112 protein-coding genes, 1 other RNA gene, 1 pseudogene and 1 riboswitch (2 of these 115 cut by a window edge) are annotated in these 111,107 nt (G+C 63.0%); of the genes and pseudogenes, 69 read left to right on the top strand and 45 right to left on the bottom strand.

The annotated features are described in order from the left end of the window. The 3 genes in view from gatB to gatC are tightly spaced (at most 14 nt apart) and all read right to left on the bottom strand, a layout consistent with a single transcriptional unit that may run on beyond the window. Positions 1-44 carry the 5' portion of an Asp-tRNA(Asn)/Glu-tRNA(Gln) amidotransferase subunit GatB gene (gene gatB, locus P5703_RS17150; protein ID WP_011912200.1) on the bottom strand. It extends 1,402 nt beyond the left edge of the window, so only the first 44 of its 1,446 coding nucleotides appear in the window; the start codon lies at positions 42-44; its stop codon lies beyond the left edge, outside the window. 13 nt (positions 45-57) lie between these two features. Further along, complete coding sequence (gatA, locus tag P5703_RS17145) at positions 58-1,509, bottom strand: Asp-tRNA(Asn)/Glu-tRNA(Gln) amidotransferase subunit GatA (RefSeq protein WP_041755888.1); 1,452 nt, start codon at positions 1,507-1,509, stop codon at positions 58-60. A gap of 14 nt (positions 1,510-1,523) precedes the next feature. Then, positions 1,524-1,811 (bottom strand): Asp-tRNA(Asn)/Glu-tRNA(Gln) amidotransferase subunit GatC, encoded by a 288-nt coding sequence (gene gatC, locus P5703_RS17140; protein WP_011912202.1) that lies wholly within the window; start codon positions 1,809-1,811, stop codon positions 1,524-1,526. 319 nt (positions 1,812-2,130) lie between these two features. Between gatC and mreB the strand changes: the two genes are divergently transcribed. The 9 genes from mreB (at position 2,131) to tldD (ending at position 14,496) form a co-directional block, all read left to right on the top strand. Continuing rightward, positions 2,131-3,168 (top strand): rod shape-determining protein MreB, encoded by a 1,038-nt coding sequence (gene mreB / locus P5703_RS17135; RefSeq protein WP_003292433.1) that lies wholly within the window; start codon positions 2,131-2,133, stop codon positions 3,166-3,168. Positions 3,169-3,293: 125 nt separating this feature from the next. Next, complete coding sequence (mreC, locus tag P5703_RS17130; protein ID WP_125919666.1) at positions 3,294-4,265, top strand: rod shape-determining protein MreC; 972 nt, start codon at positions 3,294-3,296, stop codon at positions 4,263-4,265. After that, positions 4,262-4,750: a rod shape-determining protein MreD gene (mreD, locus tag P5703_RS17125; protein ID WP_011912205.1), complete on the top strand. Its 489-nt coding sequence runs from the start codon at positions 4,262-4,264 to the stop codon at positions 4,748-4,750. Before mreC ends, mreD begins: the two co-directional genes overlap by 4 nt. A 179-nt stretch (positions 4,751-4,929) precedes the next feature. After that, the gene (locus P5703_RS17120; RefSeq protein WP_285588327.1) at positions 4,930-6,078 is read left to right on the top strand and encodes a PEGA domain-containing protein; all 1,149 of its coding nucleotides are present in this window, start codon (positions 4,930-4,932) and stop codon (positions 6,076-6,078) included. A 98-nt stretch (positions 6,079-6,176) separates the two neighbouring features. After that, positions 6,177-6,767: a Maf family protein gene (locus P5703_RS17115; protein WP_045159228.1), complete on the top strand. Its 591-nt coding sequence runs from the start codon at positions 6,177-6,179 to the stop codon at positions 6,765-6,767. A gap of 87 nt (positions 6,768-6,854) precedes the next feature. Continuing rightward, on the top strand, positions 6,855-8,312 hold the full coding sequence (gene rng, locus P5703_RS17110) for a ribonuclease G (protein WP_014595940.1): 1,458 nt from the start codon (positions 6,855-6,857) through the stop codon (positions 8,310-8,312). 49 nt (positions 8,313-8,361) lie between these two features. Further along, positions 8,362-12,162: a YhdP family protein gene (locus P5703_RS17105; protein ID WP_285588322.1), complete on the top strand. Its 3,801-nt coding sequence runs from the start codon at positions 8,362-8,364 to the stop codon at positions 12,160-12,162. A gap of 43 nt (positions 12,163-12,205) precedes the next feature. Further along, positions 12,206-13,051: a carbon-nitrogen hydrolase family protein gene (locus P5703_RS17100; protein WP_125856251.1), complete on the top strand. Its 846-nt coding sequence runs from the start codon at positions 12,206-12,208 to the stop codon at positions 13,049-13,051. Positions 13,052-13,053: 2 nt separating this feature from the next. Beyond that, positions 13,054-14,496, top strand: coding sequence for a metalloprotease TldD (gene tldD, locus P5703_RS17095; protein ID WP_285588319.1), 1,443 nt, complete (start codon positions 13,054-13,056; stop codon positions 14,494-14,496). Positions 14,497-14,553: 57 nt separating this feature from the next. Here tldD and yjgA read toward each other — a convergent pair whose 3' ends face one another. Further along, a complete protein-coding gene (gene yjgA, locus P5703_RS17090; RefSeq protein WP_011912212.1) occupies positions 14,554-15,075 on the bottom strand; it encodes a ribosome biogenesis factor YjgA in 522 nt (173 codons plus the stop codon). A 115-nt stretch (positions 15,076-15,190) separates the two neighbouring features. Between yjgA and pmbA the strand changes: the two genes are divergently transcribed. Next, positions 15,191-16,537, top strand: coding sequence for a metalloprotease PmbA (pmbA, locus tag P5703_RS17085; protein WP_049338761.1), 1,347 nt, complete (start codon positions 15,191-15,193; stop codon positions 16,535-16,537). A gap of 50 nt (positions 16,538-16,587) precedes the next feature. Here pmbA and P5703_RS17080 read toward each other — a convergent pair whose 3' ends face one another. From P5703_RS17080 to P5703_RS17035, 10 genes are all read right to left on the bottom strand, one after another. Further along, on the bottom strand, positions 16,588-16,860 hold the full coding sequence (locus tag P5703_RS17080; protein ID WP_011912215.1) for an HPr family phosphocarrier protein: 273 nt from the start codon (positions 16,858-16,860) through the stop codon (positions 16,588-16,590). A 14-nt stretch (positions 16,861-16,874) separates the two neighbouring features. Further along, a complete protein-coding gene (gene rapZ, locus P5703_RS17075; RefSeq protein WP_049338762.1) occupies positions 16,875-17,732 on the bottom strand; it encodes an RNase adapter RapZ in 858 nt (285 codons plus the stop codon). A 15-nt stretch (positions 17,733-17,747) separates the two neighbouring features. After that, entirely contained in the window at positions 17,748-18,212 is a 465-nt protein-coding gene (gene ptsN, locus P5703_RS17070) for a PTS IIA-like nitrogen regulatory protein PtsN (protein WP_019405610.1), read from the bottom strand. A gap of 8 nt (positions 18,213-18,220) precedes the next feature. Then, entirely contained in the window at positions 18,221-18,529 is a 309-nt protein-coding gene (hpf, locus tag P5703_RS17065) for a ribosome hibernation-promoting factor, HPF/YfiA family (RefSeq protein WP_011912218.1), read from the bottom strand. Positions 18,530-18,603: 74 nt separating this feature from the next. After that, positions 18,604-20,112, bottom strand: a complete 1,509-nt coding sequence (locus P5703_RS17060) for an RNA polymerase factor sigma-54 (protein WP_053527253.1) — start codon at positions 20,110-20,112, stop codon at positions 18,604-18,606. 146 nt (positions 20,113-20,258) lie between these two features. Beyond that, on the bottom strand, positions 20,259-20,984 hold the full coding sequence (gene lptB / locus P5703_RS17055) for an LPS export ABC transporter ATP-binding protein (RefSeq protein WP_011912220.1): 726 nt from the start codon (positions 20,982-20,984) through the stop codon (positions 20,259-20,261). After that, complete coding sequence (lptA, locus tag P5703_RS17050) at positions 20,984-21,529, bottom strand: lipopolysaccharide transport periplasmic protein LptA (RefSeq protein ID WP_125850626.1); 546 nt, start codon at positions 21,527-21,529, stop codon at positions 20,984-20,986. The genes lptB and lptA overlap by 1 nt, the downstream gene beginning before the upstream one ends. Then, positions 21,516-22,088 carry an LPS export ABC transporter periplasmic protein LptC gene (lptC, locus tag P5703_RS17045; RefSeq protein ID WP_125912608.1) on the bottom strand — a complete coding sequence of 191 codons (573 nt, stop codon included), beginning with the start codon at positions 22,086-22,088 and terminating at the stop codon, positions 21,516-21,518. Before lptC ends, lptA begins: the two co-directional genes overlap by 14 nt. Before the next feature lie 8 nt (positions 22,089-22,096). After that, the gene (locus P5703_RS17040; protein ID WP_011912223.1) at positions 22,097-22,621 is read right to left on the bottom strand and encodes a KdsC family phosphatase; all 525 of its coding nucleotides are present in this window, start codon (positions 22,619-22,621) and stop codon (positions 22,097-22,099) included. Further along, positions 22,621-23,595 carry a KpsF/GutQ family sugar-phosphate isomerase gene (locus tag P5703_RS17035; RefSeq protein WP_125866587.1) on the bottom strand — a complete coding sequence of 325 codons (975 nt, stop codon included), beginning with the start codon at positions 23,593-23,595 and terminating at the stop codon, positions 22,621-22,623. The genes P5703_RS17040 and P5703_RS17035 overlap by 1 nt, the downstream gene beginning before the upstream one ends. Before the next feature lie 280 nt (positions 23,596-23,875). Here P5703_RS17035 and P5703_RS17030 point away from each other — a divergent pair, with 280 nt between their 5' ends. From P5703_RS17030 to hisC, 11 genes are all read left to right on the top strand, one after another. Continuing rightward, complete coding sequence (locus P5703_RS17030; RefSeq protein ID WP_011912225.1) at positions 23,876-24,691, top strand: ATP-binding cassette domain-containing protein; 816 nt, start codon at positions 23,876-23,878, stop codon at positions 24,689-24,691. Continuing rightward, positions 24,684-25,481: a lipid asymmetry maintenance ABC transporter permease subunit MlaE gene (gene mlaE, locus P5703_RS17025; RefSeq protein ID WP_011912226.1), complete on the top strand. Its 798-nt coding sequence runs from the start codon at positions 24,684-24,686 to the stop codon at positions 25,479-25,481. The genes P5703_RS17030 and mlaE overlap by 8 nt, the downstream gene beginning before the upstream one ends. Next, complete coding sequence (gene mlaD, locus P5703_RS17020; RefSeq protein WP_011912227.1) at positions 25,481-25,939, top strand: outer membrane lipid asymmetry maintenance protein MlaD; 459 nt, start codon at positions 25,481-25,483, stop codon at positions 25,937-25,939. Before mlaE ends, mlaD begins: the two co-directional genes overlap by 1 nt. Before the next feature lie 11 nt (positions 25,940-25,950). Next, on the top strand, positions 25,951-26,598 hold the full coding sequence (locus tag P5703_RS17015; RefSeq protein ID WP_125912607.1) for an MlaC/ttg2D family ABC transporter substrate-binding protein: 648 nt from the start codon (positions 25,951-25,953) through the stop codon (positions 26,596-26,598). Further along, positions 26,591-26,905, top strand: coding sequence for an STAS domain-containing protein (locus tag P5703_RS17010; RefSeq protein ID WP_017246380.1), 315 nt, complete (start codon positions 26,591-26,593; stop codon positions 26,903-26,905). Before P5703_RS17015 ends, P5703_RS17010 begins: the two co-directional genes overlap by 8 nt. 13 nt (positions 26,906-26,918) lie before the next feature. Beyond that, positions 26,919-27,410, top strand: coding sequence for a phosphate-starvation-inducible protein PsiE (locus P5703_RS17005; protein WP_011912230.1), 492 nt, complete (start codon positions 26,919-26,921; stop codon positions 27,408-27,410). A 91-nt stretch (positions 27,411-27,501) separates the two neighbouring features. Further along, a complete protein-coding gene (locus tag P5703_RS17000; RefSeq protein WP_013981933.1) occupies positions 27,502-27,741 on the top strand; it encodes a BolA family protein in 240 nt (79 codons plus the stop codon). Positions 27,742-27,844: 103 nt separating this feature from the next. After that, complete coding sequence (murA, locus tag P5703_RS16995) at positions 27,845-29,110, top strand: UDP-N-acetylglucosamine 1-carboxyvinyltransferase (RefSeq protein WP_013981934.1); 1,266 nt, start codon at positions 27,845-27,847, stop codon at positions 29,108-29,110. A 237-nt stretch (positions 29,111-29,347) separates the two neighbouring features. Continuing rightward, on the top strand, positions 29,348-29,980 hold the full coding sequence (gene hisG / locus P5703_RS16990; protein WP_013981935.1) for an ATP phosphoribosyltransferase: 633 nt from the start codon (positions 29,348-29,350) through the stop codon (positions 29,978-29,980). A 292-nt stretch (positions 29,981-30,272) separates the two neighbouring features. Beyond that, on the top strand, positions 30,273-31,580 hold the full coding sequence (hisD, locus tag P5703_RS16985; protein ID WP_285588301.1) for a histidinol dehydrogenase: 1,308 nt from the start codon (positions 30,273-30,275) through the stop codon (positions 31,578-31,580). A gap of 112 nt (positions 31,581-31,692) precedes the next feature. Beyond that, a complete protein-coding gene (hisC, locus tag P5703_RS16980) occupies positions 31,693-32,739 on the top strand; it encodes a histidinol-phosphate transaminase (protein ID WP_285588298.1) in 1,047 nt (348 codons plus the stop codon). 47 nt (positions 32,740-32,786) lie between these two features. On the opposite strand, the gene algW is transcribed toward hisC, so the two are convergent. Together algW and ltrA are read right to left on the bottom strand one after the other, a co-directional pair. Then, complete coding sequence (gene algW / locus P5703_RS16975) at positions 32,787-33,938, bottom strand: Do family serine endopeptidase AlgW (RefSeq protein ID WP_242100617.1); 1,152 nt, start codon at positions 33,936-33,938, stop codon at positions 32,787-32,789. 177 nt (positions 33,939-34,115) lie between these two features. Beyond that, positions 34,116-35,846: a group II intron reverse transcriptase/maturase gene (gene ltrA, locus P5703_RS16970; protein WP_169917517.1), complete on the bottom strand. Its 1,731-nt coding sequence runs from the start codon at positions 35,844-35,846 to the stop codon at positions 34,116-34,118. 1,171 nt (positions 35,847-37,017) lie between these two features. Between ltrA and P5703_RS16965 the strand changes: the two genes are divergently transcribed. The 4 genes from P5703_RS16965 to P5703_RS16950 all read left to right on the top strand — a co-directional run bounded on the left by P5703_RS16965 (position 37,018) and on the right by P5703_RS16950 (position 41,806). Further along, entirely contained in the window at positions 37,018-37,776 is a 759-nt protein-coding gene (locus P5703_RS16965; RefSeq protein WP_285588294.1) for a Nif3-like dinuclear metal center hexameric protein, read from the top strand. A gap of 187 nt (positions 37,777-37,963) precedes the next feature. Next, positions 37,964-38,881, top strand: a complete 918-nt coding sequence (cysD, locus tag P5703_RS16960; protein WP_011912238.1) for a sulfate adenylyltransferase subunit CysD — start codon at positions 37,964-37,966, stop codon at positions 38,879-38,881. Between the two features lie 11 nt (positions 38,882-38,892). Next, a complete protein-coding gene (gene cysN, locus P5703_RS16955; protein ID WP_285588291.1) occupies positions 38,893-40,791 on the top strand; it encodes a sulfate adenylyltransferase subunit CysN in 1,899 nt (632 codons plus the stop codon). 466 nt (positions 40,792-41,257) lie between these two features. Then, positions 41,258-41,806 (top strand): REP-associated tyrosine transposase, encoded by a 549-nt coding sequence (locus P5703_RS16950; RefSeq protein WP_125856245.1) that lies wholly within the window; start codon positions 41,258-41,260, stop codon positions 41,804-41,806. Between the two features lie 699 nt (positions 41,807-42,505). On the opposite strand, the gene P5703_RS16945 is transcribed toward P5703_RS16950, so the two are convergent. Then, positions 42,506-42,976 carry a pilin gene (locus P5703_RS16945; protein WP_285588286.1) on the bottom strand — a complete coding sequence of 157 codons (471 nt, stop codon included), beginning with the start codon at positions 42,974-42,976 and terminating at the stop codon, positions 42,506-42,508. A 226-nt stretch (positions 42,977-43,202) separates the two neighbouring features. On the opposite strand from P5703_RS16945, the gene pilB reads away from it, so the two are divergent. From pilB to yacG, 5 genes are all read left to right on the top strand, one after another. Further along, positions 43,203-44,906, top strand: coding sequence for a type IV-A pilus assembly ATPase PilB (pilB, locus tag P5703_RS16940; RefSeq protein WP_285588283.1), 1,704 nt, complete (start codon positions 43,203-43,205; stop codon positions 44,904-44,906). A 2-nt stretch (positions 44,907-44,908) separates the two neighbouring features. Then, the gene (locus P5703_RS16935) at positions 44,909-46,126 is read left to right on the top strand and encodes a type II secretion system F family protein (protein WP_265661083.1); all 1,218 of its coding nucleotides are present in this window, start codon (positions 44,909-44,911) and stop codon (positions 46,124-46,126) included. Between the two features lie 2 nt (positions 46,127-46,128). Next, on the top strand, positions 46,129-46,998 hold the full coding sequence (locus tag P5703_RS16930; protein ID WP_125912601.1) for a prepilin peptidase: 870 nt from the start codon (positions 46,129-46,131) through the stop codon (positions 46,996-46,998). Between the two features lie 131 nt (positions 46,999-47,129). Further along, positions 47,130-47,738, top strand: a complete 609-nt coding sequence (coaE, locus tag P5703_RS16925) for a dephospho-CoA kinase (protein ID WP_279645036.1) — start codon at positions 47,130-47,132, stop codon at positions 47,736-47,738. Then, the gene (gene yacG, locus P5703_RS16920; RefSeq protein ID WP_041771656.1) at positions 47,735-47,932 is read left to right on the top strand and encodes a DNA gyrase inhibitor YacG; all 198 of its coding nucleotides are present in this window, start codon (positions 47,735-47,737) and stop codon (positions 47,930-47,932) included. The genes coaE and yacG overlap by 4 nt, the downstream gene beginning before the upstream one ends. Before the next feature lie 12 nt (positions 47,933-47,944). Here the strand turns inward: yacG and P5703_RS16915 are convergent, their stop codons facing one another. Together P5703_RS16915 and P5703_RS16910 are read right to left on the bottom strand one after the other, a co-directional pair. Further along, positions 47,945-48,625, bottom strand: a complete 681-nt coding sequence (locus P5703_RS16915) for an energy-coupling factor ABC transporter permease (protein WP_013981946.1) — start codon at positions 48,623-48,625, stop codon at positions 47,945-47,947. A gap of 56 nt (positions 48,626-48,681) precedes the next feature. After that, positions 48,682-49,722, bottom strand: coding sequence for an NADP(H)-dependent aldo-keto reductase (locus P5703_RS16910; RefSeq protein ID WP_285588273.1), 1,041 nt, complete (start codon positions 49,720-49,722; stop codon positions 48,682-48,684). Between the two features lie 420 nt (positions 49,723-50,142). On the opposite strand from P5703_RS16910, the gene rplM reads away from it, so the two are divergent. From rplM to P5703_RS16875, 7 genes are all read left to right on the top strand, one after another. After that, positions 50,143-50,571, top strand: a complete 429-nt coding sequence (gene rplM, locus P5703_RS16905) for a 50S ribosomal protein L13 (protein WP_003287302.1) — start codon at positions 50,143-50,145, stop codon at positions 50,569-50,571. Positions 50,572-50,586: 15 nt separating this feature from the next. After that, on the top strand, positions 50,587-50,979 hold the full coding sequence (rpsI, locus tag P5703_RS16900) for a 30S ribosomal protein S9 (protein ID WP_013981948.1): 393 nt from the start codon (positions 50,587-50,589) through the stop codon (positions 50,977-50,979). A gap of 254 nt (positions 50,980-51,233) precedes the next feature. Beyond that, on the top strand, positions 51,234-51,827 hold the full coding sequence (gene petA / locus P5703_RS16895) for a ubiquinol-cytochrome c reductase iron-sulfur subunit (protein ID WP_011912250.1): 594 nt from the start codon (positions 51,234-51,236) through the stop codon (positions 51,825-51,827). Continuing rightward, positions 51,827-53,038: a cytochrome b gene (locus P5703_RS16890; RefSeq protein ID WP_285588268.1), complete on the top strand. Its 1,212-nt coding sequence runs from the start codon at positions 51,827-51,829 to the stop codon at positions 53,036-53,038. Before petA ends, P5703_RS16890 begins: the two co-directional genes overlap by 1 nt. Then, entirely contained in the window at positions 53,038-53,817 is a 780-nt protein-coding gene (locus P5703_RS16885; RefSeq protein WP_013981951.1) for a cytochrome c1, read from the top strand. Before P5703_RS16890 ends, P5703_RS16885 begins: the two co-directional genes overlap by 1 nt. Before the next feature lie 84 nt (positions 53,818-53,901). Further along, positions 53,902-54,519 (top strand): glutathione S-transferase N-terminal domain-containing protein, encoded by a 618-nt coding sequence (locus P5703_RS16880; protein ID WP_013981952.1) that lies wholly within the window; start codon positions 53,902-53,904, stop codon positions 54,517-54,519. Positions 54,520-54,531: 12 nt separating this feature from the next. Further along, entirely contained in the window at positions 54,532-54,939 is a 408-nt protein-coding gene (locus P5703_RS16875) for a ClpXP protease specificity-enhancing factor (protein ID WP_011912254.1), read from the top strand. 38 nt (positions 54,940-54,977) lie between these two features. Here the strand turns inward: P5703_RS16875 and P5703_RS16870 are convergent, their stop codons facing one another. From P5703_RS16870 to P5703_RS16855, 4 genes are all read right to left on the bottom strand, one after another. Beyond that, positions 54,978-55,556 carry a BON domain-containing protein gene (locus P5703_RS16870; RefSeq protein WP_013981953.1) on the bottom strand — a complete coding sequence of 193 codons (579 nt, stop codon included), beginning with the start codon at positions 55,554-55,556 and terminating at the stop codon, positions 54,978-54,980. Then, positions 55,553-56,146 carry a phosphoheptose isomerase gene (locus tag P5703_RS16865; RefSeq protein ID WP_013981954.1) on the bottom strand — a complete coding sequence of 198 codons (594 nt, stop codon included), beginning with the start codon at positions 56,144-56,146 and terminating at the stop codon, positions 55,553-55,555. Before P5703_RS16865 ends, P5703_RS16870 begins: the two co-directional genes overlap by 4 nt. A 112-nt stretch (positions 56,147-56,258) precedes the next feature. Continuing rightward, positions 56,259-56,621, bottom strand: coding sequence for a YraN family protein (locus P5703_RS16860; RefSeq protein ID WP_011912257.1), 363 nt, complete (start codon positions 56,619-56,621; stop codon positions 56,259-56,261). Continuing rightward, complete coding sequence (locus P5703_RS16855; RefSeq protein ID WP_011912258.1) at positions 56,621-58,423, bottom strand: penicillin-binding protein activator; 1,803 nt, start codon at positions 58,421-58,423, stop codon at positions 56,621-56,623. The genes P5703_RS16860 and P5703_RS16855 overlap by 1 nt, the downstream gene beginning before the upstream one ends. Before the next feature lie 121 nt (positions 58,424-58,544). Here P5703_RS16855 and rsmI point away from each other — a divergent pair, with 121 nt between their 5' ends. The 18 genes from rsmI (at position 58,545) to lpxC (ending at position 77,852) form a co-directional block, all read left to right on the top strand. Next, complete coding sequence (gene rsmI / locus P5703_RS16850; protein WP_041755400.1) at positions 58,545-59,408, top strand: 16S rRNA (cytidine(1402)-2'-O)-methyltransferase; 864 nt, start codon at positions 58,545-58,547, stop codon at positions 59,406-59,408. 62 nt (positions 59,409-59,470) lie between these two features. After that, an RNA gene (rnpB, locus tag P5703_RS16845) (RNase P RNA component class A) lies at positions 59,471-59,830 on the top strand. 292 nt (positions 59,831-60,122) lie between these two features. After that, positions 60,123-60,578 (top strand): division/cell wall cluster transcriptional repressor MraZ, encoded by a 456-nt coding sequence (gene mraZ, locus P5703_RS16840; protein ID WP_003281171.1) that lies wholly within the window; start codon positions 60,123-60,125, stop codon positions 60,576-60,578. Continuing rightward, complete coding sequence (rsmH, locus tag P5703_RS16835; protein ID WP_013981956.1) at positions 60,575-61,522, top strand: 16S rRNA (cytosine(1402)-N(4))-methyltransferase RsmH; 948 nt, start codon at positions 60,575-60,577, stop codon at positions 61,520-61,522. The genes mraZ and rsmH overlap by 4 nt, the downstream gene beginning before the upstream one ends. Then, on the top strand, positions 61,519-61,809 hold the full coding sequence (gene ftsL, locus P5703_RS16830) for a cell division protein FtsL (RefSeq protein WP_013981957.1): 291 nt from the start codon (positions 61,519-61,521) through the stop codon (positions 61,807-61,809). Before rsmH ends, ftsL begins: the two co-directional genes overlap by 4 nt. Then, a complete protein-coding gene (locus tag P5703_RS16825; protein WP_011912263.1) occupies positions 61,809-63,536 on the top strand; it encodes a peptidoglycan D,D-transpeptidase FtsI family protein in 1,728 nt (575 codons plus the stop codon). Before ftsL ends, P5703_RS16825 begins: the two co-directional genes overlap by 1 nt. Then, a complete protein-coding gene (locus P5703_RS16820) occupies positions 63,536-64,999 on the top strand; it encodes a UDP-N-acetylmuramoyl-L-alanyl-D-glutamate--2,6-diaminopimelate ligase (protein WP_013981959.1) in 1,464 nt (487 codons plus the stop codon). The genes P5703_RS16825 and P5703_RS16820 overlap by 1 nt, the downstream gene beginning before the upstream one ends. After that, positions 64,992-66,368: a UDP-N-acetylmuramoyl-tripeptide--D-alanyl-D-alanine ligase gene (locus P5703_RS16815; RefSeq protein ID WP_285588251.1), complete on the top strand. Its 1,377-nt coding sequence runs from the start codon at positions 64,992-64,994 to the stop codon at positions 66,366-66,368. Before P5703_RS16820 ends, P5703_RS16815 begins: the two co-directional genes overlap by 8 nt. Then, entirely contained in the window at positions 66,368-67,450 is a 1,083-nt protein-coding gene (gene mraY, locus P5703_RS16810) for a phospho-N-acetylmuramoyl-pentapeptide-transferase (RefSeq protein ID WP_011912266.1), read from the top strand. Before P5703_RS16815 ends, mraY begins: the two co-directional genes overlap by 1 nt. Before the next feature lie 6 nt (positions 67,451-67,456). After that, the gene (gene murD, locus P5703_RS16805) at positions 67,457-68,800 is read left to right on the top strand and encodes a UDP-N-acetylmuramoyl-L-alanine--D-glutamate ligase (RefSeq protein ID WP_049338797.1); all 1,344 of its coding nucleotides are present in this window, start codon (positions 67,457-67,459) and stop codon (positions 68,798-68,800) included. Then, positions 68,800-70,023: a putative lipid II flippase FtsW gene (gene ftsW / locus P5703_RS16800; protein ID WP_049325399.1), complete on the top strand. Its 1,224-nt coding sequence runs from the start codon at positions 68,800-68,802 to the stop codon at positions 70,021-70,023. Before murD ends, ftsW begins: the two co-directional genes overlap by 1 nt. Further along, positions 70,013-71,083: an undecaprenyldiphospho-muramoylpentapeptide beta-N-acetylglucosaminyltransferase gene (murG, locus tag P5703_RS16795; protein WP_285588247.1), complete on the top strand. Its 1,071-nt coding sequence runs from the start codon at positions 70,013-70,015 to the stop codon at positions 71,081-71,083. Before ftsW ends, murG begins: the two co-directional genes overlap by 11 nt. Beyond that, complete coding sequence (gene murC / locus P5703_RS16790) at positions 71,076-72,533, top strand: UDP-N-acetylmuramate--L-alanine ligase (RefSeq protein ID WP_011912270.1); 1,458 nt, start codon at positions 71,076-71,078, stop codon at positions 72,531-72,533. Before murG ends, murC begins: the two co-directional genes overlap by 8 nt. Then, positions 72,530-73,474 carry a D-alanine--D-alanine ligase gene (locus P5703_RS16785; RefSeq protein ID WP_285588245.1) on the top strand — a complete coding sequence of 315 codons (945 nt, stop codon included), beginning with the start codon at positions 72,530-72,532 and terminating at the stop codon, positions 73,472-73,474. Before murC ends, P5703_RS16785 begins: the two co-directional genes overlap by 4 nt. Before the next feature lie 3 nt (positions 73,475-73,477). Beyond that, on the top strand, positions 73,478-74,335 hold the full coding sequence (locus tag P5703_RS16780) for a cell division protein FtsQ/DivIB (RefSeq protein ID WP_011912272.1): 858 nt from the start codon (positions 73,478-73,480) through the stop codon (positions 74,333-74,335). Positions 74,336-74,347: 12 nt separating this feature from the next. Beyond that, complete coding sequence (gene ftsA, locus P5703_RS16775; RefSeq protein ID WP_011912273.1) at positions 74,348-75,595, top strand: cell division protein FtsA; 1,248 nt, start codon at positions 74,348-74,350, stop codon at positions 75,593-75,595. A 48-nt stretch (positions 75,596-75,643) separates the two neighbouring features. Beyond that, positions 75,644-76,825 (top strand): cell division protein FtsZ, encoded by a 1,182-nt coding sequence (gene ftsZ / locus P5703_RS16770; RefSeq protein WP_011912274.1) that lies wholly within the window; start codon positions 75,644-75,646, stop codon positions 76,823-76,825. A gap of 115 nt (positions 76,826-76,940) precedes the next feature. Next, positions 76,941-77,852 (top strand): UDP-3-O-acyl-N-acetylglucosamine deacetylase, encoded by a 912-nt coding sequence (gene lpxC / locus P5703_RS16765; RefSeq protein ID WP_013981967.1) that lies wholly within the window; start codon positions 76,941-76,943, stop codon positions 77,850-77,852. A gap of 54 nt (positions 77,853-77,906) precedes the next feature. Here the strand turns inward: lpxC and P5703_RS16760 are convergent, their stop codons facing one another. From P5703_RS16760 to P5703_RS16710, 11 genes are all read right to left on the bottom strand, one after another. Next, positions 77,907-79,109, bottom strand: a complete 1,203-nt coding sequence (locus P5703_RS16760; protein ID WP_161612779.1) for an ISL3 family transposase — start codon at positions 79,107-79,109, stop codon at positions 77,907-77,909. 147 nt (positions 79,110-79,256) lie between these two features. Further along, on the bottom strand, positions 79,257-79,790 hold the full coding sequence (locus P5703_RS16755) for a ferritin-like domain-containing protein (RefSeq protein ID WP_011912275.1): 534 nt from the start codon (positions 79,788-79,790) through the stop codon (positions 79,257-79,259). A gap of 75 nt (positions 79,791-79,865) precedes the next feature. Further along, positions 79,866-80,015 carry a hypothetical protein gene (locus tag P5703_RS16750; protein ID WP_013981969.1) on the bottom strand — a complete coding sequence of 50 codons (150 nt, stop codon included), beginning with the start codon at positions 80,013-80,015 and terminating at the stop codon, positions 79,866-79,868. Further along, on the bottom strand, positions 80,015-80,413 hold the full coding sequence (locus P5703_RS16745; RefSeq protein WP_013981970.1) for a Rho termination factor N-terminal domain-containing protein: 399 nt from the start codon (positions 80,411-80,413) through the stop codon (positions 80,015-80,017). Before P5703_RS16745 ends, P5703_RS16750 begins: the two co-directional genes overlap by 1 nt. A 51-nt stretch (positions 80,414-80,464) precedes the next feature. Next, the gene (gene osmE / locus P5703_RS16740; RefSeq protein ID WP_014595977.1) at positions 80,465-80,806 is read right to left on the bottom strand and encodes an osmotically-inducible lipoprotein OsmE; all 342 of its coding nucleotides are present in this window, start codon (positions 80,804-80,806) and stop codon (positions 80,465-80,467) included. Between the two features lie 57 nt (positions 80,807-80,863). After that, a complete protein-coding gene (locus tag P5703_RS16735) occupies positions 80,864-82,207 on the bottom strand; it encodes a PQQ-dependent sugar dehydrogenase (RefSeq protein ID WP_285588238.1) in 1,344 nt (447 codons plus the stop codon). 30 nt (positions 82,208-82,237) lie between these two features. Further along, a complete protein-coding gene (locus tag P5703_RS16730; RefSeq protein ID WP_011912279.1) occupies positions 82,238-82,756 on the bottom strand; it encodes an MgtC/SapB family protein in 519 nt (172 codons plus the stop codon). Between the two features lie 58 nt (positions 82,757-82,814). Continuing rightward, positions 82,815-83,837, bottom strand: coding sequence for a DUF5924 family protein (locus P5703_RS16725; RefSeq protein ID WP_011912280.1), 1,023 nt, complete (start codon positions 83,835-83,837; stop codon positions 82,815-82,817). Positions 83,838-83,993: 156 nt separating this feature from the next. Beyond that, the gene (locus tag P5703_RS16720; protein ID WP_011912281.1) at positions 83,994-84,479 is read right to left on the bottom strand and encodes an SgcJ/EcaC family oxidoreductase; all 486 of its coding nucleotides are present in this window, start codon (positions 84,477-84,479) and stop codon (positions 83,994-83,996) included. Positions 84,480-84,569: 90 nt separating this feature from the next. Continuing rightward, positions 84,570-85,064, bottom strand: a complete 495-nt coding sequence (locus P5703_RS16715) for a DUF2726 domain-containing protein (RefSeq protein ID WP_011912282.1) — start codon at positions 85,062-85,064, stop codon at positions 84,570-84,572. Positions 85,065-85,429: 365 nt separating this feature from the next. Beyond that, entirely contained in the window at positions 85,430-86,017 is a 588-nt protein-coding gene (locus P5703_RS16710) for a cytokinin riboside 5'-monophosphate phosphoribohydrolase (RefSeq protein WP_019405579.1), read from the bottom strand. Between the two features lie 713 nt (positions 86,018-86,730). Between P5703_RS16710 and P5703_RS16705 the strand changes: the two genes are divergently transcribed. Then, a complete protein-coding gene (locus P5703_RS16705; RefSeq protein WP_011912284.1) occupies positions 86,731-87,642 on the top strand; it encodes an SDR family oxidoreductase in 912 nt (303 codons plus the stop codon). Between the two features lie 45 nt (positions 87,643-87,687). Here the strand turns inward: P5703_RS16705 and dauA are convergent, their stop codons facing one another. Next, on the bottom strand, positions 87,688-89,418 hold the full coding sequence (dauA, locus tag P5703_RS16700; RefSeq protein ID WP_285588231.1) for a C4-dicarboxylic acid transporter DauA: 1,731 nt from the start codon (positions 89,416-89,418) through the stop codon (positions 87,688-87,690). Between the two features lie 193 nt (positions 89,419-89,611). On the opposite strand from dauA, the gene P5703_RS16695 reads away from it, so the two are divergent. Both P5703_RS16695 and mqo read left to right on the top strand, forming a co-directional pair. Continuing rightward, positions 89,612-89,899, top strand: a complete 288-nt coding sequence (locus tag P5703_RS16695) for a PA4642 family protein (protein ID WP_011912286.1) — start codon at positions 89,612-89,614, stop codon at positions 89,897-89,899. A gap of 331 nt (positions 89,900-90,230) precedes the next feature. Then, positions 90,231-91,742 (top strand): malate dehydrogenase (quinone), encoded by a 1,512-nt coding sequence (gene mqo, locus P5703_RS16690; RefSeq protein ID WP_080505043.1) that lies wholly within the window; start codon positions 90,231-90,233, stop codon positions 91,740-91,742. Positions 91,743-91,816: 74 nt separating this feature from the next. Here the strand turns inward: mqo and P5703_RS16685 are convergent, their stop codons facing one another. Then, positions 91,817-92,008, bottom strand: coding sequence for a hypothetical protein (locus P5703_RS16685; protein WP_045631897.1), 192 nt, complete (start codon positions 92,006-92,008; stop codon positions 91,817-91,819). 174 nt (positions 92,009-92,182) lie between these two features. Between P5703_RS16685 and P5703_RS16680 the strand changes: the two genes are divergently transcribed. Continuing rightward, positions 92,183-92,767, top strand: a complete 585-nt coding sequence (locus tag P5703_RS16680; protein WP_011912289.1) for a YajG family lipoprotein — start codon at positions 92,183-92,185, stop codon at positions 92,765-92,767. Positions 92,768-92,896: 129 nt separating this feature from the next. On the opposite strand, the gene P5703_RS16675 is transcribed toward P5703_RS16680, so the two are convergent. Then, positions 92,897-94,246: a DUF1329 domain-containing protein gene (locus tag P5703_RS16675; protein ID WP_017244389.1), complete on the bottom strand. Its 1,350-nt coding sequence runs from the start codon at positions 94,244-94,246 to the stop codon at positions 92,897-92,899. 353 nt (positions 94,247-94,599) lie between these two features. On the opposite strand from P5703_RS16675, the gene P5703_RS16670 reads away from it, so the two are divergent. Next, the gene (locus P5703_RS16670) at positions 94,600-94,872 is read left to right on the top strand and encodes a hypothetical protein (protein ID WP_079328463.1); all 273 of its coding nucleotides are present in this window, start codon (positions 94,600-94,602) and stop codon (positions 94,870-94,872) included. Between the two features lie 9 nt (positions 94,873-94,881). On the opposite strand, the gene P5703_RS16665 is transcribed toward P5703_RS16670, so the two are convergent. Further along, positions 94,882-96,048, bottom strand: coding sequence for a 1-acyl-sn-glycerol-3-phosphate acyltransferase (locus P5703_RS16665; RefSeq protein ID WP_014595985.1), 1,167 nt, complete (start codon positions 96,046-96,048; stop codon positions 94,882-94,884). Between the two features lie 236 nt (positions 96,049-96,284). Between P5703_RS16665 and P5703_RS16660 the strand changes: the two genes are divergently transcribed. Genes P5703_RS16660 through P5703_RS16650 form a run of 3 tightly spaced genes read left to right on the top strand, consistent with a single transcriptional unit; the run spans position 96,285 to position 97,356 of the window. Next, positions 96,285-96,467 (top strand): CPXCG motif-containing cysteine-rich protein, encoded by a 183-nt coding sequence (locus P5703_RS16660; protein WP_013981983.1) that lies wholly within the window; start codon positions 96,285-96,287, stop codon positions 96,465-96,467. Then, the gene (locus P5703_RS16655; protein ID WP_011912294.1) at positions 96,467-96,727 is read left to right on the top strand and encodes a putative signal transducing protein; all 261 of its coding nucleotides are present in this window, start codon (positions 96,467-96,469) and stop codon (positions 96,725-96,727) included. The genes P5703_RS16660 and P5703_RS16655 overlap by 1 nt, the downstream gene beginning before the upstream one ends. An 11-nt stretch (positions 96,728-96,738) precedes the next feature. Then, positions 96,739-97,356: an SOS response-associated peptidase gene (locus P5703_RS16650; protein ID WP_020306446.1), complete on the top strand. Its 618-nt coding sequence runs from the start codon at positions 96,739-96,741 to the stop codon at positions 97,354-97,356. Between the two features lie 24 nt (positions 97,357-97,380). Here the strand turns inward: P5703_RS16650 and P5703_RS16645 are convergent. Next, a pseudogene (locus tag P5703_RS16645) lies at positions 97,381-99,499 on the bottom strand (methyl-accepting chemotaxis protein). Positions 99,500-99,628: 129 nt separating this feature from the next. On the opposite strand from P5703_RS16645, the gene P5703_RS16640 reads away from it, so the two are divergent. Next, positions 99,629-100,447, top strand: coding sequence for a M48 family metallopeptidase (locus tag P5703_RS16640; RefSeq protein WP_197861450.1), 819 nt, complete (start codon positions 99,629-99,631; stop codon positions 100,445-100,447). A gap of 20 nt (positions 100,448-100,467) precedes the next feature. Here the strand turns inward: P5703_RS16640 and P5703_RS16635 are convergent, their stop codons facing one another. The 4 genes from P5703_RS16635 to P5703_RS16620 all read right to left on the bottom strand — a co-directional run bounded on the left by P5703_RS16635 (position 100,468) and on the right by P5703_RS16620 (position 103,874). Then, positions 100,468-100,911 carry an ester cyclase gene (locus P5703_RS16635; RefSeq protein ID WP_013981987.1) on the bottom strand — a complete coding sequence of 148 codons (444 nt, stop codon included), beginning with the start codon at positions 100,909-100,911 and terminating at the stop codon, positions 100,468-100,470. Between the two features lie 84 nt (positions 100,912-100,995). Further along, a complete protein-coding gene (locus P5703_RS16630) occupies positions 100,996-101,583 on the bottom strand; it encodes a TMEM165/GDT1 family protein (RefSeq protein ID WP_011912298.1) in 588 nt (195 codons plus the stop codon). A gap of 90 nt (positions 101,584-101,673) precedes the next feature. Beyond that, positions 101,674-101,790: riboswitch (yybP-ykoY riboswitch) on the bottom strand. Positions 101,791-101,844: 54 nt separating this feature from the next. Further along, complete coding sequence (locus tag P5703_RS16625) at positions 101,845-102,843, bottom strand: methyltransferase (RefSeq protein ID WP_049325661.1); 999 nt, start codon at positions 102,841-102,843, stop codon at positions 101,845-101,847. Positions 102,844-102,914: 71 nt separating this feature from the next. Next, positions 102,915-103,874 (bottom strand): 2-hydroxyacid dehydrogenase, encoded by a 960-nt coding sequence (locus P5703_RS16620; protein ID WP_017244384.1) that lies wholly within the window; start codon positions 103,872-103,874, stop codon positions 102,915-102,917. Positions 103,875-103,945: 71 nt separating this feature from the next. On the opposite strand from P5703_RS16620, the gene P5703_RS16615 reads away from it, so the two are divergent. Both P5703_RS16615 and P5703_RS16610 read left to right on the top strand, forming a co-directional pair. Continuing rightward, the gene (locus P5703_RS16615; RefSeq protein ID WP_013981990.1) at positions 103,946-104,575 is read left to right on the top strand and encodes a LysE family translocator; all 630 of its coding nucleotides are present in this window, start codon (positions 103,946-103,948) and stop codon (positions 104,573-104,575) included. A 106-nt stretch (positions 104,576-104,681) separates the two neighbouring features. Beyond that, positions 104,682-106,364, top strand: a complete 1,683-nt coding sequence (locus tag P5703_RS16610) for a fatty acid--CoA ligase (protein WP_049338688.1) — start codon at positions 104,682-104,684, stop codon at positions 106,362-106,364. 10 nt (positions 106,365-106,374) lie between these two features. On the opposite strand, the gene P5703_RS16605 is transcribed toward P5703_RS16610, so the two are convergent. Then, positions 106,375-107,946, bottom strand: a complete 1,572-nt coding sequence (locus P5703_RS16605) for an ATP-binding protein (protein ID WP_285590207.1) — start codon at positions 107,944-107,946, stop codon at positions 106,375-106,377. Between the two features lie 11 nt (positions 107,947-107,957). Beyond that, positions 107,958-108,410: a PAS domain-containing protein gene (locus tag P5703_RS16600; protein ID WP_279641723.1), complete on the bottom strand. Its 453-nt coding sequence runs from the start codon at positions 108,408-108,410 to the stop codon at positions 107,958-107,960. Positions 108,411-108,588: 178 nt separating this feature from the next. Here P5703_RS16600 and P5703_RS16595 point away from each other — a divergent pair, with 178 nt between their 5' ends. The 3 genes from P5703_RS16595 to P5703_RS16585 all read left to right on the top strand — a co-directional run. Next, positions 108,589-109,233, top strand: a complete 645-nt coding sequence (locus tag P5703_RS16595; RefSeq protein ID WP_011912304.1) for an MBL fold metallo-hydrolase — start codon at positions 108,589-108,591, stop codon at positions 109,231-109,233. A 138-nt stretch (positions 109,234-109,371) separates the two neighbouring features. Then, complete coding sequence (locus P5703_RS16590) at positions 109,372-110,025, top strand: YiaD family glycine zipper/OmpA-like lipoprotein (protein ID WP_011912305.1); 654 nt, start codon at positions 109,372-109,374, stop codon at positions 110,023-110,025. A gap of 147 nt (positions 110,026-110,172) precedes the next feature. Then, on the top strand, positions 110,173-111,107 hold the 5' end (the start) of the coding sequence (locus P5703_RS16585) for a CHASE domain-containing protein (RefSeq protein WP_279641722.1). It continues 2,785 nt past the right edge of the window; the window shows 935 of its 3,720 coding nt (coding positions 1-935); its start codon is at positions 110,173-110,175; its stop codon lies off the right edge, out of view.

Below are 111,107 nucleotides of genomic sequence, written 5' to 3'. Positions count from 1 at the left end.
AGCTGTGCGTGGATTTCCAGCCCGATCACGGTTTCCCATTGCATCTGTTCGATCTCCTCAGAATCCGGCCGGGGCGCGCAGGTGCCAGTCGCTGACCTGCTGATACTGGTGCGCCACGTTGAGCAGGCGCGCCTCCTGGAAGTACGGGGCGAGCAGTTGCACGCCCACCGGCAGGCCGTCGATGAAGCCGGCCGGCATCGACAGGCCCGGTATGCCCGCGAGATTGGCGGTGATGGTGTAGATGTCTTCCAGATAGGCAGAAACCGGATCAGCGTTCTTCTCGCCCAGCTTCCAGGCCAGGTTCGGCGTGGTCGGGCCGAGGATCAGGTCGACCTGCTCGAAGGCCGCGACGAAGTCCTGCTTGATCAGGCGGCGGATCTTCTGGGCCTTGAGGTAGTACGCATCGTAGTAGCCGGCCGACAGCGCATAGGTGCCGACCATGATGCGCCGCTTGACCTCGTCGCCGAAGCCTTCGGCGCGCGAGCGCTTGTAGAGGTCGGTCAGATCGACCGGATTCTCGCAACGATAGCCGAAGCGCACGCCATCGAAGCGCGAGAGGTTGGAAGAGGCCTCGGCCGGCGCGATCACATAATAGGAAGGAATCGCATGCTGCATGTTCGGCAGGCTGATGTCCTTGACCGTGGCGCCGAGCTTCTTCAGCTCCTCGACGGACGCCATGACGGCATCGGCGATCTTCGGGTCGAGGCCGGCACCGAAGTACTCCTTCGGCAGACCGATGCGCAGGCCGGCGAGCGGCTGGCTAAGGGCGGCGAGGTAGTCATCCAGCGGCTGCTCGACGCTGGTCGAGTCCTTCGGGTCGAAGCCGGCCATGGCCGAGAGCAGCAGCGCGCAGTCTTCAGCGGTGCGCGCCATCGGGCCGCCCTGGTCGAGGCTCGAGGCGTAGGCCACCATGCCCCAGCGCGAGACGCGGCCGTAGGTGGGCTTGAGACCGGTGAGGTTGGTCAGCGCGGCCGGCTGGCGGATCGAACCGCCAGTGTCGGTTCCGGTGGCAGCTGGCAGCAGACGTGCCGCAATGGCCGCTGCGGAACCGCCGGAGGAACCGCCCGGTACGCGGGACAGGTCCCAGGGGTTCTTCACCGGGCCGTAGTAGCTCGACTCGTTGGCCGAGCCCATGGCGAATTCGTCCATGTTCAGCTTGCCGAGCGTGACCGTGCCGGCGGCGGCGAGGCGTTCCACCACAGTGGCGTCGTAGGGCGCCTTGAAGCTGTCGAGGATCTTCGAGCCGCAGCTGGTGCGAATACCCTGGGTGCAGAACAGGTCCTTGTGACCGATTGGCGCACCGAGCAGCGCACCGTTCTCGCCGGCGGCGCGACGCGCATCGGCGGCCTTCGCCTGGGCGATGGCGAGTTCATCGGTGACGCTGATGAAGCTGTTCAGTTGCGGGTCGAGCTGTTCGATGCGCGCCAGCAGGGTGCGTGTCAGCTCTTCGGCAGAAAAGCGCTTCTCCGCGAGGTTGCGGGCAATCTCGGCGAGCGTCAGGTTGTGCATGGCGGTGTCCTTCATCACTCGATCACCCGGGGAACCAGATACAGGCCTTCTTCCACGGCCGGTGCGATGGCCTGGTAGGCGTCGCGCTGATTGCGTTCGGTGACCACGTCGGCGCGCAGGCGCTGGGTGGTTTCCAGCGGGTGAGCCAGAGGCTCAATGCCGGTGGTGTCGACCGCCTGCATGCGGTCGATCAGGCCGAGGATATTGTTGAGGGTCTCGGTGGTGCGGGGCAGGTCGGCTTCAGACAGGCCCAGGCGGGCCAGGTGAGCGATCTTTTCCACCTCGGTGCGTTCAAGCGCCATCGGGTATCTCCAGCGGAAAGCGAATCGGGCTGCACCTTCCGTCGATTGACGGGGCGCGTGGCGGCGCGGGTTTTGGCCGCAGCAATGGGCTTTCGGGCCCGGAAAAGCCGTCAATCTTACATGCCCCAGGCGCTTATCGGTAGCGTGCGCAGGGCACTGCGGCCAATGCGCGCCCCTTGTGGCGCCATGTTGCGGCCTAGCGCGTAATGGCTCACGTCTGGCGCTACGCGGGCGGACTCGCGCCTTGCCCTAAGTTCGCACCATTGTTAGAGTTTGCGGCACTTTTTTCCCCACGCGTTTGCCCCAGGGCCCTTTTCCCATGTTCAAGAAACTGCGTGGCATGTTTTCCAGTGATCTGTCGATCGACCTGGGCACTGCCAATACCCTTATTTATGTGCGCGATCGCGGTATCGTTCTCGACGAGCCGTCGGTGGTCGCCATCCGTAGCCACGGCAACCAGAAAAGCGTCGTCGCCGTAGGCACCGAGGCCAAGCGCATGCTGGGCCGTACCCCGGGCAACATCAATGCGATCCGCCCGATGAAGGATGGTGTGATTGCCGACTTCAGCGTTTGCGAAAAGATGCTGCAGTACTTCATCAACAAGGTTCACGAGAACAGTTTTCTGCAGCCCAGCCCACGTGTGCTGATCTGCGTACCCTGCAAGTCGACCCAGGTCGAGCGTCGCGCGATCCGCGAGTCGGCTCTCGGTGCCGGCGCGCGGGAAGTGTTCCTGATCGAAGAACCCATGGCCGCAGCCATCGGCGCCGGCCTGCCGGTGGACGAGGCGCGTGGCTCGATGGTCGTGGACATCGGCGGCGGCACCACCGAGATCGCGCTGATCTCCCTCAACGGCGTGGTCTACGCCGAATCCGTGCGGGTCGGTGGCGATCGCTTCGACGAATCCATCGTGACCTACGTGCGACGCAACTACGGCAGCCTGATCGGCGAATCGACCGCCGAGCGCATCAAGCAGGAAATCGGTACCGCCTTCCCGGGCGGCGAGTTGCGTGAAGTGGACGTGCGCGGCCGCAACCTGGCCGAGGGCGTGCCGCGCAGCTTCACGCTGAACTCCAACGAGGTGCTCGAGGCCCTGCAGGAGTCCCTGGCGACCATCGTTCAGGCGGTCAAGAGTGCCCTGGAGCAGTCGCCGCCGGAACTGGCCTCCGATATCGCCGAGCGCGGTCTGGTACTGACCGGTGGCGGCGCGCTGCTGCGTGATCTGGACAAGCTGCTGGCCCAGGAAACCGGTCTGCCGGTGATCGTTGCCGAAGAGCCGCTGACCTGCGTTGCCCGTGGCGGCGGTCGTGCGCTGGAAATGATGGATCGTCACGCCATGGACCTGCTGTCCACTGAGTGAGTTAGCGCCTCGTCGCTCATGACAAGCCGAAAGCTCCGGTTGCGCCGGCTTTCGGCTTGTCGCGTTTAGCCCCAGCCATCAGCCAAGAGGTAGTCGCGATCAAGCCGCTATTTGCCAAAGGACCCATGCTCGGCGTACGCCTGTTGGCGTTCGTCGTGCTTTGTGTCGTGCTGATGGTGGTGGATGCCCGCTTCGACGCGCTGAAGACCGTCCGCAGCCAGATGGGCCTGGTGCTGACGCCGTTCTACTGGGTCGCCGATATGCCGGTGCGTATCTGGCGCGGGGCAACTGCCCAGATAGCCACCAGCAACAGCCTGATGGCAGAGAACGAGCGGCTCAAGGCCGAGGCGCTGCTGATGCAGCGGCGGCTGCAGAAGCTGGCCACGCTCACGGAACAGAACGTGCGCTTGCGCGAGCTGCTCAACTCCTCGGCACTGGTCGACGACCGGGTGCTGGTTGCCGAGTTGATCGGCCTGGACCCCAACCCCTTCACCCACCGCATCCTGATCGACAAGGGCGAGAAGGACGGCGTGTTCATGGGGCAGCCGGTGCTCGATGCCAGCGGCCTGATGGGGCAGGTGGTCGAAGTGCTGCCGTACGCCGCGCGGGTCCTGCTGCTGACCGACGTCACCCACAGCATTCCGGTACAGGTCAACCGCAACGGCCTGCGCGCCATTGCGGTGGGAACCGGCAATCCGGACTACCTCGAGCTGCGCCACGTGGCCGAGACCGCCGACATCAAGGCCGGCGACCTGTTGGTCAGCTCCGGGCTCGGGCAGCGTTTTCCCAGCGGTTACCCGGTGGCGCAGGTGACCGAGGTGGTGCACGGCTCCGGTCAGCCCTTCGCCATCGTGCGTGCGGTGCCGACGGCAATGCTCAATCGTAGCCGCTACCTGATGTTGGTCTTCAGTGATTCGCGGACACCGGAAGAGCGGGCTGCCGCTGCCGCCGAAGCGCAGGCCGACGCCGATCAGAAAGCTGCCGCCGAAGGGGCCGCGGCGAGCCAGGCGCCTGGCGAGTCCGGCAGCGCTGCCGAAGGCGCACAACCGGCCGCCGGTGCCGCGCCGGCGGCACCAGCCCAGGAGGCGGGACAATGATCAGTGGGCGTCCGAACAACGGTTGGGTCATCTGGTTCAGTCTGACGCTCGCACTGTTGCTCAGCGTCGCGCCGATGCCCGGCAGTGCGGAAATCGCCCGGCCGTTGTGGCTGGGCCTGGTGATTGCCTTCTGGTCGCTGACGTTGCCGCATCGCGGCGGCCTGGGTGCAGCCTTCTGCTTCGGGCTGGCGCAGGACGTGCTCGCCGGCACCCTGTTCGGCCAGAGCGCGTTGCCGCTGATTCTCATCGCCTTTCTGGTGCTGAGCCTGCAGCAGCGTCTGCGCATGTTTCCCCTGTGGCAGCAGAGCATGGTGCTGCTGGTCGTGCTTGGCCTCGCGCAGCTGGTCCAGCTCTGGCTCAACACGCTGACCGGCAATCGTCCGCCGACCTTGCTGTTTCTGGTGCCGGTGCCCATCAGCGCGCTGCTCTGGCCATGGGTCTTCGTGGCGTTGCAAGGAATGCGCCAGCGTTTTGCCGTTTATTGATCCTCCGCGCGCTGCGCATCCGGTCAAAAGTCTGCTGTTTTGTGTGGGTTTGTGTCGCTCGGCACGGGCCGTGCCTTGATGATGTATGGCATTTCTGAAATCATCCGCGCCGGGATGGCGTTCAGCCATCACCTGTTCCGCTTCAGACCACGACAAGCACAACAGCACGGGCGACGAGTATGGAAGCTGGCATTTCGATTTTTTCCAAGGCCGAAGGCACTCGCGCTCCGCGCGTTCTGCTGGCAATCAGCGCAGTCGGAGCGTTGCTGGCGCTGGGCATGAACAGCAGCTACACCCAGGCCGACGCTGCCCCGCAGGCATCACAGCTATCCACCCCGGCGGCACCCGAATCTCCTGCTGCGGGCGGTACCTACGCTGTTGAAGCCTCCGCCGAATCGCCGCGTGCCGAGCAGCTGAGCAGCAAGATCGCCGAACTCGACGCCATCCTTCTCGAGAAACAGAAGCTCGAAGACGCCCTTCGCACCGAGAAGAGCGAACTGGCGGCTGCGCAATTGCAAATGGCGAACAGCAAGAAGCTGATTCGCATGGAGGTAGACGAGTTTCTCGGGCAGAGCGCCGAGCGCAAGCGCCTCGACGAGCTGCTCGACGAGCACAAGCGCAATGCAGAGGCTGTGGCGGCCATTTCCGGGCGTGTCGAGGCGCTGGAAAAGGACCTGGGCAGCCAGCACCTGAAGTTTTCTCTCGCCGCGCGCGACGTCGAACGCCTCAAGTCGCAACTGGCGGCTGAAATCCGTGAGCGCAACAGCAAGAAGATTCAGAGCATCGCGCGCAAGCTGGACAAGACCATCCGCTTCGAACAGCCGGTGTCCTTCCGTTGCTCGGCCAGCAAGAGCCTGGCCGCGTGCCTCGCCGAGCACCGCAACGATGGTCAGATGTCGCAGTGGGTGCTGGAGAACTACCAGCGCGTCCTGGCCGACGACATTCGTGAGCAGGTTACCGAGCTGAGGATGGATCCCAGCTGGTATCGCTACCGCACCCGTACCGAGTTCGCTCAGGCGAGCATGAGCCTGGACGGTACCGTTCAGGCTCTGATGAATGTCGAGGCCACCATCAGCGCCAAGCAGATGATGCCCTGCGCCATCCTCGACGTGCCGTTCGAACAGTGCGACAGCAAGATGTATTCGCTGATCGTACGCAGCAACAAGTACGACGATCGGGTGCGTATCAATGATCAGGACCATGGTGCAACGCCGGTCTCGCTGATGCTCGACGGAGGCATCTACGATATTCAGATCACTTCCGGTGGCACGACCCAGAAGCGCACGCTGTCGCTCAAGGGCGACCAGGTGGTCAACTTCCGATTCTGAGTCATCCCGGCCGGCGTAGCCTTTACGCCGGCCTCCGCGCCTTCCTCGACGTACCCGGATATGCGACGCTGTCGCTTATTTATCGTTGAGGACCCGCCATGGGCGCTTTGTTTCTTGCCTCGGCATCACCCCGTCGCCGCGAGCTGCTCGCGCAGATCGGCGTTCCGTTTTCCCTGCTCAGCGTATCCGTCGACGAGACGCCATCACCGACCGAAACCCCTGAGGCCTACGTCGAGCGCGTCGCGAGAGACAAGGCATTGACCGGACTGGCGAACCTGGGCGATGGCCAGGGCTGCGTGCTGGGCGCCGACACCAGCGTGGTGCTCGATCAGCACATTCTGGGCAAGCCGGTCGATCGTGCCGATGGTCTGGCCATGCTCGCGGCCCTGTCCGGGCGTACCCACCGGGTCATGACAGCAGTGGCCCTGGCCAGTCGCGAGGCTTGCGAAGTGCGCACCGTGATCAGCGAAGTGACCTTCCGCACCATCAGCGATGACGAGGCCGAACGCTACTGGGCCAGCGGCGAACCGTTGGACAAGGCGGGAGGCTACGCCATTCAGGGTTGGGGGGCGGTATTCGTCAGTCAGCTGCATGGCAGCTACTCGGCGGTGGTGGGCCTGCCATTGTGCGAAACCGCGCAGCTGCTCGATGCGTTCGGCCTGGCGCGTTGGACCAAAGCCTCACGCTAGAGCCTTGCGGCTTCGGCCTGCAGGCCGGTTAGAATCGCCCAGGACCCGCAGCCAGAGCTGCCCATCAAGCCACCGCCGAGAACAACAATGAGCGAAGAAATCCTGATGAACATCACCCCCATGGAATCGCGGGTGGCGGTGGTGGAGAACGGTGTGCTGCAGGAGGTGCATGTCGAGCGCACGCAGCGCCGTGGCATCGTCGGCAATATCTACAAAGGCAAGGTGGTACGGGTGCTGCCCGGCATGCAGGCCGCCTTCGTCGATATTGGTCTGGACCGCGCGGCGTTCATCCACGCCTCTGAGATTTCCGCGCGCGAAGGCAACGCGGTCGAGCCGATCAATGCGCTGGTACACGAGGGGCAGAGCCTGGTGGTCCAGGTCACCAAGGACCCGATCGGCACCAAGGGCGCGCGCCTGACCACCCAGCTGTCGATCCCGTCGCGCTATCTGGTCTATATGCCGCGCACCAGCCATGTCGGCATTTCCCTGCGCATCGAGGACGAAGCCGAGCGCGAACGGCTCAAGCAGGTGGTTGCCGAATGCGTGGCGGCCGAAGGCATCCAGGAGGCCGGCGGCTTCATTCTGCGCACCGCCGCCGAGGGTGCGGGCCGCGACGAAATCCTCATGGATATCCGCTACCTGCGCCGACTCTGGGAGCAGATCGCGGGCCAGATCAAGACCGCCGCCGCCCCGACGGTGATCTACGAGGACCTGTCGTTGGCCATGCGCACCCTGCGCGACCTAGTCAATCCGCGGATCGAGAAGATCCGCATCGACTCGCGGGAGAACTTCCAGAAGGTCAGCCAGTTCGTCGGCGAACTGATGCCCGAACTGGGTGATCGACTCGAGCACTACCCCGGCGAACGCCCGATCTTCGATCTCTATGGCGTCGAGGACGAGATCCAGAAGGCGCTGGAGCGCAAAGTAATGCTCAAGTCCGGCGGCTACCTGATCATCGACCCCGCCGAAGCGATGACCACCATCGACGTCAACACCGGCGCCTTCGTAGGTCACCGCACCCTCGAGGAAACCATCTTCAAGACCAACCTCGAGTCGGCCACTGCCATCGCCCGCCAGCTGCGGCTGCGCAACCTGGGCGGGATCATCATCATCGACTTCATCGACATGGAGGACGAGGAGCATCGCCGGCAGGTGCTGCGCACCCTGGAGAAGCAGCTGGAGCGCGACCACGCCAAGACCAACATCATCGGCATCACCGAGCTCGGCCTGGTGCAGATGACCCGCAAGCGTACCCGCGAAAGTCTCGAACAGGTGCTCTGCGAGCCGTGCATGTGTTGCCAGGGTCGCGGCAAGCTGAAGACGCCGGAGACGGTCTGCTACGAGATCTTCCGCGAAATCCTGCGAGAGGCCCGCGCTTACCAGGCCGAGGGTTATCGGGTGCTCGCCAACCAGAAGGTGATCGATCGCCTGCTGGACGAGGAGTCGGGCAATGTCGCCGATCTCGAGGCTTTCATCGGCCGCTCCATCAAGTTCCAGGTGGAAAGCATGTATTCCCAGGAACAGTACGACGTGGTGCTGCTCTGAACAGAGGTACACCAGACCGCCAGGGCCGGGATAACCGGAGCGCATCGGCATGAACCGCCTCGCCGCCTTTCTCGTCACGCTGTCGCGCCAGTTGTTCTGGGTGGCCGCGTTCGGCCTGATTCTGGCTGCGCTTTATGTCAGCCTGGGCCGGCAGCTGGTGCCGCTGGTTGCCGAATACCGCACGGAACTGCAGGAAAGGGTGCGCACCGCCCTCGATATGCCGGTGACATTGGGGCGCCTGGAAGGGCGTTGGGAGGGTCTTGCGCCGCGCCTGCTGGCGCATGACGTGCTGCTGGGCGAGGGCGACAGTGCGATGCGTCTGGATCGCATCTCCGTCGTGCCCGATCTGGCCGGCAGCCTCTGGGCACGCTCATGGCGGCTGAGTTCGCTGGAGTTCAGCGGCGTGCACGTGTCTGTAATAGAGGGCGAAGATGGCAAATGGCAGGTCAAGGGCCTGCCAGAGCGCGACGATGCGACGCCGCCCGATCCGCAGAAAATACTCGAGGCGCTCCAGCATATTCGTGGCCTGGCGTGGCTCGACAGCCAGATCACCCTGGAGCCCTTCGGTGATTCACCGCTGACCCTTAGCTACACGGACCTTTCGCTACGCGCCGATGGCAATCGTTTGCGACTGGACGGGCGCAGTGTGCTGCCGGATGGCCAGCCGCTGGCCCTGCGCCTGAACGCGCGCGTGCAGCCGCAGCGCTGGGCGCAGGCTGAGGCGCAGCTGTATCTGAGCCTGCCGCAGAGCGACTGGGCCGCCTGGTTGCCAGGCCGATTGACCGGCGCTTGGCAACTGCAGACGGCGCAGCTGGGGGGAGAGCTCTGGCTGCGCTGGAAGGCGCAGCAGCTCGAGCGTGCCGTGCTGCGGTTGAACGCGCCGCGGCTGCGTGCCGCCTATACCGAGCATTCGCCGGTCCAGCTGGAGGATCTGGCGGTCGACGCCTACGTCGACCTGACCGAGCAGGGTTATCGGCTGCTGCTCGACCGCCTGGCTTTCGACCTTGATGGCGAGCGCTGGGGCGACGCGCGCCTGCTGCTGCAGGAGAGTCGGGCCGAGCAGCACTGGCGGCTGCAGGCCGATCGGCTGAACGTCGCGCCGATCGCCAACCTTGCGCGTGCGCTGGCGCCGCTGCCCGAGACGGCGGTGGAAACGCTGCGTGCGCTGCAGCCCAGCGGAACGCTGCGCAATCTGCGAGCGGACTTCTACCCCCAGATGGATTCGCCGCAGCGACTGCGCTTTGCGGCCAACCTGGAGCGGATCAGCTTCAGCGCGCAGAACTGGATTCCCGCAGTAGGCAATGGCAGCGGCAGCATCCAGGGTGACCTGGCCAGCGGTGAGCTACGCCTGGACAGCGATGATTTCAGCCTGCATCTGGCGCCTCTTTATCCTGAACCCTGGCGCTATCGGCACGGCGCCGGCCGGCTGACCTGGACGCTGGATGAGCAGGCTTTCACCCTCGCCGCCCCCTATCTGCGCGTCGACGGAGAGGAGGGCAGGATCGCCGGCGATTTCCTGATTCGCCTCGCGCGCGATCCCGATGTCGAGGACTACATGGACCTGCGCGTCGGCCTCAGCGAGGGTGATGCGCGTTACACCGAGAAGTACCTGCCGACGAACTCGCCGGCATTGAGCCCGGCGCTGGTCGATTGGCTCAAGGATGCGATTCGCGCGGGCACCGTCGAGCAGGGCTACTTCCAGTATCAGGGTGCGTTGAACAAAGGTGCCCCCGACAGTGCTCGCAGCATCAGCCTGTACTTCAAGGTGCGTGACGCCGAGCTGGCCTTCCAGCCGGGCTGGCCGGCCCTGCAGCAGGGGCGCGGCGAGGTCCTGGTGGAAGACAGCGGCGTCCGTGTGCGCCTTGCCGAAGGGCGGATTCTCGACAGCCGCGTGCATGACGTGACGGCGGAAGTGGCTCATGTCGGCAGCGGGCGGGTGCCGCAATTGGCGATCAAGGGGCAGGTCAGCAGCAGCCTGCCAGATGCGCTGCGCCTGCTGCAGGAGGCACCTATCGGGACCGGCGAGACCTTCGCCGGCTGGCAAGGGCAGGGCGAACTGGATGGTGCGCTCGATCTGCAGATTCCATTGGGCAAGGGCACGCCACGGGTCGTCGTGGATTTTGCCAGCAGCGATGCGGCGCTACAGATCAAGGACCCAGCGCTGGCGTTCGAGCGGCTCAGCGGCCGATTTCGCTACGACACCGCGCGTGGGCTGAGCGCCGACGAGATTCAGGCACGGCTGTTCGGGCGCGCCGTCAACGGCAAGGCGGTCGCGACCGGTTCGGTCGGCAAGCCGGCCTCGCGCATCGAGGCGCGGGGCAGCGTGGCACTCAAACCGCTGCTGGAATGGCTCGACGTCAAGCAGCCGGTGCCGGCCAGCGGCGAACTGCCCTATCAGTTGCGCCTGGAGCTGGCGGCCGAAAGCAGCCAGTTGCAGATCGACTCGTCGCTCCAGGGCCTGCGCATCGACCTCCCGGCGCCGTTCGGCAAGGCTGCCGGCGTGCGGCGCGACAGCACGTTGCGCATGTCCCTGCAGGGTGCGGAGCGACGCTATTCCGTACGGCATGACGAGTTGGCCGCGCTGGTCTTCGTCGCGCCCCCTGATGCCTGGGCGCAGGGACGCGGCGAGCTGCGCCTGGGTGGCGGTGCGGCGAATCTACCGGGGCGACCCGGGCTGTACGTCAAGGGGCGCCTGCCGGAGCTGGACTGGAATGCCTGGCGTGCCGTGCTTGATCAGCATGGCAAGGGCGACACGCAGCAGACGACCGGCTCGCTGCTGCGGCAGGTGCAGGTCGATATCGATCGTTTCGAGGGCTTCGGCACCCGTATCGACAGGCTGGGCATCGACCTGCAACGCGGTTCTGCTGCCTGGTCCCTCGGCCTGCGCAGTTCCCTCGTCGGCGGCACGGTGCGTCTGCCGGACGCCGATGACGGCATCATCGTAGCCAACCTGACCCACCTGCGCCTGCCGGCGGCAGAGCCTGGCGAAGCCGCCAGTGCGCGGTCGGATCCCCTGGCCGACGTGGATCCGCAAAGCCTGCCGGCGATGGACCTGGCCATCGAGCGGGTTTCCCTTGGTGACGATCTGCTCGGCGCCTGGGCGCTCAAGCTGCGCCCAGTCGGCACTGGTGTGGAGTTTCGCGATCTCGCGTTGCAGCTCAAGGGGTTGAGGATCAGCGGAAACGGAGGTTGGGGCGCCGGGCAGAGCTGGTACAAGGGTCGGCTGGAAGGCGGCAACCTGGCCGACGTGCTGCTGGCCTGGGGCTTTGCGCCCTCGGTGACCAGCGAAAGCTTCCGCCTGGATGCCGACGGGCGCTGGCCGGGCTCGCCAGCCTGGTTCGCCATGGCGCGCTATTCCGGCAGCATGCAGCCCCGACTGCGCAAGGGGCAGTTCGTCGAGGTGGACGGCAGCGCGCAGGCGCTGCGGGTGTTCGGCGTGCTGAATTTCAACTCCATCGGCCGCCGGCTACGGCTGGATTTCTCCGATCTGTTCGGCAAGGGCCTCAGCTACGACCGGCTGGACGGCAGCCTGCAGGCCGATGCTGGCGTTTTCACTACCCGCGAACCGATCACCGTCAGCGGCCCGTCGAGCAATCTGGAGCTGGATGGCACGCTCGACATGGCGCGCGACGAGATCGACGCCAAGCTGCTGGTTACGTTGCCGATCAGCAACAACCTGCCGCTGGCGGCGCTGATCGTCGGTGCGCCAGCGATCGGCGGCGCGCTGTTCGTGGCTGACAAGCTGCTGGGTGATCGCGTCGCGCGCTTCGCCAGTGTGCAGTACGACGTCAAGGGGCCGTGGCAGTCGCCGAAGATCAGTTTCGACAAACCTTTCGAGAAGCCCAACTGAGCCGGGTTCGCAGCGGGCTTCGCATCTCACCAGCGGGGAGCCTATGTCCTTAGCCGTGATTCAAATGACCACCGGGGCCGAGGTCGCGCACAACCTGGTCCGGGCTCGGCAATTGCTCGAACAGGCGGCGGAGGCCGGTGCGCGTCTGGCGGTGCTGCCGGAAAACTTCGCTGCCATGGGCCGCGATGATCTGCCGAGCCTCGGCCGCGCCGAGGCCATGGGCGAGGGCCCGATCCTGCCGTGGTTGAAACAGGCCGCCCGCGACCTCAGGTTGTGGATAGTCGCCGGAACCCTGCCGTTACCGCCCGACGATAGCCCGCAGGGCAAGCCCAACGCCTGCTCGCTGCTCATCGACGAGCTGGGGCAGCGGGTGGCGCGATACGACAAGCTGCATCTATTCGACGCGGATGTCGCCGACAGCCGCGGCCGATATCGCGAGTCCGATGACTATGCGGCGGGCAGTCAGGTGGTGGTGGCCGATACGCCGCTCGGAAGGCTGGGCATGAGCGTGTGTTACGACCTGCGCTTTGCCGAGCTGTACACCGCTTTGCGGGCGGCGGGCGCGGAATTGATCAGCGTGCCCTCGGCGTTTACCGCGGTGACCGGCGAGGCGCACTGGACCGCGCTGATTCGCGCGCGGGCCATCGAGACTCAGTGCTATGTCCTGGCGGCGGCACAGGGCGGCGAGCACCCTGGTGGTCGCATCACCCATGGGCATTCGTCTATCGTTGACCCATGGGGCCGGCTGCTGTGCCAGCAGCCGAGCGGTGAGGCGGCTCTGCTTGCCGAGCGAGACGCAATCGAGCAGGCCGCTATCCGCCAACGCATGCCGGTGCAACGTCACCGCCGATTTTCCGTACCGTGCCTGGGCACGGAACCTTTGGAGTAGATATGAGTGAACTGCTGTTACCCGTCACCGAGCGACTGCTGACCCCCGGAGGCCTGGGACTCGACGATCTGCCCGGTTTGCTGGGTGAGCTCGCCGGCCCCGGCGTGGATGCCGCGGACCTGTATTTCCAGGACCAGGTATCCGAGTCCTGGGTGCTCGAGGATGGCATCGTCAAGGAAGGCGGGTTCCACCTCGAACAGGGCGTGGGCGTACGGGCGCTGTCGGGGGAGAAGACCGGCTTTGCCTACAGCAATGCGATCACTGCCGATGCCCTGCGTCAGGCCGCGCAGGCTGCCCGCTCCATCGCCCGTAGCGGGCAGCAGGGGCAGGTCAAGGTGCTCGGCAGGGCGGCCTTCGCGCCGCTGTATCATCAGGACAATCCGCTGGATGGCCTGAGCCGCGCCGAGAAGGTGGACCTGCTCAAGCGCATCGACGTAGCCACCCGTGCGCTGGACCCACGCATCAAGCAGGTCACGGTGAGCCTGGCGGGCGTATGGGAACATATTCTCGTCGCTGCCATGGATGGCGGACTGGCGGCGGATATCCGCCCGCTGGTGCGCTTCAACGTCAGTGTGATCGTCGAGCAGAACGGCCGCCGGGAGCGCGGCGGGCAGGGCGGTGGCGGGCGCACCGGGTATCAGTACTTCCTCAGCGAAGACCGCGCCATGGGCTATGCCCGCGAAGCGCTGCGCCAGGCGCTGGTCAATCTCGAGGCGGTGCCGGCGCCGGCGGGTTCGCTGCCGGTGGTGCTGGGGCCGGGCTGGTCCGGCGTGCTGCTGCACGAGGCCGTCGGCCACGGTCTGGAAGGCGACTTCAACCGCAAGGGCAGCTCGGCCTACAGCGGTCGCATCGGCCAGCAGGTCGCGTCGAAGCTGTGCACCATCGTTGATGACGGCACCCTGGCCGACCGCCGTGGCTCCCTCAGCGTCGACGACGAAGGGACGCCGACGCAGTGCACCACACTGATCGAGAACGGCATCCTCAAGGGCTATATCCAGGACAAGCTCAATGCGGGCCTGATGGGCGTCGCACCGACCGGCAATGGTCGCCGCGAGTCGTACGCGCATCTGCCCATGCCGCGCATGACCAACACCTACATGCTGGCCGGCGAAAGCGACCCCGAGGAGATCATCCGCTCGGTGAAGAAGGGCATCTACTGCGCCAGCCTTGGCGGCGGCCAGGTGGACATCACCAGCGGCAAGTTCGTCTTCTCCACCAGTGAGGCCTATCTGGTCGAAGACGGCAGGATCACTGCGCCGGTCAAGGGTGCGACGCTGATCGGCAACGGTCCGGAGGTGATGAATCGCGTGTCCATGGTGGGCAACGACCTGGCACTGGACAGCGGAGTCGGCACCTGCGGCAAGGATGGCCAATCGGTGCCGGTCGGCGTCGGCCAGCCGACGCTGAAGATCGACGAAATCACGGTGGGGGGGACCGGCGCTTGAGGCTGCCGGTCATCAGGTGCCGGCTCGGGGCCAGCCGGCACCTGAGAAAGGACCGGTTTATCGCAGGCCGCGCTTGGTCTCGTCCAGGTCGCGGATGTATTTGAAGATCTTGCGGCTGGCAGCCGGCGGCTTGTTGCGCGCCGCTTCATGCTGGGCGTGGCGGATCAGCCCGCGCAGGTGCTGGCGGTCGGTTTCGGGGAATTCGACGACGAAGGCTTCCAGCGTCTCGTCATTGCCGGCGATGAGCCGGTCGCGCCAGCGCTCGAGGGCGTGGAAGCGTTCGTTGTACTGGCGGGTCGAGGCGTCGAGTTGATCGACCAGGGCGACGATGGCATCGACATCCTGATCACGCATCAGCTTGCCGATGTACTGGATGTGCCGTTTGCGGGCGATATGCGCCTTGTGCTTCGGGGCGTCGGCCAGGGCCTTGTGCAGCGCGTCGCTGAGCGGCAGCCGGGCGATGAGGTCGGGTTTGAGCGTGGTCAGGCGTTCGCCGAGTTCCTGCAGGGCGAGCAGTTCGCGCTTGACCTGGGATTTGCTTTTTTCGTCGAAATCATCGACGTCGGAGTGTTCAGACATGGGGATGGTCCACTAGGAAATGCCGCCATGATAGCAGCAGCCCTGGCAGCAGGCTCCAGGCTGGCCGCGCCGGGCTGCAATTGATTTGAGTGCAGGTGTTGTTTTGGGAGTGCTTATGAGTGAAGTAGACGGCATCGGTCCGCATGCGCTGCCCGGTTTGCGCGAGAAGGTCGAGCGCATCATCGAGGAAGCGCGACGGCAGGGCGCCAGCGCCAGCGAGGTCTCTGTCTCCATGGAGCAGGGGCTGTCCACGACGGTGCGCCAGGGTGAAGTGGAAACGGTCGAGTTCAATCGGGACCAGGGTTTCGGCATTACCCTCTATGTCGGCCAGAGCAAGGGCTCGGCCAGCACCACCGGCAGCGGCGACGAGGCCATCCGGGAAACCGTGGCCGCCGCGCTGGCCATCGCCAGGCACGCTTCGCAGGACGAGTTTGCCGGCCTGGCCGACGCCACGCTGATGGCTCGGGAGCTTCCCGATCTCGATCTCTACCATCCATGGTCGATCACCCCGGAGCAGGCGATCGAGCAGGCGCTGAGTTGTGAAAGCGCGGCGTTCGACTTCGATGCACGCATCCGCAACGCCGACGGCACCAGTCTCAACACCCATCAGGGCTGCCGTGCCTACGGCAACAGCAATGGCTTCATCGGCGGTTATTGCAGCACACGGCACAGCCAGAGCTGCGTGATGATCGCCGAAAGCGAAGGCCAGATGCAGCGCGACTACTTCTACGACGTCAACCGTATCGGCGAGGCGCTGATCGATCCACAGACCATCGGCCGGCGCGCAGCCGAGCGTGCAGTGCGGCGCCTGGGCGCGCGACCGATCCCGACTTGCGAGGTGCCGGTGTTGTTCGCGCCGGAGCTGGCGACGGGGTTGTTCAGCCATTTCATCGCCGCCATCTCCGGCGGCAACCTGTATCGCAAGGCCTCCTATCTGGAGGACGCACTGGGCCAGACGCTGTTCCCCGAATGGCTGAGCCTCGACGAACGCCCACATATCCCGCGTGCGCTTGGCAGCGCCAGCTACGATGGCGATGGCCTGGCGACCTACGCCAAGCCTTTCGTGGAAAACGGCCGCCTGATCTCCTATGTGCTTTCGACCTATTCCGGGCGCAAGCTGGGCATGCCGAGCACTGCCAACGCGGGTGGCGTGCACAACCTGTTCGTCAGCCACGGTGAGGAAGATCAGGCTGCCCTGCTGCGACGCATGGGGCGCGGCCTGCTGGTGACCGAGCTGATGGGGCAGGGGCTGAATCTGGTCACCGGTGACTATTCACGCGGCGCCGGCGGCTACTGGGTGGAGAACGGTGAGATCCAGTTCCCCGTGCAGGAGGTGACCATCGCCGGCAATCTGCGCGACATGTTCCGCCAGATCGTCGCCATTGGCTGCGACATCGAGACGCGCGGCAACGTGCGGACCGGCTCGGTGCTGATCGAGCGAATGATGGTGGCCGGGAAGTAAGCGGGAGGGTGTGGCGTGCTCGCTGCGAGCACGCCCGGATGAGCGGACGGCTATTCGCCTTCTTCGAAGTAGTCGTCGATCAACGCCACGAGGGCGTCGAGGGCTTCTTCTTCCTGCTCGCCATCGGCATGCAGATGCACCGTAGTGCCCTTGCTGGCGGCCAGCATCATGACGGCCATGATGCTCTTGCCATCGACCAGCGTGGCGGGACAGCGGCCCACCCGGATCTTGCAGGGGAAGCGGTTGGCGACGGCGACGAACTTGGCCGCCGCACGCGCGTGCAGGCCAAGCTTGTTGATGATGGTGACTTCGCGGGCGGGCATGGGTTTACGTATTCCTAGGCGAGATCCCGGTGACGGACCTGCAGGTTCTTCAGCGGCTCCTTGAGCGCCAGACCGAGTCGCTCGGCTAGGTACACCGAGCGGTGATGGCCTCCGGTGCAGCCGATGGCAATGGTGACGTACGCGCGGTTGCTGGCGGCGAAGCGTGGCAGCCATTTGCTCAGGTAAGCGTGGATGTCCTGAAACATCTCCTCCACATCGGGCTGGACGGCCAGATAGTCGATCACCGGCTGATCGAGCCCGGAGAAGTCGCGCAATTCGGCCTTCCAGTACGGGTTGGGCAGGCAGCGCACGTCGAATACCAGGTCGGCATCGACCGGCATGCCGCGCTTGAATCCGAACGATTCGATGAGAAAGGCCGTGCCTGGCTCAGGCTTGTTGAGCAGCCGCAGCTTGAGCATGTCGCGCAGCTGATAGAGGTTCAGGTGCGTGGTGTCGATCTTCAGGTCGGCATGATCGATGATTGCCGCCAGCAGCAGCTCCTCGTCACGAATCGCCTCGGCCAGCGAACGGCTTTCGTTGGTCAGCGGGTGGCGCCGACGGGTTTCGGAGAAGCGCTTGAGCAGGGTTTCGTCGTCGGCATCCAGATACAGCACGTCGCACTGAATATGCCGGGCGCGAACTTCTTCGAGCAGTTCGGGGAAACGCTTGAGCTGGCTGGGCAGGTTGCGCGCGTCGATCGACACGGCAACCTGCGGGTGCAGCAGTTCGGTGTGCAGCAGGGCGCGCTCGGCAAGCTCGGGCAGCAGGCCAGCGGGCAGGTTGTCGATGCAGTAGAACCCGTTGTCTTCGAGTACGTTCAGCGCGGTGCTCTTGCCTGAGCCCGAACGCCCACTGACGATGATCAGCCGCATCTGTACCCCATCGCGCTAGGCACCGTTCTGCACATCCACGACGACCTGGTACAGGCTGTCGTTGCTGGGTGCCTCGCGCAGACGTTGCCGTACCTCTTCACGGTCGAGCATGCTGGCGATCTGGCGCAGCAGCTCGAGGTGCTCGTCGGTGGCCGCTTCCGGGACCAGCAGGACGAACAGCAGGTCGACCGGGGCGCCATCGATGGCGTCGAAGTCCACCGGCGTTTCCAGGCGCAGCACGGCACTCACGGGGGCATTGCAGCCGACCATGCGGCAGTGCGGAATGGCGATGCCATTGCCGAAGCCGGTCGAGCCCAGCTTTTCACGGGCGATCAGGCTTTCGAAGATGGTCTGGGAGTCGAGGTCGGAAAGGTCCTGGGCGATCACCTTGGCGATCTGCTCCAGGACGCGCTTCTTGCTACCGCCCGGGACGTTCACCAGGGAACGTCCGGGGGTCAGGATGTTTTCGAGTCGGATCATAATGAGCGTCAGCGGGTGACGGCACCCTGGGTGTGGTCGAGCTGCTTCTCCTTGTGCTTGATCAGCTGACGGTCGAGCTTGTCGACCAGCAGGTCCACGGCAGCGTACATGTCTTCGTGTTCGGCATTGCCCACCACTTCGCGGCCGGCGACGTGCAGGGTGGCTTCGGCTTTCTGCTTGAGTTTCTCGACCTGCAGGACCACTTGGACGCTGATGATGCGGTCGAAATGACGGGCCAGTCGGTCGAATTTCTCCTCGATGTAGTCACGCAGGGCATCGGTAACTTCCAGATGAACACCGCTGATGTTGACTTGCATACTGCTATCTCCTTTGCCTTGTGCGAAGAGCAGGTCTTGAGGCCTGCCGCCGGGACAGTTCGACCAGTGGCCGATCACAGCAATCGTTTACGCTCGCTGGACGGTGCGATACCGAGCGACTCGCGGTATTTCGCAACGGTGCGGCGGGCCACCTGGATGCCCTGCGCCTCCAGTAAACCAGCGATCTTGCTGTCGCTCAACGGCTTTTTCTGGTTTTCCGCCGCCACCAGCTTCTTGATGATCGCGCGGATCGCGGTGGACGAGCATTCCCCGCCTTCGGCCGTGCTGACGTGGCTGGAGAAGAAGTATTTGAGTTCGTAGATGCCACGCGGCGTATGCATGTATTTCTGCGTGGTGACGCGGGAAATCGTCGACTCGTGCATCCCCACGGCTTCGGCGATGTCGTGCAGCACCAGCGGCTTCATCGCCTCGTCGCCGTGTTCGAGGAAGGCACGCTGGTGCTCGACGATCTGGGTGGCGACCTTCATCAGTGTTTCGTTGCGACTGAGCAGACTCTTGATGAACCAGCGCGCTTCCTGCAGCTGGTTGCGCATGAAGGTATTGTCGGCACTCGAGTCGGCGCGCTTTACGAAGCTGGCGTACTGGGCATTGACGCGAAGTCGGGGCATGGCGTCCTGGTTGAGCTCCACCAGCCAGCGATCGTTGTGCTTGCGTACGATGACGTCCGGCACCACGTACTCCGGCTCGCTCGCCTCGATCTGCGAGCCCGGGCGCGGGTTGAGGCTCTGGATGAGCTCGATGACCTGGCGCAGCTCGTCTTCCTTGAGCTTCATGCGGCGCATCAGCAGGCTGTAGTCGCGGCTACCCAACAGGTCCAGATGGTCACTCACCAGCCGCTGGGCTTCGCTGAGCCAAGGGGTGCGGTCAGGGAGCTGGCGCAGCTGCAGGAGCAGGCATTCGCGCAGATCCCGTGCGCCGATACCGGCAGGTTCGAACTGCTGTACGCGACGCAGCACGACTTCGACCTCGTCGAGCTCGATTTCAAGCTCCGGGTCGAAGCTGTCCACGATTTCCTGCAGAGACTCCTCGAGATAGCCCTGATCGTTGATGCAGTCGATCAGTGTGGTGGCGATCAGGCGGTCGGTGTCGCTCATGGGGGCGAGGTTGAGCTGCCACAGCAGATGGCTCTGCAGGCTGACACCGCTGGACGTACGGCTGGTGAAGTCCCATTCGTCGTCGTCATTGCTCGGCAGGCTGCTGGCGCTGGTCTGATAGATGTCTTCCCAGGCGGTGTCGACCGGTAGCTCGCTGGGAATGCGCTCACCCCAGTCGGCCTCGTCGAGGCCTTCGCCGCTGTGCGAAGGCTCTTCATAGGTGCTTTCCTGAGTACTGATCTTTTCGCTGCCAGCGTCGCTCGAACGATCGACGGCCTCGGCCATGGGGTCGGAGCCGTCGAAGTCGTCACCGTCCTCTTCACGCTCGAGCATGGGATTGGAATCCAGCGCTTCCTGGATCTCCTGTTGCAGATCGAGGGTGGAAAGCTGGAGGAGCCGTATGGCCTGTTGCAGCTGCGGTGTCATCGTCAGCTGCTGGCCCATCTTCAGGACTAGCGATGGTTTCATGGCAGAGGACTTCGAACCTTGTATGCCGGCGCAACCGCGCCTGTTCCGACATGCGGCGCCCAGGGCGCCGATGAAAGCAAATTATATGCCTGCCGACGAAGCCTTTGCCTAGAGGCGATTTGCCGAGCCGAGCAAAAAATCCGCTCTTACAGTCGGAATTCGTGGCCCAGGTAGACTTCCTTGACCAGCTGGTTGGCGAGGATGCTTTGGGCATCGCCTTCGGCGATCAGCTGGCCGTCGTTGACGATGTACGCCGTCTCACAGATGTCCAGAGTTTCCCGAACGTTGTGGTCGGTGATCAGCACCCCGATGCCCTTGGCCTTGAGGTGGTGGATGATCTGCTTGATGTCGCCCACCGATATCGGATCGACACCGGCGAAGGGTTCGTCGAGGAGGATGAATTTGGGCGCAGTAGCCAGCGCACGGGCGATCTCCACGCGGCGACGCTCGCCGCCGGACAGACTCATGCCGAGGCTGTCGCGGATATGGTTGATGTGGAATTCCTGCAGCAGGCCTTCCAGTGCCTGCTGGCGGCCGCCGCGGTCCAGATCCTTGCGGGTCTCGAGAATCGCCATGATGTTGTCGGCGACCGACAGCTTGCGGAAGATCGAGGCTTCCTGCGGCAGGTAACCGATGCCGGCACGGGCCCGGCCATGCATCGGAAGGTGGGTCACGTCGTTCTGGTCGATCAGCACGCGACCCTGATCGGCATTCACCAGTCCGACGATCATGTAGAAGCAGGTAGTCTTGCCGGCGCCATTCGGGCCAAGCAGGCCGACGATCTGCCCGCTCTCGATGGACAGGCTGACGTCGCGAACGACCTGCCGGCTCTTGTAGCTCTTGGCCAGATGCTGGGCTTTGAGGACGGCCATTACTGGGGCTGCTCCGCGGCCTGCTCGCGCTTGCGTGGCTGGATGACCATGTCGACCCGCGGACGCGGCGTGCTGACGTCGGTATTGGTGGCGCGGCCGGCGTTGACGATCTGGCGGCGGGTGTCATAGACGATCTTCTCGCCTTCGAAGGTGTTGCCTTCCTGGACGACCTTGGCCTGGTCGAGCAGCACGATGCGCTCGTTGGCGGCAAAGTACTGGATGGTCAGGCCGTAGGCCTTGACGATCTCCTTGTCCACGGCCGGCTTCTGCTCGTAGTAGGCCGGCTTGCCGATGGAGGTGAAGACTTCCACATCGCCATTGCTGTCCTGGGTGATGGTGACGGTGTCGCCGGTGATCTTCATGGTGCCCTGGGTGATCACCACATCGCCGCGGTACACGGCCACGCCCTGTCGATCGTCCAGTTCGGCCGAGTCAGCCTGTACGCGGATGGGCTGTTCACGATCCTCGGGAAGCGCCCAGGCACTGGGGCCGAGCCAGAATGCGCTCAAACCGAGCAGGAGGGGGAGAGTCTTAACGCAGCTCATGCTGGCCTCTTACGTTGGACAGCAGGAGCATCCTGCCGTCATCCAGATACGCTTTCATGCCGGTCGCCGTGGTCACGCCATTGGCGGCGTCGATTCTAACGGCTTGATTGGTCTCGGCATAATCCTTGTCCGGCCACACCGTCAGCCGGCTGGTGGTGAGAATCGTCGGACGGCCCTTGGCGTCGGTCCGCTCGACCCGGACCTTGTCGATCAGCAGGACCTCGTCACCCTCCGCCGAAACCTCTCCGCGCTCGCTGCGCACATGCCAGGGGTGCTCGCCGCCGCGGTAGGACAGCAGGTCGGGTTTGGTCAAGAGGCTGACGTCGCTGGCCTTGATGTGTTCGACCTTCTCCGCGGTCATCTCGTAGTTGCGCTTGCCATCCGCCTGGTACTGGACCGTACGTGAATTAATCACATAGAAATCCACATCCGGTGTCTCAACGCTGGCCACGGTTGGCTGCTGCATGAAACTCTCCGGACGGATGTTCCAGTAGCCGATGGCCACCAGAACGGCAGCGATCAGCGTGAGCAGGGCGGGAAAGCGCAGTTTGCGGAGCATCCAGACCTCTACAGATAGGCGTTCTGAGCGGCTGCCAGGGTGCCCTGGGCGCGCATTATCAATTCGCAGAACTCACGTGCCGCGCCTTCGCCGCCGCGTGCCTGGGTCACGCCGTGAGCGTGGTCGCGCACGAAGGCGTCGGCGCTGGCGACCGCCATGCCTAGGCCGACGCGGCGGATCACCGGCAGATCAGGCAGGTCGTCACCGAGATAGGCCACTTCAGAGTAGCTCAGCCCGAGTTCGGCCAGCAGCTCGTCGAGAACCACCAGCTTGTCTTCGCGCCCCTGATACAGGTGCTGGATGCCGAGGTTCTGCGCGCGGCGCTCGACCACTGGCGTCTTGCGCCCACTGATGATGGCGGTGCGCACGCCGGAGTTGATCAGCATCTTGATGCCGTGGCCGTCCAGGGTGTTGAAGGTTTTGAATTCGCTGCCGTCGGTGAGAAAGTACAGGCGACCGTCGGTCAGTACGCCATCCACATCGAAGATTGCCAGGCGGATGTCACGTGCGCGCTGCAGAAGATGTTCGTGCATTACATGACCCCCGCACGCAGCAGGTCGTGCATGTTCAGGGCGCCGATGGGCAGCTCCTGTTCATCGATCACTACCAGTGAGCTGATCTTGTGGTCTTCCATGATCTTCAGTGCCTCGGCAGCCAGCATCTCGGCGTTGGCGGTCTTCCCATGAACGGTCATGACCTCGTCGATGAGGGTCTGGCGCACGTCCACGCCCTTGTCCAGGGCGCGACGCAGGTCGCCATCGGTGAAAATCCCGGCCAGGCGCCCGTCGGTCTCGACGATCACGGTCATGCCCAGCCCTTTCTGCGTCATTTCCAGAAGGGCATCGCGCAGCGAGGTGCCGCGGAGCACGCTGGGGAGACGTTCGCCAGTGTGCATGACGTGTTCGACCTTGAGCAGCAGGCGTCGGCCAAGGGCACCACCGGGATGGGAAAAGGCGAAGTCTTCGGCAGTGAAGCCGCGAGCCTCGAGCAGGGCAATCGCAAGGGCATCGCCGAGCACCAGGCTGGCGGTGGTGGAGGAGGTCGGTGCGAGGTTCAGCGGGCAGGCCTCGATAGCCACGCTGGCATCCAGGTTCACTGCTGCGGCCTTGGCCAGTACCGAGCTGGGGTTGCCGGTCATGCTGATAAGGGTGATGCCCAGGCGCTTTATCAACGGCAACAGGGTGACGATCTCGCTGGTGGTGCCGGAATTGGAAAGCGCCAGTACCACATCGTCCGGAGTGATCATGCCCATGTCGCCGTGGCTGGCCTCGGCGGGGTGCACGAAGAAGGCGGCGGTGCCGGTGCTGGCCAGGGTGGCAGCGATCTTGCGACCGATATGCCCCGACTTGCCCATGCCGACCACAACGACACGGCCCCTGCAGGCGAGGATCAATTCGCAGGCTTGTACGAAGCTGGCATCGATACGCGCGTTCAGCTGCTCAACTGCCTCGATTTCCAGGCGAATGGTGCGCTGCGCGGTTTCGATCAATTGACTGCTTTGGCTCATGGCTGGCGAGGTCGTCCGATTAAAAGGCGAGGATTATAGCGAGATTCGACTTGGGGCTCATGGAAAATGTGGCAGGTGCCAGGGCGGCGCCCTCAGCGCTGTGTACATCACCAAGCTGAACCCTGGCTGAACAGGCGTCTCGTTGGTCATCTGCTGAAACGCTCATTGGTTGGGCGGCCCCTGGCGCGGTGCTATAGTGCGCGCCCGAAAACGGTCAGGCAGAAGTATCCCGGCGTCATCGGGAGCCGTCTGTTTCGCAGACTGCATGCAAGGAGACCAGATGAGCGCCTGCAACGACTACGCGGTCGAGCTGAAGGGAGTAACCTTCAAGCGCGGCGAGCGCAGTATTTTCGATAACGTCGACATCGCGATCCCGCGAGGCAAGGTCACGGCCATCATGGGGCCGTCCGGCTGTGGCAAGACGACGCTGCTGCGGCTGATCGCTGCGCAGCTGATGCCTGCGCGCGGCGAGGTCTGGGTGGCGGGCAACAATCTGCCGAGCCTCTCGCGCAGCGAGCTGTTCGACATGCGCAAGCAGATGGGCGTGTTGTTCCAGAGCGGAGCCCTGTTCACCGATCTCGACGTGTTCGAGAACGTCGCCTTTCCGCTGCGCGTGCATACCCGGCTGCCTGACGAAATGATCCGCGACATCGTGCTGATGAAATTGCAGGCGGTGGGTTTGCGTGGCGCCATCGAGCTGATGCCCGACGAACTGTCCGGTGGCATGAAGCGGCGTGTCGCGTTGGCGCGGGCCATCGCGCTGGATCCGCAGATTCTCATGTATGACGAGCCTTTCGCCGGTCAGGACCCGATCGCGATGGGCGTGCTGGTCCGCTTGATCCGGTTGCTCAACGATGCGCTGGGCATCACCAGTATTGTGGTGTCCCACGACCTGGCCGAAACCGCCTCCATCGCCGATTACATCTATGTGGTCGGCGATGCTCAGGTGCTTGGCCAGGGCACGCCGGCCGAGCTGATGGAGTCGGACAATCCGCGTATTCGACAATTCATGAAGGGTTCGGCCGATGGGCCGGTGCCGTTCCATTTCCCCGCGCCGGCTTACGCCGACGACCTGCTGGGAGGCGCCGATGCGTAAGCGTTCGTTGATGGACCGGATCGCCCTGCTCGGGCGTGCCGGCTTGGATGTGCTGGCGGCGCTGGGGCGCTCGACGATCTTCCTCGTTCATGCGCTGTTTGGCCGCAGCGGCTTGCGCAACGGCTTTTCGCTGCTGGTCAAGCAGCTGTACTCGGTCGGCGTGCTGTCGCTGGCGATCGTCGTCGTGTCCGGTATTTTCATCGGCATGGTGCTGGCGCTGCAGGGCTACAACATCCTCAGCAGCTATGGCTCCGAGCAGGCGGTCGGGCAGATGGTGGCGCTGACGTTGTTGCGCGAACTCGGCCCGGTGGTCACCGCATTGCTGTTCGCCGGTCGCGCAGGCTCCGCACTGGCGGCCGAGATCGGCAACATGAAATCCACCGAGCAGCTGTCGAGCCTGGAGATGATTGGCGTCGATCCGCTGAAGTACATCATCGCGCCGCGTCTGTGGGCCGGCTTCATTTCCCTGCCACTGCTGACGCTGATCTTCAATGTGGTCGGCATCTGGGGCGGTGCGATGGTCGCCGTGGACTGGCTCGGCGTATACGAAGGCTCGTTCTGGGCCAACATGCAGAACAGTGTCGATTTCCATTCGGATGTGCTCAACGGCGTGATCAAGAGCGTCGTCTTTGCACTGGTCGTGACCTGGATCGCGGTGTTCCAGGGCTACGACTGCGAACCGACTTCCGAGGGGATCAGTCGTGCCACCACCCGGACCGTGGTGTATGCCTCGCTGGCAGTACTCGGCCTCGATTTCATTTTGACCGCGTTGATGTTTGGAGATTTCTGATGCGTATCCGCACACTGGAAATGGGTGTCGGCCTGTTCCTGCTTGCCGGCCTGCTGGCCCTGCTGCTGCTGTCGCTGCGCGTCAGCGGACTGAGCGTTGGCAGTGCCGATACCTACAAGCTGTATGCCTATTTCGACAATATCGCCGGTTTGACTGTCCGATCCAAGGTGACCATGGCGGGTGTGACTATCGGCAAGGTCACGGCGATCGACCTCGATCGCGACAGCTACACCGGTCGGGTGACCCTGGAAATCCAGGAAGACGTGAACATCCTGCCGGCTGACTCCACGGCGTCGATCCTGACGGCTGGTCTGCTGGGCGAGAAATATGTCGGAATCAGCGTGGGCGGCGACGACGAAGTGCTCAAGGATGGTGACACCATTCAGGACACCCAGTCTTCGCTGGTACTCGAGGATCTGATCGGCAAGTTCCTGCTCAATTCTGTGAATAAAGATTGAAGGAGACATTCATGATCACTGCCCTGCGTCGCGGTCTGCTGGTTCTGCTGGCCGTGTTGCCCCTGTTCTCCCATGCCGCGCTGACCGCGCATCAGGTGATCCAGAAGACCACCGACGAGTTGCTGGCCGACCTGAAGGCCAACAAGGAGCAGTACCGCAGCGATCCGGCGGCCTTCTATGACTCGCTCAACGAGATTCTCGGTCCGGTGGTCGATGCCGACGGGATCTCGCGCAGCATCATGACCGTCAAGTATTCGCGCAACGCCACTCCCGAGCAGATGAAGCGCTTCCAGGAGAACTTCAAGCGCAGCCTGATGCAGTTCTACGGCAACGCCCTGCTCGAGTACAACAACCAGCAGATCCGCGTATTGCCGCCCAGCGGCAAGCAGGACCCCAAGCGCACCAGCGTCGGCATGGAGGTGGTGGGGCGCCAGGGCGAGATCTATCCGGTGACCTACACCATGGTCAATGACGGCGAATGGCGCGTGCGCAACGTGATCATCAACGGCATCAACATCGGCAAGCTGTTCCGCGACCAGTTCGCCGACTCTATGCAGCGCAACGGTGGTGATCTGGACAAAACCATCGATGGCTGGGCCGAGGTCGTGGCGCGTGCCAAGGACACCGAGGCTGGACAGCAGGCAGTCGGCGATGAGTGAGGCCCGGATCGAGCGCGGTGGAGAAGGCGAGTTGCGCCTGATCGGCGTGCTGGATTACCGCAGCGGCCCGGCCTTGCGTGAGGCTGGTCGGGCGCTGATCGCCGGCAGCCGGGCGCCGTTGACGCTGGACTGCTCGGCGGTCGAGCGTTCCAGCAGTGTCGGGCTGTCGCTGCTGCTGGCCTTCATGCGCGATGCCAAGGCTGCGGGCATCGATCTGCGCGTCAGTGCATTGCCAGGCGATATGCACAAGATTGCCAAGGTGTCCGGCTTGTTGGATATCCTGCCGCTGGAAGCTTCCCGGGTTTAGAAAAGGATGCCGTATGAAACTGCGCTGGGCGGAAAATCTGCGCGATAGCCTGCACGAGCTGGCCGAGTCCCTCGGCAATCTGCTGGTCGAGAGTTTTCACTACCTGGCGCTGTTCGCCATCGGCGCCGTGACGGCCTGGGCGGCAGTCATGGCGTTTCTCGGCATGGTCGAGAAGGGCCATATCACGATCGATGACATCCTGCTGCTGTTCATCTATCTCGAGCTGGGCGCGATGGTTGGTATCTATTTCAAGACCAACCACATGCCGGTGCGCTTCCTTATCTATGTGGCGATCACCGCGCTGACCCGCCTGCTGATTTCCGATATTTCCCATCACCACCGTCCGGACATGGGCGTGGTCTATGTGTCCGGCGCGATCCTGCTGCTGGCGCTGGCGATCCTGGTGGTGCGCTTCGCCTCCTCGCGCTTCCCGGCCGTGCAGAGCGACAGCGGGCTGTCCCGGCATCGGCGCGAGCGCGATCAGGGGGCCGAAACGCTGGATTGAGATCTGTGCGCGAGGTTCGGGGTTCGCAGCCTTCGGGCTTTTTTGTATGATGGCCGGCCCGTGCGCGTCCTGCGCCCGATCGAGGTAGAACATGCAGGCCCTAGAAGTGAAGAATTTCCTGGAAGCGAAGATTCCGGGAACCCAGGTGGAAGTGGAAGGCGAAGGCTGCAACTTCCAGCTCAATGTGATCAGTGATGAACTGGCCGCCCTGAGCCCGGTGAAGCGTCAGCAGCAGATCTACGCTCATCTCAATCCATGGATCGCCGACGGCAGCATCCACGCCGTCACCATGAAGTTCTTCAGTCGCACAGACTGGGCCGCTCGCGCCTGATCGGCTCAGGCCCGCGCAACCAATCATTCCAGGCAGAGCGCGTCTCGATGACCGCGCCGCCCCCTTCGACAGTGCTTCGAGCCTCCGGCTTACGGGTATATCCATGGACAAACTGATCATTACCGGCGGCATTCGCCTCGATGGCGAGATTCGCATTTCCGGCGCGAAGAACTCCGCTCTGCCGATCCTGGCCGCCACCTTGCTGGCCGACACCCCGGTTACCGTCTGCAACCTGCCGCACCTGCACGACATCACCACGATGATCGAGCTGTTCGGCCGCATGGGCGTGCAGCCGATCATCGACGAGAAGCTCAGCGTCGAAGTCGACGCCAGCAGCATCAAGACTCTGGTGGCGCCGTACGAACTGGTGAAGACCATGCGTGCGTCGATCCTGGTGCTCGGCCCGATGGTTGCGCGTTTCGGCGAGGCGGAGGTCGCGCTGCCCGGTGGTTGCGCCATCGGTTCGCGTCCGGTCGACCTGCACATCCGCGGACTCGAGGCCATGGGCGCACAGATCGACGTCGAGGGGGGCTACATCAAGGCCAAGGCGCCGGCCGGCGGCCTGCGTGGCGCGCACTTCTTCTTCGACACCGTCAGCGTGACCGGTACCGAGAACATCATGATGGCCGCTGCGCTGGCGAACGGCCGCAGCGTGCTGGAAAACGCCGCGCGTGAGCCGGAGGTGGTCGATCTGGCCAATTTCCTCAACGCCATGGGCGCCAAGGTATCCGGTGCCGGCACCGATACCATCGTCATCGATGGTGTCAAGCGCCTCGGTGGTGGTCGCTACAGCGTGATGCCCGACCGTATCGAGACTGGAACCTATCTGGTCGCCGCTGCGGCGACTGGCGGGCGTGTACGTCTGAAGGATACCGACGCGACGCTGCTCGAGGCTGTGCTGCACAAGCTGGTGGAGGCTGGCGCGCATATCGATACCGGCAGTGACTGGATCGAGCTGGACATGAAGGGCAAGCGGCCGAAGGCGGTCAATGTGCGCACCGCGCCGTACCCGGCGTTCCCCACCGACATGCAGGCGCAGTTCATCGCCCTGAATGCCATTGCCGAGGGCACCGGCACGGTCATCGAAACGGTATTCGAAAACCGCTTCATGCACGTCTACGAAATGAATCGCATGGGTGCGCAGATCCTCGTCGAGGGCAATACCGCCATCGTCACGGGCGTCGATCACCTCAAGGGTGCCCCGGTCATGGCGACCGACCTGCGCGCGTCGGCGAGCCTCGTGATCGCCGGTCTGGTGGCCGAAGGCGATACGCTGATCGACCGCATCTACCACATCGATCGTGGCTACGAGTGCATCGAGGAGAAACTGCAGTTGCTGGGGGCGAAGATTCGCCGCGTTCCCGGCTGATAGCGATCTGCTGCGCGTCGGTCCTGCTGCGTTAAAAACAGGCTCGGAATTGCTCATTTACAGCTAGTAAACTCTGCTTGCTCGCCTGTTTGACTCGCTGGCGCTCGCCCTTCGGGCCAGCCTTTGGCTGTTACTCTCGTTGGTCATTGCGCCTTGCATGACTCAGTTCGCAAGAACGCCGTTGGTCATTTGGTCGTCCCATCAAGGTTGGCCGTTGCCGTTCAAGGAAAACGCTCCATGCTCACCATCGCCCTGTCCAAAGGCCGCATCCTCGACGACACTCTGCCGTTGCTGGCTGCTGCGGGTATCGTACCCACCGAGAACCCGGACAAGAGCCGCAAGCTGATCATTCCAACCACCCAGGATGACGTGCGGCTGTTGATCGTTCGCGCCACCGACGTACCGACATACGTCGAACATGGTGCGGCTGACCTCGGCGTCGCCGGCAAGGACGTGCTGATGGAGTACGGCGGGCAAGGTTTGTACGAGCCGCTCGATCTGAAGATTGCCAACTGCAAGCTGATGACTGCCGGCAAGGTCGGCGCGCCCGAGCCCAAGGGGCGTCTGCGCGTGGCTACCAAGTTCGTCAATGTCGCCAAGCGTTACTACGCCGAGCAGGGCCGCCAGGTCGACATCATCAAGCTGTACGGCTCCATGGAGCTGGCCCCGCTGGTGGGGCTCGCCGACAAGATCATCGACGTGGTCGACACCGGCAACACCCTGCGTGCCAACGGCCTGGAGCCACAGGAGCTGATCGCCACCATCAGTTCGCGTCTGATCGTGAACAAGGCTTCGATGAAGATGCAGCATGCGCGTATCCAGGCGCTGATCGACACCTTGCACGCGGCGGTCGAGCAGCATCAGCATTGATGCGCCTCGCGGTCTTCACCGCGCCTGCCTATTCGTGCCATAGCTGAAATTCTCGGGTGCCCGCACGGTGGGCTTGATATTCTAGCGGCGCCCGAGAACCTGGCCGAAGGACGACGGTGCGTCGGTACTGCGGCCTTGGGAGCATGCTCGGAAGGCCCATCTACAGCTCAACAGCTCATAAAGGTGCGCCTCCTCGCCAGTTCTGCCCAGCATTGCTTTAGCGCGCGAGACGCTGCACAGGTCTCGAAAGCCAGTTTGTCGATCCGAAGCCCAGCCAACCATGAGGCCCACCATGACCGCTCCTTCCGCCATTCGCCGACTCAACGCTGCCGATGCCGACTTTGCCCGTCATCTGGACCATCTGCTGAGCTGGGAAAGTGTTTCTGATGACGGTGTGAACGAGCGGGTCCTCGAGATCATCAAGGCCGTGCGCGAGCGTGGTGATGCAGCGGTTGTCGAACTGACCCAGCGCTTCGATGCTCTGGAAGTCGCCTCCATGGCGGACCTGATCCTTCCGCGCGCGCGCCTGGAGCAGGCGCTCGAGCGGATCACGCCAGCGCAGCGCGAGGCCCTGGAGATCGCCGCCGAGCGCGTACGCAGCTATCACGAGCGGCAGAAACAGGACTCCTGGACCTACACCGAAGCCGACGGCACGGTGCTCGGTCAGAAGGTCACCCCGCTCGATCGCGCCGGCCTCTACGTGCCGGGCGGCAAGGCTTCCTACCCATCTTCTGTGCTGATGAATGCCATCCCGGCCAAGGTCGCCGGCGTGCCGGAGGTGGTCATGGTGGTGCCCACACCGCGCGGCGAGGTCAACGAGCTGGTGCTGGCTGCTGCCTGCATCGCCGGCGTAGACCGCGTCTTCACCATTGGCGGGGCGCAGGCCGTCGCAGCATTGGCCTATGGCACCGAGAGCGTACCGCCGGTGGACAAGATCGTCGGCCCGGGCAATATCTACGTCGCCACGGCCAAGCGCCACGTGTTCGGTAAGGTCGGCATCGACATGATCGCCGGGCCGTCGGAAATTCTCGTGGTCTGCGATGGCCAGACCGATCCGGACTGGATCGCCATGGACCTGTTCTCCCAGGCCGAACACGACGAGGATGCGCAGTCGATCCTGGTCAGCCCGGACGCCGCTTTCCTCGATCGCGTCGCCGAGAGCATTGCCAGTCTGCTGCCGACCCTGGAGCGCGCCGACATCGCTCGCACCTCCCTTGAGGGCCGCGGCGCGCTGATCCAGGTGGCCGACATGCAGCAGGCCATCGAGGTGGCCAACCGCATCGCCCCTGAGCACCTGGAACTTTCGGTCGCCGAGCCGGAACAATGGCTGCCGCAGATTCGTCATGCCGGTGCGATCTTCATGGGCCGCTACACCGCCGAGGCGCTGGGTGATTACTGCGCAGGGCCCAACCACGTGCTGCCGACCTCCGGTACCGCGCGCTTTTCCTCGCCGCTGGGCGTTTACGACTTCCAGAAGCGCTCGTCGATCATCAATTGCTCGGCCGAGGGCGCTTCGACGCTGGGCAAGGTGGCATCGGTTCTGGCCCGTGGTGAATCGCTGACCGCTCACGCGCGCAGCGCCGAGTACCGGATCAAGTAAGCCGTAAGGTGGGAGCGAGGCCGCCGACCCCTTCCGCCTGATGTCACTGGTGGAAAGCGTCACGCGATTTCCACCCTACGCCAAGCAGATCGAATTCGAGGAGAGAAGGGCGGTGAGCAAATTCTGGAGCCCCTTCGTCAAGGACCTGGTGCCCTATGTGCCGGGCGAGCAGCCCAAGTTGAGCAAGCTGGTCAAGCTCAACACCAACGAGAATCCCTATGGCCCGTCGCCGCGGGCAATCGCCGCCATGCAGGCGGAAATCAACGACGGCCTGCGGCTGTATCCTGACCCCAACGGCGAGCGCCTGAAGCAGGCTGTGGCGGACTACTACGGTGTGCAGATGGCGCAGGTGTTCGTCGGCAACGGCTCGGACGAAGTGCTGGCGCATGCTTTTCACGGCCTGTTCCAGCATGGCCGCCCGCTGCTGTTTCCGGACGTGACATATAGCTTCTACCCGGTCTATTGCGGCCTGTACGGCATCGACTACCACGCCGTTGCGCTGAACGAGCAGTTCCAGATCGACGTGGCGGATTATCAGCGGCCGAACGGCGGCATCATCTTTCCCAACCCGAACGCTCCGACTGGTTGCCTGCTGCCGCTTGAGGCTATCGAACGATTGCTGCAGGCCAATAGCGAGTCCGTCGTGCTCGTCGACGAGGCCTATGTGGACTTCGGTGGCGAGTCGGCGATTGCGCTGGTCGATCGCTATCCGAACCTGCTGGTCACCCAGACGCTTTCCAAGTCTCGCTCGCTGGCCGGTCTGCGGGTCGGCCTGGCGGTAGGACATCCGGACCTGATCGAGGCGCTGGAGCGGATCAAGAACAGCTTCAACTCCTACCCGCTGGACCGCATCGCCATCGCCGGCGCGGCTGCAGCGTTCGCGGATCGTGAGTATTTCGAGCAGACCTGCCGGCAGGTCATCGCCAGCCGCGAGGCGGTGGCGGCGGCGCTTCACGAGCGCGGCTTCGAGGTGCTGCCGTCGGCGGCGAACTTCATTTTCGCGCGTCACCCTCAGCGCGACGCCGCCGCCATCGCCGCAGCGCTGCGCGAGCAGGGCGTGATCGTGCGTCACTTCAAGCAGCCGCGCATCGAGCAGTTCCTGCGCATCACCATCGGCACGCCGGAACAGAACCAGGCTCTGCTCGAGGCGCTCGGCTAACGCAGGGCGGGCGCGTCCTCCGGTGGTTTTTCGGGGGGCGTCCCGGGTTACTTCGGCGCCACTGGCGGGCGCATGCCCACTTCCGCCGTCAACGTCAGCGGTTTGCCGTTGCGCAGAATGTCGATATCGATCTTCTCGCCTGGGCGGGCGCGGGCAACCTGGTTCATCGAGCTGCGTCCGTCGGCCGACTGTACGCCGTCGATGCTCAGGATCAGATCGCCCGGCTGCAGCCCGGCACGAGCAGCCGGACCGTCGCGGTAAACGCCCGCGACGACGATGCCCGGGCGGCCTTCCTGGCCGAACGACTCGGCAAGCTCCTGGGTCAGCGATTGCACCTCCACGCCGAGCCAGCCGCGAATAACCTGGCCGTGTTCGATGATCGATTTCATCACCTCCAGCGCAAGCTTCACCGGGATGGCGAATCCGATGCCCTGCGAACCGCCGGACTCGGAAATGATGGCGGTGTTGATGCCGATCAGGTTGCCTCCGGCATCCACCAGCGCGCCACCCGAGTTGCCACGGTTGATCGCAGCATCGGTCTGGATGAAGTCCTCGTAGGTATTGAGGCCCAGCTGGTTGCGACCGGTGGCGCTGATGATGCCCATGGTGACGGTCTGCCCGACGCCGAAGGGGTTGCCTATCGCCAGGGTGACGTCGCCTACGCGAATGCGGTCGGAATGGCCGAGCGTGATGGCGGGCAGGTCGGCCAGGTCGATCTTGAGCACGGCGAGGTCGGTTTCCGGATCGCTGCCGATCACCCTGGCCAAGGTTTCGCGGCCGTCCTTGAGCGCTACCACGATCTGCTCAGCGTTGGCCGTCACATGGTTGTTCGTGAGCAGGTAGCCTTCCGAACTCATGATCACCGCCGAGCCGAGGCTGGACTCCATCCGCCGCTGCCTTGGCAGGTTGTCGCTGAAGAAGCGCTGGAACAGGGGATCCTTGGATAGCGGCGGCTGCTGCTCGGTCTTTTCGATAACCTTGGTGGTGTACAGGTTGGCAACGGCCGGTGCGGCCCCGGCCACGGCATTGGCGTAGGAGTACGGGCCCTGCTGCGGTGCGGCGGCCACCAGCGGCGCCTGTTGCAGGCCGAGGTCGTGCTTCTTGAGTCCTACCAGCTGCGGATAACGCTGGATGATCAGCAGTGCTACGAGTAGACCGACCAGCAGCGGCCAGCCGAGGAAACGCAGGGCATTGAACATCGCGCGGGAGTCCGGACAGAGTTGCGGGCATGGGGAGTGCCCCTTAGTCGGGTAGGGACAGGCCATTACTGGCCCGTCCCCCCCTAAGAACCGTACGTGCGGCTTTCACCGCATACGGCTCAAGTTTACGAAAAGCCAGCCTATGGCTGGCCGGCAACTATGGTGGCGATATTAACATTACCCTCCATATCGCAGAGCTACCTTTTCACGCTGGCTGTGCACCAGCGCATGGCAGTTGGGATGAAGCAGCATACGATTCCTCAGAGTATCCGGCCCGCCGTCCACACGCCTGATGACGTGATGGTCGTGCCAGCCGGTTTCCTTGTTGATCGCATGTCCGCACAGGGCACAAAGCCCCTTCTGCCTGCGGAAGATGCTGAGTATCTGCCCCCGATAACGCAGCGAGTGCTGCATCCGTTTGACCCTCAGCGCTTCCCACTTCAGCTCCTGCATCGCGTCGTAGGGCTGATACTCACCCGGTAGACGCTTGTGACGCACGATTGCGGTTTCCGCCAGCCCGTACAGCCGTCGGAACTGCCTTTCTCCCTTGCCATTCTTGTAGGGATACGCAAACACCCAGTTCTGCCTGCCTATGGATCGGAAGTATTTATTCCTGATCCAGTCAGCCGACTTCTTCGGATGCCTACGCTTCGCCCACCTCCAGAGTCGCCAGAACACCAAGTGATCAAGCTTGCTGAAGGTCTGTTTTGCCACGACCGGGGAGTGGTATTGCGCCCACCCTCTCAGTACCGGGTTCAGCTGGCCGATCAACGCGTCCTGCGTCAGAGCCCCGCTGCCTTTGATGATCTCGCGCACTTTCCGATAGAACGCCGAGACGTTCTTCTTCGAGGGTTTGATCAACAGCTTGGCGTTCCTATACGGCGATTTCGGCACGTACTTCCTGAAATTCCACCCCAGAAAATCGAAGCCTTGATGGATATGCGTGATCTGCGTTTTCTCCCGTGACAGCGCAACCCCTCGTACCGACAGGAATTGCTCTACCCAGGGTTTGACCTCCTCTTCCAACAGCTCTTTCGAGGCTGCTGTCACGACGAAGTCATCCGCATAGCGCACACACTGCACTTTGATCTTCCTGGCCTTCATGGCACCCAGCTTCTGCGCCAGATGGCGCTTCAGCTGAGTCTCCAGACCATTCAGGGTGGCGTTTGCCAGACAGGGCGAGATAATTCCTCCCTGCGGCGTCCCGGCCTCCGTAGCCATGAGTTGTCGCCGGTCGATAACCCCGGCCTTCAACCATTTGCGCAGCACCTTCCTATCCATCGGGACATTCCGGCACAGCCACTCGTGGTTAATGTTGTCGAAGAACCCTTTGATATCACCTTCCAGAATCCAGACCGGCGCCGTTTGCGGCGACAGCAGGTGGAAAAGCTCAACCATTGCGTCAGCAGTCGAACGATCCGGGCGAAATCCATAGGACTTCGGATCGCTGGTGCTTTCCACGACAGGCTCCAACGCTTGGAGATACAGCGCCTGCATGGCCCGATCCAACATCGTCGGGATACCCAGCGGGCGTTTCTCCTGTTTACCGGGCTTCGGTATCCATACCCGCCACAGCGGTCTGGGCCGATAGCCTCGTTGTTTCGACAGACGTCCCACGGCATGGAGCTTGGCCTGAGGCGTTCCCCAGGTTTCTCCATCGACACCCGGCGTCTTACGACCCCGGTTCTCCGTGACTCGTCTTACGGCCAGACAGCGACCATAGAACGAGTGGGTCAGCAGTCGTTGCAGGCGTTTAACCCTGCGCCAGTCGCCTTCCCGAGTTGCCTGCGCAATCTTTAGCTGCGTTTTCCGAACGGTTTGTTGAATTCTGGCCCAATCGAGATCGTGCCAGTTCTTCATCCCGTCGAAGGACGCAGACGCGACCGGTGCTGCTGGTTGCGTTTTCATACAGTCCTCCTGAAATGCACGACATTCAGGACGGACTACTCCCCTATGGGCAGTAGTCGCCCATAGGGTCGTTTGTTATCGCTGGAATCAGCGGCTCTTCTTGCGCTCGTAAACCAGATGCACGTCAGCCAGGGTTGCCCCTGCCGGTAATGTCTCAACCGGTATGCCACCCATTACAGGTAGCCCTTCGCTTTTTGCATCCTCCCATTCCCCACACCCATCAGCGCCCCTTGCGGTTTGCCTGCCTGACCGATGTTGCTGGCCAGGCGAGTGGTCGGGATTGCCACGTTCCCCGAGTCGCATCAATTCCCCGTTTAGGCTTCGTCTTTCCCCCGGCAGTCGTCGTGGTACCGCATCACACTCACCTACTGTGATGACCGACTGCGTTGCCGTTTGGCTGGGGCCGATAATTGCCGTAGGCCCGTCAATGCTTACGGAGGTTCTGGCGACGATTCACATGTGTTAGCCATGCGGGTTGGGTCATTAGCCTCGACACGTCCGTGCAATTCGGACGCGAAGCGTTCTCCGTCACCGGATAACACCCTCTTGCGAGCGAGACATTGTTAATCAGGCTTCACACCTTGGAGTTGGCCCCCAACGCATGCCGATCTAATGAACTGGCGGGTACACGCCAGGCTCGGTACTCCCTGAACAAGCAGAGCTGAGCAATGCGATTCGGAGCTTGACGCTCCGTGCTTGGTTCAACGTCCCCCAACGTCTCACGACGGTGATAAAGGCTCTATGCCCAACGTGAGGGACGAAATCTGCCCAGAGGGCGGAATTCACCCCATGGGTTAGACATTATTTGTAACAATCGAGCCAGGCTGGATTGCTACTTTCTGGTTTCTACACCCCATTGCGGACCCATTTTGGGTGCGAATTGATGCAGATTTATTGCCTCGCTTCGACAAAACGCAGAGCGTCCGAAGCGTAGGATTACCAGGCAAAGCCGGTACATTGACTGCTGTTTTAGGCATCAACCCCTTGATATCAAAGGATTTGGAGCCATGGTGCAGTGAACCAGACCAACCACGACACGTACACACGTGTCGCACAGGTGGCGGCATTATACGAAGCTCTTACTGAAATGCAGCTTCATGCGTGCATGATTTGCCGCGACCGTTAGCCGAGAAATTTATCGGGCAGTGTCGCATTGACCAAGAGGTTTCCCATGACTGTTGCGCTCACCACCCTGGTTCAGGAAGCAGATCGTTATCTGGATGCCGCCAGGATCTCCGATTACTGCCCCAACGGCCTGCAAGTGGAGGGACGGCAGCAGGTGGCGCGAATCGTCAGCGGTGTGACGGCCAGCCAGGCGCTGCTGGATGCGGCGGTCGAGGCGCACGCAGATGTAGTGCTGGTGCACCACGGGTACTTCTGGAAGAACGAGGACGCGCGCATCGTCGGCATGAAGCAGCGGCGTCTGAAAACGCTGCTTAGCAACGATATCAGTCTGCTGGCCTACCACCTGCCGCTCGATGTCCATCCAGAGGTCGGTAACAATATCCGGCTGGGGCAGCTGCTGGGGGTAACTGCAGAGGGGCCGCTGGAGCCGGGAAACCCACGCTCGGTGGGTTTGGTGGGGTCGCTGTGCGAGCCTATGTCCCCGCTAGATTTCATGCGTCGGATACACGAGGTGCTTGGACGAGAGCCGCTGATGGTTGAAGGCAGTAGCCCAATTCAGCGTGTTGCCTGGTGTACTGGTGGTGCGCAGGGCTATATCGAACAGGCGGTCGCGGTCGGGGTGGATGCCTATGTCACAGGCGAGATCTCCGAGCCCACAGCGCATATCGCACGTGAGAACGGTCTGAGCTTCTTTGCCGCCGGCCATCACGCGACAGAGCGTTATGGGGTGTGCGCGCTGGGTGAATACCTTGCCAACCGCTTCGGCATCGAGCACCTGTTTATTGATTGCCCGAACCCCGCGTAGAGTTTGCCTTGTGAGCGCAGTGGGGCATGCGCTCTCCATTATCAGCGGTCCCGCAGCACGGCGGCGAGTCGATATAAATCTATAGCTTTTAGATCTAAAAGGCTGCCTGATTAGAATTGAAGGTCGTGTTAGAGTTGCGCCCATTCCACGGCCGGCCGGCCGTCCATCTGCCAAATCGTGAGTAGCCATGGTCGACAAACTGACGCATCTGAAACAGCTGGAGGCGGAAAGCATCCATATTATTCGCGAGGTTGCTGCGGAGTTCGGCAACCCGGTGATGCTCTATTCCATTGGCAAGGATTCGGCCGTGATGCTGCACCTGGCGCGCAAGGCCTTCTTCCCGGGCAAGCTGCCGTTTCCTGTGCTGCATGTCGATACACGCTGGAAATTCCAGGAGATGTACCGTTTTCGCGAGAAGATGGTCAGCGAGATGGGGTTGGACCTGATCACCCACATCAACCCGGACGGTGTGGCGCAGGACATGAACCCCTTCACCTATGGCAGCGCCAAGCACACCGATGTGATGAAGACCGAGGGCCTCAAGCAGGCGCTGGACAAGTACGGCTTCGACGCCGCCTTCGGTGGTGCTCGCCGCGACGAGGAAAAGTCCCGTGCCAAAGAGCGCGTCTACTCCTTCCGTGACAGCAAGCACCGCTGGGACCCGAAGAATCAGCGCCCCGAGCTGTGGAACCTGTACAACGGCAAGGTGAAGAAGGGCGAGTCCATCCGTGTGTTCCCGCTGTCGAACTGGACCGAGCTGGACATCTGGCAGTACATCTATCTGGAGCAGATCCCGATCGTGCCGCTGTACTTCGCTGCCGAGCGCGAAGTGGTCGAGCTCAACGGCACCCTGGTGATGATCGATGACGAGCGAATCCTCAGCTACCTCACGCCCGAACAGAAGGCGAGCATCCACAAGAAGATGGTGCGTTTCCGCACCCTCGGCTGCTACCCGCTGACCGGTGCGGTCGAGTCCACCGCGACCACGCTGCCGGAGATCATCCAGGAAATGCTCCTGACCCGGACCTCCGAACGCCAGGGCCGCGTCATCGACCACGATGCCACGGGCTCGATGGAAGAAAAGAAACGCCAGGGTTACTTCTAAGGAAACGCATCATGAGTCATCAATCCGAACTGATCAGCGAGGACATCCTCGCCTACCTGGCGCAACACGAGCGCAAGGAACTGCTGCGTTTCCTGACCTGCGGTAACGTCGATGACGGCAAGAGCACGCTGATCGGCCGCCTGCTGCACGACTCGAAGATGATCTACGAGGACCACCTCGAAGCCATCACCCGCGACTCGAAGAAGGTCGGCACTACCGGCGAAGACGTCGATCTGGCGCTGCTGGTCGATGGCCTGCAGGCCGAGCGCGAGCAGGGCATCACCATCGATGTGGCGTACCGTTATTTTTCCACCGCCAAGCGCAAGTTCATCATTGCCGATACTCCTGGCCACGAGCAGTACACCCGCAACATGGCCACCGGCGCGTCCACCTGCGACCTGGCGATCATTCTGGTCGATGCGCGCTATGGCGTGCAGACCCAGACCAAGCGTCACAGCTTCATCACCTCGCTGTTGGGCATCAAGCACATCGTCGTCGCCATCAACAAGATGGACCTGATGAACTTCGATCAGGACGTGTTCGAGCGCATCAAGGCCGACTACCTGGCATTCGCCGAGCGCATCGAGCTGAAGCCGTCGTCCCTGCACTTCGTGCCGATGTCGGCGCTCAAGGGCGATAACGTGGTCAATCGCAGCGAGCGTGCGCCCTGGTACCAGGGCCAGTCGCTGATGGAGATTCTCGAGAGTGTCGAGATCGCAGGGGACCGCAACTTCGATGATCTGCGCTTCCCGGTGCAGTACGTCAATCGCCCCAACCTCAACTTCCGCGGTTTCGCCGGGACCCTGGCGAGCGGCATCGTGCGCAAGGGCGACGAGATCGCCGTGCTGCCGTCCGGCAAGACCAGTCGAGTCAAGTCCATCGTCACCTTCGATGGTGAGCTCGAGCAGGCGACCCCTGGCGAGGCTGTCACCCTGACGCTGGAAGATGAGATCGATGTCTCCCGCGGCGACATGCTGGTGCATGCCGACAGTCGCCCGCGTATCGCTGACAGCTTCGAGGCGATGCTCGTGTGGATGGGCGAAGAGCCGATGCTGCCGGGCAAGAAATACGACATCAAGCGCGCCACCAGTTACGTGCCGGGCTCCATCGCCAGCATCAGCCATAAGGTGGATGTGAACACGCTGGAAAAGGGCGCTGCGAGTAGCCTTCAGCTCAACGAGATCGGCAAGGTCAAGGTTAGCCTGGACGCGCCGATCGCCCTGGACGGCTACGCACAGAACCGCACCACCGGTGCGTTCATTGTCATCGATCGCCTCACCAATGGTACCGTCGGCGCCGGCATGATCATCGCCGACCCGGTTGCCCATGGATCGGGCGGCCATCACGGTGCGCTGGCGCATGTTTCAACGGAAGAGCGCGCCACACGCTTCGGTCAGCGGCCGGCAACCGTGCTGTTCACTGGGCTTTCCGGCGCCGGCAAGAGCACCCTGGCCTATGCGGTGGAACGCAAGTTGTTCGATATGGGCCGCGCTGTGTACGTGCTGGATGGGCAGAACCTGCGTCACGACCTGAACAAAGGCCTTCCGCAGGACCGGGCAGGTCGCACCGAGAATTGGCGCCGTGCCGCCAATGTGGCCCGTCAGTTCAACGAGGCAGGCCTGCTAACGCTCGCCGCATTTGTCGCTCCGGACGCGGAAGGCCGCGAGCAGGCCAGGGTGCTGATTGGCACTGATCGGGCTATCACCGTTTATGTTCAGGCTTCACCGCAGGCCTGCCAGCAGCGCGATCCGCAAGGGCTGTATGCAGCTGGCGGCGACAACATTCCGGGCGAATCCTTCCCCTACGACGTGCCGGCGAACGCTGATCTGGTGATCGACACCGAGTCGCTGAGCGTAGAAGAGGGTGCCAAGCAGGTCATCGACCTGTTGCGTAAGCGCGGCGTTATCTAGCGCACCTTCTGTTGAAACAAAAACGCCCTGCCCATGCAGGGCGTTTTTGCTTGGGCGAAGTCGTCCCTATTAGCTGTAGGGCGGGTGCAGTAGTAGGGCGGGTGAAACCCGCCGAAAGCAATTCGTCGTGGTTGAATGAACAGCGGTGCCGTTGTGGGACGCCCCCGTAAGATATAAATCCCCGGCCAGCCAGGCAGGGTTTCGTATGTGACCGTCAGGCGGTGCGTAACCGCGCGGGTTTCACCCGCCCTACAGCGCTTTTCTGGGAGCATCCAATTTGCAGGGCGGGTGCAACCCGCCAAGAGCAACCTCGCACCAGCGATTTTCTCCGAGCATCCAAGCCTTGGTTGTCAGCCTTTGCACTATTGGTTGCGGGGGCATCCCGGTGCGGCGGGTTTTGCCCACGTTGGGTTGATGCCATGTATGGGGTACGCTTGCGGCAATCAATGAACATGGATGTTATTGAATGTCCCACTACCGCCGTGCAGCTGTGCCTGGAGGCTCCTATTTCTTCACCGTCGTAACAGAGCGGCGCCAGCCGATCTTGATCGACCCTGCCGTTCGTTTGGCTCTGCGTGAAGCCATCGTCTCGGTTAGGCAAACGTTGCCTTTCAGAATTGATGGCTGGGTTCTGCTTCCTGATCATTTGCATGCAATCTGGACACTGCCGGATGGTGACGCTGATTTCTCCAACCGCTGGCGCCTGATCAAGCGCCACGTGACCCACGTCTGTAGTCCTGATTATCGCCGTCCTGAGCTTTTGACACAGCGTCGCTGTGCCAAGCAATACGGCACGCTATGGCAACACCGTTTTTGGGAGCACCTTATTAGGGATGAACGAGACCTCCGACAACATATGGATTACCTGCACGCCAACCCGGTGAAGCATGGGCTTGTTAATGCTGCTATTGATTGGCAGTGGTCGTCGTTCCATCGCTGGGTTCGGCATGGCGTTTATCTTCCCGATTGGGCTGGAAGCGGCGTGGCGGGCGCCACCATGCACGACGTTGAATAACCGTAGGGCGGGTGCAACCCGCCGATATCAGGTTGGCGCGTCGCCAAACGTCAGCAAGGCAGCGCCCCGGTTCCCATGATGTTTGGCCATGTCCCGTTGTGTACCGGTGCAGGAAAACAACACCCCGCCGGTGTGGGCGGGGTTTTTGGGTACCGGTCAGGTGAGGTGTAACCGCGCGGGTCGCACGGTGCCAAAGCCAATGTAGGGCGGGTGATACCCGCCGATAACGGGTTGGCGTGACGCAAACGTCAGCAAGGCAGCGGCCGATTTTCATTATGTTGGCCATGTTTCGTCGATGCAGAAAAAACGAAACCCCGCCGGCGAGGGTAGGGTTTCGTATGTGGCCATCAGGTGGTGCATAACCGCGCGGGTTTCACCCGCCCTACAGGGCTGCGTAGGTTGAAATAGCCGAAGGAGTATTCCGACGGACAAGAAGGTCGAGTTAATTTTGGTGTTTGGCCGGGAAGTGCCCTCTGCGGTAGTCGACGTTAGCGTTTCTGGTGATGCCTAGGTACGACGACGATTCACCATATCAGCGGGCTCACAAACGGCAAAACGCCCCGCACGAAGGCGAGGCGTTTAGTTTGCAATGGCGGGTCGGTTTGGTGAGTGATGGATTGCGCTTCGCTAATCCATCCTGCAAATTGATCCGCCTTACCGTGTTAGCCGTGCAAACGCCATTAGCAAATGCTTTCGGCGTTACGAACGCTTGGCGCAGTTGTTCGGGAGGACTTTATCATCAAGGTTGCTGGTGCAGACCCAAGCGCCGTCAGTCGGGTTATAAGTGAAGTCAATGGTTTTGCCGCTTACTAGAGCATTAACGTTTGTAGTCTTATAAGTAGCCAATAGCTTGCATTTTCCACTATCAACGGAAGCTGCGATTGATGCTACGTACTGGCCGCTCAGGGTCAAGCCGTTGAGCGCGCCGGCCGGAGTTGGCGGAGTACCGGTGCCAGCAGCAGCGGTGCTACAAGATGCCGTTCCGGAGTTGCTCATGCCTTCAACTACCGGAGTTTTCAGGCCGCCCAGCAGACTTACTGCTTCGGCAGCTTGCGCTCTTGCCGTGTAGTTTTGGTATTGCGGAATCGCAATTGCCGCGAGAATACCGATAATCGCCACAACGATCATCAATTCAATCAGCGTAAAACCTTTTTGCATCTGAGCTTTCATGTGTTTCTCCTTGAAATGTTAGGCAGTTGAGCCTGCTCTCCGTCTTGCAGTCTGCGTGCCAACTTGTCCAGCCCCCGATTCCTGCGGCTCCGCGAAACAATGTGAACTAGGCACGCTGCCTTGATTCGCGCCCTTCTGACAAAATTCGTCACCGTGCTCGGCGCTGTTTGGCACCCGTTGTTATCTGCGCTATAAGGCTTGGCATTAATACGGGAAAACCAAGCCCATGACGGACAATATCGCTCTATCCGGTCTCGCCAAGCAGATGGTGCTGACAGGTCTCCTTGACGACAAGACGGCGCAGCAAGCGCAACAGCAGGCAGCGCGTAACAAGTTGTCGTTGGTTACCTATGTCGTCCAGAACAAGTTGGCCAAAGGCCGCGCCATAGCCGAGCTTGCTTCCGATCAATTCGGTGTAGCGCTGCTGGACCTGTCTGCGCTGAACAAGGAGTCGCTGCCCAAGGATCTGATCAGTGAGAAGTTGGCCCGCCAACATCGGGTGCTGCCGCTTTCCAAGCGCGGCACCAAGCTTTATGTCGCCATCTCCGATCCGGCTAATCATCAATCGATTGCCGATATCCAGTTCAGTACCGGGCTGAGCATCGAGTCGATTCTGGTGGAAGACGACAAGCTGGGCGAGGCCATCGACAAACTGTACGAAAGCGGCGCCACCGGACTAGAGGAGCTGGGCGAAGTCGATCTGGATGGGGTCGATGTCGAGTCCGTCACCGAAGATGGAAAAGCTGAGGAAGGCGGAGAGGCTGCTGACGACGCCCCTGTAGTGCGCTTCGTCAACAAGATGCTGCTCGACGCCATTCGTGGTGGCTCGTCCGATTTGCACTTCGAGCCCTACGAAAAAGCCTACCGCGTGCGGCTTCGCACGGATGGCATTCTGCATGAAGTGGCGCGCCCGCCGATCCAGCTGGCGCCTCGGATTTCGGCGCGACTCAAGGTCATGGCAGGCTTGGATATTTCCGAGCGGCGCAAGCCGCAGGATGGGCGGATCAAGATGAAGCTCTCCAAGAGCAAGGCCATCGATTTCCGGGTCAACACGCTACCGACTTTGTGGGGTGAAAAGATTGTAATGCGGATTCTTGACCCCTCGAGTGCTCAAATGGGCATCGATGCGCTGGGATATGAGGAGGATCAGAAAGAGCTGTATATGAATGCCCTGCGGCAACCGCAGGGCATGATTCTCGTGACCGGTCCGACGGGCTCCGGTAAGACGGTATCCCTTTACACCGGGTTGAACATCCTCAACACCGTCGATGTGAACATTTCGACGGCGGAGGATCCGGTAGAGATCAACCTCGAGGGTATCAACCAGGTCAACGTCAATCCTAAACAGGGCATGGACTTCGCCCAGGCCCTTCGCGCCTTCCTGCGTCAGGATCCGGACATCATCATGGTAGGGGAGATCCGCGATCTGGAGACCGCCGAGATTGCGATCAAGGCGGCGCAGACGGGCCATATGGTGATGTCGACACTTCATACCAATAGCGCTGCGGAAACCCTGACGCGTCTGCGCAACATGGGGGTGCCTGCGTTCAACATCGCGACCTCCGTGAACCTGATCATTGCTCAGCGTCTGGCACGAAAGCTCTGCAATAGCTGCAAGAAAGAGGTTGATGTCCCCCGTGATGTTTTGCTGCGCGAAGGGTTCCCTGAGCAGAAGCTTGGAACCTTCAAGATTTATGGTCCGGTAGGTTGCGACAACTGCAAGGGCGGCTACAAGGGGCGCGTCGGTATTTATGAAGTGGTTAAAAACACGCCATCGTTGCAGCGGATTATCATGGAAGACGGAAACTCCATCGATATTTCAACCCAGATGCGCAAAGACGGCTTCAACGACCTGCGGACCTCGGCTTTGCTGAAAGCCATGCAGGGCGTGACCAGCCTCGAAGAAGTCAATCGGGTCACCAAGGATTAAGCATGGCGCAGAAAGCGATCAGAACCAGTGTGTTCAGCTGGGAGGGAACCGACCGCAAGGGCAGCAAGGTCAAGGGTGAGCTTAGTGGTGCGAGCCCGGCGCTGGTGAAGGCGCAATTGCGCAAGCAAGGGATCAATCCACAGAAAGTGCGCAAGAAGTCCGTATCTCTGTTTGGAGCGGGCAAGAAAATTAAACCCATGGATATCGCGCTGTTCACCCGACAGATGGCGACGATGATGAAAGCCGGTGTGCCGCTGCTGCAATCCTTCGATATCATCGGTGAGGGTTTCGACAATCCGAACATGCGCAAGCTGGTGGATGACCTGAAGCAGGAAGTTGCGGCAGGTAACAGTTTCGCGACGGCTTTGCGCAAGAAGCCACAATACTTCGATGATCTTTATTGCAACTTGGTCGATTCCGGTGAGCAATCCGGTGCCTTGGAAACCTTGCTCGATCGCGTGGCGACTTACAAGGAAAAGACTGAGGCATTGAAGGCCAAGATCAAGAAGGCGATGAACTATCCCATTGCGGTAGTCTTGGTGGCGGTCATCGTGTCGGCCATTCTGTTGATCAAGGTGGTGCCACAGTTCCAAGAAGTATTCGCCAACTTCGGGGCCGAGCTTCCAGCTTTTACCTTGATGGTCATTGGATTGTCGGAAGCGCTGCAGGAGTGGTGGTTCATTGTTCTGGCGGGGTTGATCGTGGGGGCGTTTGCTTTCAAGGAGGCGCACAAGCGCTCCGAAAAATTTCGCAATTGGTTCGATCGTTTGCTGCTGAAGGTGCCAGTTGTTGGTGACATTCTTTACAAGTCATCTGTCGCCCGCTTCGCCCGCACTCTATCGACGACTTTCGCTGCGGGCGTGCCACTTGTGGATGCGCTGGATTCGGTGGCTGGGGCTACAGGCAATGTGGTCTTTCGAAGTGCGACGATGAAAGTCAAGAATGATGTGTCCACCGGCATGCAGCTTAACTTCTCCATGCGCACCACGGGCACGTTCCCTACAATGGCAGTGCAGATGACAGCAATCGGTGAAGAGTCTGGTTCACTTGATGAGATGCTGGCTAAGGTTGCGACTTTCTATGAGGACGAAGTCGATAACATGGTAGATAGCCTGACTAGCCTGATGGAGCCGATGATCATGGCCGTGCTCGGGGTTCTGGTGGGTGGCTTGATCATCGCTATGTACCTTCCGATCTTCCAGCTAGGTGCTGTCGTTTAAGTATGGGTTTGATTGATTTCTTGGCCAGCCATGTGCTGGCCTTTGTTTTGTCTGCTGCAGTGCTCGGTCTGCTGGTTGGCAGCTTTCTCAATGTCGTGATTTACCGTTTGCCAATAATGATGCAGCGCGAATGGCGCATGCAGGCGCGGGAATACTTGGAGTATCCGCCCGAGCCATTTGGGGAGCGTTTCAATCTACTGGTGCCGAGTTCACGCTGCCCTCACTGCGGTCATCGTATCCGTGCCTGGGAGAACATTCCCTTGGTCAGCTGGCTGGCGCTGCGTGGAAAGTGCTCGTCTTGTCAGGCGCCGATCAGCTGTCGATATCCGTTGGTTGAGCTGGCGTGTGGCGTGCTATCCGGATACGTGGCATGGCATTTCGGTTTTTCCTGGCAGGCAGGGGCGATGCTTCTGCTGACCTGGGGGTTGCTGGCGATGAGCTTGATCGATGTCGATCATCAGTTGCTGCCTGACTCGCTCGTGCTGCCGCTCTTGTGGGTAGGGTTGATTGCCAACAGCTTTGCTCTGTTCGCCTCTCTCGAGGATGCGCTGTGGGGGGCGATAGCCGGTTACCTGAGCCTATGGTCCGTTTATTGGCTGTTCAAGCTGATCACAGGCAAAGAGGGGATGGGCTACGGCGATTTCAAGCTGCTGGCGATGCTTGGTGCCTGGGGTGGCTGGCAGGTTCTGCCGCTCACTATCTTGCTGTCGTCGGTGGTCGGCGCCGTGCTTGGCAGTATTCTGCTGAGGGTGCAGCGGGCTGAAAGCAGTACGCCCATTCCGTTCGGGCCGTATCTGGCGATAGCGGGGTGGATTGCGTTGCTTTGGGGCGACCGAATTACCGAAAGCTACCTCCAGTTCGCTCGCTTCTGACTGCGCTCGGTCGGTCGACCTGTCACCGATCGGCTTTTCTCTGTCGTCCTATTTCGAACGCTGAGGCTTGCGCACAGCTCGCCGAGTGGTTACTACTGCGCGCGTCTTATTTGGCCTGGGATATTAGACGGATGAAGCCTTGGGTTCTCGGGTTGACCGGCGGTATTGGCAGTGGCAAGACTGCAGTGGCAAACCAGTTTGAAAGTCTTGGCGTGCATGTAGTCGATGCCGATGAAGCGGCGCGATGGGTCGTTGAGCCCGGCCGCCCGGCGTTGCGGCAGATTGCTGAGCATTTCGGCGATGCCGTACTGCTGCCAGAGGGCGGCTTGAATCGTGCTGTGCTGCGTGAGCGAGTATTTGCGAACACGGCTGAGCGCCAATGGCTCGAGAGCCTTTTGCATCCTCTGATTCGCGCCGAGGTGGCGCAGCACCTGGCGGCAGCGACGTCTCCTTACGCCATCATGGTGTCTCCGTTGCTTATAGAAACCGGGCAGTATCGCCAGGTCGAGCGTGTACTGGTGGTCGATGTGCCGGATACTCTCCAGGTCGTTCGCACCGCGGCTCGTGATCAGGCAACTGAAGAGCAGGTGCGGGCGATTATCCAGGTCCAGGCCAGGCGGGAGGAGCGCCTGCGGCATGCGGACGATGTCCTTGTAAATGACCGTGATCTGGCGTGGCTCAAATCGGAAGTCGAGCGTTTGCACCGCTTCTATCTGACATTGCGAGGAGGCCAGAAATGACCGCGACTGTAGTCGAGTGCCCCACCTGCGGGGCGCCAGTGGAGTGGGGGCCTCAGAGCCCAAGTCGGCCGTTTTGCTCTGAGCGCTGCAAACTCATCGATCTTGGGGCTTGGGCTGCGGAGGAGCACGCCATTCCCGGAAGCGATCTGGAGGATGAGCTGTTTTCCGGTGATCTGCCGCCCCGCGAGCATTGACTCGCAGTTTCCTCATTTATCTTCTTTCCAGGGCGCCTGCAGGTAGCGGCTCTGGTTGAAGCTTTCCATCCAGTCCGGATAGAAGACGACCAGCGCCGTGATTGCCGTGCCGTTGATGAACGCCTCGGGAAACATCACGAGCCAGATGTAGCCGGCAAAGTCTTCCAGCCAGGGCGGCATCGGGTAGCGGCCATCGATCAGCAGTATGCCGAGGGATGCCAGGATGCAGGCCAGGGCGGCGAGTGCCGCTGGAAAGAAGCCCGCAAAGAAGATGAAGACGAAGAGGTTGCGCGGCTGGGATCGCTCCACCAGGCGGGCGCAGATGACTGTGACAAAGACCGGGATCAACACCAGCAGCACGCCGTTGGTCCCCAGGGCGGTGAGATGCTGATGGCCGGTGAGGGTCAGGCCCAGCTGGGCCGCCAGGGCTGCGATGATCGCCAGCGGCCAGTCGAGCAGCAGAGTAACTGCCGTCAGTCCGATGAAGTGGAATGAAAGACCGGAGTCGAAGTCCCGGCGAACCAACCACAGCAGAAAGATGGCCAGCATCGCTCCGAACAGCAGGTGTTGCCGTCGCGCATCGCTGAAGAGCTCGACCCAGGGGGCGCGCCACGCCGCCCAGAGCAAGGCAAGCGAGTAGATCAGCCAACCTGCGACAAGGGTGGAGGGAGCTAGGAGATGCGCGGCGATCATCCTGTCGGATCCTGTGTGTCGTTACCTGAAACTGCTGATGGCTCGTTTTTTCTGTGTCAGGGCGCCGGGTTCGGTTGCGCCGTATGAATGGCGTCGATGGCTGCCAAGACTTCGTTCGACAGTGTCAGATCAAGGCTGCCGATATTGGATTCGAGCTGCTGCAGTGTCGTGGCACCGATGATATTGCTGGTGACGAAGGGCCGGGATGTTACGTAGGCAAGGGCCATCTGCGCGGGCTCCAGGCCATGCTGGTGGGCCAGGGCGACATAGCGGGAACAGGCGGCTCGTGCCTGTGGGTTGTTGTAGCGTGCGAAGCGCTGGAATAGTGAAAGTCGCGCATTCGCCGGGCTGGCGCCGTTTTCGTATTTGCCGCTCAGCATGCCGAACGCCAGTGGCGAGTATGCCAGCAGTCCGCACTGTTCACGCATGCTGATCTCCGCCAGGCCCACCTCAAAGCTGCGGTTGAGGAGGTTGTAGGGGTTCTGTATCGAGACGGCGCGCGGCCATTTGTGCGTCTCGGCCAGTTGCAGATACTTCATGGTGCCCCAGGGGGTCTCGTTGGAAATGCCAATGTGGCGGATTCGACCGGCTCTGACTTCGTCATCAAGGGCGGCAAGCGTTTCTTCCAGAGGTGTGAAATCGTCGTCCGGCAGGTGCTGGTAGCCCAAACGCCCGAAAAAGTTCGTGCTGCGTTCCGGCCAATGCAGCTGATAAAGGTCGATCCAGTCGGTTTGCAGTCGGCGCAGGCTGTCATCAAGGGCGGTGCGAATGTGCTCACGGTTGAATCGCGGACGGCCGTTGCGAATGTGGCTGATGCCGTTGCCAGGGCCGGCGATCTTGGTTGCGAGTATCCACTCGGCTCGATCGCCGCGGCTCTTGAAGTAGTTGCCAATGTACTGCTCGGTGGTGGCGTAGGTTTCCGGGCGCGGCGGAACGGGATACATCTCCGCAGTATCGATGAAGTTGATGCCAGCGGCTTTGGCCATGTCGATCTGGGCGAGGGCGTCGGCCTCGGTGTTCTGCTCGCCCCATGTCATGGTGCCGAGGCAGAGTGAGCTTACGTTCAGGTCGGTTCGGCCGAGTGGACGAAATTCCATGGAGTGCCTCCGGGCTGGCGAAAGTTTTAGGGATGCGAGATTAACGAAGTTCGCCCAATAGCTGACATGAGAGTGATCGCGACCGCCCGAAGTGCCCGATGGGGCTCTGGCATATAGCGCGGTGCATGCACGCCGACGCTTGCTGAGATGACGGGCGCTTCGGAACTCCGAGAGGATAAATGTTGGTTGCTATTTTTCTGGCAATCAGGATAATTCCGCAGCCTGTCGGCGGGGATGCCTAGTCCGTCGATGCAAGCCAATGGTAGGGGATGCCTAGCCTACCGAACCACTGCCGTGGCGGACGCGCTGACCCGAGCCCCCGATAGCGTCTGTTTCCGGCTGCCCTGTTCTTGTCAGGGCGAGCACTATTCAGTAAGATTCGCCGTCTTATTTTCAGGGCGGCCCCTGAGGCTATAACGAATGAAGACATTTACTGCTAAACCGGAAACCGTCAAGCGCGACTGGTTCGTCGTCGACGCTGCCGGCCAGACCCTGGGTCGTCTGGCAACCGAAATCGCCAGCCGCCTGCGTGGCAAGCACAAGCCGGAATACACCCCTCACGTCGATACTGGCGATTACATCGTCGTGATCAACGCTGAGCAAGTGCGTGTTACCGGTGCCAAGACCAGCGACAAGATGTACTACTCTCACTCCGGTTTCCCGGGTGGCATCAAGTCGATCAACTTCGAGAAGCTGATCGCCAAGGCGCCCGAGCGCGTGATCGAGACTGCGGTCAAGGGCATGCTGCCGAAGAACCCGCTGGGTCGCGACATGTATCGTAAGCTGAAGGTCTACAAGGGTGCCAATCACCCGCACACCGCTCAGCAGCCCCAAGAACTGAAGATTTAACGGAATAGTTCAATTATGTCGGCGACTCAAAATTACGGCACTGGCCGTCGCAAGACTGCAACCGCGCGCGTCTTCCTGCGCCCGGGCACTGGCAAGATTTCCATCAACAACCGTGAGCTGGATAATTTCTTCGGCCGCGAAACTGCTCGCATGGTCGTGCGTCAGCCGCTGGAGCTGACCGAGACCGTCGAAAAGTTCGATATCTACGTCACCGTTCTGGGTGGTGGTGTCAGTGGTCAGGCTGGTGCTATCCGCCACGGTATCACTCGTGCACTGATCTCCTACGACGAGAGCCTGCGTAGCCCGCTGCGCAAGGCTGGCTTCGTCACTCGTGACGCCCGTGAAGTCGAGCGTAAGAAGGTCGGTCTGCGTAAAGCACGCAAGCGTCCGCAGTACTCCAAGCGCTAATTCGCGCTTTCAAAGAAACGCCCAGTTTCGTTCGGAGCTGGGCGTTTTTTTTGCCTTGCACTTTTGTTTTGGTGCGACAGTGTGTCGCGCGCTGGAGGGCTTGGTTTGCCTGAGGGTAAAGGCATTGTGACAGGCTATTACCTTGTCAGAAGAGGGTCTTTTCTTTACCATTTGGCGAATTTTTCGCGGCTCAATTTTACGTAGTACATGCCTGCTTCACGGCAGGCCATAAGAAGCTGATGGGAGACGACTGAATGAGCAATGACGGCGTGAATGCAGGCCGGCGTCGCTTCCTTGTGGCCGCCACTTCGGTGGTGGGCGCTGCAGGAGCGGTGGGTGCTGCGGTCCCGTTCGTGGGATCGTGGTTCCCAAGTGCCAAGGCCAAGGCTGCCGGTGCGCCGGTAAAGGTAAATATCAGCAAGATCGAGCCTGGACAGCAAATGGTTGCTGAATGGCGTGGTCAGCCGGTGTTTATTGTGCGTCGAACCGAAGAGGTTCTCGGGAATCTTGAGAAGGTCGCTGCCCAGGTGGCCGATCCTGAGTCCAAGGAGTCCGACCAGCCTGCATATGTCGACCCGAAGAACCGGTCTATCAAGCCCGAGCTTCTTGTGGTCGTAGGGCTGTGCACTCATTTGGGTTGCTCGCCTTCGTTCCGTCCCGAGGTGGCTGCGGCCGATCTCGGCGCCGACTGGTTGGGTGGCTATTTCTGCCCCTGCCACGGCTCCAAATACGATATGGCCGGTCGCGTCTACAAGGCGCAGCCTGCTCCCTTGAACCTGCCGGTGCCCCCGCACTCGTACGAGACCGATAATGTCATCATCATCGGTGTGGACCAGGAGAACGCCTGATGAGCAAGTTCATGGAATGGGTTGACGCCCGCTTCCCCGCCACCAAGATGTGGGAAGATCACCTCTCGAAGTACTACGCTCCCAAGAACTTCAACGTCCTGTACTTCTTCGGTTCGTTGGCGCTGCTCGTGCTGGTCAATCAGATTCTTACCGGTATCTGGCTGACCATGAGCTTCGAGCCGTCGGCTGAAGGTGCGTTCGCCTCCGTCGAGTACATCATGCGTGATGTCGAGTACGGCTGGATCATCCGCTATCTGCACTCCACCGGCGCTTCGGCGTTCTTCGTGGTGGTGTATCTGCACATGTTCCGCGGTCTGCTCTACGGCTCCTACCAGAAGCCGCGTGAGCTGGTGTGGATCTTCGGTATGATGATCTACCTCGCGCTGATGGCCGAGGCCTTCATGGGCTACCTGCTGCCGTGGGGCCAGATGTCCTACTGGGGTGCGCAGGTGATCATTTCGCTGTTCGGTGCCATTCCGGTCATCGGCGACGATCTGACCCAGTGGATCCGTGGTGACTACCTGATCTCGGGCATCACCCTGAACCGCTTCTTCGCGCTGCATGTGATTGCGCTGCCGGTCGTGATTCTCGGTCTGGTCGTCCTGCACATTCTGGCGCTGCACGAAGTGGGTTCGAACAACCCGCTGGGCGTGGATATCAAGAAGACCAAGGATGAAGCCGGTGTGCCGCTCGATGGCATTCCCTTCCATCCGTACTACACCGTGAAGGACATCGTCGGGGTTGTGGTGTTCCTCTTCGTCTTCTGCGCGGTTGTATTCTTCTTCCCGGAAATGGGCGGCTACTTCCTCGAGAAGCCGAACTTCGAAGTGGCGAACGCGTTCAAGACTCCTGAGCACATCGCACCCGTCTGGTACTTCACTCCGTTCTACGCGATTTTGCGTGCGGTACCTGACAAGTTGCTCGGCGTAATCGCCATGGGGGCCGCTATCGCAGTGTTGTTCGTTCTGCCGTGGCTGGATCGCAGCCCCGTCAAGTCCATGAAATACAAGGGCTGGATGAGCAAGATCGCGCTGCTGGCGTTCTGCATCTCCTTCATCATTCTCGGTGTACTGGGCGTACTGTCGCCGACGCCTGAGCGTACTCTGGTGTCGCGGATCTGTACTGCTATCTACTTCGGATACTTCATCCTGATGCCGTTCTACACCAAGCTCGAGAAGACCAAAGTGGTTCCGGAAAGGGTGGATGGCTGATGAAAAAGCAATTTGCTGCATTGATTCTTGCAATTCTGCCGGCCTTCACTTTCGCGGCCGGCCCGGCGGTACATTTGGATAAGGTCGATATCGACCTGACCGACAAGGCGGCCATGCAGGATGGTCTGAAGACCTTCGCCAACTATTGCATGGGTTGCCATGGTGCGCAGTATCAGCGCTATGAGCGCGTCGCCACCGATCTGGGTATTCCGGAAGAGGTGATGATGGACAATATCGTCTTCACGGACGCCAAGTTTGGCGATCACATGAAGATCGGTATGAAGCCTGAAGACGCCAAAGTCTGGTTCGGTGCCGCTCCGCCGGATCTCACCCTGGTTGCTCGTGTTCGTGGCAACGACTGGCTGTATACCTACATGCGCAGCTTCTATGAAGATCCGGCGCGTCCGTACGGCGTCAACAACAGCGTGTTCCCCAATGTTGGTATGCCGCATGTTCTGGCTCCGCTCCAGGGTCGCCGGGTTGTCGGATGTAAGCAGGTTCAAGTGGTCGAGAATGGCCGCAAGCAGTTCGATCCGCTGACCGGCACACCGATCACTCAGGAAGCCTGTGACCAGATGGTTGTCGAGCCTGGTACTGGGTCGCTCTCCGAGGCTGAGTACGACGAGAAGATCAAGAATCTGGTGACCTTCCTGGCTTACTCGGCCAATCCGGTCAAGCTGGAAAGCCAGCGCATCGGTACCTACGTGCTGCTGTTCCTGGCGGTGTTCTTCGTGTTCGCCTACCTGCTCAAGCGCGAGTACTGGAAAGACGTTCACTAAGCACTTCGCGGTAATCGTTGTACCTTGCGCGCGCCCAATGGGCGCGCGTGTTTTTTCTGCCTCGAGATAAAGTGAGAAGGCCCTATGGCTGCGACCAACCGGTTGGGCTGCTATTCCGATCCTGCCGATCATTACTGTCATCGCGTTCGCCTTGTTCTCGCCGAGAAAGGGGTTAGCGTGGACATCGTCGATGTCGAAGCAGGCCAGTGTCCGGTCAAGTTGGCCGAGGTGAATCCATACGCCAGTGTGCCCACACTGGTGGATCGAGATCTGGCGCTATACGAGCCCGGCGTGATTCTCGAATATCTGGAGGAGCGCTATCCGCATCCACCGTTGCTGCCGGTCTATCCGGTGGCGCGCGCCAATACGCGTCTGTTGGTGCATCGTATCCAGCGTGATTGGTGTTCGCTGGCCGACCGCATTCTCGACCAGCGCGTTGCGGAGGCTCAGCGCGCTCAGGCACGCAAGGAGCTCCGTGAAAGCCTGATCGGTGTATCGCCGATATTCGCGGAAAAGCCTTACTTCATGAGTGACGAGATCAGCCTTGTCGACTGCTGTCTGTTGCCTATCCTCTGGCGTTTGCCCAGACTCGGTATCGAGTTGCCTCGAGCGGCCAAGCCGCTGCTCGATTACATGGAGCGCAATTTCGCTCGCGAGGCTTTCCAGGCCAGTCTTTCCGCCGTCGAGCGCAACATGCGCTAAGCGAGGTCATCAATGAATTCGAGTCGCCCGTATCTGGTACGAGCACTTTACGAGTGGATCGTCGACAACGATTGCACGCCGCACCTGCTGGTGAATGTCGATTATCCGGGGGTGCAGGTGCCGGCAGGCTACGCCAGCGATGGTCAGATCGTATTGAACGTCGCCCCCAGCGCCGTGCGGCATCTTCATATGGATAACGAGGCGATCAGTTTCGAGGGGCGCTTTGGTGGCGTAGCTCACTCATTGAACGTGCCGTCCGCCGCGGTCATGGCGATCTATGCCCGGGAAAACGGGCAAGGCATGGTGTTCGAGATCGAGCCGACTCCACCGGACGATGACGCGCCGAGCGATGCTGGTGGCGCTGCTGGAGGAGAGGGGCCGCGACCGGGCGGTCGCCCGAGTCTGAAGGTCGTAAAATGAGGTGATGCGGCGCCCGGTGATAGGGCGCCGCTGACCGATCAGTCGATATATTCGAACAGCTTGACGATCCGCTGTACCCCGGCGACGCCCTGGACAAGGTTAGTCGCGCGGCTGCCTTCCTGGCGTGTGACCAGGCCTAGCAGATAGACGATCCCGTTCTCAGTGATCACCTTGATTCGCGAGCCAGGCACGCTGTTGTCGGCGAGCATCTGCGTCTTGATCTTGGTGGTCAGCCAGGAGTCGTTACTGCGTGCCAGTGCGGAGGAGGGCTGCAGAATCTGTAGCTCATTGTGTACGCGCTTGACGCGTTGCACGCCGCTGGCTGCCTGTTCTGCCATCTGCTTGAGTTCTTCGCGAGGCGTCTGGCCGGCCAACAGCACGACGCCGTTGTAGCTGGCAACCACGATGTGGCTACGCTGGTCGAGGTCCGGATGGGCCTTGGCAATGTTGACCGCTGCCTTGGTCTCGATCAGCGAGTCGTCGATCTTGCTGCCGATGGTCCGTGTGCCCCGATTGTCGGCGATCGGGTCGTCGCGCGTGGCCGTCAACACCGAGCTGCAGCCGGTGACGGCCAGGCAAATTCCCAGGGCGATGGCAGGCAAGCGGAAACGGTTCATTCCTCACTCCCAAACAGTTGATTGTCGATCAGGTCGCAGAGGCAGTGGATCGCCAGGAGATGGACTTCCTGGATGCGTGCGGTCACTTTTGCCGGTACGCGGATTTCAACGTCTTCCGGCAGCAGCAGCGACGCCATTCCGCCGCCATCGCGGCCGGTGAGGGCGACTACCAGCATTTCCCGGTCGTGGGCAGCCTGGATCGCCTGGATCACGTTGGCGGAGTTACCGCTCGTGGAGATGGCGAGCAGCACGTCGCCGGGTTGTCCCAGCGCGCGGATCTGCTTTGAGAACACCTCGTTGTAGCTGTAATCGTTGGCAATCGAGGTGATGGTGGAGCTGTCGGTGGTCAGTGCGATGGCCGGAAGGCTTGGGCGCTCTCTCTCGAAGCGGTTCAGCAGTTCCGAGGAGAAGTGCTGGGCATCGCCGGCTGAACCGCCATTACCGCAGGTCAGGATCTTGCCTTCGCTGAGCAGGGCATTAACCATCGCTTGGCCGGCTTGCTCGATGCTGGGGGCTAGCACTTCCATGGCCTGCTGCTTGGTTTCGATGCTGGCCTGGAAGAGTTGGCGGATTCGGGTTTGCATGTCCATTGGTGGTTGACCTTCAAGGTGGCAGGCTCGCCCGAAAAAGCGGTCGGACGATGCACTTGCGGTTCGCTAGGGCCGGACGGCATCGCGCAGCGGTCGCCGCGCAGTGTTTCGTTCAGCTTTCAAATGCGTTGCGGATCCAGTTCAGGTCCTTTGCTTGGCCTGGCGCGGTGATGGCGACTACGTCGAAGCGGCAAGGGTGCTTGGCCCAGCGGCCATGTGCCTGCAGAAACAACTGGGCAGCCTTGATCAGCTTTTGCTGCTTGCGCACATCGACGCTTTCCAGGGCGCCGCCCCAGGCGGTATGCCGCCTGTAGCGGACCTCGACGAATACTACTGTATCGCCGTCGAGCATGACCAGATCGAGCTCGCCGCTGCGGCACGACCAGTTGCGTTCGAGTAGGCGCAGGCCGCTGTCGCTGAGATGCTGCAGGGCCAGTGCTTCGGCAGAGCGTCCGCTGCTCTGGCTTTCGCTCATTACTGCGGCTCGTCCAGCCGCTCTACGGCGCCATCGCGGAACTGTGCCCAGGGCAGCTGGCGCTCGATTCGCTGCTGTGGGTTCAGGCTGAGGGTACCGGAAAGCCCATCGAGGTGAGTGTCCGGAAGGGCCAGCAACTGATTGAGTCGGGGTGCCAGCAGGTAGGCGTCGGCACCCATGGCATAGAGCCGGCCGAGGCTTCCGCCCGCTTGCGGCCATTTCTGCTCGACTTCCTGTCGAAGGGGCAGCTGGTCGTTCAGCAGCCATGGCGTCTCGGCAAAGCGGATCCCTTCAAGGTCGAGGTACTGCGTGCGGTCATGATTGGCCGCGTGCAGGTGGGATGTGGCGTATACCGGCAGGTCGCCCGCGTACTGGAAGATCAGGGTCGGCCTGACCTGCTGGGCCTGTTGTGGTGTGGCCGCCAGGAAGATGAAATCGACGTCCTGCCGACGTGTTGGCTGGCTGGCGGTGGATGCGTCTGTGATGCTGCTTACGCGCTGTCCGCGCTGCTCACTGTTGCGTAGCTGCAGCAGATCGGCGATCTGGTTGGCCAGCTGGACAGGTTCGGCCAGTGGCTCAGATGCGACCAGCGTTCCGCCTGCTTCCTGCCAGCTCTGGCGGAAGGCTTCTAGAATCCTTGCGCCCCATTCTCCGCGAGGCGCCAGCGCGATTGCACGGCGATGGCCGTCCGCCCAAGCGCGGCGAGCGACTTCGCGTGCTTCATCTTCCGCAGCTAGGCCGAACTGAAAGAGCTGAGGTGGTGTGCGCTGTCCGGCGTCGCTGTAGTTGAGCGCCAATGTGGTGATAGGTAGCTGATCGCGTTCCGCGAGCTGGCGCACCAGGTCCTTTTCGAGCGGGCCGACCACCAGCTGTACGCCAGCGGCCTGGGCTTGGCGATAGAAGTCGTCGATGGACTTCATCCGCGAGCTGTCATACAGCTCGATGCGCAGTTCGGCACCGGCCTGCTGTGCGTGCAGATGAGCAGCCAGGAAACCGTCGCGAAGGGCACGAGCAACGCTCGCCAGTTGGCCTTCCATAGGAAGAAGCAGCGCTACGTGATTCAGCGGTTGGTCGGCGAGTTCACGCAGCTTCTGCAGTGACTCCGGGAGCTGCTGCGCGGCGGGGTGCTGAGGGTTCTGCGCGATCCAGTCGTCGATCGCGCGTTGCTGCTGCGCGATGGTGCCGGCGCGTTTGAGCGAAAGCGCTAAGGCTTGCCAGCCGGCCAGATCGGTATCGGCCGCGCCTTGCAGTTGCTGCTCGGGAAGGGCGGACAGGAGTTTCCAGATGGTTTCGTGGTTGGCCTGCGCCTGCTCGCCGCTCAGCAGTGGCGCAGTGAATACGCGCTCACGGGCGGCTGCTAGTGGCTTGTTGTTTGCCTCCAGTGCTTGGGCGCGAGCGAGCTGGCTGCGAATCTGCTGGCTGACGGGAAGCTCGCCCAGACGCTCGAATGACGGGTGCTGCAGCGCTTGTTCTGCCTTTTCGGGCTCCCCGTCGGCGAGTGCGATTTCGGCCTGCAGCGTCAGTGCGAAAATTTGCTGCGCAGGCTTCAGTGCGTCCAGTTGAACCTGCTGCAGAATGCTGCGGGCTTGCGCGCGGTTGCCCTGCTGAATGCTCTGGTCGGCAGCTGCCAGGCGCAGCTGGGTGGCCTGTTCGGCGTCGCTCTGCTCAGCCTGCTTCAACAGTTGCTGAGTGGATGCCTGCGGCGTCCGGGGCAGTTCGCCGAGCGTGGACGAGGGGGAGCTGGAGCAGGCTGCGAGCAGGGTGGCGACGCAGAGGAGAAGGAGGGGGCGTAAGCAAGCCATTGGTTAATCGTTCCTGAAAGCACTGCGAGTGTCGGCCGATTGTACCCAACCACCGAAGGGGCCGCGATGTTGCGGCGGTGAATCGGGCTACAATGCGCATTTCCTATTTGAGGTAAGCCCTGTGACTGCCAGCGGTGGTGCGAATTCCGGAGTGGGTACGCTTTATGTCGTCGCCACGCCGATCGGCAATCTGGAGGACATCAGCGCCAGGGCGCTGCGTGTGCTTCGCGAGGTGGCACTCATCGCCGCCGAGGACACGCGCCACTCCTCGCGGCTACTGGCGCACTTCGGTATCCAGACGCCGCTGGCCGCTTGTCATGAGCATAACGAGCGCAACGAAGGGGGGCGGTTCATCGAGCGTCTCCAGGCAGGGGATGACGTGGCGCTGATCTCCGATGCCGGCACGCCCTTGATCTCCGATCCTGGCTACCATCTAGTGCGTCAGGCCCGGGCGGCAGGAGTGGCTGTCGTCCCGGTGCCGGGGGCCTGCGCGCTGATAGCCGCTCTCTCGGCGGCGGGTTTGCCGTCGGACCGTTTCATCTTCGAGGGGTTTCTTCCCGCCAAGGCGGCTGCGCGACGTTCACGTCTCGAGGCGCTGAAGGAGGAGCCGCGTACGCTGATCTTCTATGAAGCCCCGCATCGCATACTCGAGTCGCTGGGAGATTTCGAGGATGTGTTCGGTGGTGAGCGCATGGCGGTGCTTGGGCGCGAGCTGACGAAGACCTTCGAGACCTTGAAGGGATTGCCGTTGGGGGCTTTACGCGCTTGGGTCGAGGCGGACAGCAACCAGCAGCGAGGCGAATGCGTGCTGCTGGTAGAAGGGTGGGAGGCGCCGCAAGGCGAGAGCGCGGTGAGTGCCGAAGCGCTGCGGGTGCTCGATCTGTTATTGGCAGAAATGCCGCTCAAGCGCGCTGCTGCCGTTGCGGCCGACATCACTGGCGTGCGCAAGAATCTGCTGTATCAGGCGGCGCTAGAGCGCAAGTAGCAAGGCGCCCTGCCGGCGTTTCGCTTGCGGCATGGTGCGCGCGACGGTACTCTGGCGGCCGGAGAGTTGATCGGACAGTCGCTGTCTCTTTTTGTTCCGGCAAGAAGGGAGGGAGGAAAGTCCGGGCTCCATAGGGCAAAGTGCCAGGTAACGCCTGGGAGGCGTGAGCCTACGGAAAGTGCCACAGAAAATAACCGCCTAAGCGCTTCGGCGCCGGTAAGGGTGAAAAGGTGCGGTAAGAGCGCACCGCACGGCTGGCAACAGTCCGTGGCTAGGTAAACCCCACTTGGAGCAAGACCAAATAGGGATCCATTGGCGTGGCCCGCGCTGGATCCGGGTAGGTTGCTAGAGGCAGTCAGTGATGGCTGTCGTAGAGGAATGGCTGTCCTCGACAGAACCCGGCTTACAGATCGACTCTCCGATTCTTCCTTCCGTAATCTCCGTTTTTAATTCCGAAAGATTCTTGCTCTTAACAAAGTACTTTAACTTTGTTGAGTAACTCCTTGCTGCTCCTAAAAAGCCATTCTGGGCCTGTCCGCTTTTCCCCATTTATCCCCACCTGACATCGCTAAATTGCCGCTCCGTAAGGCTTTTTCCCGCTGGGCTCGCCTTGACGGTGGGGCGGCTGCGTTTCTATAGTGCGCACAAGTGGTAGGAAGTGGCAGAAAGTGGGTAAATGTGGGCATGGATAGCTAATTCAGGGGAAGCGCAAGCGTGTTTCGCGGAGCTAACGCCATCAGTCTCGACGCCAAAGGCCGGCTAGCCATGCCCAGCCGGTACCGTGACGAGCTGAATTCCCGTGGCGATGGCCAGCTGATCATCACGATCGACGCCGTGGACCGCTGCTTGTGCATATATCCACTACCCGAGTGGGAACTCATCGAGGCAAAACTTCGTGAGTTGCCTTCCCTGCGAGAAGAGGCCCGCCGCCTGCAGCGTCTGTTGATCGGCAACGCGGTCGACCTGGAAATGGATGGCAGCGGTCGAGTGGTCGTGCCGCCGCGTCTGCGTGAATACGCCCGGCTGGACAAGCGCGCGATGTTGGTGGGGCAACTCAACAAGTTTCAACTGTGGAACGAGGACGACTGGAACGCGATTTCTGACGCGGACCTGGCGGCCATCAAGCAACCCGGCGGTCTGCCGGAAGAACTACGTGACCTTATCCTGTGAGCCAGATCAGCAGCCTGCGACATATCACCGTGTTGCTCGACGAAGCCGTCGCGGCGCTGAACGTGCGCGCCGATGGTCGCTATCTGGACGGGACCTTCGGGCGGGGCGGCCATAGCCGGCTACTTCTGCAACAGCTCGGTCCTAATGGCCAGTTGCTAGGGTTCGACAAGGACCCATTAGCTATCGCTACGGGACAAGCGCTGGCGGCCGAGGACGGCCGCTTTGTCGTTGTGCAGAGAAGTTTTGCCGAGCTCGGTGACGAAGTCGCGCAACGCGGCTGGACGGGGGGGGTGAGCGGCATTCTGCTTGATCTGGGCGTGTCGTCGCCTCAGCTGGACGACCCCATTCGCGGCTTCAGTTTTCTGAACGACGGCCCCCTGGACATGCGCATGGATCCGAGTCGTGGCGTGAGTGCGGCCGAATGGATTGCCTCGGCCGATGAGGACGAGATCGCACGGGTGTTCAAGGACTACGGTGAAGAGCGTTTCGCCAAACGTATGGCTCGTGCAGTGGTGCAGCGGCGCGCTGAGGCACCCTTCGAGCGAACCGCCGATCTGGCCAAGGTGCTGACCGACGCCAATCCAGCCTGGGAGAAAGGCAAGAACCCGGCGACGCGTGCCTTCCAAGGGCTGCGCATTCATATCAATAACGAACTGGGCGATCTGGAGTGTGGTCTCGACGCAGCGCTGGAAGCGCTGGAAGTGGGCGGTCGCCTGGTCGTCATCAGCTTCCATTCGCTGGAAGATCGCATCGTCAAACAGTTCATGCGTCGGCACGCCAAGGGCGAGGCAGACAAGCTGCCGCGTGACCTGCCAATCATCCCGAAGGCCTTCGAGCCGCGTCTGAAGCTGATCGGCAAGCCGCAATACGCATCCGAAGCGGAAGTGAAAGCCAATCCACGCTCGCGCAGCGCTGTCATGCGTGTCGCGGAGAAAGTGCGATGAGCCGCGTGCTGCGTGCCATGCCCAACGGCAGCCTGCTGATGCTGGTGCTGTTCGTCAGCGTTCTCCTGTCGGCGATCGCGGTTGCCTACTGCGCGCATTGGAACCGTCAGCTGTTGAACGAGCTGTATGGCGAACTCAGCGTGCGTGACAAGGCCCAGGCCGAATGGGGACGACTGATTCTCGAGCAGAGCACCTGGACGGCGCACAGCCGCATCGAGACGCTGGCTACCGAGCAGCTGCGCATGCACATTCCTGCGGCGGCAGACGTCCGATTGGTGAAGCCATGATGAGTCTTCAGGGCGCGCTTTATCCCTGGCGCTTTCGCATCGTTCTCGCGCTGCTGGCGTTGCTGGTGGGCGTGATCGCCTGGCGCATCGTCGATCTGCAGGTCATGGATCAGGGCTTCCTGAAAGGCCAGGGCGACGCGCGCAGCGTTCGCCATATTCCGATTCCCGCGCACCGGGGTCTGATCACCGATCGTAACGGCGAGCCGCTCGCCGTAAGCACGCCTGTGACCACTCTTTGGGGCAACCCCAAGGAACTACAGGCCGCGCGCGCCCGCTGGCCAGAACTCGCCAAGGCGCTCGGGCAGGACGCAGCGGTGCTGAGCGAACGGCTGCAATCGCAAGCCTCGCGCGAATTCATGTACCTGGTGCGCGGCCTGACGCCGGAGCAGGGCCAGGAAATTCTCGACCTGAAGATTCCCGGCGTTTACGCGCAGGAGGAGTTCCGTCGCTTCTATCCGGCAGGCGAAGTGGCAGCGCACGTAGTCGGCTTCACCGACATCGACGATCGCGGTCGTGAAGGCATGGAACTGGCCTATGACGAGTGGCTGGCCGGTGTCCCGGGCAAGCGCCAGGTGCTCAAGGACCGCCGCGGGCGCCTGATCAAGGACGTCCAGGTCACCAAGAACGCCAAGCCCGGCAAGGCCATGGCGCTGTCGATCGACCTGCGCCTGCAGTACCTCGCCCACAGCGAGCTGCGCAACGTCGTGCATGAATACGGTGCCAAGGCGGCAAGCCTGGTGATGGTGGACGTCAAGACTGGCGAGATCCTCGCCATGGCCAACCAGCCGACCTACAACCCGAACAACCGCCGCAACCTGCAGCCGGCGGCGATGCGCAACCGCGCCATGATCGACGTCTTCGAGCCGGGCTCGACGGTCAAGCCGTTCAGCATCGCGGCGGCACTGGCGACCGGTAAGTACCAGCCCGATTCGGTGGTCAACACGCTGCCGGGCTGGATGCGCATCGGCCGCTACACCATCCGCGACGTGTCCCGCGGCGGCATGCTGTCGCTGACCGGAATCCTGATGAAGTCGAGCAACGTCGGCATCAGCAAGATCGCCCTGGATATAGGTGCCGAGCCGGTTTACGCGGTGATGCAGCAGGCCGGCTTCGGTCAGGACACCGGCCTGGGCTTCCCTGGCGAGCGCGTCGGCAACCTGCCCAACCATCGCAAGTGGCGGGATGCGGAAACCGCGTCCCTGGCCTACGGCTATGGCCTTTCCGTGACGGCGGTACAGCTGGCGCACGCCTATGCCGTGCTGGGCAACCAAGGCACCAACGTGCCGCTCTCCTTGTTGCGCCTGGATCGCGCGCAGGACGGCGTGCAAGTCATCGACAAACAGATTTCCGGCACCGTGCTGCAGATGCTGCGGGCGGTGGTCGAGGAGGAAGGCGGCGGTGGCGCGCGGGCCAAGGTGCCGGGCTACCACGTCGGCGGCAAGAGCGGTACCGCGAAGAAGATCTCCGGTACCGGTGGCTATACCAAGGATGCTTACCGTTCGTTCTTCGCCGGCGTCGCGCCGCTTTCCAACCCGCGAATCGCCGCGGTGGTCGTCGTGGACGAGCCGAGCAAGGGTCAGTACTACGGTGGTCTGGTGGCCGCTCCGGTGTTCGGCAAGGTCATGGCGCGCGCACTGCGCCTGATGAATGTCGCGCCGGACAATCTGCCGCCGCCCGCCGAGCTGCAGACCGCGGAAGCGGCCAAAGGCAAGGGAGGGCGCAGCTGATGCCGATGCCATTGAATCACCTGCTGCCACACGCCGGCAGTGACGTCCTGATCCGCGAGCTGACGCTCGACAGCCGCAAGGTTCGTGGCGGCGACCTGTTCCTGGCGGTGCCGGGGCTGCAGCATGACGGGCGCGATCATGTACAGGACGCCATTGCCCGCGGCGCCGCTGCGGTCGCTTACGAATCCGAAGGGCTGGATCAGGCGCTGACCGGTGCCGCGGTGATGGTGCCGGTGCATCACCTGGCCGGTCAGCTCTCGGCCATAGCCGGGCGCTTCTACGGAGAGCCCAGCCGCAACCTGCGTCTGGTCGGTGTCACCGGAACCAACGGCAAGACCAGCGTCAGCCAGCTGATCGCCCAGGCCCTCGACCGTCTCGGCGAACCCTGCGGGATCATCGGCACCCTGGGCACCGGTTTCTACGGTCAGCTGGAAATGGGGCGGCATACCACGCCGGATGCGATCGGCGTTCAGGCGACCCTTGCTCAGCTGAAGCAGGAAGGCGCGCGCGCCGTGGCGATGGAGGTGTCGTCCCATGGCCTCGATCAGGGCCGCGTCGCCGCGCTGGAGTTCGACGTCGCTGTCTTTACCAACCTGTCGCGCGACCATCTCGATTACCACGGCACCATGGAAGCCTACGGCGCTGCCAAGGCTCGGCTGTTCGGCGTGCCTGGTCTGAGCTGTCGGGTGATCAATCTCGACGATGGCTTCGGCCGTGCGCTAGCCGGTGAGGAGCGCGAATCGCGGCTGATCAGCTACAGCCTGGAAGACGCCTCTGCCTACCTGTACTGCCCCGAGGCGCAGCTCGACGATGACGGCATTCATGCGCGGCTGATCACCCCGCAGGGTGAGCGCTCGCTGCGCAGCCCGCTGCTGGGCCGCTTCAACGTCAGCAACGTGCTCGCCGCCGTTGGCGCCTTGCTCGGTATGGACTACCCGCTGGACGAGATCCTCGCCGTGCTGCCGGAGCTTGAAGGCCCGGCCGGCCGCATGCAGCGTCTGGGCGGCGGCGACCGGCCACTGGTGGTGGTCGATTACGCCCATACCCCCGACGCTCTGGAAAAGGTGCTTACTGCACTACGTCCGCACGCACGTGGTCGCTTGCTCTGCCTGTTCGGCTGCGGTGGTGACCGTGACACCGGCAAGCGCCCACTCATGGCCGAGGTCGCCGAGCGGCTGGCCGATGGGGTTGTGGTTACCGATGACAACCCGCGCAACGAGGCGCCGGAACGCATTCTCGACGATGTCCGCAGCGGCTTCGTCAATCCGGAAGCGGTGACCTTTGTGCAGGGTCGCGCCCAGGCGATTGCCCGGCTCATCGCGGCCGCCAATGCCAGCGATGTGGTAGTGCTCGCTGGCAAGGGCCACGAGGACTATCAGGACATTCGCGGCGAGCGGCTGCCGTTCTCCGATATCGAGGAAGCCTGTACCGCACTGTCCACCTGGGAGAAGCCCGATGCTTGAAGCCATGCGACTGAGCGAGCTGCAGCTGCCGTTGTCCGGCCGTCTGGTGGGGGCCGATGCCAGCTTCTCTGCGGTCAGCACTGACAGCCGGGCGATCCAGCCGGGGCAGCTGTTCATTGCGCTGACCGGTCCGCGCTTCGATGGTCATGCCTATCTCGCCGAGGTGGCCGCCAAAGGCGCGGTGGCGGCTCTGGTCGCACGCGAAGTCGAGGGCGCGCCGCTGCCGCAGCTGGTTGTCGCCGATACTCGCCTGGCGCTGGGGCGTCTGGGGGCGCTCAACCGTGAGGCCTTCAAGGGGCCAGTCGCCGCCATCACCGGCTCGAGTGGCAAGACCAGCGTCAAGGAAATGCTCGCCAGCATTCTGCGCAGTGCTCACGGGCACGACGCCGTGCTGGCTACGCGCGGCAATCTGAACAACGACCTCGGTGCGCCACTGACGCTGCTGGAACTGAGCGCCGAACACCGCAGCGCGGTCATCGAGCTCGGCGCCTCGCGAGTGGGTGACATCGCTTACACCGTCAGCCTGGTGCGCCCGGATGTCAGCCTGATCACCAACGCCGGAACCGCCCATGTCGGCGAATTCGGCGGCCCGGAAAAGATCGTTCAGGCCAAGGGCGAGATTCTCGACGGCCTGAGCGCAACCGGCACCGCCGTGCTGAATCGTGACGACAAGGCCTACTCGATCTGGGCCGAGCGTGTGGCTGGCAAGCGCATCGTGTCGTTCGGTCTGGACAACCCGCTTGCCGATTTTTCCGCTGGTTCGATCGCCTACGACCAGCGCGGTTGCCCAAATTTCGTACTGACCGGCCCGCTGGGCAACCTGCGCGTGCAGCTCAACCTGCTGGGCCGCCACAATGTGGCCAATGCGCTGGCTGCCGCCGCGGCCGCCCACGCCTTGGGCATCACCGCCGAGGCTGTCGTGGCCGGATTGCAGGGCCTGCAACCCGTCAAGGGGCGTACCGTGGCGCAGATGCTCGCCAATGGTGTGCGTCTCATCGACGACAGCTACAACGCCAACCCCGCTTCGATCTGCGCCGCGATCGACGTGCTTGCCAGTTTCGCCGGGCGCACCATTCTCGTCCTGGGGGACATGGGTGAGCTGGGCGAGTGGGCCGAGCAGGGGCATCGCGATGTCGGTGCCTACGCGGCGGGCAAGGTCGACACCCTCTATGCCGTTGGGCCACTGATGGCCCATGCGGTCGCCGCTTTCGGGCAGGGTGCCCGGCATTTCGCCGATCAGGCCAGCCTGATCGAAAGCCTGCGTGCCGAGCAGGGCAGCGGCACCACCATTCTGATCAAGGGCTCGCGTAGCGCGGCGATGGACAAAGTCGTCGATGCGCTCGCTGGGCCATCCATGGAGAAACACTGATGCTGCTGCTGCTCGCCGAGTATCTGCAACAGTTCCACAAGGGCTTCGCGGTCTTCCAGTACCTGTCGCTGCGTGGAATCCTCGGCGTCCTCACCGCGCTGGTACTGTCGCTGTGGATGGGCCCGTGGCTGATCCGCACCCTCCAGTTGCGCCAGATCGGCCAGGCGGTGCGTACCGACGGACCGCAGTCGCATCTGTCGAAATCCGGCACGCCCACCATGGGTGGCGCGCTGATCCTCAGTGCCATCGGCATTTCCACGCTACTCTGGGCCGACCTGGCCAACCGCTACGTGTGGGTCGTGCTGGCGGTGACATTGCTGTTCGGCGCCATCGGGTGGGTCGATGACTACCGCAAGGTGATCGAGAAGAACTCGCGCGGGTTGCCAAGCCGCTGGAAGTATTTCTGGCAGTCGGTGTTCGGCCTCGGTGCGGCGATCTTCCTTTATATGACTGCGCAGACGCCGGTTGAAACGACGCTGATCCTGCCGCTGCTGAAGAACATCGAGATCCCGCTGGGCATCGGTTTCGTGATTCTCACCTATTTCGTCATCGTCGGTTCGAGCAATGCGGTCAACCTCACCGACGGCCTCGACGGCCTGGCGATCATGCCGACCGTGATGGTCGGCGGCGGTCTGGGCATCTTCTGTTACCTCTCCGGTAACGTGAATTTCGCCGAGTATCTGCTGATCCCCTACATCCCCGGTTCCGGAGAACTCATTGTCTTCTGCGGCGCGCTGATCGGTGCCGGCCTCGGCTTCCTCTGGTTCAACACCTATCCGGCGCAGGTCTTCATGGGCGACGTCGGCGCGCTGGCCTTGGGCGCAGCGCTGGGCACCATTGCCGTGATCGTCCGCCAGGAAGTGGTGCTGTTCATCATGGGCGGCGTGTTCGTGATGGAAACGCTGTCGGTGATGATCCAGGTCGCCAGCTTCAAGCTCACCGGCAAACGCGTTTTCCGCATGGCGCCGATCCATCACCATTTCGAACTCAAGGGCTGGCCCGAACCCCGGGTGATCGTGCGCTTCTGGATCATTACCGTGATCCTGGTGCTCGTCGGCCTTGCCACCCTGAAACTGAGGTAACCGAGAGTGCTCATCGCTTCCGACCAGTTCCGCATCGTTGTCGGCCTCGGCAAGAGCGGCATGTCCCTGGTTCGCCACCTGGCGCGCCGCGGGCTGCCGTTTGCCGTGGTGGACACTCGTGCGAACCCGCCGGAACTGGCCACGCTGAAGGCCGAGTACCCGGATGTGCAGGTACGCTGCGGCGAACTGGATGTGGATTTCCTCTGTACCGCCAGCGAGCTGCTGGTGAGCCCCGGGCTTGCGGTCAGCACGCCGGCGTTGCAGGAAGCCGCGGCACGGGGCGTCAAGCTGTCGGGGGACATCGAGCTGTTCGCCCGCGAAGCCAAGGCACCCATCGTCGCGATCACCGGCTCCAATGCCAAGAGCACTGTGACCACTTTGGTCGGCGAGATGGCCGCGGCAGCCGGGCGTACCGTGGCGGTCGGCGGCAATCTGGGCACTCCAGCGCTCGATCTGCTTGCCGATGATGTCGATCTCTACGTACTGGAGCTTTCCAGCTTCCAGCTGGAAACCACCGAGCAGCTCAATGCCGAAGTGGCCACCTGCCTGAACATCAGCGAAGACCACATGGACCGCTACAGTGGGCTGCCGGCTTATCACCAGGCCAAGCACCGCATCTTCCGTGGCGCGCGCCAGGTGGTCGTCAATAGGGATGACCGCCTCAGCCGGCCGTTGGTGGGTGAGGATGTGCCGACCTGGACCTTCGGGCTCGGCAAGCCGGACTTCAAGGGCTTCGGGCTGTTCGAGGAAAAAGGCGAGAAGTACCTGGCGTTCCAGTTCGAGGCACTGATGCCGGTGCGCGAACTGAAGATGCGCGGTGCGCATAATCAGTCCAACGCCTTGGCTGCGTTGGCACTCGGGCACGCGGTGGGGCTGCCGTTCGGCCCCATGCTGGATACGCTGCGTCGTTTCACCGGTTTGCCGCACCGTTGCCAGTGGGTCGGTGAGCGTGCCGGTGTCAGCTATTACGACGACTCCAAGGCCACCAACGTCGGTGCTGCGCTGGCAGCGATCGAAGGCCTCGGCGCCGACATCGACGGCAAGCTGGTGCTGATCGCCGGCGGCGACGGCAAGGGCGCCGACTTCTCCGCGCTGCGCGCTCCCGTGGCGCGTTACTGCCGAGCCGTGGTGCTGCTCGGTCGCGACGCCCCGCGTCTGGCCGAGGCGCTGGGCGAAGCGACGGTGCTGATCCGCGTCGCCAGCCTGGAAGAGGCTGTACAGCGCGCCGCCGAATGTGCGGAGTCGGGCGATGCGGTACTGCTTTCGCCGGCCTGCGCCAGCCTGGACATGTTCAAGAACTTCGAGGAGCGCGGTCGTCTCTTCGCCGCTGCGGTGGAGGCGCTCGACTGATGCTCGCCTTCCTGCGCCAAGCCCCTTCGCCCCTGTACGGCCGCCGTGGTGTGGACCTGGACTTCCCCATGCTGGCCGGTTGTCTGGCGCTGCTTGGTCTCGGCCTGGTGATGATCACCTCGGCGTCGTCCGAGGTGGCGGCGGTCAACTCCGGCAATCCGCTGTACCACATGATTCGCCACCTGATCTATGTGGTGCTGGGGCTGGGTGCCGGCGCCGCGATGCTGCTGGTACCGCTTTCGTTCTGGCAGCGGATGGACTGGATGCTGCTCCTGGCGGCCTTCGGGCTGTTGATCCTGGTGCTGCTGCCGGGCATCGGTCGCGAGGTCAATGGTTCCATGCGTTGGATCGGCTTCGGCGCGTTCAACGTGCAGCCGTCGGAGCTGGCCAAGGTATTCGTGGTGATCTACCTGGCCGGTTATCTGGTGCGCCGGCAGGAGGAAGTTCGCGAGAGCCTGTGGGGATTCGCCAAGCCGTTCCTGGTGCTGCTGCCAATGGCGTTCCTGCTGTTGCTGGAGCCCGACTTCGGGGCGACGGTGGTGATGATGGGCGCTGCGGTAGCCATGCTGTTCCTCGGCGGGGTCGGAATGATCCGCTTCAGCCTGCTGGTGATCGCCGCGGTCGGCGCAGTGGTGGTCCTGGTGCAGACTCAGGAATACCGCCTGCAGCGCCTGATCACTTTTACCGACCCCTGGGCCGACCAGTATGGTGCCGGCTATCAGCTGACCCAGGCGCTGATCGCCTTCGGACGTGGCGAATGGTTCGGCGTCGGCCTCGGCAACAGCGTACAGAAGCAGTTCTACCTGCCCGAAGCGCACACCGACTTCGTGTTTTCGGTACTTGCCGAAGAGCTGGGCATGATCGGCGCGCTGGCGACCATCGCCCTGTTTGCCTTCGTCGGCGTGCGTGCCCTCTACATCGGACTCTGGGCAGAGAAGGCTCGGCAGTTCTTCGCCGCCTATGTCGCCTGGGGCCTGGCGTTCCTCTGGCTCGGTCAGTTCCTGATCAACGTCGGGGTGAATGTAGGCCTGTTGCCGACCAAGGGCCTGACGCTGCCCTTCCTCAGTTACGGCGGCAGCTCGCTGGTGGTGACCTGCGCGAGCATGGCGTTGCTACTGCGCATCGAGTGGGAAAGCCGTACCGTATTGGGCAGCGAGGACACCGAGTTCGACGAGTCCGACTTTGCCGAGCCCTCGGTCAAGGAGGTCGCTCATGGCCGCTAATGTCCTGATCATGGCCGGCGGTACCGGTGGGCACGTATTCCCTGCGTTGGCCTGCGCGCGCGAGTTCCAGGCGCGTGGCTATGCCGTGCATTGGCTCGGCACGCCGCGTGGCATCGAGAACGAACTGGTGCCTGCTGCCGGGCTGCCATTGCACCTGATTCAGGTCAGTGGGTTGCGCGGCAAAGGCCTGGCGTCGCTGATCAAGGCTCCGCTGCAGCTGGTTCGCTCGCTGTTCCAGGCGCGCCGCATCATCCGCGAGCTGCGTCCGGTCTGCGTGCTGGGGCTTGGCGGCTACGTCACCGGTCCCGGCGGGCTGGCGGCCAAACTGGCCGGCGTGCCGCTGGTGATCCACGAGCAGAACGCCGTGGCCGGTACCGCCAACCGCAGCCTGGTGCCGTTGGCCAGCCGGGTCTGCGAGGCCTTCCCGGATACCTTCAGTTCCAGCGCCAAGCGCCGGACAACCGGCAACCCGGTGCGGGAGGAACTGTTTCTGGAAACCCCGCGAGACAGCCTGGCTCATCGTCGGCCGCGTCTGCTGGTGCTGGGCGGCAGCCTGGGTGCCGAACCGCTGAACAAGCTGTTGCCCGCAGCGCTGGCGCGGGTCCCCGCCGAACTGCGGCCGGAAGTGTTCCACCAGGCCGGCAAACAGCACGCCGAGATTACCGAGCAGCGTTATGCCGAGGCGGGCGTCGAGGCCGAGGTTGCGCCCTTCATCAAGGACATGGCGCGGGCTTACGCCTGGGCCGATCTGGTGATCTGCCGCGCCGGCGCACTCACCGTGTGCGAGCTGGCCGCCGCCGGGCTGCCGTCGTTCCTGGTGCCGTTGCCCCACGCGATCGACGATCACCAGACCCGCAATGCCGAATATCTGGCGAAGGAGGGTGCTGCCGTCCTTCTGCCACAAGCCAAGACTGACGCGGCCGCGCTCGCCGCTCAGCTGACCGAGGTAATGATGCAGCCGGAAAAACTCAAGGCCATGGGGGCCACCGCGCGCCGCCTGGCCCGGCCCGACGCCACCCGCAGCGTGGTCGATATCTGCCTGGAGGTGGCCCATGGCTAAGTCTCCCGCTGCGGTGAAAGCCGAAGTACGCCGCATGCGGCGCATCCGCCGCATTCATTTCGTTGGCATCGGCGGGGTCGGCATGTGCGGCATCGCCGAAGTGCTGCTCAACCTCGGCTACGAGGTGTCCGGCTCGGACCTCAAGGAGTCGGCCAGTACCGAGCGTCTGCAGAGCTTCGGCGCACAGATCTTCATCGGCCACCAGGCCGGCAATGTCGCCGGTGCCGACGTGCTGGTGGTGTCCAGCGCGATCAATTCGGCCAATCCGGAAGTGGCCCTGGCCCTGGAACAGCGCATCCCGGTGGTGCCGCGGGCCGAGATGCTCGCCGAGTTGATGCGCTACCGGCATGGCATCGCCGTCGCCGGAACCCATGGCAAGACCACCACCACCAGCTTGCTGGCTTCGGTGTTCGCGGCAGGTGGGCTCGATCCGACCTTCGTCATCGGTGGCCGTCTGACCGCGGCTGGTACCAATGCGCAGCTGGGCAGCAGCCGTTACCTGATCGCCGAAGCGGACGAAAGCGACGCCAGCTTCCTCCACCTGCAGCCGATGGTGGCGGTGGTGACCAACATCGACGCCGACCACATGAGCACCTATGGCGGCGACTTCGGCAAGCTGAAGAAGACCTTCGTCGAGTTCCTGCACAACCTGCCGTTCTACGGCCTGGCGGTGCTCTGCGTCGACGATCCGGTGGTGCGCGAGATCATTCCGCAGATCGGCCGTCCGACTACCACCTACGGTTTCAGTGAAGACGCCGACGTGCGTGCCATCAACGTTCGTCAGGAAGGCATGCGCACCTATTTCACCGTGCTGCGCGACGGCTGCGAACCGCTGGACGTCTCGGTGCACATGCCCGGCAACCACAACGTGCTCAATGCCCTGGCCACCATCGCCATCGCCACCGACGAGGGCATCGATGACGAAGCCATAGTCCAGGGCCTGGCCGAGTTCGCCGGCGTCGGCCGCCGTTTCCAGGTCTACGGCAATCTGCCGGTGGACGGCGGCAGCGTGATGCTGGTGGACGACTACGGGCACCACCCGCGGGAGGTCGCCGCGGTGATCAAGGCGGTACGTGGCGGCTGGCCGGAGCGGCGCCTGGTTATGGTCTACCAGCCACACCGCTACAGCCGTACCCGGGACCTCTACGACGACTTCGTGCAGGTGCTCGGCGAATCCAACGTGCTGCTGCTGATGGAAGTCTACCCGGCCGGTGAAGAGCCCATCCCTGGTGCCGACAGCCGCCAGCTGTGCCACAGCATCCGCCAGCGCGGTCAGCTCGACCCCATCTACGTCGAGCGTGGCGTCGATCTGGCGCCGCTGGTCAAGCCGCTGCTGCGTGCCGGTGACATCCTGCTCTGCCAGGGCGCCGGCGATATCGGCGGGCTGGCTCCGCAACTTCTCAAGAGTCCCCTGTTCGGTGGCGATGACGCCGCAAGGAAAACCAAATGATGGCTTTGCAATCGACGCGCGACCCCAAGGAATTCGGCCGCGTCGCCGTGCTCTTCGGCGGCAGGAGCGCCGAGCGCGAGGTCTCCCTCAAGTCCGGCGCTGCCGTGCTCGCCGCGTTGCAGGCGGCGGGTGTGGATGCCTTCGGTATCGATGCCGGTGATGGCCTGCTGCAGCGCCTGAGCAGCGAGCGGATCGACCGTGCCTTTATCGTCCTGCACGGCCGCGGTGGCGAAGACGGCAGCATGCAGGGGCTGCTGGAGTGTGCCGGCATTCCTTACACCGGCAGCGGCATCCTCGCTTCGGCGCTGGCCATGGACAAGCTGCGCACCAAGCAGGTCTGGCAGAGCCTCGGCCTGCCAACGCCGCGGCACGCGGTGCTGGCCAGCGAAGTCGACTGCCAGGCCGCGGCCCAGATGCTGGGCTTTCCGCTGATCGTCAAGCCGGCGCACGAGGGATCGAGCATCGGTATGGCCAAGGTTGGCGATGTCGCCGAGCTGATCGCCGCCTGGCGCGCAGCGAGCACCTATGACGCGCAGGTGCTTGTTGAACAGTGGATCCAGGGCCCCGAGTTCACCGTGGCGGTGCTGCACGGTGAGGTACTGCCGCCGATTGGCCTGGGCACGCCGCATACCTTTTACGACTACGACGCCAAGTACCTGGCGTCCGATACCCAGTACCGGATCCCCTGCGGGCTGGACGCGGCCCGCGAAGAAGAACTCAAGGTGCTCTCGGCGCGTGCCTGCGAGGCGGTGGGTATTCGCGGTTGGGCGCGGGTGGACGTGATGCAGGATGCCGAGGGCAACTTCTGGCTGCTGGAAGTGAACACCGTGCCGGGCATGACCGATCACAGCCTGGTGCCGATGGCGGCGCGTGCCGCCGGGCTGGACTTCCAGCAGCTGGTGCTGAGCATTCTCGACGACAGCCTCGAGGCGGGGAACTGAGCCATGATCACCACGCTGCGTCATTCGCAACCCGGCAACGGACGCGCCTCGCGCAAGCCCGTGCAACGGGGTGCGAGCCGCCTGGTGACGCCGCAGCCGCTGTCGCAGCGCCTGCCCAGGCCCAGCCTTGCCGGTCTGAAGCGTTTCGTCTGGCCAGTGCTGCTGGTCGGCCTGGCGGTCGGGCTGTACGAACTGGGCGAGCGCCTGCTGCCCTATGCCGACCGGCCGATTGCCAAGGTCAGCGTCCAGGGCGAGCTGGGTTACGTAAGCCGCGAGGCGGTTCAGCAGCGCATCGCGCCTTTCGTCGAGCAGAGCTTCTTCAAGGTTGATCTGAACGGCATGCGCCACCAACTCGAACAGATGCCATGGATTGCCCATGTCGAGGTTCGCCGCGTCTGGCCGGATCAGGTAATGGTGCGTCTGGATGAGCAATTGCCGATTGCCCGTTGGGGGGGCGAAGCATTGCTTAACAATAAAGGCCAGGCTTTCTCGCCGGATGACCTGAGCCGATATGAACACTTGCCACATTTGTATGGTCCGAAGCGGGCCCAACAGCGGGTCATGCAGCAATACCAGATGCTTAGCCAGATGCTGCGCCCGCTGGGGTTCTCCATTTCCCGTCTCGAGCTGCGTGAACGTGGAAGCTGGTTCCTGACCACCAACCAGGGCATCGAGTTGTTGCTGGGGCGGGACCAGGTAGTAGAAAAAATGCGTCGCTTCACTGCCATTTATCAAAAGGCACTGGAGCAGGAAAGCGAGAAAATCGCACGGATCGATCTGCGCTATGCGAACGGCCTGGCAGTCGCCTGGCATGAGCCGATCCCGACTGCGACGGATACGACCGTCGCTGCGAAGAATTGAGGAATGAAACACATGTCGAGCGTGCAAAGCGGCAAGATGATCGTCGGCCTAGACATCGGCACCTCCAAGGTGGTGGCGCTGGTGGGCGAGGTGACCGCCGATGGTGAACTGGAAATCGTGGGCATCGGTACCCATCCTTCGCGCGGCCTGAAGAAGGGCGTGGTGGTGAACATCGAATCCACCGTGCAGTCGATCCAGCGCGCCATCGAAGAAGCCCAGCTGATGGCTGGCTGCCGCATCCATTCAGCCTTCGTCGGTCTGGCCGGTAACCACATCCGCAGCCTGAATTCCCACGGCATCGTGGCCATCCGCGACCGCGAAGTGAGTACCGCCGATCTGGAGCGTGTGCTCGACGCGGCGCAGGCGGTTGCCATTCCTGCCGATCAGCGCGTGCTGCACACCCTGCCGCAGGACTACGTGATCGACAACCAGGAGGGCGTGCGTGAACCGCTGGGCATGTCCGGCGTGCGTCTGGAGGCCAAGGTGCACGTAGTCACCTGTGCGGTGAACGCTGCGCAGAATGTCGAGAAGTGCGTGCGCCGCTGCGGTCTGGAAGTGGACGACATCATTCTCGAGCAGCTGGCGTCGGCGCACGCCGTGCTGACCGATGACGAGAAGGAGCTGGGCGTCTGCCTGGTGGATATCGGTGGGGGCACCACCGACATCTGCATCTTCACCGAGGGCGCGATCCGCCATACGGCGGTGATCCCGATCGCCGGTGACCAGGTCACCAACGACATCGCGATGGCCCTGCGTACGCCGACCCAGTATGCCGAGGAGATCAAGATTCGTTATGCTTGCGCGCTGGCCAAGCTGGCTGGCGCGGGCGAGACCATCAAGGTCCCCAGCGTTGGCGATCGCCCTCCGCGTGAACTGTCCCGGCAGGCCCTGGCAGAGGTGGTAGAGCCGCGTTACGACGAGCTCTTCACCCTGATCCAGGCCGAGCTTCGGCGCAGCGGTTACGAGGATCTGGTCCCGGCCGGGATCGTTCTCACCGGCGGTACAGCGAAGATGGAAGGAGCCGTCGACCTGGCCGAGGAAATCTTTCACATGCCGGTGCGCCTTGGCGTGCCGCACAGCGTCAAGGGACTGGCCGACGTAGTACGCAATCCAATCTATTCGACGGGCGTGGGCCTGCTGCTGTACGGACTGCACAAGCAGGCCGACGGCGTTCCCGTGCCTGGACTCGGCAACTTTGCCGACGAATCAAAGGCGTCTGTTCTGGATCGGCTCAAGGGCTGGATCCAGGGCAATTTTTAAGCAGTGCGCTGTAAAACCAAAACTAGAAAGCTGGAAGGAGAGAGGGAAATGTTCGAACTCGTAGATCATACCCCGCAAAGTGCAGTCATCAAGGTCATCGGCGTTGGTGGCGGCGGCGGCAATGCCGTGAACCACATGGTTCGCAACAACGTTGAAGGCGTCGAATTCATCTGCGCCAACACCGATGCGCAGGCGCTGAAAAAGGTCGAGGCGCGTACCGTGCTGCAGCTCGGCTCGGCCATCACCAAGGGCCTGGGCGCCGGCACCAATCCGGACATCGGCCGTCAGGCTGCGATGGAAGACCGCGAGCGCATCGCCGAAGTGCTGGAAGGCGCTGACATGGTGTTCATCACCACTGGCATGGGTGGCGGTACCGGTACCGGTGCTGCACCGATCATCGCTTCGGTCGCCAAGGAAATGGGCATCCTGACCGTCGCCGTGGTCACTCGGCCGTTCCCCTTCGAAGGCCGCCGCCGCATGCAGGTTGCCGACGAGGGTATCCGCGCACTGTCCGAATGTGTCGACTCGCTGATCACCATTCCCAACGAGAAGTTGCTGACCATCCTCGGCAAGGACGCGAGCCTGCTGGCCGCCTTTGCCAAGGCTGACGACGTGCTGACCGGCGCGGTGCGCGGCATCTCCGACATCATGCAGCGTCCGGGCCTGATGAACGTCGACTTCGCCGACGTGAAGACTGTCATGGGCGAAATGGGCATGGCCATGATGGGCACCGGTTGCTCCACCGGCCCGAACCGCGCGCGTGAAGCGACCGAAGCGGCCATCCGCAACCCGCTGCTGGAAGACGTCAACCTGCAGGGTGCACGTGGCATTCTGGTCAACATCACCGCCGGTCTGGACCTGTCGCTCGGCGAGTACGCCGCAGTGGGCGAGATCATCGAGGCCTTCGCTTCCGATGAAGCCACTGTCAAGGTTGGTGCCGTGATTGATCCGGACATGGCTGACGAGCTGCATGTCACCGTGGTCGCCACCGGCCTGGGTCCGCGCAACGAAAAGCCGGTCAAGGTCATCGACAATACCGTGCAGACCGTCGCCGCTGCCGCTCCGGCCCCGCGTCAGCAGGAGCAGGCTGCCGTGAACTACCGCGATCTGGAGCGCCCGACCGTCATGCGCAACCAGGCCCATGCGGCGGCCACCGCTGCCAAGCTGAATCCGCAGGAGGATCTGGATTATCTGGATATTCCGGCGTTCCTGCGTCGTCAGGCCGATTGATTGAAGTTATCAGGAGTATTGGTGTGATTGGTGTTCAGCAAAGTTGGCATCTGCTATTATCGCCGCCAATTGTTGAAAACTATTCGCAACTAGTGCTACAGCGAAGCAAAAGGCCATGATCAGACAACGCACCCTGAAGAACATCATTCGCGCCACCGGCGTCGGCTTGCATTCGGGAGAGAAGGTTTATCTCACCCTGAAACCGGCACCGGTGGACACCGGGATCGTGTTCTGTCGCACCGACCTCAATCCGCCTGTGGAGATTCCCGCGCGGGCCGAGAATGTTGGCGAAACCACCATGTCCACGACGCTGGTCAACGGTGACGTCAAGGTCGACACTGTGGAGCATCTGCTTTCGGCAATGGCCGGCCTGGGGATCGACAACGCCTACGTCGAACTCTCCGCGTCGGAAGTGCCGATCATGGACGGCAGCGCTGGGCCTTTCGTATTCCTGATTCAATCCGCCGGCCTGCAGGAGCAGGACGCCCACAAGAAGTTCATTCGCATCAAGCGTGAAGTGACGGTCGAGGAGGGCGACAAGCGCGCGACCTTCCTGCCTTTCGACGGCTTCAAGGTGAGCTTCGAGATCGATTTCGATCACCCGGTTTTCAAGGGTCGCACCCAGACTGCCAGTGTGGACTTCTCGAGCACTTCCTTCGTCAAGGAAGTCAGCCGTGCACGGACCTTCGGGTTCATGCGCGACATCGAGTTCCTCCGCTCGCACAATCTGGCGCTCGGCGGCAGTGTTGAGAACGCCATCGTGGTGGACGAAACCAGTGTGCTCAATGAAGACGGCCTGCGTTACGAGGACGAATTCGTGAAGCACAAGATTCTCGATGCCATCGGTGATCTGTACTTGCTGGGCACCAGTCTGATCGGCGAATTCCGCGGCTATAAATCCGGCCACGCGTTGAACAACCGCTTGCTACGCACCCTGATGGCACAGAAGGATGCGTGGGAACTGGTGACCTTCGATGACCCGCAGACCGCACCGATCTCCTACATGCGTCCGGTGGCAGCCGGCTAAGCTGTACCTCTCTTCCTAAATTCAAGGCCACCCTCGGGTGGCCTTTTTTTAGGTTCATCGCGCTTTCCCGGGGAAGGCAGCCTTGATTTTCAGGAAGAAGTATTCCGAGTCCCGAAAACCATAGGCCATACGCTTGATCACCTTGATGCGGTTGTTGACGCCCTCAAGGACGCTGGTATGCATGTGGAAGTTGGCACTGGCGAGGATGCCTCGGGCGTATTTGCGCAGGTTGCGAGCGAATCGCTGTAGCGGCGCGAGGCCGCTGTCCCGGGCGTGCCGCAACCAGGTTCGCCAGCGGCGCCAGCCCTCTCGTACGCTGGGGGCGAACCAGACATCCTTCAGCGCATCCTTGAGGACATAGACCGTAGCCAGCGGCTGGTTGGCCGCGAGTAGTTCTTGAAGCTGCACGGCTTGTCCGTCCTTCAGGTTGTTGCGATTGCGCAGCAGCAGCCAGCGGCTTTGCTTGACCGCCTTTCGTGCCGGCTTGTCTTCGCGCAGGAGGTTGGCCTGGTCAACCCGGATACGGTCGATCACATCCCGACCGTAGCGCGCGACGACGTGAAACAGGTCGTACACCACTTCGGCTTGCGGGCAATGCTTCTTCACCTCCAGGTCGAAAGCCGTGTTCATGTCCATGGCCACCGCCTCAATCTGCTGGCAGTGCTCGCCGAGCAATTCAAAGAACGGGCGGATCGCCTCACGGCTGTTGCCGTGGCCGACCCACAACACCCGCGTTCGCTCGGCGTCCATGATGACCGTGGCATAGCGATGCCCCTTGTGCAGGGCGAACTCGTCCATCACCAACCGGCGGACACCGCTTGAATCGAAGGTGCCTACCTCGGCTTGAAGGCGTCGTTTATCGAGCGTTTTGAGGGTGTGCCAGTGCAGGCCGGTGAGCTGGCTGACGTGGCTGATCGGCAGCAGCCGCAGCAGGCTTTCGAGCCAGACCCGTAACCGCCGGGTCAGGCGAGATGCAGGCTCCAGCCAGTCGATCCGCTCGGTCACCCGCCCACAACTCAGGCAATCGACTCGGCGCACGGGTAGTTGAAGCAAGACGCGCTGATCGAACAGATCACGATCGCGCACCAGACGAATCCGGCGCTCGTGAATCAACGGGCTGAGCTGACCACAACGCCCGCACCTGGGCACTGAACCGGCTTGAGGCTCAAGCTCAATCAGAAGGGAGTTGTTGGCGGATGAACGGCAGGCAACGGCGTCATAGCCTGGCCAGAACGAGGCAAGATCAATAGGATGCACGGCGACAGCAGGGACAGGTGGATGGTTGGTTTGGCGACTACCAATTTACCTGCTTCCCTGACTGTCAACTCGCTCTTCCCCCAGAGTCCGCGAAGAACCTTTTTTTATTCTGTAACGCAGCTGGCATGCGAGCCGGCGGATCGCGGTTCAGTTCATGCCGTCCAGCAGGCCGGCCAAGTCGTCGGCATGCTCCTCTTCCTGCGCCAGGATGTCTTCGAAGATGCGCCGAGTGGTAGGGTCCTTGTCGCCGATGTACTGGACGATCTCGCGATAGCTGTCGATGGCGATGCGTTCGGCCACCAGGTTCTCGAAGACCATGTCGCGCAGGCCATTGCCCTCGGCGTACTGCGCATGGGCGCGTTCGGTGAGGCTGTCAGGATTGAAGTCGGGCTCGCCACCCAGCTGAACGATCCGCTCGGCCAGGCGATCGGCGTGCTCCTGCTCCTCATTGGCGTGCTCGAGGAACTCGGCGGCGGCGACGCTGGATTTCAGTCCGGTCGCCATGTAGTAGTGACGCTTGTAGCGCAGGTAACAGACCAGCTCGGTGGCCAGCGCCTCGTTCAGCAGGTTGATCACCACCTCGCGGTCGGCCGAATAGCTCTCGGTGACCGCGCCATTCTCGACGTGTTGACGGGCCCGTTCGCGCAGGCTCTGTTTGTCGCTCAGTTGTACGTAACTCATCGCCATCTCCTGGTCTATGCACCCTGTGCAGTGCTTCACGGTTCGCCAATTGAGATCGGGATGCTGGCGAAAAGTTTAGCCCGCCACCTGTTCCGGTGGCGGACGCTCCGGTTCGGACTGGCCAGGGCCGGGCTCGTCGATGGGCACCGGCTCGTCTGGGTCCTCGCGCTTGGGATTGCCCGGTGCCGGCACTGGAGGCTGTTGGCTGGTCTCGATTGAGATCATCAGCTTAGCGCCTTCAGCAACTCGTCCTTGCGCATCTTCGAGCGGCCACGAATGTCGCGCTCGCGAGCCTTTTCCATCAGCTGGTCGCGGGTCATGTCGGCAAGGCTGGTGCTGGACGAACCTGAGCCGCGTGCCGAGCCCTTGTTGGGCGATTTGCCCTTGCGCGCATCTGCGGCGCGATGGGCCGAATCCTTGCGGTCGGCGCGCTTGGCCGTTTCGCTCTTGCCCTTGCCGGAACCGCCCTTGCGTTCACCGCCACCGGACTGCTTGTTGACCGTGGCCCAGGCACGTGCTTCGGCCTCTTTCTCCGAGACGCCACGCTCCTCGTAGCTTTCCTCGATGTGCTCAGCCTTGCGCTGCTGCTTGTCGGTGTACTTGGATTTGTCTCCACGGGGCATGGTGAAACCTCCTCTGGCATCTACCACTGTGCTTGGACGTGAATGCGAGCCTCAGCGACGCAGGTTGCGCTGGTTTTCCTCGAGCTGCTTGCAGGTCAGGAAACCCTGGCCATCCACCCGGCCGGCACTGTCGAAACTGACGTAATAGGGCTGCTGCTTGCCGTCCCGGTTGAGGATGTAGTCGTGACACAGGCCCGGTACCACGGTGCGTGCCGTAGCCCGGGACGGTTCACCGCCGATGCTGAGCACGCGCGCCTGCGTCATGCCGGTTTCCACGTCCCGTACCAGCGGCTCGTCGCGATAGGTGATTCGGTCGACGGGGTTCTGCACGTTGCCGGAGCAGCCGATCAACAGAGCCAGCGGAGCGATGAAAAAAAGGGTGCGCTTGAACATGTGAGATCCTCATGCCGGACGGTCATGCTTTTATGGCCATCAGGCGGCTCGCAAGGTTCAACGTGGCAAAGCGCCGGCGGCTCGGCGGTCGTCTGGAGTGACACGCCAGATGACATCACCCACGTCATCGGCAACCAGCAGCGCGCCGTGCCGATCCACCGCGACGCCGACGGGCCGGCCCATGGCTTCGCCCGCAGCATTGACGAAGCCGCTCAGCACGTCTTCCGTCTGCCCGGCCGGCTTGCCATCGCGAAAGGGAATGAACACCACCTTGTAGCCGCTACGGGGCCTGCGGTTCCATGAACCGTGCTGCCCTACGAACGCGCCGTGGAGGTAGCGTGACGGCAGCAGCCTGCCCTCGTAGAAGGCGAGTCCGAGGGAAGCGGTGTGCGCGCCCAGTGCGTAGTCCGGAACGATGGCGCGCTCGACCAGATCCGGTCGCTGCGGTTTGACCCGAATATCGACATGCTGGCCGAAGTAGCTGTAGGGCCAGCCGTAGAAGCCGCCGTCCCGGACCGAGGTCATGTAGTCCGGTACCAGGTCACTGCCGATCTCGTCGCGCTCGTTGACGGTGGTCCAGAGGTCGCCGGTATCAGGGTGCCAGGCCAGGCCGTTGGGGTTGCGCAGGCCGGAGGCGAACACCCGCAGCGTGCCGGCCTGCGGATCGACCTCCAGTATCGCGGCGCGGTTGACCTCGGCGGCCATGCCGTTCTCCGCCACGTTGCTGTTGGAGCCGCTGGTAACGTATAGCCGCGAGCCATCCCGGCTGGCGATGACGTTCTTGGTCCAGTGATGGTTGATCGGCCCCGCCGGCAGGTCCACTACCTTTTGCGCGGGCGCTGTGATGCGGTCAGCACCCTGTTCGTAGGGGTAGCGCAGCAGGGCATCGGTGTTGGCCACATAGAAGCTGTCGCCGATCAGCGCCATGCCAAACGGCGAATTTAGGTTTTCGAGGAAGGTGGTGCGCACTTCCGGCACGCCGTCACCGTCGCCGTCTCGCAGCAGGGTGATGCGATTGGCGCTTGGCCCGCCCGAGCCTGCACGCGCCATGAGCTTCTTCGCGATCCAGCCGCGCAGGCCCTGGTTCTCCTGCTTCGGCGGGGCGTCGCTTTCGGCCACCAGTACATCCCCATTGGGAAGCACATACAGCCAGCGTGGATGGTCCAGGTCCGTGGCGAATGCCTCTACGCGCAGACCGGGCGCGGCCTGCGGCTTGGCGCCGGGTGGCCAGCCTCTGGCCGTGGCGATATGAACCGTGGGCAGCAGCGTCTTGTTCGGCGCGGGCAGGGCAGGTGTCGGGCCATAACCGCTTTCCACGGGCAGCTTGGCGGTTTCGCTGCAGCCGCCAAGGGCAAGCAGCGCGGCGAGAAGCAGCGTGACGATCCGTATATGGCACAGCATGGAATGACCCTCGGATGAACGATGGTTCGATCAGGGCGCGCGATTGGCCTCGCGCCGCTTGCGTGCTGCGCGCAGCGCCGTGTGACGCTCCAGCCGAGGCATCAGCACGAAGATGGCCAGAGCCAGCAGCGTACTTAGCACAGCGGTGGCTTCATGCCCCAGGCCAACGGCCACACCGATGGCTGCGGTAAGCCAGATTCCGGCGGCAGTCGTCAGGCCTTTCACATTCTCCACCGAGCTGCCCTTCAGAATAGTTCCTGCGCCAAGAAAGCCGATGCCGGTGACCAGGCCCTGGATCACCCGGGAAATGTCCTCGAGGCTCATGCCGGCCTGCACCGGCACCAGTACCAGCAGCGCCGCACCAAGGGCCACCAGCATATGCGTGCGCAATCCGGCGGCCTTGCGTTTGCGCTCGCGTTCATAGCCCAGCAGGCCGCCGAGAATCGTTGCGATCAGCAAGCGGCTGCTGACCCGCGTCGCATCTTCCAGGTCGGTGATATCGGAAAACTCCGCGGTCACGGTACTGGAGATGATCGCCCACCATTCCATGTCCTTCTCCATGCCAGGCTGGTCCAGATATGGAGTCGCGGCAGCGGCCGGGGGTTCGCTACTCGGTGACTCGGAAGCGCAGCATGCCGATCATCTGCCCGGCTTCGGTGACGACGCGAACGCGCCAGCGCCCCGCGGGCTGCGCGGGGAAGTTGCGCTTGTGCGTCCAGGCCCGGTAACCGGCTTCGCGACCGCCGCTGATGTCCAGCGCGATACGATCGACGCGCCGCCCGTTATGCGTCCACTCGTGGTAGATGCGCTCCTTCAGTCCGCGCGGTGCGTTGATCGCGGTATAGGCGTACAGCCCGTTGGCCTGCAGCTCGGCGCTGCTCAGCTCGCGCAGCCCTCTGCCGGGTTTGCGCTGACGGTCGTCGAGGCTCATGGTCACGGCGACATCCGTCAGCCAGAGCGTCGCCGGCGGAACCCAGGTCCGTCCCCACCAGCCGGCGGCACCCAGTGCCACCGCCAGCAGCAGGACGCCCGGTATGGTGCGCCAGCCCAGACGCGGGAACAGGCCGCTGAGGCTGGGCAATGCCAGGAGCACGGCGACGCCCAGGGCGAGTTGGTAGCTTTGCGGGGTGGACAGGTGAAGGATGATCGGCAGGGCCGTGAGCAGTACCGCGAACAAGGTCAGCGCATGGAAGCCCAGATAGACCCAGCGGCGTGGCGCCAGCCACTTGTAGTACAGCGGGTCGATCAGCGAGACGAGTGCCGCTAGCCCCAGTAGCCCGGTGAACAGCGCCTGGCCGCTGTTCCAGGTGGTGGTTATGGCAAAGAACGGAATGATGAAGAACAGGCTTTCCTGATGAACCATCTGCGTGGCATAGCGCAGCAGCGGTTGCGGCACTTGCCAGCCGAACCAGCGCTGCAGGCTTCTGCGCAGGCTGGATTCGAGCACCAGCCAGAGCCAGCTGACCAGCATGACCAGCGCGACCACCTTGGCCAGCCCGGCGTGGCGTTCCACCAGCACGAAACTGGCGACGCCGGAGACGAATCCGAACAGCGCAACGGTGCCGGGGTAGCGACGGATCAGATTGCTGCCCAGCTCGAACAGGCGCGACAGCAGGGGCTTGAGTTGCATGTTGAGGCGGTCCGGCTACGGGCAGTGGTACTGCCTACGAGTATCGAGCAGTGAGCGACAGAAGCAAGGCTGCCGTGCACTCGGCATCGGCGGTGACGTGATGCCTGCCGGCTCGCCTGGCGCTTCCGTGTGGGGCACCAGGCGAATGGGCGGCGCTCAGTGGTCGGCCTGCGGAACCTGCTGCGCTACGTCGGTCTGCTCCGGCATCGCGGACGAGTGGTGGCTGGTGATCAGCCACTGCCCGGCATCCGCAAACCACTTGTAGGTGAAGGTGTAACGCGCAGGGACAGTGGCCCCGTCGGCGAAATGGAAGCTGTACAGGCCGGTGTCGAGCGCGCTGTTGCAGTCGATCATGACCATGCGCGAGACGATCTCGCCCTTCGGCTTGAGCGCCAGGAAGTGTTGGAAGTAGTCCAGCTTGGCCTCAGGCGTTTGCCGTGGGGTGTTGGATACCGTTGGGAGAAGCATCGAATCGCGAGCATAGTTTTCCACGACCCGTTGCGGATCGCCCGTCTGCACGTCGGCATTCCAGCGGTCGAACAGGGCGGCGACCTGGGCCTCGTCGATAGGCTGGCAGGCCTGTTCGTTCGCCAGGGTTGCAACAGGGGAAAGGGCAAATAGCAGGGGCAGGGCGTATTTCATCGTGTCACTCGTAACCGGTGGGTGAATTGCGGAGCGGCGCCGCAGCGGTACTGCACGGTGTGCAGGGGATGTGACCTCGTCGCCCTCCGCTTATTCGCGGCCGGTGGTCGATTGCCCGATTGCCGCCTCGACGGCTTCGCGAACGAGGGTGTAGGCGTGCACCTTGTCCGGTGCCAGCCGAACCTGCGGCAGACCAACCGTTTCGCAGAGACGGTCCATGAAATCCTGCTCGGCTTCGGGTTCGTCCAGATTGATCACGCAAACGGGCTGCAGGTCCGTCTTCGTGCACAGGAGGAAATCGAAGCGCGCCGCTGCGATGCGGTTGCTGGCCTGGTACCAATAGGCGCGCCGGGGAATGGCGGTGACTTCGATGACATCGGCGACGCTCACCTTGGGGAGCACCAGGTAGCGCTCGCCGAACGTGCCTTGCAAGTGCTCCAGCAGTTCACGCTCGGCAGAAGCGAACAGAGGCACCTTGAGTCGATAGGGGTATTGCAGCGCCGGGTGGTTGAGTTGGCGATTCTTGATGAAGAACACCAGCACGAAGCAAACGAACGCTACCAGCGTCAATGCCAGCCAGCTCATTGGGTTGCCTCCGTCATCGGTCTTTGATCGAAGCGTTGTTGCTCTGATTGTGAGCCCGGGCCGGCTAAATGGTTCGCTCGTTTATCCACTACAGCTGTGAGTGTTGTTGTGGATAACCGCTGGACTTCGGTCGCTAGGCCTTATGGGACTAAGGCGTGGCGGCTCTGGTCAGCTTTTGATCAGTTAGCATTGGAGCGCCCGGACCAGTCCGCGGGAGGAAATATGTTTGCGTCGGTGGTGCTGCGCAGGACGGTTATCCCCGACTACTGTGGACGTGGCTGTGGATAACGTGGGGGAGGCGTGCTGCAGGCCACCAGCGGTGCGGCGTGCAGCACGCAGAGCAAAAATTGATCAGCTGTGTCGGGTCATTGCGGCGCGGTCTTGGCCCAGCGACTGTGAGCGGGCGGCTGCCAGGCTTCAAGCAGGCTGATCAGGCTCTGCGGCTGATCGCTGCGTTGCAGCATCTCGCGGTGCTGCGCGCGGACGAAGCCCTCTTCAACCAGATGATCGAGGAAGTGGCTGAGCTTGCTGTAGAAGTGATTGACGTCCAGCAGGCCGAGTGGCTTGGGGTGATAGCCCAGCTGGCCCCACGTCCAGACTTCGAACAGTTCTTCCAGCGTACCCAGCCCACCGGGCAGGGCAATGAAGGCGTCCGCCAGCTCCGCCATGCGAGCCTTGCGCGCATGCATGCCGTCGACCACTTCCAATCGGCTGAGGCCGGTGTGGCCGACTTCGGCGTCCTTCAGGCTCTGAGGAATGATGCCAATAACCTCGCCACCGGCGGCCATGGTGGCATCCGCCACCACGCCCATCAGGCCTACGGCACCGCCCCCGTAGACGAGGCGAATACCGTTGGCGGCCAGGGTGCGGCCGAGATCCTGGGCGGCTTGTTCATAAACGGGATTGGTACCGCGGCTGGCGCCGCAGAAAACGCAGATGGAACGCAGGGACATCGGCTACTCCGCTGGTTGGGCTGGCAGCGAAGGTTACGCCGCCACGCCTCACCGGCCAAGGGAGGCGATGTCCCTGGACTGAGCGCCGGCTTATCGCGCTCGCTCAGCGACCGGCGGCAGCCGAGGCGTAATTGGCGAACAGACGCTCGAACAGGCTATGGCTGGGCATGATGGGCTCCCTTGTCGTTGATGGCCCCATGCTACGGCCGATGCCGCGGCTCTGCCGTTAGTTTCTGAACATCGCCACGATAGCGCCGCGCCTATGTGTCGCTGTCCACGAATTGTGTGCGCCACTCTGTGGATAACCTTGGGAAGACTGCCCGCAAGCGAAGCGCCGTGGGGGGTGGCGAACCTTGTATGTTTTATGTTCAGCTGCCAAGCGTGCGGCGGCAGGCCGCATCCCAGAAGGGTTGACGGGCATGCGTCGGGATTGCAGCAGTCAGACTGCCGGGGGTAGTGACTGCCCGATTTATCCACGAAAGCTGTGGAAAACTCTGTGAGTTGTTTGGGCAAAGACTTCTGCAGGCAGCCAATGGCGCGGCCGGCCGGGTGTTGCGCGAAATCCGCCCAGGCTCCGCGAATGGGCAAGGGTCATCCCCGGCCCTTATGCCGCGGCATTCATTTCTGGCCGCTTGCTTGTGGGGACGCCGAGGCCTGTTCAACACTCCGGTCCCTGAATCTCATCCAACAAGAATCGCTGAGGGAGTTCGCATATGACTGATGCCATCCGCTTCGAAGACAAGGTCGTGATCGTGACCGGGGCCGGCGGCGGGCTGGGGCGTGCCCATGCCCTGTTGTTCGCCCGCCACGGCGCCAGAGTGGTGGTCAACGACCTGGGTGGCAGCACCCAGGGCGAGGGCGCGAACAGTTCCGCAGCCGACCGGGTGGTGGAGGAGATTCGCCAGGCCGGTGGCCAGGCGGTTGCCAATCATGACTCGGTGACCGACGGCGCGCGCATCGTTCAGCAGGCGCTGGACACCTACGGGCGCATCGATGTGGTGGTCAACAACGCGGGCATCCTGCGCGACAAGACCTTTCACAAGATGGAAGACGCCGACTGGGACCTGGTCTACCGCGTGCACGTCGAGGGCTCCTACAAGGTGACCCGCGCCGCCTGGCCGCACATGCGTGAACAAGGCTTTGGCCGGGTGATCTTCACTGCCTCGACCTCCGGCATCTACGGCAACTTCGGCCAGTCCAACTACGGTATGGCCAAGCTTGGCCTGTACGGGCTGACACGTACCCTGGCGCTGGAAGGGCGCAAGAACAACGTACTGGTCAATGCCATCGCCCCCACGGGCGGCACGCGGATGACCGAGGGGCTGATCCCGCCGCAGGTGTTCGAGCAGTTGAAGCCGGAGCTGGTCAGCCCGCTGGTCGTCTACCTGGGAAGCGAGCAATGCCAGGACACCGGCGGGCTGTTCGAAGTGGGCGGCGGCTGGATGGGCAAGGTGCGCTGGGAGCGCAGTCTCGGCGTGGGCTTCGACCCCAAGGCCGGGTTCGATGCCGAGGACGTCGCGGCGCAGTGGCAGCAGATCTGCAATTTTGAGAATGCTGCGCATCCGGCCGACAACATCGAGGCGCTGAAGGAGATGATGGCCAACCTGCAGAAGCATGCCGGCTGACACCTCCTGCCGCTTGGCGCTCCGCCGGCATGGCCGCCGGAGCGTTCACACCGGAGCCGGATCCGGTTCCGGTCGCAACAGGCGCAGCGCCTTTTCCCGCGCCTGGGTGAGATTGCGTACGTAGAGCAGATGCCCCTGCAGGCGATGGATGCCGGCACGGCGCAGCTTCAGCCGAACCTGCGCACTGCTGCCACTGAGAATGAGGGTGACGCCCAGGCGGCGGTAATCCACCAGCACGTTCTCCAGCGATGCCAGGGCCGTCATGTCCAGCATTGGCACCGCGCTGATGTCGACGATCACTACCTTGACCTCGGGGTTGAAGCGCCGCAGCGCTCCCAGAGCCTTTTCCGCGGCGCCAAAGAACAGCGGCCCGCGGATCGCATAGGTGGCCACATGCTCGGGCATGTCCCGCAGGATGCGCCGCTGCTCTCGGGGGAGGGCGGTGGTGTCGGTCAGCTCGCTCATGCGCTTGATGAACAGCCCGGCCGCCAGCAGCAGCCCGACGCCTACCGCCAACACCATGTCGAACAGCACGGTGAGGATCAGGCAGGTCAGCAGCACCAGCACGTCGCTGCGCGGGGCGATGCGCAACACGTGCATCACGTGCGGTGCTTCGCTCATGTTCCAGGCCACCATCACCAGCAACGCCGCCAGTGCTGCCATTGGCAGATAGCTGAACAGCGGCGCCAGCCAGAGAATTGCGACCAGCACCACGCCGGCGTGGATCATCGAGGCCAGTGGCGAAAACGCGCCGGCCCTGACATTGGTCGCGCTGCGGGCGATGGCGGCGGTCGCGGTGATGCCACCGAACAGTGGCGCGACCAGATTGCCCAGCCCCTGGCCGATCAGCTCGCCGTTGGGCTCGTGGCTGCTGCCGGTCATGCCATCGGCGACGACGGCGCAGAGTAGCGATTCGATGGCGCCGAGCATGGCAATGGCGAAAGCCGGTGCCAGCAGCTGGCGGAACAGTTCGTAGCTCAGCTCTAGCGGCTGGCCGTCCGGACCGGGCAACAGCCACGGCCAGGCAAAATCCGGCAGGAACGGCGGAATGCCCGGGTGCGTGACGCCATCCAGGGTGTAGCTGAAGCGTTCACCAAGGGTTGCGACCGACAGCCCTGAAGACTCCAGCAGTGCCCCTGCCACCGCCCCGACCGTCAGCGCCACCAGATGTCCCGGGATCTTGGGCACCCAGCGTGGCCAGACGATCAGCACGGTGAGGCAGATCACTGCCACCAGGGCGTCACCCAGATGCGCGCTGGGCAACGAGCGCAACAGCAGGCCGACCTGCTCGACATAGTGCTGCGGTTGCTCGGAGAGGGTCAGGCCGAACAGGTCCTTGATCTGCAAGGTGGCGATGACGATGCCGATGCCCGCGGTAAAACCGAGGGTCACGGGGTAGGGGATAAAGGCGATCAGGCGGCCGGCGCGCAGCAGGCCGAGGGTGATCAGAATCAGGCCGGCGAGCATGGTGCACAGCAGCAGTCCGCCCAGGCCGAACTGCTGGGTGATCGGTAACAGAATCACCACGAACGCCGCCGTCGGCCCGGAAACGTTGAAGCGTGAGCCCCCGGTCAGGGCGATCAGCGGAGCCGCCACGAGTACCGTGTACAACCCGTGCTGGGGCGCCACGCCGACCGCGATGGCCAGTGCCATGGCCAGGGGGATGGCGATGATGCCAACGGTCAATCCGGCGCTGATGTCGCCGCGCAATGCGCGGGCTCCGTAACCCAGGTGCAAGGCCTGCCGCCATGCCGCGAACAGAGGGGGTAACTTCATGCCTGGAACGCTCCTTGTAGGCGAAGGCGCCATTATAGGCGCCAGACACCGCTTGTTATTTGTGCCGAACAATCGCCTGTGATCGCGGCCAGGCGATGTACGACCTTGGTCGCAAGCGGTCCTGGCGCGTTGAGTGAGCCGCCTGCGAGGAGTAAACTGCCGCCCCCGTGAGACCCCGTGGACCGGAGGCGGCATGCGTAAAGACAAGAAGCAGGTGATTGGCGACGAGATCGGGGATGAGTCGATCAAGCTGTTTCTGCAGCCTGAACCGGCTGACGACACCCCACCTTCGTTGCACAAGCTGATCAAGGCCTACCGCGGCCTTCGCATCGATGACTTCGAGCGCTTTCTCGGCTTCTTCGTGGCTGCCGGCTACGATCTCGACGCCAGGAACAGCAAAGGGCAGAGCTTTGTCGATCTGATCGCCGATCAGCGCCAGGCCGCGCCCTATATCGAGCTGATCGAGGCCCGGCGCGGCTGAACTGCGGGTCGCCATTTCGTATCGAACGCATCGGATTCAATCGGCAGCGCGCGTACTGCGAGCCGCGCGCTGTGATCGAACTCGGCAACATGATTCGCAATCGTTTTCCTCGCAGCGTCCACCGTCGAGCACCGGGCCAGGCCCGCTCCGGAGGGATCGCAGCGAGAGGGAGGAGGCCAAAAGCCGACCTTCCGAAGCTGGCAGGCAGCCTGTGGTTGCCTGTTCTCGGGCACATGTTCCCGAGCAGCGGTCCAGGCACATGCTCCGTTCCTGACCGTCTGGCTGGTGGGTTTTACGGGGCCGCGTACTGCGGTCACGACAGTTTAATGCTGTGATTCTGGAGAACGCGTTGATGACGCAACACGATAGCGAAGCAGTGGATATGGTGCTGGTGGGAGCCGGCATCATGAGTGCGACCCTGGCGGTACTGCTCAAGGAACTCGATCCCAATATCAAGCTGGAAATCGTCGAGCTGCAGGAATCCGGAGCCATCGAAAGCTCCAACCCGTGGAACAACGCCGGTACCGGCCACGCGGGCCTTTGCGAGCTGAACTACACCCCTGACAGCAAAGACGGCACGATCGACATCAAGAAGGCCGTGCTGATCAACACCCAGTTCGAAGTCTCGAAGCAGTTCTGGGCCTACCTGGCCGACCGCGAAGGCTTCGGCTCCCCGCGCGATTTCATCAATCCTGTTCCGCACCTGAGCTTCGTGCGCGGCAGCAAGAACATCGACTATCTCAAGCGCCGCTTCGACGCGCTGAAGACGCATCACGCCTTCGCCGACATGGAGTACAGCGAGGATCGCGCGACCCTCGCCGAGTGGATGCCGCTGATGATGCCGGGCCGTGATCCGAGCGAGCCGATCGCCGCGACGCGCGCCATGAACGGCACCGACGTCAACTTCGGTGCGGTGACCAGCCAGCTGCTCGGTTACCTGGCGCGCAGTGGCGGGGTCAAGGTTTCCTACAACCAGAAGGTCACCGGTCTCGACCGTACCGCCAGCGGCTGGAAGGTCGACATCAAGAACACCCGCACCGGTGGCTCGCGTCAGGTGCAAGCCGGATTCGTGTTCCTTGGCGCTGGCGGTGCCGCGCTGCCGCTGCTGCAGATGTCCGGCATCGAGGAGGGCAAGGGCTTCGGTGGTTTCCCGGTCAGTGGTCAGTGGCTGCGCTGCGACAACCAGGAAATCGTCAAGCAGCACCAGGCCAAGGTCTACAGCCTGGCCGCGGTGGGCGCGCCGCCGATGTCGGTGCCACACCTCGATACTCGCGTCGTCGATGGCAAGAAGTCTCTGCTGTTCGGCCCCTACGCCGGTTTCACCACCAAGTTCCTCAAGCGCGGTTCGTTCATGGACCTGCCGCTGTCGATTCGCCCGAGCAACATTGGCCCGATGATGGCCGTCGCTCGCGACAACATGGACCTGACCCGCTACCTGATCAAGGAAGTGATGCAGTCCATGGAGGATCGCCTGGCAACGCTGCGCGGCTTCTATCCGGAGGCCAAGGCCGAAGACTGGCGCCTGGAGATTGCCGGTCAGCGCGTGCAGATCATCAAGAAGGATCCTAAGAAGGGTGGCATCCTGCAGTTCGGCACCGAACTGGTCGCAGCGAAGGATGGCACCATCGCCGCACTGCTCGGCGCATCGCCGGGTGCTTCGGTGACTGTCTCCATCATGCTCGATCTGCTCGAGCGCTGCTTCCCCGAGCAGTACCGCTCGCAGGCCTGGTCGAGCAAGCTGCAGGAAATGTTCCCGGCGCGCGAAGCCACGCTGCAGAACGATGCGGCAGCCTATCGTGAGATCAGCCAGATGGCGGACAAGCGCCTCGGCCTGACCTACTGATCAGCTGCGCTGAAGCGAAAAAGCCCCGTACCGAACGTACGGGGCTTTTTTGTGCCTCCGGTTCTACCTGCCCATCACGCCGCGCGCAGGCTCTCGGCGGGAAGCGGCTGGCCAATCCAGCTCAGGCGAACTTCCTCCACCTCGATCCAGGCGGCGCCCGCGGGCTTGCAGGCACTGCTGAGCAGCATGCGGCACCGGCCATGTTCATCCAGCAGCGCGAGGTGGCGAGCGGGGCGGCGGCGCAACAGGGAAATCAGCTGTCGCATGATGGTCTGCACTCATGGTGATTGGCGTCTCGTCGTTATCGCAAAGCCCTGTGACAACTGCGTGAAAAGGAACGCGGCAGTGGCGCCGCCGGTCTGAATCGCATCACTGTCGGCGCGTCGTGCCGGTGGGTATACTGCGCCGCATTCATCGCCCCTAACCCTGGAGAAAACAGCATGCTGCAACGCCTGTTGTTCGGTCTTGTCACCGTTCTTGGAATGAGTCTGGTCGGTTGTGCCCACAGCCCGCAGCAGCTCGACCCGAACCCCAAACTCAACGGCACCATCAATCCCGTTGGCCAGGGGCAGCCCGTGGTCGTACGGGTGGTCGATGCGCGCCCATCGCCGACCCTCGGCACCCGTGGCGGCCTGTATCCGGAAACCAGCGCGGTGATCGTGCCGAGTGCCAAGGTCATCCCCAAGCTGCAGGCCCAGACCGAAGCCGCCGTGCGACTGCTCGGTTTCACGCCATCGCCGAACGCCTATAACGCGCCGCAGCTGACGCTGACCTTGGCCGAGCTGAAGTATCAGTCGCCGAAAGAGGGGCTGTACGTCACCGAGGCGAATATCGGCGCAACGCTCAAGATCGAGGTGCAGAATGCCGGCAAGCGCTACAACGGCCGCTATGGTGCATCGTTGAACCAGCGCTTCGGCATGGCGCCAAACGAGCAGACCAACACCAAGCTGGTCAGCGATGTGCTGAGCGATGCGCTGACCCGGGTATTCCGCGACGACAATATCGGCCGCCTGCTGGCCCAGTAAGTCGGCCCGCGATACCACGTACGTGCTGCACCCGAACCCCGCCACGGCTGTCCGTGGCGGGGTTTCTTTTTGCCCCTGCCATAACGACGACGCCCCGCACGAGGCGGGGCGTCGGTGGCGAGCAGGCTGTCAGCGCACGCCGGAGTTGCGCAGGGCTGCCGGGGTGTACTGGTTGGAGTTGGCCTTGTAGTTGTAGGTGTAGGGGTTCTTCTCTTCGTTCTTCATGCCCATGACCAGATAGCGGCCGGAAATGAGGTCGTAGAGGGTCTCCATGGAATACAGCGGAACCTGCACATTGTAGAAGTGCAGGCCGTGGGCTTCGGCCACGCGCCAGAGCTGATTGCGACCGTCGTAATGATCGACCACTGCAGCCTGCCAGGTGTCCTCGTCGATGAAGAAGTGGCGCTTGGCATAGATATGGCGCTCACCCGTCTTCAGGGTAGCTTCCACTTCCCACACGCGGTGCAGCTCGTAGCGGGTCAGATCCTGGTTGATGTGGCCGGGCTTGATGATGTCGCTGTACTTGAGCTGCGGCGAATCCAGGCGATAGGCGTTGTAAGGGATGTACAGCTCCTTCTTGCCGATCAGCTTCCAGTCGTAGCGGTCCGGCGCGCCGTTGAACATGTCCAGGTTGTCGGAGGTACGCAGGCCGTCCGCTGCGGTGCCCGGGCCGTCATAGGCGACCTGCGGGGCGCGGCGCACGCGGCGTTGGCCGGCGTTGTAGATCCACGCCATGCGCGGTTCCTTCACCTGGTCCAGGGTTTCGTGCACCAGCAGCACGTTGCCGGCCAGGCGGGAGGGTTCGGTGACCTGCTGCTTGAAATAAAACAGCACGTTGCCATGCTTCTCCGGCTTGTAGTCGGTGAGGGTGTCGGTGTAGACCACCTCGTCGACGAACTTCACCAGGCTGAAGTTGCCGTTCACCTGCGGCGTGGCCTGGGCGACGACGCGACGCGCCGAGCCGCCACGGTAGCGGGTGATGTGGTTCCAGATGACTTCCAGACCGTCCTTGGGAATCGGGAAGGCGATGGCCTTCTCGAAGTTCTCCAGGCCGTTGCCGCCGCGAACCAGCTGGGTCTGCGTGGCGTTGCGGGCCGCCGCGTCGTAGACGTGCTGCGGCATGGCGGCGCTGCGACGGGTCTCGTACACCGGCAGCCGGTAGCTGTCCGGGTAACGCTTGAACATGGCGATCTGGCCGGGCGTGAGGTTGGCCTTGTACTGTTCGTAGTTCTGCGCGGTGATGGTGAACTTCGGCTTGTCGCCGGCATAGGGATCGCCGACGAAGCCATCGGGCGAAACCGGAGCGGCATCCTGCGCCAGACCGCCGGTCCAGGCGGGAATGGTGCCTGCCGCATTACCAGCCTTCTCGGCGCCGACCGGGGTCAGTTCGCTGCCCAGGCGTGCCGCCTCGGACTGGGATACCGCGGCCATGGCGCTGCTGGCCAGCAGCGAAAGGGTTAACGCTCCGGTTGTGAACATTGTTGTTTTCATTATTTCGTCCTGTGGTTCTGAATACTGATTCCCCGTGGCGCAGCCGAAGCGGCGCCAAGTGATCGGCGTAGCGATGTGTGCCGGCAGCGGCTCCGGGTGATGCCGTGGATGTCGCTGTCGACCCCCGCACACGCTCTATTTCGCCGTTTCGAGGTATGCCGAGGGTGAAGGTGGGGCCGGTCATAAGTCAAGGCCGACCGGTGAAGATGGCGTCATAACCCGGGGTGATGATGGTGCCGGCGCGCGCCATTTCGTCGGTTTTGCCGGGGAAGGAAGGGCTGCACAGGTAAACTGGGCGGCTGTCCGGCGTCGGCTGGTCGACATGTAATCGAGGAATCCCGATGCTGTTTCATGCGCAGACCGAGCTGATCCTGGCTCCGGCGTTGCTTCTCAATGTACTGGCACTGATATGCGCGCTATGCGGCGGATGGCTGCTGGCGGCGACCCAGTGGCGGGCCGCACGGGCCGGTTCGCGCGGTCAGGCCGCGGTCGGTTCGTCGGTGCTGCTGACCCGCGCGGCTGCAACCGCGCGGGTCAACCTGGCCTTCTACCGTTTCGGTGCAGGCGGGCTGGCGCTTGCCCTCGGCCTGTCCATGGCCTCGCGGATGCTCTGAGCGGACTGTTCAGGGCTCCAACCCAGCCAGCAGGCGGTACTGGTTGCGCACCGGGGTCGCATACTGCTGGATCAGGTACGGCTGCTGCACGCTCGGGCAGGCAGCCAGACGTTTGCTCCATTCGGCCTCGGCCCGCTCGATTTCCTCGCGGCTGAACAGTTCGGCGGCACTGGGCACCTTGATTTCCGGGTCCTGCTCATCCCATAGCCGGTAGGCCAGGTAGTGCACCGGAAACAGCCGGTAGCTGCCGAGAATCTGCCGATCCACCGCTATGGCCATCTGCTTGGCGTCGTCCGGCACGCTTTCCATCGGCGAGCCGAAGGCAATGTGTACGCGGCCTTTATAGCCGGTGATACCCAATGCGATGCTGGCGTCATCCTCGCCCGGAGCCTTGCTGTAGGTTCCGGTCGTGGCGCGGATGTAGAGCTCCCGGGCCTTGGCCTGATCGCAGGGGTCGTACTCGTAGCTGATCGATACCGGCACCGGACGCAGCGCCTCCAGCGCCTCGGCGAAGGCTTCGTCCTTGCGGCTCATGTGCAGCATCTTGAGGATGGCCGAATCGGTACGGTCGTCACCATCCTTGGCGCGGCCCTCGGCCTGGGCGATCCAGACCGACTCGCCGTCGTTGCGTATCGAGTGATTGATGTACGCCGAGAGTACCTGATAGGCGGCCAGCTTCTCCCGGCGGCCAGTGATGGAACGGCGCACGATGAAGCTCTTGTTCAGGCGCATCAGGTCGCTGACGAAGGGGCGTTGCAGCAGGTTGTCGCCGATGGCGATGCGCGGTGTGCGGATGCCGGCCTGGTAGACCGCGTAGTTGACGAAGGCCGGGTCCATCACGATGTCGCGGTGATTGGCCAGGAACAGGTAGGCGCGGCCCTGCTGCAGGTGCTCCAGTCCGGAGAAGGTCACGCCGTCGGTTGCGCGCTCGATGGTCCGGTCGATATAGGCTTCGATCTTGTGCTGCAGGGCATCCACTGTATGGATGCTGGCGAACTGCTTGCGCAGGCGGCGCGAGATTACCGGCTTGATCAGCCAGCCCATGCTGTCGGCCAGGCGCGGGAAGCGGAAGTGCGCCAGAATGTCGAGAAACTCCCGGTCGGCGAACAGGCGCGCCATGACAGTCGGTACTTCGGCGTCGGCGTAGGGTCGGATGGCTTCGAATTCGTCCATCATGCTCTCTGTAAAGGAAACGAGGAACGGGCCTGCAGCACAGGGCAGGGCGATTTGCGGAACGGACCGGAGCCGGCTGGCTCATACTCATGGAGTTCGGATGCCGTTTTGCCTGATCGTCTGCCGATGCCTGCGACCCAGCGGTGTCACTGCGAGGCGCACCGGGTCGGTCTTCTCAAAGGTGCGAGTCGACGACCTTTGAAGACGGCGATTATAGCGACAAGTCACGTGGAGGATTGATGCTCGAGACACAGGTCTATCAGTGCCCGTATTGCGGCGAGGCGGTAGAGACCACGCTCGATCTCAGTGCCGGTGATCAGCAGTACATCGAGGACTGCGCGGTGTGCTGCCGCCCGGTGCAGTTCGACCTGCGTACCGATGGTGTCGACTGGCAACTACAGGTCTTCAGGGAGGACGAATGATGCGTCGCATCTACGAGCCGCGCGACCTGCTGGAAGCGGAAATGCTCAGCGGCATGCTGGTGGCCGAGGGCATCGAGGCATTCCTTGCCGGTAGCCACCTGATCGGCGCCATGGGTGAATTGCCCGCAGCGGGGCTGCTCGGTCTGATGGTGCCGGACGAGGATGCCGAACGCGCGCGCCAGCTGATCGCTGCGTACAATGGCGCCGAGCCGGTGCCGGGCGATGAACCGGAGAGCTATCCCGGCGAACTGATCTGCTGACGAGTTCCCTTATGTGCGGCCGCTACGCCCTTTTCCGCTGGAGCCAGGATTTCGCCGCCTTGCCCGGTTTTCCTTCCGATCAAAGACCGCACTGGAGTCTCGCGCCGGGCGCTTCGGTGCTGCTGCTGCGCCAGGCCGACAGCGGCTTGCAGCTGGACCGGGTGCGCTGGGGGCTGACGCCTGCCTGGCTGACTGACCTGACCCGCACGCCGGCCCAGGCCCGGGCCGAAACCCTGGCCGAGCAGCCCATGTTCCGCGAAGCCTTTCGCCTGCGTCGCGGGCTGTTGCCGGCCAACGGCTTCTACGAGTGGCGCGGCTCGGCCCGCAAGCGCCCGTACTGGATGACTTGCGATGGCTCGCTTGCCTATTTCGCGGCGCTCTGGGAAGCCTATCCGGTGCAGGGGCACACCTATCTCAGCGCAGCCGTCGTGACCCAGCCGGCGGCGACGCTACGCCGGCCATTGATCCTCGACGAGGCCGGACAGGCGGCCTGGCTCGACCCCGCCACGCCGCTCGAAACGCTGCAGCAGTTGCTGCTGCAGCCGAGCCCGGCACTGCGCGAACGGCCACTGGCGACGTTGGTCAACGATCCGCGCCTCGATTCCCCCGAATGCCTCACCCCGGCTTGAGGCGGGGCCTTCGGAGCGTCTGCGTCAGACCTTGAACTGATTGATCAGCCGGCGCTGCTGCTGTCAGGCCGGCGCTCGCCTGGCTGGCTTCCTCGGCGCCGCCAGCGACGTCCTGGGCGACCTGACCGATGTTGGTGACATTGCGGTTGATGTCTTCGGCCACCGCGCTCTGTTCCTCGGCGGCGCTGGCGATCTGGTTGTTCATGTCGTTGATCAGCGAAACCGCCTGGGTGATTGCCTGCAGCGCCTCGGCTGCCGCATCGGCCTGCTCGACGCTGCGCTGCGTGCGGCTCTGGCTCTGCTCCATCACCTGTACTACGTCCCGCGTGCCGTTCTGCAGCTGCTGGATCATCTGCTGGATCTCACCGGTGGCCTGCTGCGTCTTCTGCGCCAGATTGCGGACCTCGTCGGCCACCACGGCGAAGCCGCGGCCCTGCTCACCGGCACGGGCAGCCTCGATCGCCGCGTTCAGGGCCAGCAGGTTGGTCTGCTCGGCAATGCTGCGAATGGTCACCAGGATGGCATCGATGTTCTCGCTGTCGCGGGCCAGGGTCTGCACAACGTCCACGGCACGGCCGATTTCGCCGGCCAGTTCGGTGATGGTGGCGCCGGTATCCTGCACGATATGCCGGCCCTGATTGGCCGCGCGATCGGCATGGCTGGCAGCCTCCGCGGCCTGGGTCGCATTGCGCGCCACGTCCTGCGCCGTGGCGGTCATCTCGTGCACAGCGGTGGCGACCAGTTCTATCTCGGCCAGCTGCGTCTGCACGCCCTTGTCGGTACGGATGGCGATGTCGGCGGTGTGCTCGGACGCATCGCTGACCTTCTGCACCGAGCCGACCACCTCGCTGATCATGCCCTGCAGGCGTGTCAGGAACGTGTTGAAACCGGTGGCGATCTGGCCCAGCTCGTTGCGACTGTCGATATGCAGGCGCTGGGTCAGGTCACCTTCGCCCTGGCCGATGTTGTCCAGCATCACCACCATGTCGCGCAGCGGACGGGTGATGCGCCGGCTGATCAGCCAGATGGCCAGCAGACCGGCAACGGCGATGAGCACGCCGATGATCAACATGGTGGTCAGGCTGCTGCGGCTTTCCGCGCCGAGTGCCGCCATCAGCTGATCCAGATCCTTCATCACCTCGGCGATCGGCAGCTGCAGCATCAGGACCCAGCGCGCGTCGGTACCTTCGAAGGAGAACGGCAGGAACAATGCGACGTGCCCACCTGCCTGGTCGATCTGGTAATGGCTCTGTCCGGCTGGCAAGCGCTGGACCAGCACCTGCTCCTCGGCATCGAGAATCTGTGCTGCAGGCTTGCCAATCAGGCTCTTGTCAGTGCTGTAGGCAGCCAGGCGGCCGTTGTTGGAAATCAGCGCGATCTCGCCGACGCCGCCATAGAGCTGCGCGTTGGCGTTGCTCAGCAATTGCTGGGTGAAGTCGACACTGATGTCCGCGCCAACGATGCCGTGAAACTTGCCATCGACCAGAATGGGGGCATTGAACGAGGAAAGAAGGTAGGTCTGGCCGTTCATGTCATACGGTGCCGGGTCGCCGACGCATGGCTTGAGCTGTTCGCGCGGGCACAGGTAGTACTCGCCGGCGCGTATCCCGGTGTCGAGCAGCCTGGTGTCTTCGATGTCGGAGAGGCGGTCGATCTTCATTTGGCCGCTGCCATCGCGGTAGATCCAGCTGGCGAAGCGACCGTCGAGCATGCCCGGCTCGTCGCCGCGATACATCAGGTCGTTCGCATCCACGCCGTTCGGTTCCCAGGCGATATAGGTGCTGGTGAGATTGGGGTTCTCGATCAACGTCTGGCGCGCGAGATTGATCAGCTCCTCGCGCCTGAGGTTGGCCATCGGCATGCCGTCATCACCGGTCAGTGCGGTGAGCGTATGCACCCTGGCCAGGCTGGTGGCGATCTGCAGGGGCGCTTGCAGCTGTGCCTGGATGCGGTTGACCTGTGCCTGAGCCAGGGCGGTGACGCGCTGCTCCACCATGCCGTCGATCAGCGCGCGAGTCCGCTCCTCGACCAGCGCCTGGCTGCGCACGCCCGACGCCAGTGCATAGAGCAACAGCGCCGCGATGACGGTCAGGGTGCAGGCGCCGGCCAGTGCGGCGAAGGCGGTCTGGATGGATCGGAACATGGCGTTACTCCAGTTGCGCAGCGGATAGCCACCTTATCGGCAGGATTTGCGACAACTGCAGCGGGGCGGCCGGTTGCCTGCCCGATAGGCCCGATCTAGGATACGGCGCAGGTTTTCCGGAGAGACTCGATGTTCAAGCCGCGCACGTTATCCATGCTGATCGCCGCCACCGCGCTGGCCGGCTGTCAGGCCGTCAACACCACCAGCGGTGGGGCCGTGGGGGTCGACCGCAAGCAGTACATGTTCAGCATGCTGTCGACCGATCAGGTCAACCTGATGTATGCCCAGTCCTATCAGGAAACGCTCAGCGCTGCCGCAAGCAAGGGCGTGCTGGAAAAGAACACGGCGATTGCCAAGCGCGTCAATGGCATCGCCGAGCGGCTGATCGCCAAGGTCGGCGTGTTCCGCCCGGATGCCGCACAGTGGGCCTGGGAAGTGAATGTCATCGACAGCCCCGAGCTGAATGCCAACTGCGGCCCGGGCGGCAAGATCATCTTCTATACCGGGTTGATCGAGAAGCTGAAGCTCACCGACGACGAGATCGCCGCGGTGATGGGCCACGAGATCGCCCACGCGCTGCGTGAGCACGGGCGCGAGGCCATGTCCAAGGCCTACGGCGTGCAGATGGCCACCCAACTGGGCTCGGCGATGGGTGTCGGCACTGGCGGACTGCAGCTGGCGAACATGGGCGTCGAGTACCTGATGACGCTGCCCAACAGCCGTGGCAACGAGAACGAAGCCGACCTGATCGGCCTGGAGCTCGCCGCCCGTGCCGGTTACAACCCGAACGCGGCGATCACGCTGTGGGAAAAGATGGCCTCGGCCGGTGGTTCGGCTCCGCCTGAGTTCATGAGCACCCACCCGTCCTCGGCGACTCGCACGGCGGCGCTGCGTGCCAACATTCCGAAGGTGATGCCGCTCTACGAGCAGGCTCGCGGCGGCCGTTAACGAAGATGGTCGCCGACCGCTCAGGTCGGCGACAGTAGGGTCGAGAGAGGCGTTTCGATACCCAGCTGCTGGTGCACACCCTCGAGATCGATGAGGGTGTTGACCTCCTCGATGTCGCCGGCAGGATTGAGCGTCCAGACGCTCATGGCGGCGATGGCGAGGATCTTGTCGGTGACCGAATAGCCAAACAGGGGCGTGGCCAGCGTACCCATCACCGTGCTCGAGGTGACCACCTTGTGGCCCTCGCAGATACACTCATCCACCACCACTTCCAGGTCCGGCATGGCCGCACGCACGTTGCGCACGAGTTCGGCGAAGCCTGCGCTGTTCAGCGGCTGGCTGATGAATGAGCCCTTGTAGGCGAAATACTTGCTCTGCATCTGTTCGGAAAGGGCCAGGCGGCCCTTGTTCCAGCTCAGATCGATATGGTTGCAGACTCGTTTCTTGCGTCCATCCGCTGACATGCAGCCGGTCTCCTCGGGGCGCTGGTGGTGCGCTGCGGTAGCGCACTCTATCAGCTCCGTCGGCGCGCAGATTTGCGCTGGGTATCAGCCTGAGACAATCGTGCTCATGGTCACAGCCTGATAACCGGCGTAGACGGCGAGAGCGGCGAAACCGCCGGCCGCGACCCGGCGAATCAGCGTCAGCGGCAGGCGATCGGCCGCGAAATGGCTCACCAGCACCACAGGAACGTTGGCCAGCAGCATGCCGACCGTGGTGCCGAGAATGACCAACACGAACTCGGGGTATTGCGCAGCCAGCATCACTGTGGCGACCTGGGTCTTGTCGCCCATCTCGGCGATGAAAAAGGCGATTGTGGTGGCGACGAAGGGGCCATAGGGGCGACCGAGCCTGGCATCGTCATCGTCGAGCTTGTCGGGCACCAGCGTCCACAGCGCCACGGCGGCGAAGCTCGCGGCGAGAATCCAGCTCAGCACGACCGGCGAGAACAGGCTTGATACCCAGCTGCCCACGGCACCGGCCGCGGCATGGTTGGCCAGTGTCGCCACGACGATGCCCCAGATGATCGGCCAGGGGCGGCGATAGCGGGCCGCCAGCAGAAGCGCGAGCAATTGGGTCTTGTCGCCGATTTCGGCGAGGGCAACGATGAGGGTGGGAACGAAGAACGATTCCAAGCGGCATTCCTTACAGGGCGGGTCGACAGATTCACCATGACATGCGCAGCCTGCCCGCCCGGGTCAGGTGTACATGTCATGGGTCTTGTCAAACCGGGCCATGCGCTATTGCTAGGCTGGCCGGTCGCATGCGCCATGGTCTGCGGACCAAGTGTGTTGACGCATGCCGGACGAGCAGGGCGCTCGTCGGAGACTACTCCCCCAAGGACGGCGGCGAGTTTGCCGCACCCGGCCGGTGGATGCAACCGCTCGTCGCCGGCCTCAGCCTCGCACGGCGCGGTAGATGCGGAATCCGTCGCGTTCGGCCAGCGTCTGGCAGGCGCCGAGATGGCGCTCGATCAGCGGCGGGTAACGCAGAAAGGCATTGGCCACGATACGCATCTCGCCACTCGCCTGCAGATGCTCGGCGGCGCGCTCGATCAGCGTTTCGCTGGCCTGGTAGCTGGTGTGCACGCCCTGGTGGAAGGGTGGGTTGCTGATGATGGCCGCCAGTTGCCGAGGCGCAGCGTCGATACCATCGCCGGCAATGACTTCAGCTTCGAGCCCGTTGGCGGCGAGCGTCCGGCGACTGCTCTCGACGGCGAAGGCGTCGACGTCCAGCAGCACCAGCTCGCTTTGCGGATAACGGCGTTTCAGCGTGGCACCGAGAATGCCGGCACCGCAGCCGAAATCCAGCAGTCGGCCACCGGGCAGGTTATCGAGGTGCTCGAGCAGCAGGGCGCTGCCCAGATCCAGCCGACCATGGCTGAACACACCCGGCAGGCTGACCACCTCGAGCGGCCCGTCAGCCAGCTGCAGGGTGAAATGGCTGGCCAGGGCATCGAGATCCGGCGCGGCGGGCACCTGCTCGATCTCGACCTGCCAGAGCTGGCAGTGGCGGGCGCTGTCGAGTTTGCGCGCACGGCCGAAGCTTCCCAGCTGCTTGGCGGCGCGCTCGATGCCGCCTCGCTTCTCGCCCACCAGGTATAGCGGTCGGCCGGGCAAACGTGCCGCCAGGGTCTGCAACAGATAGTCCGTCAGCTCGCGGGACTTCGGCAAGAACAGCACCGCCGTGTCGAACACCCCCTGCGGCGGGGCAACGCCGAAGGAGCAGCGCCCGCCGAAGCGCTTGTCCAGCTGCTGCTGTTCGCCGGCGTGCCAGCTCCAGGCGGTGGCGCCTGTCAGCTCTCCCAGCAGGTCGTCGGCCGGCAGGCCGGCGAGCAATACCCGGCCGCCGAACAGCTCGGCTTGACGCAGCAGCACTTCGCTTCGCGGGTCCATTGGCGTCTCCCTGAAAAAGGCCGGGAGCTTAGGGGCTCGGCGGCCTCTCTCGCAAGCCGCAGTTGCCCGGCTCAGATGACCTGGCGGAGTGGGCTGCCGGCGAAGAACGCCGTGGCGTTCTCGGCCAGCTGAGCGACGATGCGCTGGCGAGCCTCGCGGCTGCCCCAGGCGCTGTGCGGGGTGACGATCAGACGCGGCAGGTCCGGGGCGAGGAGCGGGTTGTCATCGCGTGGCGGCTCGCTGGTCAGCACATCGGTGGCAGCACCGCCCAGGTGGCCTCGGCGCAGGGCATCGGCCAGTGCCTGTTCGTCCACCAGCCCGCCTCGGGCGGCGTTGATCAGGAAGGCGGTCGGCTTCATCAGCTGCAGCTCGCGGGCACCGATGAGATTGCGCGTCTGTTCGGTCAGGGGGCAATGCAGGGTCAGTGCATCGACCTGTGGCAGCAGCTCGTCCAGGTCGAGGCGATCCGGGCGCTTCGGCCGTCCCGGCAGGTTGCCGACCAGCACCCGCATGCCCAGGGCTTCGGCCAGCTTCGCCACGGCACTGCCCAGCTCGCCATGCCCGAGCAGGCCGAGGGTCTTGCCGTCCAGCTCGACGATCGGGAAGTCGAGCAGGCAGAACTGTCCGCTTTCCTGCCAGCGTCCGCGGGCGACGGCAGCCTGGTAGTCGGGCAGCCGCGTGGCCAGGGCCAGCAGCAGCATCAGGGTGTGCTGGGCGACGGTTGGGGTGCCGTAGGCCTGGCAATTGCTGACGGCGATGCCGCGTTCACGGGCGGCCTGCAGGTCGATGTTGTTGACGCCGGTGGCCGAGACGAGGATCAGCTTGAGTTCCGGGCAGGCGGCGAGGGTTTGCGCATCCAGGGCCACCTTGTTGACGACGGCAACCTGCGCGCCGCGCAGGCGCTCGACGATCTGTTCCGGCGTGCTCAGGTCGTGGCAGACCAGCTCGTCGAAGGCGCTGCGCAGCGGGGCGAGGTCGAGGTCGCCCTGGTCGAGCGGGGAGAGGTCGAGGAAAACGGCGCGATTGGGCATCAACTGTACCTTTCGAAGTCGCCAGGGCTGGTCGACAATGCCAACCTGGGCTTAGGCGTGGAGAGCGGATTGTGTACTGGATGGAATTTATGACCGTGGCGCTGGTGCATCTGCTCGCGGTGGCGAGCCCCGGCCCGGATTTCGCGGTGGTGGTGCGCGAAAGCGTGGCGCAGGGCCGGCGTGCGGGTAGCTGGACGGCGCTGGGAGTCGGCTGCGGAATATTCGTCCATGTCGCCTACTCCCTGCTCGGCATCGGCCTGATCGTCTCGCAGTCGATTGTGCTGTTCAACCTCTTCAAGTGGCTGGCGGCCGCTTATCTGGTGTACCTCGGCTGGCGAGCGCTGCGGGCTCGGCCGATGAGCCTGGAGGCGATCGACGGGACGAACGCGCCGGTCGCGCGAAGCGCGTGGCGGGCGTTCGTGATCGGCTTCGTCACCAATGGGCTGAACCCCAAGGCCACGCTGTTCTTCCTCTCGCTATTCACCGTCGTGATCAGCCCCGATACACCGCTGCTGGTGCAGGCCGGCTACGGTCTCTACCTCGCCGGTGCGACCGCGCTGTGGTTTCTGCTGGTGGCCTGGCTGTTCAGCCGAGGCCGCGTGCGTGCTGGCTTTGCGCGCATGGGGCACTGGTTCGATCGGCTGACGGGGGCGGTGCTGATCGGCCTCGGCGCTCGCCTGGCCCTGAGCGAGATCGGCTAACACGCTGAAACGAGGTGCGGGGAAAATAATCCTTTGGACTGATTTTGCCCGGGGGGCGACGCTCTAGAGTGCAGCGTACAAGTCCAACAAGAACAGGATGCCCTCCATGCTGCAGACCCGTGTCATCAAGCCCGCGGCGAACGCCTACCAGTATCCCCTGCTGATCAAGCGCCTGCTGCTGTCCGGCGTGCGCTACGAGCGCAGCCGGGAAATCGTCTACCGCGACCAGCTGCGTTACGACTACCGCACCCTCAACGAACGGGTCGCGCGGCTGGCCAACGTGCTGACCGCGGCCGGGGTCAAGCCGGGCGATACGGTGGCGGTGATGGACTGGGACAGCCATCGCTACCTCGAATGCATGTTCGCCATCCCGATGATCGGCGCGGTGGTGCACACCATCAACGTGCGGCTGTCGCCGGATCAGATCCTCTACACCATGAACCACGCCGACGACCGCTTCGTGCTGGTCAACAGCGAGTTCGTACCGCTGTACCAGGCAATCGCCGGGCAGCTGACCACCGTGCAGAAAACGCTACTGCTCACCGATGGCGAGGCGCGTGATGCCGGCTTGCCGGACTGCGTCGGCGAATACGAAAGCCTGCTGGCCGCCGCCGCGCCGAGCTACGACTTCCCGGACTTCGACGAGGATTCGGTCGCCACGACCTTCTACACCACGGGCACCACCGGCAACCCCAAAGGCGTGTACTTCACCCATCGCCAGCTGGTGCTGCACACCCTGGCCGCGGCGGTGACCGTCGGCTGTCGGGAAAATCCGCGGCTGATGGGCTCGGACGACGTGTACATGCCGATCACACCGATGTTCCACGTGCATGCCTGGGGGCTGCCCTATGTTGCCACCATGCTCGGCCTCAAACAGGTTTATCCGGGCCGCTACGACCCCGAGTACCTGATCGATCTCTGGCGCCGCGAGCAGGTGACCTTCTCCCATTGCGTGCCGACCATCGTGCAGATGCTGCTCAACGCCAAGGCCGCCCAGGGCACCGACTTCAAGGGCTGGAAGATCACCATCGGCGGCAGCGCGCTGACCCGCGGCCTCTACGACCAGGCAAAGGCGTCCGGTATAAATCTGATCGCCGCCTACGGCATGTCCGAGACCTGCCCGCTGATCTCCGGGGCGCACATCAACGACGAACTGCTGGAGGCCGACGAGGACACGCGCAGCACCTTCCACCTCAAGGCGGGCGTGCCGGTGGTGCTGGTGGACGCGGCGATCCAGGCCGCCGATGGCAGTTTCCTGCCGGCGGATGGGACCTCTCAGGGCGAGTTGGTACTGCGGGCGCCCTGGCTGACCCAGGGCTACTACAACGAGCCGGAGAAGAGCGAGGAGCTCTGGGCTGGCGGCTGGCTGCATACCGGTGACGTCGCGGTGATCGACGAGATGGCCAATATCGAGATCCGCGACCGCATCAAGGACGTGATCAAGACTGGCGGGGAGTGGTTGTCGTCACTGACGTTGGAGGGACTGATCAGCCGCCACGAGGCGGTGCGTGACGTGGCCGTGGTCGGGGTGCCGGACGAGCGCTGGGGTGAGCGGCCCTTCGCACTGGTGGTGCTGGGCGAAGGCCAAGAGTTGAATGCCGAACAGCTGCGTAACTTCCTTGAGCCGGCAGTTGCCGAAGGCCATATCAACAAGTGGGCGATTCCCCAGCAGATCGCCGTGGTCACCGAGATTCCCAAGACCAGTGTCGGCAAGCTGGACAAGAAGCGCATCCGCAGTGAGCTTGCCCGCTGGCAGACGGAGGGCGTTGCGCAGCAGGCTTCGCGCTGAAGGCGTTCGGTTACGCGGGGGCGGACTCCAGCAGGGTCTGCACCCGTTCTTGCAGGACGTCCAGTGTGAAGGGCTTGCCGAGCAGATCCTCGGCTTGCGTCGAGGGTCGTGCGGCGATCAGCGCTTCCTCCGCATAGCCGGTGATCATCAGCACCTTCAGGTCCGGCAGCTGCAGGCGGGCCCGCTCGGCGAACTGATGCCCGTTCATGCCGCCGGGCAGGCCGATATCGGTGATCAGCAGATCTATCGGGTCGGTCTTCGCCAGCAGGTCGAGGGCGGTGACGCCATTGGCCGCCTGCAACGTACGGTGGCCCATTTCTTCCAGCACCTCGCATACCAGCGTGCGGATGTTGTCCTCGTCGTCCACCACCAGCACGCGACGGCCGGCTGGGGCATTCGGCCGCTGGCGCGGTGCTGCCTGCTCCGGCTGTTCCAGCAGGGCGCCTCGGTAGCGTGGCAGATACAGGCAGACCGAGGTGCCCAGGTCGGGCGTGCTGTCGATCTGCACGCTGCCGCCCGACTGCCGGGCGAACCCGTAGACCATCGACAGGCCCAGACCGGTTCCGGCGCCCAGCGGCTTGGTGGTGAAAAAGGGGTCGAACACATAGGGCAGCTTTTCCGGTGCGATACCACTGCCGTTGTCTTCGACGCACAACAGCACATAGCTGCCGGCGGACATGCCAAAACGGGCCGCTGCTGCGTCGTCCAACTCCCGGTTGGCGGTGCTGATGCGCAAGCGGCCGCCGTTGGGCATGGCGTCACGGGCGTTGAGCGCCAGGTTCAGCAGCACGTTCTCCAGCTGATTGGCATCGCAACGGGTCAGCCAGAGGTCGTCGGCGAGCATCAGCTCGAACGCCACCAGCGGGCCGATGGTGCGTTGCAGCAGGTCCCGCATGCTGCTGACCAGCGCGTTGCCGTCGGTCGGCCGCATCTGCAACGGCTGGCGCCGGGAGAAGGCCAGCAGCCGATGGGTCAGGGCAGCCGCCCGGTCTGCCGAGCTCTGCGCATTGGCGAGATGGCGTCGCAGGTCATCGTGGCGGCCCTGATCGAGGCGACGTTCGAGCAGGCCCAGCGAGCCGACGATGCCGCCCAGCAGGTTGTTGAAGTCATGGGCGAGGCCACTGGTGAGCTGACCGACCGCTTCCATCTTCTGTGCCTGGTGCAGTGCCGATTCGGCGGCTGCGCGGGCTGCAATGGCCTCATCGACTCGGCTTTCCAGCGTGTCGTTCAGGCGCTGCAGGGCCAGTTCGGTGCGCTTGTGCTCGGTGACATCGATGCACGCGCCGACCAGGTAGGATGGCCGCCCGGCCTGGTCACGCACGTTCATCGCCCGCCCGAACAGCCAGCGCTCGCCCTGGCCCAGCAGCACGCGGAAGTGCATTTCGAAATCGTCACCACTCCTGGCGCAGCGTTCGCCCAGCAGCACCAGGCGTTCGCGGTCGTCGTGGTGCATGCGCTCGAGCAGGTCGCTCAGGTGGATCTCGCCGAAGCCCTCCATGCCCACCAGGCGCAACATGGCGGCGTCCATGTCGATCCGCTGGCTCGCGAGCTGCCAATAGAAGGTCCCCGTGCCCGAGACCAGCAGCGCGGCATTCAGGCGTTCGTCACTTTCCTGCAGCTGCGCACGGGCAAGCTCCTGGGCAGCAAATGGGCGGTAACGTCCTCGACCCGATGGATGACATAACGCACCCGCCCGCGGTCGTCCTTCACCGGCGCGTTGATCACGTTCCAGAGGCGCTCCTCGAACCCGCCGCCACTGGCTTCGGGGCGCCGGATGGCATAACGCACCTGGCTCAGGCGCTGGGTCTGGCCGGTGGCGATGACGTCCTCCAGGGAGCGGCGCAGCGTCGCTGCGCCGGAGCTCGGCTTCTCCGGCTCATGGTCGCTGAATACCTCGAACAGCGGCTTGCCGATCACGTCTTCCCGGCGAGTCATGGTGACGCGCAAGCGCTCGTCACTGCTGGCAACCATGGTGTATTCGGCATCCGCCGCCACGATCAGATAAATGCCGGGCAGGCCGTCGATGATTGCCTGCAGGTCATGCATAACGATCAGTTCCCTCGGTTGGGTGCGCCTAATGCGCATGCCTTTTCAATGACTCCATCGGGGCCGGAAAATTGCCCGGCCGTCGTAGGCGGCGCGCAGGATTGCCTGCCACCCGCGCAGGCGGCAATCTGTTCGTCCGGCGCCGTCGGCGCAGTGAAACAGCCCAATCGAGGACGTCATGGCGGCCACCCAAACAACGCTGATCCGCGAAACCTTTCCCGTCGGCCCCTTGCAGTGCAACTGCACCATCATCGGCGACCCGCTGAGCAAGAAAGCCATCGTGGTCGACCCGGGTGGCGACCCAGAACTCATCATGGCGCGGCTGGAGGCCCATGGTCTGAAGGTGGTCAGCATCATCCACACCCATGCGCATCTGGATCACTTCCTCGCGTCCGGCAAGATGAAGGAGCGGACCGGCGCCACGCTGCATCTGCACAAGGCCGACCAGTTCCTCTGGGACAACCTGGAAATGCAGTGCCGCATGTTCGGCGTGCCCTATACGCCAGTGCCGGCGCCCGACCGGTGGCTGGCCGATGACGAGGAGCTGGCCTGCGGCTGCGGCGTGGCGCTGCATACCCCTGGGCATACGCCAGGCTCGATGAGCTTCTGGTTCGCCGACGCCAAGCTGCTGATCGCCGGCGATACGCTGTTTCGCCGCGGAATCGGGCGCACCGATCTGTGGGGCGGCGACTATGCCAGCATCGAGCGGTCCATCCGGCAGCGGCTCTATGCCCTCGACGAAGACGCCACGGTGGTGACCGGCCACGGCCCGGATACCCGCCTGGGTGATGAGATGCGGGAGAACCCCTTCGTGCGTGCCTGATGTGCCGAGCCGTTGGACGGGTTCTGCCGCACGGTTCCTATTCTCGCGCATGGTCGATGGTAATCTAGCGCCGCATTCAGGGCTGCGCTCGGCGAGCGAAGGGACGGTCCTGGCAACTGACGAGAGAAGGAAGTGATTATGAAAATGCTGAACATGACCGCCCTGGCTGCAAGTGTCGCTCTGCTGGTCGGCTGCACCACCAACCCCTACACCGGCGAACAGCAGGCCGGCAAGGCGGGCGTCTATGGCGGTATCGGCGCTGTCAGCGGCGCGGTCATCGGTGCCGCGACCTCGAGCAAGAAGGACCGTACCAAGGGCGCGCTGATCGGCGCCGCGGTCGGTGGTGCGGCGGGCGGTGGCTATGGCTATTACGTCGACACCCAGGAAGCCAAGCTGCGCCAGACGCTGCAGGGCACCGGTGTTCAGGTTCAGCGCAATGGCGACAACCTGACTCTGATCATGCCGGGCAACATCACTTTCGCCAGCAACTCGGCGGACATCTCCAGCAGCTTCTACCCGACGCTGAACTCGCTGGTGCAGGTCTTCAAGGAGTTCAACAAGAACGGCGTCGACATCGTCGGCCATACCGACAGCACCGGTTCGCTGCAGCTGAACCAGGACCTGTCCAACCGCCGCGCGCAGAGCGTCGCGTCCTACCTGATCGCCAACGGCGTTGCTCCGGCGCGTATCTCGTCCTACGGTGCCGGCCCGAGCCAGCCGATCGCCAGCAACGATACGGCCGCCGGCCGCGCACAGAATCGTCGCGTCGAGATCAACCTTCGTCCGCTGTAATCGTGTCATAGGTTGCAGGGCTGCAATGGCCCTGCAACTGCCGAAATTCAGACGCCATTAATCTGCTAGACCCTTCCGCCATGGAACCTCTCTGCGCTATTCGAATCTGACCTTCGATAGCACGCCGGTTGGCACAGAGGAGGTCGAATGGATGATCGTCCCGCTCTCCATTCCCGTAGGTCCTGGCTGCCAGTTCTGGTCGCACTGGCCCTGATGGCGGGCCTGGGAGGATGGATTGGCTGGCAATGGCACGTCCAGGAGCAGCGCAGCAAGGTCGAGCAGGAGCAGCGCTTCACGTTTGCCGTCGATGACATCGAGCACACCCTTCGCGAGCGGATGCGTGCCTACGAAATGGTGCTGCGTGGGCTCGCCGGTGTGGTGGCCGGTAGCGATGAGGTCACCGCCGATGACTGGGCACGTGCCGCAGACCAGCTGCAGCTGCAGGATTTCTACCCCGGTATCCAGGCCGTCGCGTTGGCCCGTTATGCCACTCCCCAGACGTTACCTGCACTGATCGAGCAGATTCATGCTTCCGGTCGTGAACGCTTTCGCATGTACCCGTCGGGTGAGCGTGACGAGTACGTGGTGACCGACTACATCCACCCGACCGACTGGCGCAATCGGCGCGTGCTCGGTTTTGACCTCTTCAGCGAAGCGACCCGCCGCGAAGCCATCATCAGCTCGCGTGACAGCGGCAACCCGGTACTCACAGGTCCGCTGCGGCTCAAGCAGGAAACCGAGCAGAACGTACAATCTGGCGTGCTGCTCTTTTTTCCGCTGTACGCGCCATCCGCTCCTGTAACCACGGAAGAGGAACGTCGGCGGGCTCTTGTCGGCACGCTGCATGGGGCCTTCCGCCTGACCGACCTAATGGAGGGCATCCTGGGTTCGCGCAGCCGGATGCTGCAGCTGCAGCTGTTCGATGCCGCCAATCCCGATTCCCCACTACTGGCAGGCCGAGCGCAGGTCAGCGCCGATGCCAAGTTCCAGCGCATCCGCAACATCTACATGTACGGCCGCAGCTGGCAGCTGCAGGTGGCGAGCACGCCGGAATACGAGGCGGTGCTGCGTGATAACAACCG

Origin of the sequence: Stutzerimonas sp. FeSN7, from assembly GCF_030263795.1 — a bacterium.
Classification (GTDB): domain Bacteria; phylum Pseudomonadota; class Gammaproteobacteria; order Pseudomonadales; family Pseudomonadaceae; genus Stutzerimonas; species Stutzerimonas stutzeri.
Note: the sequence above shows the minus strand (reverse complement) of the source record. Positions and strands in the feature narration are given on the sequence as shown.

Excerpts from the sequence above, each read along its gene's own strand:
- gatA (WP_041755888.1), bottom strand. The coding sequence starts at position 1,509 with ATGCACAACCTGACGCTCGCCGAGATTGCCCGCAACCTCGCGGAGAAG.
- gatC (WP_011912202.1), bottom strand. The coding sequence starts at position 1,811 with ATGGCGCTTGAACGCACCGAGGTGGAAAAGATCGCTCACCTGGCCCGC.
- mreB (WP_003292433.1), top strand. The coding sequence starts at position 2,131 with ATGTTCAAGAAACTGCGTGGCATGTTTTCCAGTGATCTGTCGATCGAC.
- mreC (WP_125919666.1), top strand. The coding sequence starts at position 3,294 with ATGCTCGGCGTACGCCTGTTGGCGTTCGTCGTGCTTTGTGTCGTGCTG.
- mreD (WP_011912205.1), top strand. The coding sequence starts at position 4,262 with ATGATCAGTGGGCGTCCGAACAACGGTTGGGTCATCTGGTTCAGTCTG.
- P5703_RS17120 (WP_285588327.1), top strand. The coding sequence starts at position 4,930 with ATGGAAGCTGGCATTTCGATTTTTTCCAAGGCCGAAGGCACTCGCGCT.
- P5703_RS17115 (WP_045159228.1), top strand. The coding sequence starts at position 6,177 with ATGGGCGCTTTGTTTCTTGCCTCGGCATCACCCCGTCGCCGCGAGCTG.
- rng (WP_014595940.1), top strand. The coding sequence starts at position 6,855 with ATGAGCGAAGAAATCCTGATGAACATCACCCCCATGGAATCGCGGGTG.
- P5703_RS17105 (WP_285588322.1), top strand. The coding sequence starts at position 8,362 with ATGAACCGCCTCGCCGCCTTTCTCGTCACGCTGTCGCGCCAGTTGTTC.
- P5703_RS17100 (WP_125856251.1), top strand. The coding sequence starts at position 12,206 with ATGTCCTTAGCCGTGATTCAAATGACCACCGGGGCCGAGGTCGCGCAC.
- tldD (WP_285588319.1), top strand. The coding sequence starts at position 13,054 with ATGAGTGAACTGCTGTTACCCGTCACCGAGCGACTGCTGACCCCCGGA.
- yjgA (WP_011912212.1), bottom strand. The coding sequence starts at position 15,075 with ATGTCTGAACACTCCGACGTCGATGATTTCGACGAAAAAAGCAAATCC.
- pmbA (WP_049338761.1), top strand. The coding sequence starts at position 15,191 with ATGAGTGAAGTAGACGGCATCGGTCCGCATGCGCTGCCCGGTTTGCGC.
- P5703_RS17080 (WP_011912215.1), bottom strand. The coding sequence starts at position 16,860 with ATGCCCGCCCGCGAAGTCACCATCATCAACAAGCTTGGCCTGCACGCG.
- rapZ (WP_049338762.1), bottom strand. The coding sequence starts at position 17,732 with ATGCGGCTGATCATCGTCAGTGGGCGTTCGGGCTCAGGCAAGAGCACC.
- ptsN (WP_019405610.1), bottom strand. The coding sequence starts at position 18,212 with ATGATCCGACTCGAAAACATCCTGACCCCCGGACGTTCCCTGGTGAAC.
- hpf (WP_011912218.1), bottom strand. The coding sequence starts at position 18,529 with ATGCAAGTCAACATCAGCGGTGTTCATCTGGAAGTTACCGATGCCCTG.
- P5703_RS17060 (WP_053527253.1), bottom strand. The coding sequence starts at position 20,112 with ATGAAACCATCGCTAGTCCTGAAGATGGGCCAGCAGCTGACGATGACA.
- lptB (WP_011912220.1), bottom strand. The coding sequence starts at position 20,984 with ATGGCCGTCCTCAAAGCCCAGCATCTGGCCAAGAGCTACAAGAGCCGG.
- lptA (WP_125850626.1), bottom strand. The coding sequence starts at position 21,529 with ATGAGCTGCGTTAAGACTCTCCCCCTCCTGCTCGGTTTGAGCGCATTC.
- lptC (WP_125912608.1), bottom strand. The coding sequence starts at position 22,088 with ATGCTCCGCAAACTGCGCTTTCCCGCCCTGCTCACGCTGATCGCTGCC.
- P5703_RS17040 (WP_011912223.1), bottom strand. The coding sequence starts at position 22,621 with ATGCACGAACATCTTCTGCAGCGCGCACGTGACATCCGCCTGGCAATC.
- P5703_RS17035 (WP_125866587.1), bottom strand. The coding sequence starts at position 23,595 with ATGAGCCAAAGCAGTCAATTGATCGAAACCGCGCAGCGCACCATTCGC.
- P5703_RS17030 (WP_011912225.1), top strand. The coding sequence starts at position 23,876 with ATGAGCGCCTGCAACGACTACGCGGTCGAGCTGAAGGGAGTAACCTTC.
- mlaE (WP_011912226.1), top strand. The coding sequence starts at position 24,684 with ATGCGTAAGCGTTCGTTGATGGACCGGATCGCCCTGCTCGGGCGTGCC.
- mlaD (WP_011912227.1), top strand. The coding sequence starts at position 25,481 with ATGCGTATCCGCACACTGGAAATGGGTGTCGGCCTGTTCCTGCTTGCC.
- P5703_RS17015 (WP_125912607.1), top strand. The coding sequence starts at position 25,951 with ATGATCACTGCCCTGCGTCGCGGTCTGCTGGTTCTGCTGGCCGTGTTG.
- P5703_RS17010 (WP_017246380.1), top strand. The coding sequence starts at position 26,591 with ATGAGTGAGGCCCGGATCGAGCGCGGTGGAGAAGGCGAGTTGCGCCTG.
- P5703_RS17005 (WP_011912230.1), top strand. The coding sequence starts at position 26,919 with ATGAAACTGCGCTGGGCGGAAAATCTGCGCGATAGCCTGCACGAGCTG.
- P5703_RS17000 (WP_013981933.1), top strand. The coding sequence starts at position 27,502 with ATGCAGGCCCTAGAAGTGAAGAATTTCCTGGAAGCGAAGATTCCGGGA.
- murA (WP_013981934.1), top strand. The coding sequence starts at position 27,845 with ATGGACAAACTGATCATTACCGGCGGCATTCGCCTCGATGGCGAGATT.
- hisG (WP_013981935.1), top strand. The coding sequence starts at position 29,348 with ATGCTCACCATCGCCCTGTCCAAAGGCCGCATCCTCGACGACACTCTG.
- hisD (WP_285588301.1), top strand. The coding sequence starts at position 30,273 with ATGACCGCTCCTTCCGCCATTCGCCGACTCAACGCTGCCGATGCCGAC.
- algW (WP_242100617.1), bottom strand. The coding sequence starts at position 33,938 with ATGTTCAATGCCCTGCGTTTCCTCGGCTGGCCGCTGCTGGTCGGTCTA.
- ltrA (WP_169917517.1), bottom strand. The coding sequence starts at position 35,846 with ATGAAAACGCAACCAGCAGCACCGGTCGCGTCTGCGTCCTTCGACGGG.
- P5703_RS16965 (WP_285588294.1), top strand. The coding sequence starts at position 37,018 with ATGACTGTTGCGCTCACCACCCTGGTTCAGGAAGCAGATCGTTATCTG.
- cysD (WP_011912238.1), top strand. The coding sequence starts at position 37,964 with ATGGTCGACAAACTGACGCATCTGAAACAGCTGGAGGCGGAAAGCATC.
- cysN (WP_285588291.1), top strand. The coding sequence starts at position 38,893 with ATGAGTCATCAATCCGAACTGATCAGCGAGGACATCCTCGCCTACCTG.
- P5703_RS16950 (WP_125856245.1), top strand. The coding sequence starts at position 41,258 with ATGTCCCACTACCGCCGTGCAGCTGTGCCTGGAGGCTCCTATTTCTTC.
- P5703_RS16945 (WP_285588286.1), bottom strand. The coding sequence starts at position 42,976 with ATGAAAGCTCAGATGCAAAAAGGTTTTACGCTGATTGAATTGATGATC.
- pilB (WP_285588283.1), top strand. The coding sequence starts at position 43,203 with ATGACGGACAATATCGCTCTATCCGGTCTCGCCAAGCAGATGGTGCTG.
- P5703_RS16935 (WP_265661083.1), top strand. The coding sequence starts at position 44,909 with ATGGCGCAGAAAGCGATCAGAACCAGTGTGTTCAGCTGGGAGGGAACC.
- P5703_RS16930 (WP_125912601.1), top strand. The coding sequence starts at position 46,129 with ATGGGTTTGATTGATTTCTTGGCCAGCCATGTGCTGGCCTTTGTTTTG.
- coaE (WP_279645036.1), top strand. The coding sequence starts at position 47,130 with ATGAAGCCTTGGGTTCTCGGGTTGACCGGCGGTATTGGCAGTGGCAAG.
- yacG (WP_041771656.1), top strand. The coding sequence starts at position 47,735 with ATGACCGCGACTGTAGTCGAGTGCCCCACCTGCGGGGCGCCAGTGGAG.
- P5703_RS16915 (WP_013981946.1), bottom strand. The coding sequence starts at position 48,625 with ATGATCGCCGCGCATCTCCTAGCTCCCTCCACCCTTGTCGCAGGTTGG.
- P5703_RS16910 (WP_285588273.1), bottom strand. The coding sequence starts at position 49,722 with ATGGAATTTCGTCCACTCGGCCGAACCGACCTGAACGTAAGCTCACTC.
- rplM (WP_003287302.1), top strand. The coding sequence starts at position 50,143 with ATGAAGACATTTACTGCTAAACCGGAAACCGTCAAGCGCGACTGGTTC.
- rpsI (WP_013981948.1), top strand. The coding sequence starts at position 50,587 with ATGTCGGCGACTCAAAATTACGGCACTGGCCGTCGCAAGACTGCAACC.
- petA (WP_011912250.1), top strand. The coding sequence starts at position 51,234 with ATGAGCAATGACGGCGTGAATGCAGGCCGGCGTCGCTTCCTTGTGGCC.
- P5703_RS16890 (WP_285588268.1), top strand. The coding sequence starts at position 51,827 with ATGAGCAAGTTCATGGAATGGGTTGACGCCCGCTTCCCCGCCACCAAG.
- P5703_RS16885 (WP_013981951.1), top strand. The coding sequence starts at position 53,038 with ATGAAAAAGCAATTTGCTGCATTGATTCTTGCAATTCTGCCGGCCTTC.
- P5703_RS16880 (WP_013981952.1), top strand. The coding sequence starts at position 53,902 with ATGGCTGCGACCAACCGGTTGGGCTGCTATTCCGATCCTGCCGATCAT.
- P5703_RS16875 (WP_011912254.1), top strand. The coding sequence starts at position 54,532 with ATGAATTCGAGTCGCCCGTATCTGGTACGAGCACTTTACGAGTGGATC.
- P5703_RS16870 (WP_013981953.1), bottom strand. The coding sequence starts at position 55,556 with ATGAACCGTTTCCGCTTGCCTGCCATCGCCCTGGGAATTTGCCTGGCC.
- P5703_RS16865 (WP_013981954.1), bottom strand. The coding sequence starts at position 56,146 with ATGGACATGCAAACCCGAATCCGCCAACTCTTCCAGGCCAGCATCGAA.
- P5703_RS16860 (WP_011912257.1), bottom strand. The coding sequence starts at position 56,621 with ATGAGCGAAAGCCAGAGCAGCGGACGCTCTGCCGAAGCACTGGCCCTG.
- P5703_RS16855 (WP_011912258.1), bottom strand. The coding sequence starts at position 58,423 with ATGGCTTGCTTACGCCCCCTCCTTCTCCTCTGCGTCGCCACCCTGCTC.
- ftsL (WP_013981957.1), top strand. The coding sequence starts at position 61,519 with ATGAGCCGCGTGCTGCGTGCCATGCCCAACGGCAGCCTGCTGATGCTG.
- P5703_RS16825 (WP_011912263.1), top strand. The coding sequence starts at position 61,809 with ATGAGTCTTCAGGGCGCGCTTTATCCCTGGCGCTTTCGCATCGTTCTC.
- P5703_RS16820 (WP_013981959.1), top strand. The coding sequence starts at position 63,536 with ATGCCGATGCCATTGAATCACCTGCTGCCACACGCCGGCAGTGACGTC.
- P5703_RS16815 (WP_285588251.1), top strand. The coding sequence starts at position 64,992 with ATGCTTGAAGCCATGCGACTGAGCGAGCTGCAGCTGCCGTTGTCCGGC.
- mraY (WP_011912266.1), top strand. The coding sequence starts at position 66,368 with ATGCTGCTGCTGCTCGCCGAGTATCTGCAACAGTTCCACAAGGGCTTC.
- ftsW (WP_049325399.1), top strand. The coding sequence starts at position 68,800 with ATGCTCGCCTTCCTGCGCCAAGCCCCTTCGCCCCTGTACGGCCGCCGT.
- murG (WP_285588247.1), top strand. The coding sequence starts at position 70,013 with ATGGCCGCTAATGTCCTGATCATGGCCGGCGGTACCGGTGGGCACGTA.
- murC (WP_011912270.1), top strand. The coding sequence starts at position 71,076 with ATGGCTAAGTCTCCCGCTGCGGTGAAAGCCGAAGTACGCCGCATGCGG.
- P5703_RS16785 (WP_285588245.1), top strand. The coding sequence starts at position 72,530 with ATGATGGCTTTGCAATCGACGCGCGACCCCAAGGAATTCGGCCGCGTC.
- P5703_RS16780 (WP_011912272.1), top strand. The coding sequence starts at position 73,478 with ATGATCACCACGCTGCGTCATTCGCAACCCGGCAACGGACGCGCCTCG.
- ftsA (WP_011912273.1), top strand. The coding sequence starts at position 74,348 with ATGTCGAGCGTGCAAAGCGGCAAGATGATCGTCGGCCTAGACATCGGC.
- ftsZ (WP_011912274.1), top strand. The coding sequence starts at position 75,644 with ATGTTCGAACTCGTAGATCATACCCCGCAAAGTGCAGTCATCAAGGTC.
- lpxC (WP_013981967.1), top strand. The coding sequence starts at position 76,941 with ATGATCAGACAACGCACCCTGAAGAACATCATTCGCGCCACCGGCGTC.
- P5703_RS16755 (WP_011912275.1), bottom strand. The coding sequence starts at position 79,790 with ATGAGTTACGTACAACTGAGCGACAAACAGAGCCTGCGCGAACGGGCC.
- P5703_RS16750 (WP_013981969.1), bottom strand. The coding sequence starts at position 80,015 with ATGATCTCAATCGAGACCAGCCAACAGCCTCCAGTGCCGGCACCGGGC.
- P5703_RS16745 (WP_013981970.1), bottom strand. The coding sequence starts at position 80,413 with ATGCCCCGTGGAGACAAATCCAAGTACACCGACAAGCAGCAGCGCAAG.
- osmE (WP_014595977.1), bottom strand. The coding sequence starts at position 80,806 with ATGTTCAAGCGCACCCTTTTTTTCATCGCTCCGCTGGCTCTGTTGATC.
- P5703_RS16735 (WP_285588238.1), bottom strand. The coding sequence starts at position 82,207 with ATGCTGTGCCATATACGGATCGTCACGCTGCTTCTCGCCGCGCTGCTT.
- P5703_RS16730 (WP_011912279.1), bottom strand. The coding sequence starts at position 82,756 with ATGGAATGGTGGGCGATCATCTCCAGTACCGTGACCGCGGAGTTTTCC.
- P5703_RS16725 (WP_011912280.1), bottom strand. The coding sequence starts at position 83,837 with ATGCAACTCAAGCCCCTGCTGTCGCGCCTGTTCGAGCTGGGCAGCAAT.
- P5703_RS16720 (WP_011912281.1), bottom strand. The coding sequence starts at position 84,479 with ATGAAATACGCCCTGCCCCTGCTATTTGCCCTTTCCCCTGTTGCAACC.
- P5703_RS16715 (WP_011912282.1), bottom strand. The coding sequence starts at position 85,064 with ATGAGCTGGCTGGCATTGACGCTGGTAGCGTTCGTTTGCTTCGTGCTG.
- P5703_RS16710 (WP_019405579.1), bottom strand. The coding sequence starts at position 86,017 with ATGTCCCTGCGTTCCATCTGCGTTTTCTGCGGCGCCAGCCGCGGTACC.
- P5703_RS16705 (WP_011912284.1), top strand. The coding sequence starts at position 86,731 with ATGACTGATGCCATCCGCTTCGAAGACAAGGTCGTGATCGTGACCGGG.
- dauA (WP_285588231.1), bottom strand. The coding sequence starts at position 89,418 with ATGAAGTTACCCCCTCTGTTCGCGGCATGGCGGCAGGCCTTGCACCTG.
- P5703_RS16695 (WP_011912286.1), top strand. The coding sequence starts at position 89,612 with ATGCGTAAAGACAAGAAGCAGGTGATTGGCGACGAGATCGGGGATGAG.
- P5703_RS16685 (WP_045631897.1), bottom strand. The coding sequence starts at position 92,008 with ATGCGACAGCTGATTTCCCTGTTGCGCCGCCGCCCCGCTCGCCACCTC.
- P5703_RS16680 (WP_011912289.1), top strand. The coding sequence starts at position 92,183 with ATGCTGCAACGCCTGTTGTTCGGTCTTGTCACCGTTCTTGGAATGAGT.
- P5703_RS16675 (WP_017244389.1), bottom strand. The coding sequence starts at position 94,246 with ATGTTCACAACCGGAGCGTTAACCCTTTCGCTGCTGGCCAGCAGCGCC.
- P5703_RS16670 (WP_079328463.1), top strand. The coding sequence starts at position 94,600 with ATGCTGTTTCATGCGCAGACCGAGCTGATCCTGGCTCCGGCGTTGCTT.
- P5703_RS16665 (WP_014595985.1), bottom strand. The coding sequence starts at position 96,048 with ATGATGGACGAATTCGAAGCCATCCGACCCTACGCCGACGCCGAAGTA.
- P5703_RS16660 (WP_013981983.1), top strand. The coding sequence starts at position 96,285 with ATGCTCGAGACACAGGTCTATCAGTGCCCGTATTGCGGCGAGGCGGTA.
- P5703_RS16655 (WP_011912294.1), top strand. The coding sequence starts at position 96,467 with ATGCGTCGCATCTACGAGCCGCGCGACCTGCTGGAAGCGGAAATGCTC.
- P5703_RS16650 (WP_020306446.1), top strand. The coding sequence starts at position 96,739 with ATGTGCGGCCGCTACGCCCTTTTCCGCTGGAGCCAGGATTTCGCCGCC.
- P5703_RS16640 (WP_197861450.1), top strand. The coding sequence starts at position 99,629 with ATGTTCAAGCCGCGCACGTTATCCATGCTGATCGCCGCCACCGCGCTG.
- P5703_RS16635 (WP_013981987.1), bottom strand. The coding sequence starts at position 100,911 with ATGTCAGCGGATGGACGCAAGAAACGAGTCTGCAACCATATCGATCTG.
- P5703_RS16625 (WP_049325661.1), bottom strand. The coding sequence starts at position 102,843 with ATGGACCCGCGAAGCGAAGTGCTGCTGCGTCAAGCCGAGCTGTTCGGC.
- P5703_RS16620 (WP_017244384.1), bottom strand. The coding sequence starts at position 103,874 with ATGCCCAATCGCGCCGTTTTCCTCGACCTCTCCCCGCTCGACCAGGGC.
- P5703_RS16610 (WP_049338688.1), top strand. The coding sequence starts at position 104,682 with ATGCTGCAGACCCGTGTCATCAAGCCCGCGGCGAACGCCTACCAGTAT.
- P5703_RS16600 (WP_279641723.1), bottom strand. The coding sequence starts at position 108,410 with ATGCATGACCTGCAGGCAATCATCGACGGCCTGCCCGGCATTTATCTG.
- P5703_RS16595 (WP_011912304.1), top strand. The coding sequence starts at position 108,589 with ATGGCGGCCACCCAAACAACGCTGATCCGCGAAACCTTTCCCGTCGGC.
- P5703_RS16590 (WP_011912305.1), top strand. The coding sequence starts at position 109,372 with ATGAAAATGCTGAACATGACCGCCCTGGCTGCAAGTGTCGCTCTGCTG.